97 protein-coding genes, 3 tRNA genes and 1 pseudogene (1 of these 101 cut by a window edge) are annotated in these 113869 nt (G+C 70.8%); 44 read left to right on the top strand and 57 right to left on the bottom strand.

Annotated elements, in window-relative coordinates:
* From ABEB00_RS11560 to ABEB00_RS11550, 3 genes are all read left to right on the top strand, one after another.
* On the top strand, positions 1-862 hold the 3' portion of the coding sequence (locus ABEB00_RS11560) for an AAA family ATPase (protein ID WP_345619266.1). The gene continues 212 nt to the left of window position 1, outside the view; 862 of the gene's 1074 nt are visible here — the last part of the coding sequence; its start codon lies beyond the left edge, outside the window; the stop codon is at positions 860-862.
* Complete coding sequence (locus tag ABEB00_RS11555; RefSeq protein ID WP_345619265.1) at positions 859-1956, top strand: ParB/RepB/Spo0J family partition protein; 1098 nt, start codon at positions 859-861, stop codon at positions 1954-1956. The genes ABEB00_RS11560 and ABEB00_RS11555 overlap by 4 nt, the downstream gene beginning before the upstream one ends.
* A 177-nt stretch (positions 1957-2133) precedes the next feature.
* Entirely contained in the window at positions 2134-2751 is a 618-nt protein-coding gene (locus ABEB00_RS11550) for a GNAT family N-acetyltransferase (protein ID WP_345619263.1), read from the top strand.
* Between the two features lie 58 nt (positions 2752-2809).
* Here the strand turns inward: ABEB00_RS11550 and trxA are convergent, their stop codons facing one another.
* The 7 genes from trxA to ABEB00_RS11515 form a co-directional block, all read right to left on the bottom strand.
* Positions 2810-3142: a thioredoxin gene (gene trxA / locus ABEB00_RS11545; RefSeq protein ID WP_345619262.1), complete on the bottom strand. Its 333-nt coding sequence runs from the start codon at positions 3140-3142 to the stop codon at positions 2810-2812.
* A gap of 109 nt (positions 3143-3251) precedes the next feature.
* Positions 3252-4223: a thioredoxin-disulfide reductase gene (gene trxB / locus ABEB00_RS11540; RefSeq protein WP_345619261.1), complete on the bottom strand. Its 972-nt coding sequence runs from the start codon at positions 4221-4223 to the stop codon at positions 3252-3254.
* 162 nt (positions 4224-4385) lie between these two features.
* A complete protein-coding gene (locus ABEB00_RS11535; protein ID WP_345619260.1) occupies positions 4386-5276 on the bottom strand; it encodes an anti-sigma factor in 891 nt (296 codons plus the stop codon).
* Complete coding sequence (gene sigM / locus ABEB00_RS11530; RefSeq protein WP_345619259.1) at positions 5273-6010, bottom strand: RNA polymerase sigma factor SigM; 738 nt, start codon at positions 6008-6010, stop codon at positions 5273-5275. Before sigM ends, ABEB00_RS11535 begins: the two co-directional genes overlap by 4 nt.
* A 26-nt stretch (positions 6011-6036) precedes the next feature.
* Positions 6037-7731: a protein kinase family protein gene (locus tag ABEB00_RS11525; RefSeq protein ID WP_345619258.1), complete on the bottom strand. Its 1695-nt coding sequence runs from the start codon at positions 7729-7731 to the stop codon at positions 6037-6039.
* A gap of 140 nt (positions 7732-7871) precedes the next feature.
* Positions 7872-10403 carry a murein biosynthesis integral membrane protein MurJ gene (gene murJ, locus ABEB00_RS11520; protein ID WP_345619257.1) on the bottom strand — a complete coding sequence of 844 codons (2532 nt, stop codon included), beginning with the start codon at positions 10401-10403 and terminating at the stop codon, positions 7872-7874.
* 43 nt (positions 10404-10446) lie between these two features.
* Positions 10447-12837 (bottom strand): DUF6049 family protein, encoded by a 2391-nt coding sequence (locus tag ABEB00_RS11515; protein ID WP_345619256.1) that lies wholly within the window; start codon positions 12835-12837, stop codon positions 10447-10449.
* Positions 12838-13049: 212 nt separating this feature from the next.
* Between ABEB00_RS11515 and ABEB00_RS11510 the strand changes: the two genes are divergently transcribed.
* A complete protein-coding gene (locus tag ABEB00_RS11510; protein WP_345619255.1) occupies positions 13050-14528 on the top strand; it encodes a CCA tRNA nucleotidyltransferase in 1479 nt (492 codons plus the stop codon).
* 77 nt (positions 14529-14605) lie between these two features.
* On the opposite strand, the gene ABEB00_RS11505 is transcribed toward ABEB00_RS11510, so the two are convergent.
* The 4 genes from ABEB00_RS11505 to ABEB00_RS11490 all read right to left on the bottom strand — a co-directional run bounded on the left by ABEB00_RS11505 (position 14606) and on the right by ABEB00_RS11490 (position 18466).
* Entirely contained in the window at positions 14606-15136 is a 531-nt protein-coding gene (locus ABEB00_RS11505) for an LppU/SCO3897 family protein (protein WP_345619254.1), read from the bottom strand.
* Positions 15137-15259: 123 nt separating this feature from the next.
* Positions 15260-16522, bottom strand: coding sequence for an MFS transporter (locus ABEB00_RS11500; protein ID WP_345619252.1), 1263 nt, complete (start codon positions 16520-16522; stop codon positions 15260-15262).
* A 139-nt stretch (positions 16523-16661) separates the two neighbouring features.
* Positions 16662-17744: an inositol-3-phosphate synthase gene (locus tag ABEB00_RS11495; RefSeq protein WP_345619250.1), complete on the bottom strand. Its 1083-nt coding sequence runs from the start codon at positions 17742-17744 to the stop codon at positions 16662-16664.
* Between the two features lie 44 nt (positions 17745-17788).
* Positions 17789-18466, bottom strand: coding sequence for a PadR family transcriptional regulator (locus tag ABEB00_RS11490; protein ID WP_345619249.1), 678 nt, complete (start codon positions 18464-18466; stop codon positions 17789-17791).
* Positions 18467-18850: 384 nt separating this feature from the next.
* Between ABEB00_RS11490 and ABEB00_RS11485 the strand changes: the two genes are divergently transcribed.
* The gene (locus ABEB00_RS11485; protein WP_345619247.1) at positions 18851-21526 is read left to right on the top strand and encodes a transglycosylase domain-containing protein; all 2676 of its coding nucleotides are present in this window, start codon (positions 18851-18853) and stop codon (positions 21524-21526) included.
* A gap of 129 nt (positions 21527-21655) precedes the next feature.
* Complete coding sequence (locus ABEB00_RS11480) at positions 21656-23173, top strand: glycosyltransferase family 87 protein (RefSeq protein ID WP_345619246.1); 1518 nt, start codon at positions 21656-21658, stop codon at positions 23171-23173.
* A gap of 78 nt (positions 23174-23251) precedes the next feature.
* Here ABEB00_RS11480 and ABEB00_RS11475 read toward each other — a convergent pair whose 3' ends face one another.
* The 3 genes from ABEB00_RS11475 to ABEB00_RS11465 all read right to left on the bottom strand — a co-directional run bounded on the left by ABEB00_RS11475 (position 23252) and on the right by ABEB00_RS11465 (position 25999).
* Entirely contained in the window at positions 23252-24283 is a 1032-nt protein-coding gene (locus ABEB00_RS11475; protein ID WP_345619245.1) for an alanine racemase, read from the bottom strand.
* An 83-nt stretch (positions 24284-24366) separates the two neighbouring features.
* Positions 24367-25488, bottom strand: coding sequence for a peptidoglycan bridge formation glycyltransferase FemX (gene femX / locus ABEB00_RS11470; RefSeq protein WP_345619244.1), 1122 nt, complete (start codon positions 25486-25488; stop codon positions 24367-24369).
* A gap of 187 nt (positions 25489-25675) precedes the next feature.
* On the bottom strand, positions 25676-25999 hold the full coding sequence (locus ABEB00_RS11465; protein ID WP_345619243.1) for a hypothetical protein: 324 nt from the start codon (positions 25997-25999) through the stop codon (positions 25676-25678).
* 278 nt (positions 26000-26277) lie between these two features.
* On the opposite strand from ABEB00_RS11465, the gene rpsF reads away from it, so the two are divergent.
* The 4 genes from rpsF to rplI all read left to right on the top strand — a co-directional run bounded on the left by rpsF (position 26278) and on the right by rplI (position 27998).
* Entirely contained in the window at positions 26278-26568 is a 291-nt protein-coding gene (gene rpsF / locus ABEB00_RS11460; RefSeq protein ID WP_345619242.1) for a 30S ribosomal protein S6, read from the top strand.
* Positions 26569-26643: 75 nt separating this feature from the next.
* The gene (locus ABEB00_RS11455) at positions 26644-27252 is read left to right on the top strand and encodes a single-stranded DNA-binding protein (protein WP_345619241.1); all 609 of its coding nucleotides are present in this window, start codon (positions 26644-26646) and stop codon (positions 27250-27252) included.
* Between the two features lie 44 nt (positions 27253-27296).
* Positions 27297-27533 (top strand): 30S ribosomal protein S18, encoded by a 237-nt coding sequence (gene rpsR, locus ABEB00_RS11450; protein WP_003949403.1) that lies wholly within the window; start codon positions 27297-27299, stop codon positions 27531-27533.
* A gap of 18 nt (positions 27534-27551) precedes the next feature.
* Positions 27552-27998, top strand: coding sequence for a 50S ribosomal protein L9 (gene rplI / locus ABEB00_RS11445; protein ID WP_345619240.1), 447 nt, complete (start codon positions 27552-27554; stop codon positions 27996-27998).
* A gap of 153 nt (positions 27999-28151) precedes the next feature.
* On the opposite strand, the gene ABEB00_RS11440 is transcribed toward rplI, so the two are convergent.
* Positions 28152-29489, bottom strand: coding sequence for an MATE family efflux transporter (locus ABEB00_RS11440; RefSeq protein ID WP_345619239.1), 1338 nt, complete (start codon positions 29487-29489; stop codon positions 28152-28154).
* Positions 29490-29948: 459 nt separating this feature from the next.
* On the opposite strand from ABEB00_RS11440, the gene dnaB reads away from it, so the two are divergent.
* Together dnaB and ABEB00_RS11430 are read left to right on the top strand one after the other, a co-directional pair.
* On the top strand, positions 29949-31427 hold the full coding sequence (gene dnaB / locus ABEB00_RS11435) for a replicative DNA helicase (RefSeq protein WP_345619238.1): 1479 nt from the start codon (positions 29949-29951) through the stop codon (positions 31425-31427).
* A 55-nt stretch (positions 31428-31482) separates the two neighbouring features.
* A complete protein-coding gene (locus tag ABEB00_RS11430; protein WP_345619237.1) occupies positions 31483-32877 on the top strand; it encodes a serine hydrolase domain-containing protein in 1395 nt (464 codons plus the stop codon).
* A gap of 117 nt (positions 32878-32994) precedes the next feature.
* Here ABEB00_RS11430 and ABEB00_RS11425 read toward each other — a convergent pair whose 3' ends face one another.
* Both ABEB00_RS11425 and ABEB00_RS11420 read right to left on the bottom strand, forming a co-directional pair.
* Positions 32995-33447 (bottom strand): GNAT family N-acetyltransferase, encoded by a 453-nt coding sequence (locus tag ABEB00_RS11425; protein WP_345619236.1) that lies wholly within the window; start codon positions 33445-33447, stop codon positions 32995-32997.
* A gap of 92 nt (positions 33448-33539) precedes the next feature.
* Entirely contained in the window at positions 33540-34004 is a 465-nt protein-coding gene (locus ABEB00_RS11420; RefSeq protein WP_345619235.1) for a MarR family winged helix-turn-helix transcriptional regulator, read from the bottom strand.
* A gap of 140 nt (positions 34005-34144) precedes the next feature.
* Between ABEB00_RS11420 and ABEB00_RS11415 the strand changes: the two genes are divergently transcribed.
* Both ABEB00_RS11415 and ABEB00_RS11410 read left to right on the top strand, forming a co-directional pair.
* Positions 34145-35377 carry an MFS transporter gene (locus ABEB00_RS11415; RefSeq protein ID WP_345619234.1) on the top strand — a complete coding sequence of 411 codons (1233 nt, stop codon included), beginning with the start codon at positions 34145-34147 and terminating at the stop codon, positions 35375-35377.
* 58 nt (positions 35378-35435) lie between these two features.
* Positions 35436-35858: a GlcG/HbpS family heme-binding protein gene (locus tag ABEB00_RS11410; RefSeq protein WP_345619233.1), complete on the top strand. Its 423-nt coding sequence runs from the start codon at positions 35436-35438 to the stop codon at positions 35856-35858.
* 97 nt (positions 35859-35955) lie between these two features.
* Here the strand turns inward: ABEB00_RS11410 and ABEB00_RS11405 are convergent, their stop codons facing one another.
* From ABEB00_RS11405 to ABEB00_RS11380, 6 genes are all read right to left on the bottom strand, one after another.
* Positions 35956-36822 carry a GNAT family N-acetyltransferase gene (locus ABEB00_RS11405; protein WP_345619232.1) on the bottom strand — a complete coding sequence of 289 codons (867 nt, stop codon included), beginning with the start codon at positions 36820-36822 and terminating at the stop codon, positions 35956-35958.
* Between the two features lie 118 nt (positions 36823-36940).
* Positions 36941-37423, bottom strand: a complete 483-nt coding sequence (locus ABEB00_RS11400) for an NUDIX domain-containing protein (protein ID WP_345619230.1) — start codon at positions 37421-37423, stop codon at positions 36941-36943.
* Positions 37424-37524: 101 nt separating this feature from the next.
* Complete coding sequence (locus tag ABEB00_RS11395) at positions 37525-38430, bottom strand: LysR family transcriptional regulator (RefSeq protein ID WP_345619228.1); 906 nt, start codon at positions 38428-38430, stop codon at positions 37525-37527.
* 227 nt (positions 38431-38657) lie between these two features.
* On the bottom strand, positions 38658-39842 hold the full coding sequence (locus ABEB00_RS11390) for a cystathionine gamma-lyase (protein ID WP_345619227.1): 1185 nt from the start codon (positions 39840-39842) through the stop codon (positions 38658-38660).
* Positions 39839-40333, bottom strand: coding sequence for a low molecular weight protein-tyrosine-phosphatase (locus ABEB00_RS11385; protein ID WP_345619226.1), 495 nt, complete (start codon positions 40331-40333; stop codon positions 39839-39841). The genes ABEB00_RS11390 and ABEB00_RS11385 overlap by 4 nt, the downstream gene beginning before the upstream one ends.
* Before the next feature lie 6 nt (positions 40334-40339).
* Positions 40340-40717: a phage holin family protein gene (locus tag ABEB00_RS11380; RefSeq protein ID WP_345619225.1), complete on the bottom strand. Its 378-nt coding sequence runs from the start codon at positions 40715-40717 to the stop codon at positions 40340-40342.
* Between the two features lie 59 nt (positions 40718-40776).
* Here ABEB00_RS11380 and ABEB00_RS11375 point away from each other — a divergent pair, with 59 nt between their 5' ends.
* The 4 genes from ABEB00_RS11375 to ABEB00_RS11360 all read left to right on the top strand — a co-directional run bounded on the left by ABEB00_RS11375 (position 40777) and on the right by ABEB00_RS11360 (position 43119).
* The gene (locus ABEB00_RS11375) at positions 40777-41094 is read left to right on the top strand and encodes a cupin domain-containing protein (RefSeq protein WP_345619224.1); all 318 of its coding nucleotides are present in this window, start codon (positions 40777-40779) and stop codon (positions 41092-41094) included.
* A 173-nt stretch (positions 41095-41267) separates the two neighbouring features.
* Positions 41268-41480 carry a DUF5326 family protein gene (locus tag ABEB00_RS11370; RefSeq protein ID WP_345619223.1) on the top strand — a complete coding sequence of 71 codons (213 nt, stop codon included), beginning with the start codon at positions 41268-41270 and terminating at the stop codon, positions 41478-41480.
* A gap of 364 nt (positions 41481-41844) precedes the next feature.
* Positions 41845-42570 carry an IclR family transcriptional regulator gene (locus tag ABEB00_RS11365; protein WP_345619666.1) on the top strand — a complete coding sequence of 242 codons (726 nt, stop codon included), beginning with the start codon at positions 41845-41847 and terminating at the stop codon, positions 42568-42570.
* Positions 42571-42681: 111 nt separating this feature from the next.
* A complete protein-coding gene (locus tag ABEB00_RS11360; RefSeq protein ID WP_345619222.1) occupies positions 42682-43119 on the top strand; it encodes an SsgA family sporulation/cell division regulator in 438 nt (145 codons plus the stop codon).
* A gap of 189 nt (positions 43120-43308) precedes the next feature.
* Here the strand turns inward: ABEB00_RS11360 and ABEB00_RS11355 are convergent, their stop codons facing one another.
* Positions 43309-44718: a YibE/F family protein gene (locus tag ABEB00_RS11355; protein ID WP_345619221.1), complete on the bottom strand. Its 1410-nt coding sequence runs from the start codon at positions 44716-44718 to the stop codon at positions 43309-43311.
* 253 nt (positions 44719-44971) lie between these two features.
* Here ABEB00_RS11355 and thiC point away from each other — a divergent pair, with 253 nt between their 5' ends.
* Positions 44972-46768: a phosphomethylpyrimidine synthase ThiC gene (gene thiC / locus ABEB00_RS11350; RefSeq protein ID WP_345619220.1), complete on the top strand. Its 1797-nt coding sequence runs from the start codon at positions 44972-44974 to the stop codon at positions 46766-46768.
* A gap of 69 nt (positions 46769-46837) precedes the next feature.
* Here thiC and ABEB00_RS11345 read toward each other — a convergent pair whose 3' ends face one another.
* From ABEB00_RS11345 to ABEB00_RS11335, 3 genes are all read right to left on the bottom strand, one after another.
* Entirely contained in the window at positions 46838-47704 is an 867-nt protein-coding gene (locus tag ABEB00_RS11345; RefSeq protein WP_345619219.1) for a hypothetical protein, read from the bottom strand.
* Between the two features lie 182 nt (positions 47705-47886).
* Positions 47887-48978 carry a metallophosphoesterase gene (locus ABEB00_RS11340; protein ID WP_345619664.1) on the bottom strand — a complete coding sequence of 364 codons (1092 nt, stop codon included), beginning with the start codon at positions 48976-48978 and terminating at the stop codon, positions 47887-47889.
* Between the two features lie 245 nt (positions 48979-49223).
* Complete coding sequence (locus ABEB00_RS11335) at positions 49224-50336, bottom strand: LacI family DNA-binding transcriptional regulator (protein WP_345619218.1); 1113 nt, start codon at positions 50334-50336, stop codon at positions 49224-49226.
* Between the two features lie 424 nt (positions 50337-50760).
* On the opposite strand from ABEB00_RS11335, the gene hisC reads away from it, so the two are divergent.
* The 5 genes from hisC to ABEB00_RS11310 all read left to right on the top strand — a co-directional run bounded on the left by hisC (position 50761) and on the right by ABEB00_RS11310 (position 59507).
* A complete protein-coding gene (gene hisC, locus ABEB00_RS11330; RefSeq protein WP_345619217.1) occupies positions 50761-51840 on the top strand; it encodes a histidinol-phosphate transaminase in 1080 nt (359 codons plus the stop codon).
* A 277-nt stretch (positions 51841-52117) separates the two neighbouring features.
* Positions 52118-53623: a cytochrome ubiquinol oxidase subunit I gene (locus ABEB00_RS11325; RefSeq protein ID WP_345619216.1), complete on the top strand. Its 1506-nt coding sequence runs from the start codon at positions 52118-52120 to the stop codon at positions 53621-53623.
* A 20-nt stretch (positions 53624-53643) separates the two neighbouring features.
* Positions 53644-54648, top strand: a complete 1005-nt coding sequence (gene cydB / locus ABEB00_RS11320) for a cytochrome d ubiquinol oxidase subunit II (protein WP_345619214.1) — start codon at positions 53644-53646, stop codon at positions 54646-54648.
* 90 nt (positions 54649-54738) lie between these two features.
* Positions 54739-58296, top strand: coding sequence for a thiol reductant ABC exporter subunit CydD (gene cydD / locus ABEB00_RS11315; RefSeq protein WP_345619662.1), 3558 nt, complete (start codon positions 54739-54741; stop codon positions 58294-58296).
* 161 nt (positions 58297-58457) lie between these two features.
* Positions 58458-59507, top strand: a complete 1050-nt coding sequence (locus ABEB00_RS11310) for a M23 family metallopeptidase (RefSeq protein ID WP_345619213.1) — start codon at positions 58458-58460, stop codon at positions 59505-59507.
* A gap of 69 nt (positions 59508-59576) precedes the next feature.
* Here the strand turns inward: ABEB00_RS11310 and ABEB00_RS11305 are convergent, their stop codons facing one another.
* The 3 genes from ABEB00_RS11305 to ABEB00_RS11295 all read right to left on the bottom strand — a co-directional run bounded on the left by ABEB00_RS11305 (position 59577) and on the right by ABEB00_RS11295 (position 63523).
* Positions 59577-60464, bottom strand: a complete 888-nt coding sequence (locus tag ABEB00_RS11305) for a Cof-type HAD-IIB family hydrolase (protein ID WP_345619212.1) — start codon at positions 60462-60464, stop codon at positions 59577-59579.
* Between the two features lie 152 nt (positions 60465-60616).
* Positions 60617-61519, bottom strand: coding sequence for an LLM class flavin-dependent oxidoreductase (locus ABEB00_RS11300; protein ID WP_345619210.1), 903 nt, complete (start codon positions 61517-61519; stop codon positions 60617-60619).
* 237 nt (positions 61520-61756) lie between these two features.
* Entirely contained in the window at positions 61757-63523 is a 1767-nt protein-coding gene (locus tag ABEB00_RS11295) for an SDR family oxidoreductase (RefSeq protein WP_345619209.1), read from the bottom strand.
* A 386-nt stretch (positions 63524-63909) separates the two neighbouring features.
* On the opposite strand from ABEB00_RS11295, the gene ABEB00_RS11290 reads away from it, so the two are divergent.
* Genes ABEB00_RS11290 through ABEB00_RS11275 form a run of 4 tightly spaced genes read left to right on the top strand, consistent with a single transcriptional unit; the run spans position 63910 to position 67436 of the window.
* Positions 63910-64872 carry an ABC transporter ATP-binding protein gene (locus tag ABEB00_RS11290; protein ID WP_345619660.1) on the top strand — a complete coding sequence of 321 codons (963 nt, stop codon included), beginning with the start codon at positions 63910-63912 and terminating at the stop codon, positions 64870-64872.
* Entirely contained in the window at positions 64862-65797 is a 936-nt protein-coding gene (locus ABEB00_RS11285) for an ABC transporter permease (RefSeq protein WP_345619208.1), read from the top strand. The genes ABEB00_RS11290 and ABEB00_RS11285 overlap by 11 nt, the downstream gene beginning before the upstream one ends.
* Complete coding sequence (locus ABEB00_RS11280) at positions 65794-66705, top strand: ABC transporter ATP-binding protein (RefSeq protein ID WP_345619207.1); 912 nt, start codon at positions 65794-65796, stop codon at positions 66703-66705. Before ABEB00_RS11285 ends, ABEB00_RS11280 begins: the two co-directional genes overlap by 4 nt.
* 11 nt (positions 66706-66716) lie before the next feature.
* Positions 66717-67436, top strand: a complete 720-nt coding sequence (locus tag ABEB00_RS11275) for an ABC transporter permease (RefSeq protein ID WP_345619206.1) — start codon at positions 66717-66719, stop codon at positions 67434-67436.
* Positions 67437-67536: 100 nt separating this feature from the next.
* On the opposite strand, the gene ABEB00_RS11270 is transcribed toward ABEB00_RS11275, so the two are convergent.
* From ABEB00_RS11270 to ABEB00_RS11230, 9 genes are all read right to left on the bottom strand, one after another.
* A complete protein-coding gene (locus tag ABEB00_RS11270; protein ID WP_345619205.1) occupies positions 67537-68352 on the bottom strand; it encodes an HAD family hydrolase in 816 nt (271 codons plus the stop codon).
* Positions 68349-69626 (bottom strand): serine--tRNA ligase, encoded by a 1278-nt coding sequence (serS, locus tag ABEB00_RS11265; protein WP_345619204.1) that lies wholly within the window; start codon positions 69624-69626, stop codon positions 68349-68351. Before serS ends, ABEB00_RS11270 begins: the two co-directional genes overlap by 4 nt.
* A gap of 656 nt (positions 69627-70282) precedes the next feature.
* Positions 70283-71215: a prephenate dehydratase gene (gene pheA, locus ABEB00_RS11260; protein ID WP_345619202.1), complete on the bottom strand. Its 933-nt coding sequence runs from the start codon at positions 71213-71215 to the stop codon at positions 70283-70285.
* A 110-nt stretch (positions 71216-71325) separates the two neighbouring features.
* Positions 71326-72681 (bottom strand): iron uptake transporter deferrochelatase/peroxidase subunit, encoded by a 1356-nt coding sequence (gene efeB / locus ABEB00_RS11255; RefSeq protein WP_345619200.1) that lies wholly within the window; start codon positions 72679-72681, stop codon positions 71326-71328.
* Between the two features lie 8 nt (positions 72682-72689).
* On the bottom strand, positions 72690-74645 hold the full coding sequence (locus ABEB00_RS11250; protein ID WP_345619198.1) for a copper resistance CopC/CopD family protein: 1956 nt from the start codon (positions 74643-74645) through the stop codon (positions 72690-72692).
* 13 nt (positions 74646-74658) lie between these two features.
* Positions 74659-75141 (bottom strand): copper chaperone PCu(A)C, encoded by a 483-nt coding sequence (locus ABEB00_RS11245; protein ID WP_345619196.1) that lies wholly within the window; start codon positions 75139-75141, stop codon positions 74659-74661.
* Positions 75138-75791 carry an SCO family protein gene (locus ABEB00_RS11240; RefSeq protein ID WP_345619194.1) on the bottom strand — a complete coding sequence of 218 codons (654 nt, stop codon included), beginning with the start codon at positions 75789-75791 and terminating at the stop codon, positions 75138-75140. Before ABEB00_RS11240 ends, ABEB00_RS11245 begins: the two co-directional genes overlap by 4 nt.
* Positions 75792-75879: 88 nt before the next feature.
* Positions 75880-76641: a YcnI family copper-binding membrane protein gene (locus ABEB00_RS11235; protein WP_345619193.1), complete on the bottom strand. Its 762-nt coding sequence runs from the start codon at positions 76639-76641 to the stop codon at positions 75880-75882.
* 131 nt (positions 76642-76772) lie between these two features.
* On the bottom strand, positions 76773-77615 hold the full coding sequence (locus ABEB00_RS11230; RefSeq protein ID WP_345619191.1) for a hypothetical protein: 843 nt from the start codon (positions 77613-77615) through the stop codon (positions 76773-76775).
* Positions 77616-77840: 225 nt separating this feature from the next.
* Between ABEB00_RS11230 and ABEB00_RS11225 the strand changes: the two genes are divergently transcribed.
* Positions 77841-78302, top strand: coding sequence for an ATP-binding protein (locus tag ABEB00_RS11225; protein ID WP_345619189.1), 462 nt, complete (start codon positions 77841-77843; stop codon positions 78300-78302).
* A 163-nt stretch (positions 78303-78465) separates the two neighbouring features.
* On the opposite strand, the gene ABEB00_RS11220 is transcribed toward ABEB00_RS11225, so the two are convergent.
* Both ABEB00_RS11220 and ABEB00_RS11215 read right to left on the bottom strand, forming a co-directional pair.
* Positions 78466-79923, bottom strand: coding sequence for an aminopeptidase P family protein (locus tag ABEB00_RS11220; RefSeq protein ID WP_345619187.1), 1458 nt, complete (start codon positions 79921-79923; stop codon positions 78466-78468).
* A gap of 113 nt (positions 79924-80036) precedes the next feature.
* Positions 80037-81440 carry a PP2C family protein-serine/threonine phosphatase gene (locus tag ABEB00_RS11215; RefSeq protein ID WP_345619185.1) on the bottom strand — a complete coding sequence of 468 codons (1404 nt, stop codon included), beginning with the start codon at positions 81438-81440 and terminating at the stop codon, positions 80037-80039.
* 620 nt (positions 81441-82060) lie between these two features.
* On the opposite strand from ABEB00_RS11215, the gene ABEB00_RS11210 reads away from it, so the two are divergent.
* The gene (locus tag ABEB00_RS11210) at positions 82061-82726 is read left to right on the top strand and encodes a bifunctional DNA primase/polymerase (RefSeq protein ID WP_345619183.1); all 666 of its coding nucleotides are present in this window, start codon (positions 82061-82063) and stop codon (positions 82724-82726) included.
* A 484-nt stretch (positions 82727-83210) separates the two neighbouring features.
* Here the strand turns inward: ABEB00_RS11210 and ABEB00_RS11205 are convergent, their stop codons facing one another.
* The 3 genes and pseudogenes from ABEB00_RS11205 to ABEB00_RS11195 form a co-directional block, all read right to left on the bottom strand.
* Entirely contained in the window at positions 83211-84188 is a 978-nt protein-coding gene (locus ABEB00_RS11205) for a DUF5926 family protein (RefSeq protein WP_345619181.1), read from the bottom strand.
* A 237-nt stretch (positions 84189-84425) separates the two neighbouring features.
* A complete protein-coding gene (locus ABEB00_RS11200) occupies positions 84426-85064 on the bottom strand; it encodes an ATP-binding protein (RefSeq protein WP_345619178.1) in 639 nt (212 codons plus the stop codon).
* Between the two features lie 187 nt (positions 85065-85251).
* Positions 85252-86076 (bottom strand): annotated as a pseudogene (locus tag ABEB00_RS11195) (glycerophosphodiester phosphodiesterase); the annotation flags it as partial.
* A gap of 266 nt (positions 86077-86342) precedes the next feature.
* Here ABEB00_RS11195 and ABEB00_RS11190 point away from each other — a divergent pair.
* Complete coding sequence (locus ABEB00_RS11190; protein WP_345619176.1) at positions 86343-87794, top strand: S1C family serine protease; 1452 nt, start codon at positions 86343-86345, stop codon at positions 87792-87794.
* A gap of 325 nt (positions 87795-88119) precedes the next feature.
* Here ABEB00_RS11190 and ABEB00_RS11185 read toward each other — a convergent pair whose 3' ends face one another.
* On the bottom strand, positions 88120-88290 hold the full coding sequence (locus ABEB00_RS11185) for a hypothetical protein (RefSeq protein WP_345619174.1): 171 nt from the start codon (positions 88288-88290) through the stop codon (positions 88120-88122).
* A 292-nt stretch (positions 88291-88582) separates the two neighbouring features.
* Here ABEB00_RS11185 and ABEB00_RS11180 point away from each other — a divergent pair, with 292 nt between their 5' ends.
* The 4 genes from ABEB00_RS11180 (at position 88583) to ABEB00_RS11165 (ending at position 90324) form a co-directional block, all read left to right on the top strand.
* Positions 88583-88909, top strand: a complete 327-nt coding sequence (locus tag ABEB00_RS11180; RefSeq protein ID WP_345619173.1) for a transposase — start codon at positions 88583-88585, stop codon at positions 88907-88909.
* 67 nt (positions 88910-88976) lie between these two features.
* A complete protein-coding gene (locus ABEB00_RS11175) occupies positions 88977-89285 on the top strand; it encodes a transposase (RefSeq protein ID WP_345619172.1) in 309 nt (102 codons plus the stop codon).
* Positions 89282-89689 carry an IS3 family transposase gene (locus ABEB00_RS11170; protein WP_345619171.1) on the top strand — a complete coding sequence of 136 codons (408 nt, stop codon included), beginning with the start codon at positions 89282-89284 and terminating at the stop codon, positions 89687-89689. Before ABEB00_RS11175 ends, ABEB00_RS11170 begins: the two co-directional genes overlap by 4 nt.
* Positions 89629-90324 (top strand): IS3 family transposase, encoded by a 696-nt coding sequence (locus ABEB00_RS11165; protein WP_345619169.1) that lies wholly within the window; start codon positions 89629-89631, stop codon positions 90322-90324. The genes ABEB00_RS11170 and ABEB00_RS11165 overlap by 61 nt, the downstream gene beginning before the upstream one ends.
* Here the strand turns inward: ABEB00_RS11165 and ABEB00_RS11160 are convergent.
* The 5 genes from ABEB00_RS11160 to ABEB00_RS11140 all read right to left on the bottom strand — a co-directional run bounded on the left by ABEB00_RS11160 (position 90311) and on the right by ABEB00_RS11140 (position 95040).
* On the bottom strand, positions 90311-91114 hold the full coding sequence (locus ABEB00_RS11160; RefSeq protein WP_345619168.1) for a protein kinase family protein: 804 nt from the start codon (positions 91112-91114) through the stop codon (positions 90311-90313). The two genes, ABEB00_RS11165 and ABEB00_RS11160, sit on opposite strands and share 14 nt — an antisense overlap.
* A 7-nt stretch (positions 91115-91121) precedes the next feature.
* Entirely contained in the window at positions 91122-92042 is a 921-nt protein-coding gene (locus ABEB00_RS11155; protein ID WP_345619167.1) for a radical SAM protein, read from the bottom strand.
* Between the two features lie 98 nt (positions 92043-92140).
* Positions 92141-92572, bottom strand: a complete 432-nt coding sequence (locus ABEB00_RS11150; RefSeq protein WP_345619166.1) for a hypothetical protein — start codon at positions 92570-92572, stop codon at positions 92141-92143.
* A gap of 742 nt (positions 92573-93314) precedes the next feature.
* On the bottom strand, positions 93315-93449 hold the full coding sequence (locus ABEB00_RS11145) for a hypothetical protein (RefSeq protein WP_345619165.1): 135 nt from the start codon (positions 93447-93449) through the stop codon (positions 93315-93317).
* A 361-nt stretch (positions 93450-93810) separates the two neighbouring features.
* Positions 93811-95040: a helix-turn-helix domain-containing protein gene (locus tag ABEB00_RS11140; protein WP_345619164.1), complete on the bottom strand. Its 1230-nt coding sequence runs from the start codon at positions 95038-95040 to the stop codon at positions 93811-93813.
* 1014 nt (positions 95041-96054) lie between these two features.
* Between ABEB00_RS11140 and ABEB00_RS11135 the strand changes: the two genes are divergently transcribed.
* Positions 96055-96141 (top strand) — tRNA-Ser (locus ABEB00_RS11135).
* 150 nt (positions 96142-96291) lie between these two features.
* Here the strand turns inward: ABEB00_RS11135 and ABEB00_RS11130 are convergent.
* Entirely contained in the window at positions 96292-96915 is a 624-nt protein-coding gene (locus ABEB00_RS11130; protein WP_345619163.1) for a GntR family transcriptional regulator, read from the bottom strand.
* Between the two features lie 182 nt (positions 96916-97097).
* Between ABEB00_RS11130 and ABEB00_RS11125 the strand changes: the two genes are divergently transcribed.
* Positions 97098-98336 carry a DNA cytosine methyltransferase gene (locus tag ABEB00_RS11125; RefSeq protein WP_345619162.1) on the top strand — a complete coding sequence of 413 codons (1239 nt, stop codon included), beginning with the start codon at positions 97098-97100 and terminating at the stop codon, positions 98334-98336.
* Here ABEB00_RS11125 and ABEB00_RS11120 read toward each other — a convergent pair.
* The 3 genes from ABEB00_RS11120 to ABEB00_RS11110 all read right to left on the bottom strand — a co-directional run bounded on the left by ABEB00_RS11120 (position 98294) and on the right by ABEB00_RS11110 (position 100980).
* On the bottom strand, positions 98294-98992 hold the full coding sequence (locus tag ABEB00_RS11120; protein WP_345619161.1) for a PDDEXK family nuclease: 699 nt from the start codon (positions 98990-98992) through the stop codon (positions 98294-98296). The two genes, ABEB00_RS11125 and ABEB00_RS11120, sit on opposite strands and share 43 nt — an antisense overlap.
* Before the next feature lie 589 nt (positions 98993-99581).
* A complete protein-coding gene (locus ABEB00_RS11115) occupies positions 99582-99878 on the bottom strand; it encodes a WGxxGxxG family protein (RefSeq protein ID WP_345619159.1) in 297 nt (98 codons plus the stop codon).
* A 223-nt stretch (positions 99879-100101) separates the two neighbouring features.
* Positions 100102-100980, bottom strand: coding sequence for a bifunctional DNA primase/polymerase (locus tag ABEB00_RS11110; RefSeq protein ID WP_345619157.1), 879 nt, complete (start codon positions 100978-100980; stop codon positions 100102-100104).
* A 369-nt stretch (positions 100981-101349) separates the two neighbouring features.
* On the opposite strand from ABEB00_RS11110, the gene ABEB00_RS11105 reads away from it, so the two are divergent.
* The 3 genes from ABEB00_RS11105 (at position 101350) to ABEB00_RS11095 (ending at position 104643) form a co-directional block, all read left to right on the top strand.
* Positions 101350-101676, top strand: coding sequence for a hypothetical protein (locus ABEB00_RS11105; RefSeq protein WP_345619156.1), 327 nt, complete (start codon positions 101350-101352; stop codon positions 101674-101676).
* A gap of 602 nt (positions 101677-102278) precedes the next feature.
* Complete coding sequence (locus ABEB00_RS11100; RefSeq protein ID WP_345619154.1) at positions 102279-102839, top strand: SigE family RNA polymerase sigma factor; 561 nt, start codon at positions 102279-102281, stop codon at positions 102837-102839.
* Positions 102840-102999: 160 nt separating this feature from the next.
* Positions 103000-104643 carry a long-chain fatty acid--CoA ligase gene (locus ABEB00_RS11095; RefSeq protein WP_345619659.1) on the top strand — a complete coding sequence of 548 codons (1644 nt, stop codon included), beginning with the start codon at positions 103000-103002 and terminating at the stop codon, positions 104641-104643.
* A gap of 232 nt (positions 104644-104875) precedes the next feature.
* On the opposite strand, the gene ABEB00_RS11090 is transcribed toward ABEB00_RS11095, so the two are convergent.
* The gene (locus ABEB00_RS11090; RefSeq protein ID WP_345619658.1) at positions 104876-106000 is read right to left on the bottom strand and encodes an MFS transporter; all 1125 of its coding nucleotides are present in this window, start codon (positions 105998-106000) and stop codon (positions 104876-104878) included.
* Between the two features lie 320 nt (positions 106001-106320).
* Between ABEB00_RS11090 and ABEB00_RS11085 the strand changes: the two genes are divergently transcribed.
* The gene (locus ABEB00_RS11085; protein WP_345619152.1) at positions 106321-106899 is read left to right on the top strand and encodes a TetR family transcriptional regulator; all 579 of its coding nucleotides are present in this window, start codon (positions 106321-106323) and stop codon (positions 106897-106899) included.
* A gap of 89 nt (positions 106900-106988) precedes the next feature.
* On the opposite strand, the gene ABEB00_RS11080 is transcribed toward ABEB00_RS11085, so the two are convergent.
* Together ABEB00_RS11080 and ABEB00_RS11075 are read right to left on the bottom strand one after the other, a co-directional pair.
* Positions 106989-111524, bottom strand: coding sequence for a hybrid sensor histidine kinase/response regulator (locus ABEB00_RS11080; RefSeq protein WP_345619151.1), 4536 nt, complete (start codon positions 111522-111524; stop codon positions 106989-106991).
* Between the two features lie 256 nt (positions 111525-111780).
* Positions 111781-112272 (bottom strand): SSI family serine proteinase inhibitor, encoded by a 492-nt coding sequence (locus tag ABEB00_RS11075; protein WP_345619150.1) that lies wholly within the window; start codon positions 112270-112272, stop codon positions 111781-111783.
* A 195-nt stretch (positions 112273-112467) separates the two neighbouring features.
* Here ABEB00_RS11075 and ABEB00_RS11070 point away from each other — a divergent pair.
* The 3 genes from ABEB00_RS11070 to ABEB00_RS11060 all read left to right on the top strand — a co-directional run.
* Positions 112468-112558 (top strand) — tRNA-Ser (locus ABEB00_RS11070).
* Between the two features lie 197 nt (positions 112559-112755).
* A tRNA-Arg gene (locus tag ABEB00_RS11065) sits at positions 112756-112828 on the top strand.
* Positions 112829-113103: 275 nt separating this feature from the next.
* Positions 113104-113869, top strand: a 766-nt coding sequence (locus ABEB00_RS11060; protein WP_345619657.1) for a DUF2797 domain-containing protein, incomplete at its 3' end; no start/stop codon positions are given.

The following is a 113869-nucleotide window of genomic DNA, read 5'->3' as shown; positions in this document are numbered from 1 at the left end:
CGAAGGTCTGCCCCGGCCCGAGCAGACCCGAGTCATCGTGGTCGCCAACCAGAAGGGCGGGGTGGGCAAGACGACGTCCACGGTCAACCTGGCCGCCTCCCTGGCGCTCCACGGCGGCCGCGTCCTGGTGGTCGACCTGGACCCCCAGGGCAACGCCTCCACCGCCCTGGGTATCGACCACCACGCCGATGTGCCCTCGATCTACGACGTGCTGATCGACAGCAAGCCTCTCTCGGAAGTCGTGCAGCCCGTCCCCGATGTGGAGGGCTTGTTCTGCGCCCCCGCCACGATCGATCTCGCCGGTGCGGAGATCGAGCTGGTGTCGCTGGTCGCTCGGGAGAGCCGGCTTGAGCGAGCGATCCAGGCGTACGAACAGCCACTGGACTACATCCTGATCGACTGTCCGCCCTCCCTCGGCCTGCTGACGGTGAACGCACTCGTCGCGGGTCAGGAGGTGCTGATCCCGATCCAGTGCGAGTACTACGCACTGGAGGGGCTGGGTCAGCTCCTGCGCAACGTCGACCTGGTGCGGGGGCACCTCAACCCCGTCCTGCACGTGTCGACCATCCTGCTCACCATGTACGACGGCCGGACGCGACTCGCGTCCCAGGTCGCCGACGAGGTGCGCACCCACTTCGGCGAGGAGGTGCTGCGGACGAGCATTCCTCGTTCCGTCCGCATCTCCGAGGCGCCGAGTTACGGGCAGACGGTGCTGACCTACGATCCAGGATCGAGTGGCGCCCTGTCCTACCTTGAGGCGGCACGAGAGATCGCACTGAGAGGCGCGGGCGTCAGCGATGACGGAACAGACGCGCCGACCGGTGCCCAGAGCGACCCGAGCATGGTGGAGGGGACCCAGTGAATGAGCGACGGAGGGGGTTGGGCCGAGGATTGGCCGCGCTGATCCCTCCTGCTTCCACGGAGAAGTCGGTGGCGCCTGCCGCCCTCGGGGGCACGGTTTCGCCGTCCGCCACGACGATTCCGGGACTGACGACAGACCGTGGTGTGGCCATGGCGAAGGTGACCACCCTGGCGCCTGTTTCACGTGAAACAGAGGAGCCGCCGGCTTCCGGTGGTTCGGAGCTGCCCGCTCCGGTGGGCGCGTACTTCGCCGAGATCCCGCTGGATTTCATCAAGCCGAACCCGCGGCAGCCGCGTGAGGTCTTCGACGACGACGCGCTGGCGGAGCTGGTGACCTCCATCAAGGAGGTCGGCCTTCTCCAGCCGATCGTGGTCCGGCAGGTGGAGGCCGAGCACTACGAGCTCATCATGGGCGAGCGGCGCTGGCGGGCCTGCCGTGAGGCGGGGCTGGAAGCGATCCCCGCCATCGTGCGGGACACCGAGGACGACCAGCTCCTGCTGGACGCGCTCCTGGAGAACCTGCACCGCGCTCAGCTCAACCCGCTGGAGGAGGCGGCCGCCTACGACCAGTTGCTGAAGGACTTCAACTGCACGCATGACCAACTGGCGGACCGTATCGGCCGGTCCCGCCCGCAGGTCTCCAACACCCTGCGCCTGTTGAAGCTCTCGTCCGCGGTCCAGAAGCGGGTCGCGGCCGGAGTGCTCTCCGCGGGCCACGCCCGGGCGCTGCTCTCCGTGGACGACTCGGAGGAGCAGGACCGACTGGCTCACCGGATCGTGGCTGAGGGTCTCTCGGTGCGTGCCGTCGAGGAGATCGTGACCCTGATGGGGTCCCGGCCGCAGAAGGCTCAGCGCTCCAAGGGGCCCCGGGCCGGTGGGCGGGTCTCCCCGGCTCTCTCCGACCTCGCCACGCGGCTCTCGGACCGCTTCGAGACCCGGGTCAAGGTCGACCTGGGACGGGAGAAGGGCAAGATCACCGTCGAGTTCGCCTCCATGGACGACCTGGGCCGCATCCTCGACACCCTCGCCCCCGGAGAGGGCCCCGTGCTGCAGAAGAGCATCGTGGAGGGTGACGCGGAGGAGACCGACTCCTGAGTCCTCCCGCTCGGAGCGGGCTGTGTCCGGTGTGTGCCGGAACACGGCCCGCTCTTTGCTTTCTGCCGGTATTCGAGGGAATCGCATCATGGATACGATGCGCACAGGTATGGCGTACTGGAGCGCTCTGAAAGCCGCCCGCGACGCGGCGGGCGGAGGAAGCGAGGAACAGCCTTCATGGGGCGTCGGCTCGTACCGCTCACGCTGGACAACCTTGAGGACCTCCCCCAGCGCTGTCGTTCGTGCGTCTTCTGGGAACTGGACCCGGTCAGCGGCGGGGCTGCGGTGAAGGCGGGTACCCCCGCCCTGGAGAAGGAAGCCTGGATCTCCGCGGTCCTGCTGGACTGGGGGTCCTGCGGCCGGGTCGTCTATGTCGACGACGTCCCGGTCGGCTTTGTGCTCTACGCCCCGCCGGCCTACGTGCCGCGGTCCACAGCGTTCTCCACGAGTCCCATCTCACCGGACGCGGTGCAGTTGACGACCGCGTTCATCGTGCCCGGCTATCAGGGACAGGGCCTGGGCCGCGTGATGGTCCAGACGGTCGCCAAGGATCTGCTGCGCCGCGGGTTCAAGGCGATCGAGGCGTTCGGGGACACGCGCTGGAGTGAACCGGCGTGTGTACTGCCGGCCGATCACCTGCTGGCGGTGGGCTTCAAGACGGTACGGCCGCACCCTCGGCATCCTCGCCTCCGGCTGGAGCTGCGGTCCACGCTGTCCTGGAAGGAAGACGTGGAGATGGCGCTCGACCGGCTGCTCGGCGCCGTGCAGAAGGAGCCGGCCCTCAGGCCGTTGTGAGAAACATGGGAGGGGCCGGCCCCGACGGGCTGGCCCCTCCCATGTTTCACGTGAAACGTCACTCGGCGATGAAGTCCTCGAGGTCGCGCACGAGCGCGGCCTTCGGCTTGGCGCCGACGATGGTCTTCGCGACCTCGCCGCTCTGGTAGACGTTCAGCGTCGGGATGGACATGACGCCGTACTTGGCGGCCGTACCCGGGTTCTCGTCGATGTTCAGCTTGACGATCTCGATCTTGTCGCCGTACTCCGCGGCGATCGCTTCGAGGGACGGCGCGATCTGGCGGCACGGGCCGCACCAGGCCGCCCAGAAGTCCACCAGGACGGGCTTGTCGTTCTTGAGGACGTCCTCTTCGAAGGAAGCGTCGGTCACGCTCTTGAGGGTGCCGGCCACAGCGGGCTCCTTAACTGGTTGGTGCGTGGTGCGTGGTGCATGGTGCGTGGTGCATGGTGCGTGGTGCATGGTGCGTGGTGCGTGGTGCTGGAACAGGGTCGAACAGTCGTCAGACGACGGCGGTCTTCTCCGGCTCGGCCTTGTCCTCGTCGGAGAGAGCGGCGAGGTAGCGCTCGGCGTCGAGGGCGGCGGAGCAGCCGGTGCCGGCCGCGGTGATCGCCTGGCGGTAGGTGTGGTCCACCACGTCACCGGCGGCGAAGACGCCGGTCACGTTCGTGCGGGTCGAAGGCGCCTGGACCTTCAGGTAGCCCTCCGCGTCGAGGTCGAGCTGGCTCGTGAACAGCTCGGTGCGCGGGTCGTGGCCGATCGCGATGAAGAGGCCGGTCACGGGCAGGTCGGACAGCTCACCGGTCTTGAGGTTGCGCAGCTTCAGGCTGGAGAGCTTCGGGTCGCCCAGGATCTCGGCGACCTCGCTGTCCCAGACGAAGGAGATCTTCGGGTCGGCGAAGGCACGCTCCTGCATGGCCTTGGAGGCCCGCAGGGTGTCGCGGCGGTGGACGATCGTCACGGACTTGGCGAAGCGGGAGAGGAACGTGGCCTCTTCCATCGCCGTGTCACCGCCGCCGATCACGGCGATGTCCTGGTCCTTGAAGAAGAAGCCGTCACAGGTGGCGCACCAGGAGACGCCCCGGCCCGAGAGGGCGTCCTCGTTCGGCAGGCCGAGCTTGCGGTGCTGCGAGCCCGTCGTGACGATGACGGCCTTGGCCCGGTGGACCGTGCCCGCGGTGTCCGTGACGGTCTTGATCTCACCGGTCAGGTCGACGGCCACCACGTCGTCGGGGACCAGCTCGGCACCGAAGCGCTCGGCCTGGGCCCGCATGTTGTCCATCAGCTCAGGGCCCATGACACCGTCCTGGAAGCCGGGGAAGTTCTCCACCTCGGTGGTGTTCATCAGGGCGCCACCGGCGGTGACGGCGCCCTCGAACACCAGCGGCTTCAGCGACGCGCGCGCGGTGTAGAGCGCCGCCGTGTAGCCGGCGGGCCCGGACCCGATGATGATCACGTTACGGACGTCGCTCACGGCTTGATTCCTCGTCTCTGGACAGTGTCTTCAGGAACGGTGAAAGCCTTTCTCAGAGCCTTCACCCCACCCAACGGATCCTAAGGGGCGCGCATTCCCGCTGTGTCCGGGCACACGGCACCGGCTTCCGGGCAGAAGAACGTAGGAGGGAGACGTCCGCGCTCAGGAACGGGCGTAGGTGCTCTCCAGGAGGACCTTGCCAGGGCCGAGCGAGGGCTGCCGCACGCAGGCCGTCTCCACCAGATAGGCGGTGACCCGGCTGTCGTCGCCGACGGCCGGCAGCACCACGAGGAGCGCCTCGCGGTTCTGGTAGACACCTTCTTCGGTGGCGAGCGCGGCGTCCTCGCGGCCGATGCCCCGCTGGACGCAGTCGGGGACCGTGGGCTGCTGGAAGACGCGATTCCCGGTGCTCGACTCGGACTCCACGCCGAGGCTGCCCGGCGTGCGGCCCCGGTTGCTCTGCGCGTGGGTCTCCCCCAGCAGCAGTCCGGTGACCTGTCGCTCCAGCTTGCCTTCGGAGAAGGTGTCCGCGAGGGCCGCCCGCTGCCCTGGATCATCGGGCGAGCCGCCGTCGTCGACGGAGGACACGATCACCGCGCCCAGCCCCAGGGCGGCCGCCGCGAGGGCGGTCCCCAGCGCGGCGACCCGGCGGCGGCCGCTGCGGGTGCGGTTCTTGCGTCCCGGGCCGGTGGTGGCGGCGCGGGCGTGTCCGGAGGGGCGGCCCGTCGCTGCCGATGTTTCACGTGAAACATCGGCAGGGTCCTCCCGCTCGGCGTCGGCGTCGGCGGCGGCATCGGCGTCGAGTAGAGCCTGCGCGGCCAGTGCGGCGTCGATCCGGCCCGCCACGTCGTCCGGCATCCGCGGCGGACCGGGAAGGGTGCCGAGCAGGCCTCGGATCTCCTCCAGCGAGGCGTGGACGTCCGCGCACAGCCCGCATGCGCCCAGATGCCGTCGTACGTCCGCGGTCCGGGACGGCGGCAGCAGGCCCTCGGTGAGGTCGGAGATCTCCGCGACGTCCGGGTGCCCGGTCAGGTCTGTCGTCGACGACGTCACGCTCGTCCACCTCCGCCCTTCACTGCGGCTGCGTCACTCGGCCCCGCGCTCGGTGGCCCCGGCTGATGAGGGCCCGCTGCGGGTGGGACGGATGCCCCCTGCGTCCGGTTCCGCTCCGCGCCCGGTTCTGTGTGCGCACCGCTGCCGCTGCCGCCACTGTCCGGGCGGAGGTGGGTGAGCAGCGGCAGGAGTCTGGCTCTGCCCCGGGCGCAGCGGCTCTTGACGGTGCCGGTGGGCACGTCGAGGATGCGGGCGGCCTCCGCCACCGGGTAGCCCTGCATGTCGACCAGGACGAGTGCCGCCCGCTGGTCGGGAGGAAGGGTGTCCAGTGCGGTGACGAGCTGCCGGTGCAGGTCCGCACGTTCGGCGGGGGCGGCGGCCGACTCGTGCGGCTCCAGCAGTTGTTCCAGGCGCTCGGTGTCGTCGACCGGGGCGGTCCTCCGGGAGGCGGCCTTGCGGGCGCGGTCCAGACAGGCGTTCACCGTGATCCGGTGCAGCCAGGTCGTGACGGCCGACTGCCCCCGGAAGGTGTGGGCGGCGCGGTACGCCGACACGAGAGCGTCCTGGACGGCGTCAGCGGCTTCCTCGCGGTCGCCCAGGGTGCGCAGGGCGACCGCCCAGAGACGGTCCCGGTGCCGGCGCACCAGTTCACCGAAAGCGTCGGGATCGCCTTTCACATGGCGGGTGAGCAGATCCTGGTCGTTCGTCTCGCCGTAACCGGCGCCGTCGGCCATCACACCCTCCCTCGTGTCCGGCTCCGTCAGCCGGTCACCTTGACGTCCGCCAGGCGGCCGCGCCACCTGCCGTCGTCCGCCTGCATGGGCAGATCGGTGAGCCACACGAGGAGGTAGCGGCTCTTGAGCGTCTGGTCGGGCTTGAGGACCACGGTCGTTCCGGAACCTTCGGCGACCTTGCTGAAGGCGTCGAAGGTCGTCGGCTCCGAGGCGGCGTCCGCGCTCGCGCCGAGGAGTTCCACCGAGGTGTCTCCCACGAAGGTCAGGGTCACCTTGCCGACCCGCTGGGCCTTGCCCAGGTCGAGGATGACGCCGACGCCCGTCTTCAGACGGCCGAAGTCGGAGCTGAGGTAGTAGTCCGTCTGCCAGTACGTGTCCGCGCTGCCGTCGTAGATGTTCCCTATCTCGGACGGCTTCTCGGACTGGTCGCCGAAGGGGTCGAAGTCACGGGCACCGCTGATGGCGATGGGCCGGCCGGCCAGCGGCTGCTTCGGGCCCTTGTCGTCCTCGTCGGTGGTCTGCGTCCGGTTCTGGTCGTCGGCCTGGCCGCCGTGGTCCATGAGGACGTCGGCCAGTTGCCAACTGCCGAGGCCCAGGGCGGCGATGAGCAGGGCCGAGACGCCCCACTTCAGTGCCTTGCCGGTGCGGCTCTGCAGTGGGGGCGGCGGGGGCGGCACCGGCCGCGTGATCCCCGGGTGCGCCGCCGTACGGCCGTAGGTGCCCTGCTGGTAGGTCGTGTGCTGGTACTCGGGCGGGGTGGTGAAAGCCGGCTCCGGCGGGCGGATGCGGGGCATCTCGCCGATCGCCTTCACCAGCTCCTCCGGCGTGGTGCACGCGGACTCGTGGCGGGAGGCGGTGGCGCCGTCGTTGGCGAGCGCCCGCATGGTCAGCTCCGACAGGCCCCGGTGGACGCCGGCGCGCACCTGGTCGGGCGGGATCAGACCGAGGTCCTTGGGCAGGCCGGACATGCCGTAGGCGTCGTTCTCGTACGGCCAGCGCTGGGTGAGCGAGGCGTACAGCAGGGCGCCGATGGCCTCGGTGTCGGTGCGCTGCGGGGTGTCGGAGGTGATGCCGCGCAGCGCGGCGTTGACGGCCAGGCCGCGGATGCGCCACTGCCCGGTCGAGGTGCGCAGCACGGCGTTGGGGCTGAGGCGGAGATGGGCGAGGCCCTCGCGGTGCGCCGAGGCCATCGCGGAGGTGACCTGACTGACCATCTGGTAGGCGTCGTACACCTCCAGCGGGCCGGCGGCGAGGAGCGTCGTCAGCTCGGTGGCGTCGGGCAGCCATTCGTGGACGACGTAGACGAGGTCGTTGTCCTCCACGGCGTCCAGCACCTGGACGAAGCGGAGGTCACCGAGGAGGGCGGAGGAGCGGGCGGCGGCCAGTACGGACCGGGCCCGGGAGTGCGCCGCGGGAAGGACGTGGACGCCGACGGCACGGCGGAGTTTCTCGTCGACCGCGCGCCAACTGCTGAAACCGTCCAGCCGGGTGACGCACTCCTCGAGCCGGTAGCGTCTGGCGAGCTTGTGGCCGCTGTGCAGTTCGGGAGGCGAGACCCTCCCGGAACTCTCGGTCCCGCTCCTGTGTACCTCGTCGCTGTCCGTGTCCCGCTCCCGGTTGTTGGCCACCCCGTCGGCCGTGGACTGGTCCGCCCGTGCGGTCAGCGACTTCTCGCCGTCGCTGTCCGCCACGTCGACGGCAGCCGTGCTCCGTTCCGCCACCGCCGTACCCGCCTCCCCGATCGATGAGCGCCTTCCGGCACCCGATGCGCGCCGTCCGACACCGAAACCAATTGTGCCCACAGTCCGCCGCAATGCACGACACGCAGCGGGGGACGATGGTTGTGCGCCTACCCCCGGGCTCAGCGTCCCAGGCGTCCGCGGACCATACCGACCAGCGAGTTGAGCTCCTCGATCCGCATCCGGCGGGCGGCGACGTAGAAGACGCCCAGCAGGACCGCCCCACCGGCCAGCAGGGCGGCGAAGGAGCCGACGACGCCCTGTCCGAGGGTGTGTCCGATCCCGTAGCAGACCGCGCCGCTGAGCAGGGCGGCCGGCACCGAGGCGATGGCCAGCCGGGCGTAGGTCCGCAGCACACGGGCTCCGTCCAGGTCACCGCCGAGCCGCTTGCGCAGCCGACGCCAGGCGATGCCCACGCCGACCGCGTACGCCAGCCCGTAGGAAGCGGCCATGCCGACCACGGCCCACCGCGAGGGGATCAGGAAGTAACACAGGACCGAGGCGCTCGCGTTGACCGCGGCCACGATGACGGTGTTGTAGAACGGCGTCCGGGTGTCCTCGTAGGCGTAGAACGCGCGCAGCACGACGTACTGCACGGAGTAGGGGACGAGGCCGAGGGCGAAGGCCATCAGCATGTAGCCCATGTTGGTGGCTTCGCTGGTGCCGGAGGAGCCGAAGATGAGCGTGCACATCGGGATGCCGAGCGCGACGAAGCCGAAGGCGATCGGCACGATCGCGACGGCCGTCGTGCGCAGTCCCTGGGAGATGTCGTCCCGGACCGCGCCGGTGTCGTCGTCGGCCGCCGACCGCGAGATGCGGGGCAGCAGGGCGGCCATCAGGGAGACCGTGATGATGGCCTGCGGCAGGCCCCAGATCAGTTGGGCGTTGGCGTAGGCGGCGAAGCCGGTGCCGTCGACCGGCGACGACTTGCCCGCGGCGGTGGAGAGCTGGGTGACGACGATCGCGCCGGCCTGGTTGGCGAGCACGAAGAGGAAGGTCCACTTGGCGAGCGTGACGGCCTTGCCGAGACCGTGGCCCTTCCAGTCGAAGCGCAGCCGCATCCGGAAGCCGGTCTCGCGCAGGTAGGGGATCATCGCGAGCGCCTGCACGACGAGGCCGAGCAGGATACCGACGCCCAGGAGCCGCTGCCCCTCCGGCGGGATGCTGGTGACCTCCATCCCGGAGGCGGCGGAGGTGCCGTACACGTAGATGAACATGCCGAGCGTCACGATGATGACGATGTTGTTCAGGACCGGCGTCCACATCATCGCGCCGAACTTGCCGCGCGCGTTGAGGATCTGGCCCATCACCACGTGGACGCCCATGAAGAAGATCGAGGGCAGGAAGTACGTGACGAAGGTGATGCCGACCTCGTTGGCCGCCGGGTCGCTCGCGACCGGGTCGGACAGCAGCCGGATCAGGAGCGGCGCGCCGAGGACCGCCAGGACGGTGAGCACGCCGAGCGCCACCATCACCAGGGTCAGCAGCCGGTTGGCGAACGCCTCGCCGCCGTCCTCGTCGTCTCGCATGGCGCGCACGAGCTGCGGCACGAAGACGGAGTTGAGGCCGCCGCCGACGGTGAGGATGTAGATCATCGTGGGGAGCTGGTAGGCCACCTGGAAGGTGTCGCCGAGCAGGCCGACGCCCAGGGCCGAGACGATCAGGGCGGAACGGATGAAGCCCGTGAGGCGGGAGACCATCGTCCCCGCCGCCATCAGGGCACTCGACTTCAGCAGCCCGCCCGCGCGTCCCTTCTTGGCCGCCGCGGGCGCTGCCGACGCCGTGGCCTCGATGCCCTGGGCGGGCGTCTCGGCCGCCGTTGGCGGGGCGGTCAGGTACTGGCCCGGCGGTGGTTCCGCGTACTGGCCCGGGGCCGGCGAGGCCGCACCGTGCGGGTCGTGCCCCGCGGGCACCGGCGTGCCGTACGGGTCCTGCCCGCCCTGGGCCGCCGCGGCGTACGCGTCCGGTCCGGCCGGGGCCGCGGCGCCGTACTGGCCCTGGGCGGGAGCGGCGGTGCCGTACCGCGGGGTGCCGTACTGCTCCTGGGCGGGGCCCGTGCCGTACGGGCCGGGCGCCTCGGCCGTGCCGTACTGCCCCTGGGCCTGGGGCTGCCCGTACTGTCCCCGCGGGTCACCGTAGGGCTGGGGCGCGGGCACCGCTGTCCGGTCGTCGTAGGACGGGTGACCGCCGCCCTGCTGCTGGTCCCGGAAGAGATGCGCGAAGGCGTCGGGCTCGTGGCGCTGCTCGCCGGCCTGGGTGACCAGGTCGTCCACCCCGACGAACTGCGTGGTGCGCGGATCGTCGCCGTAGGGCAGGTACCGGCCGGGACCCTCCGGCTCGGGCGGCGGGGTCTGCGCCCACACCTGCGGGTCGGGGGCGTACGGGGAGGCGGGCGGCTGACCGTAGAGCTGCTGCTGCGGCGGGTGGGCGCCCGGCGGCGGCGGGGGGTGCGCGGCGCGGTCGTAGAGCGCCTCGTCGACCGGGTCCTGGGCGGACAGGTCCTGCGCCCGGTAGGGGTCCTGGTCGTAGGCGTCCTGGAGGTACATGTCCGCGGGCGGCTGCGGCGGTACCTGATCGTGCTCGGGCGGCGGCCCCTCGGAGTGGCCCGAGTCGTCCGCGGCCCGGCCGCGGTCACCGTCGTACGGCGCGTTCATGGTTACCCCACCTCATCGTCCCGGGCCCACCGGCCACGACATCTCAACGGTCCACTCTCTCACCCGTGCCGGACGGGTCGGCGCTTTCCGTTGCGGTGTCCGGTGCCGGGTCACTCGGCTGCTCGCCGTCACCTGCCCCGGAGTGCGTCCCGGTCTCTTCCGCCGGCCGGTCGCCGGAACCGTCCGGGCTCCCGGGGGTGTCCTCGGGAGCCGCGCCCGCACCGGGGTCCCCGTCGTCCCCGGCGCGGGCCGCGGCGCGCTTGCGCTGCTGGTACATCCGGTAGCCGGCCAGGACCAGGAGGAGGACACCGCCGCCGATCACCAGCATGACGGTCGGCGTGATCTCGGTGACCTTCACGTCGAAGGTGACCGGCTCGCCGTACTTCCCGCCGTCCGCCGTGTAGAGCTGGGCGATCACCTTCGCACGGCCGTTGGCGTTCGCGGAGGTGGTGAACTTCACCGACTGGCTGTGCCCGCCGGAGACCGTGACGGGCTGCTCCTGGTAGGCGTTGCCGTCGATCTCCAGGCGGGTCGGGTTGGTCGAGGTGAGCCGCAGCACCAGGTGGTCGACGCCCTGCACCAGGTTGTTCTGCACGGTCACGGGGATGGTGGCGCTGCGGCCGGAGAGCTTGGTCTCCGACTTGTCGATCAGCCTGACCTGGCCGGTCAGCCCGTCGAGGTAGTTCTCCACGCCGTTGCGGAACGTCTGCGCGGGGGTGGCCCGGTCGCGCCACGACGCCGACAACCCCCGGTTCATGGACCGCCCGAAGGGCGTCACCACCCGGGACGGGTCGGACAGGACCACCTTGAAGTGGTTCAGCTTGTCCTGCGTCCGGGCGAGCTGCTCGAACGCCGTGTGCGGCAGCTCCTTCTTGCGCAGCGAGGCGGGGTACGCGGACGCCGACGGCACCTTGGTCGTGGCCCGCGGGTCGGGCTTGGCCGCGGCGGCGGCGGTCAGCTTCTGGGACTGGGACCAGTTGCCGTCCTGGAGGGCGGTCAGCGCCTCCGCCATCGCGCGGGCCTGGCTTCCGGTCGGTGTCCGCTGCGGGGCGACGACGACGCTGCGCTGCTGCCCGGTCTGCAGGTCGGCCGTCAGGCTCTGGGCGAGGAACCGCTGCACCGCCGAGGTGGAGGCGGACGCGCTGGTCAGATCGCCTGCGAACGCCGTCGACAGCCGGGCGTCCGCGACGACCGCCGTCGTACCCCCGCCGATCGGGCGGGCCGCGGAGGGCGTGTACGACAGCCCGTCGGTCTCCTGGAGGCTGTCGCTGCGGGCGATCACCTTGTCGGCCCCCGCGGACGTGGCGACCTTCACGATCGACGGGTCGACGGCGCCGTCCACGGGCCAGGCGAAGTCGGTGTCCGGCTTCACGTGCAGGATCGGCTCCACCGTGTTGGTGACCACGTCGGTGGCGTCCTTGAGCTGGCTGAGCGAACCGGTGACGTCCGTGCCGTTGTGGGCGAGGGAGGCCAGGTCGGGGTCGGCGAAGGGCACCGCCACGACCTCCTTCTCCCGCACCGCGCTCTGGAGGTCGGTGAGCCACTGCTTGGCGACGGCCTGGTGCCGTCCGGCCGTGGTGCTGCCGTCCGCGCCCCGCACCTCGTAGCTGCGGGTCATCGCGTCGACGGAGGCCAGCAGGTCGGGGTCGACCACCCAGGTGACGTCGAGGTCCTTGCCGAGCGCCACCATCTGGTTCAGCCGGCCGCCCGGGGAGATCTCCTTGGCCAGGTCGTCATCGAGGAAGACCGGGGTCTGCTGCTCGTTGGAACCGGTCTCGGCGGCCATGTGGGAGGAGGACATGAGCGGCCACAGGAACGTCGTCCTCGTCTTCGTGCCCGCCGCGTCGGGCTGCCAGGGCAGGAAGGTCCGCCGCACGCCGAGGACCTGCACCCAGGGCTGCGCCGAGGTCTGTCCGGAGAGAGTCACGGCGAACTGGTACACGCCGTCCTCGCCGAGATCCAGCTCGTCCACCGGCACGGAGATGTTGAAGCTCTCGGAGACGCCGGGCGTGAGCTTGGAGAACTTCTCGCCGTACTTGTCGTCGATCTGCGAACCGAGCGAGCCGCCGAGGTCGTCGCTGTCGCGGGCGATGGTGTCGATGGCGGAACGCGTCTCGGCCCGCGGGCCCACATGGAGGCCGACGCGGGCGCCGGTGACCGTCTGCTCGCTGTCGTTCGTCACCGTGCCCGACACGGTGACGGTGTCACCGTCCGTCGGGGCCGCCGGGCTGAGCGAGTCGACCGCCACGGCCACGCCGCCGGTGTCCGAGGCCGCGGCCTCGACGCTCGTCCGCCCGGCCGCCTGCGCGGGCCCGGCCGGAAGCTGCGCCAGACCGGCCAGCAGAGGGGCGCCGGCCAGCAGCGCCGCGGCGCGCCGTACCCAGCGGCGGGCAGGTGAGGGACCGGTCCCCTGGAAGTCTGCCGCCTCGGCCACGCGCTCGCCCGTCCCTCGTCGTCAGTGGTCGTCGGAATGTGCGTCCACGCATGGTAACGATGCGCGCTGAGGGGAAGTGCCGCGGAGTGGTCCACAAGATCGCGCGGAGACCGGGTGACGGACCGGGCTGCCGTGTATATGCCCCTATAGAGGGGGGCGGGTGAACAAGGGGGTGCGCTCGTGCCCGCTCGGGCCACGTAACCTTTTCTGTTGTGCCGAACGCCAATGAAGTGAGCCCCAGTGCCCTGAGCCAGGTGCAGCACCGCGCGGTGAGTGAACTGCTGCGGATCGCGCCGGTCGCCGACGACCTGGCCCGCCGATTCCAGGAGGCGGGGTTCTCCCTCGCGCTGGTCGGCGGCTCGGTCCGGGACGCGTTGCTCGGACGGCTCGGCAACGATCTGGACTTCACCACCGATGCCCGCCCCGAGGACGTGCTCAAGATCCTGCGCCCCTGGGCGGACGCCGTCTGGGAGGTCGGGATCGCCTTCGGCACCGTGGGGGCGCAGAAGGACGCCCGCGTCGGCGACGCCGACCGGAGCTTCCAGATCGAGGTGACCACCTACCGGTCGGAGGCGTACGACCGCACCTCGCGCAAGCCCGAGGTGTCCTACGGCGACTCCATCGAGCAGGATCTCGTCCGGCGGGACTTCACGGTCAACGCGATGGCCGTCGCCCTGCCGCGGAAGGAGTTCGTCGACCCGCACGGCGGCCTCGACGATCTCGCGGCCCGGGTGCTGCGCACCCCGGGGACGCCCGAGGCGTCCTTCTCCGACGATCCGCTGCGCATGATGCGCGCCGCGCGCTTCGCCGCGCAGCTCGACTTCGAGGTGGCGCCCGAGGTCGTCGCGGCCATGAAGGCGATGTCCGGGCGGATCGAGATCGTCTCGGCGGAGCGCGTCCGGGAGGAGCTGAACAAGCTGATCCTGTCCGCCCACCCCCGCAAGGGGCTGGCGCTCCTGGTGGACACCGGCCTCGCCGATCACGTCCTGCCCGAACTGCCGGCGCTGCGGCTGGAGAGTGACGAGCACCACCGGCACAAGGACGTCTACGAGCACACGCTGATCGTGCTGGAGCAGGCGATGGCCCTGGAGGAGGACGGCCCGGACCTGGTCCTGCGGCTGGCGGCCCTCCTGCACGACGTCGGCAAGCCCCGCACCCGCCGCTTCGAGAAGGACGGCCGGGTCTCGTTCCACCACCACGAGGTGGTCGGGGCCAAGATGACGAAGAAGCGCATGCTGGCGCTGAAGTACTCCAACGAACTGGTGCGGGACGTCTCCCGGCTGGTCGAGCTGCACCTGCGGTTCCACGGGTACGGCATGGGTGAGTGGACGGACTCCGCGGTCCGCCGGTACGTCCGGGACGCGGGCCCGCTCCTCGGCCGCCTGCACAAGCTGACCCGCTCCGACTGCACGACCCGTAACAAGCGCAAGGCCACCGCGCTCTCCCGGGCGTACGACGGTCTGGAGGAGCGGATCGGCACTCTTCAGGAGCAGGAGGAGCTGGACTCGATCCGTCCCGACCTCGACGGCAACCAGATCATGGAGATCCTCGGGGTCCGGCCCGGACCGGCCGTCGGCCAGGCGTACAAGCACCTGCTGGAGCTGCGTCTGGAGAACGGGCCGATGGAGCGGGACGAGGCGGTGGCCGCGCTCAGGGAGTGGTGGGCCCGGCAGGACCGGCAAGAGGGGTGACAGAGGGGTGACGGGTGGAACGGGGTCATGTTTCACGTGAAACATGACCCCGTTCCACGGGCGCGGGCCCTCGTCGCTCAGATCTCCTTGAGGCAGAGAACGACGTCGTGGCCGTCGCCGACCTGGTAGTACGAGATCTCGGCTTCCTTGACGGCCTCGCACTTGCCGCTGTCGCTGGTGTCCTCGAACTTCTCGACGACCTTGTACTGGGCGTCACCGGAGGAGCAGTCGACGGTCTTCAGGTCGGGTGACGCCTGCGTCCCCTCGTTGTGCATGCAGCTACCCGCCTCGGTGGTCTCGGCGTCGCTCTGGCTGAAGTACCACTTGCCGCCGGCGATGGCGATCGCGATGGCGACGACGGCGAGGAGCCGCAGCGCCTTCTTCTTGAAGCGGCCGCCGCGCGGGGAGGGCGGGACGGGGGCGTACGGCATGCCCTGCGGGGGCACCCCGGGCTGTCCGGTCTGCTGCGGGTGGCCCGGCTGGCCCTGGGCGAAGGGGTTGCCGGTGCCCTGCGCGTAGGGGTTCTGCCCCTGCGGCGGCTGCGGCGGCTGCGAGGCCGGCGGCTGATCCGGCGCGAACGGATTTCCCTGGGACGGCGGAGTGGTCACTTGGGGGTCCCCCTCAAACAGAAGTACGTGACGCGCACATGGCGCTCATAAGACGCACGTAAGTTACCGGCCACCACTGACATCTCTGTAGCCCAGCGGACCTTTGTGGCTCTTATGTGACACCTACTGGCGACCGAACCGGGTCATAGCCGTGGCAACCGCCCCGTAGACGAGGGCGACGGAGACGACGAGCGGTACCGAGCGGCCGTCCGGCGGCAGCATCAGGGCGGCCACCCCGGCCGCACCGACGAACGCGACGTTGAACAGCACGTCGTAGACGGAGAAGATCCGGCCACGGAAGGCGTCCTCGACCGAGGTCTGCACGAGGGTGTCGGTCGCGATCTTCGAACCCTGGGTGATCAGTCCCAGGACGAACGCCGCGGCGAGCAGCGGCCCGGTGGCGAACGGGAGGCCGAGGGCGGGCACCAGCACCGCCGCCAGGGCCGCGCACACGGCGATCCAGCGGCCCGGGCTCAGCCGGCCCACCGCCCAGGGCGTGAGCACGGCCGCCGCGAAGAAGCCCGCGCCGGAGACGCCCAGCGCCAGACCCAGCAGGGCGAGCCCCTCGTCGGTGGTCGAGGTCAGGGCGTACCGGCAGAGCATCAGCAGCATCACCAGCAGGGCGCCGTAGCAGAACCGCAGCAGCGTCATGGCGGCGAGCGACCGCGCCGCCTCCTGGCGGACGGGCGCGGCGAGGTGCCGTACCCCCGCGGTCAGGCCGCGGGCGGTGCCGGCCAGGGCCGTGCCCAGCCGCTGATGGACGCGGACCCGGTCGGGCCCGAGCAGTTCCACCGCGATCCGCAGCGATGCCAGCGCGCCGCACAGGTACAGCACGGCGCCCAGCAGCACCACGGCGGCGTCGGAGTCGGCGACCACCAGGCGGACGAGGAAGGCGAGCCCCCCGCCGGCCGTCGCGGCCAGCGTTCCGGCCGTCGGGGACAGGGAGTTGGCGATCACCAGCCGGTCGGCGTCGACCACCCGCGGCAGAGCCGCGGAGAGACCGGCCAGGACGAAGCGGTTGACGGCCGTGACGGAGAGCGCGGCGACGTAGAAGAGCCAGTCCGGGACCGAGGCGATCATCAGGACGGCCGTCACCGAGGCCATCAGGGCGCGCAGCAGGTTGCCGTGGAGAAAGACCTGGCGGCGGCGCCAGCGGTCCAGGAACACGCCCGCGAAGGGGCCCACCAGCGAGTACGGGAGCAGCAGGACCGCCATCGCGGAGGCGATCGCGGCGGCCGAGGTCTGTTTCTCCGGCGAGAAGACGACGTAGGTGGCGAGTCCCACCTGGTAGACGCCGTCGGCGCCCTGGGAGAGCAGGCGGACGGCGAGCAGGCGCCGGAACCCCTTCAGTCGCAGGAGGACACGCAGGTCACGGACGACGGCCATGGGGCACAGCCTCACACACGCGGTGGGCGCGCGGGCGCACTGCCTCAGCCGGGCACCGGGACCGCACGGCCTGGACCGCGAAGAGGGTCCCCGGGCGTGTCGCCTCGGGGACCCTCTTCCGTTCGCCGGGGGGAGCGGCTCAGCGCTCGACCTCACCCGCGATGAACTTCTCGACGTTGTTGCGCGCCTCGTCGTCGAAGTACTGCACCGGCGGGGACTTCATGAAGTAGCTCGACGCCGACAGGATCGGGCCGCCGAGGCCGCGGTCCTTGGCGATCTTCGCGGCGCGAACCGCGTCGATGATGACACCGGCCGAGTTCGGGGAGTCCCAGACCTCGAGCTTGTACTCCAGGTTCAGCGGGACGTCACCGAAGGCGCGGCCCTCGAGCCGGACGTAGGCCCACTTGCGGTCGTCCAGCCAGGCCACGTAGTCCGACGGGCCGATGTGGACGTTCTTCTCGCCGAGGTCCCGGTCGGGGATCTGGGAGGTGACGGCCTGCGTCTTGGAGATCTTCTTCGACTCGAGGCGGTCGCGCTCGAGCATGTTCTTGAAGTCCATGTTGCCGCCGACGTTGAGCTGCATCGTGCGGTCCAGGACGACGCCCCGGTCCTCGAAGAGCTTCGCCATGACGCGGTGCGTGATGGTGGCGCCGACCTGCGACTTGATGTCGTCACCGACGATCGGCACGCCCGCCTCGGTGAACTTGTCCGCCCACTCCTTGGTGCCGGCGATGAAGACCGGGAGGGCGTTGACGAAGGCGACCTTGGCGTCGATGGCGCACTGCGCGTAGTACTTCGCCGCGTCCTCGGAACCCACGGGCAGGTAGCAGACCAGGACGTCGACCTGCTTGTCCCTGAGGACCTCGACGATGTCGGCCGGCTCCTCGGCGGACTCCTCGATGGTCTCCCGGTAGTACTTGCCGAGACCGTCGAGGGTGTGGCCGCGCTGGACCTGGACGCCGCTGCGGGGCACGTCGCAGATCTTGATCGTGTTGTTCTCGGAGGCGCCGATGGCGTCCGCGAGGTCCAGCCCGACCTTCTTGGCGTCCACGTCGAAGGCGGCGACGAACTCGATGTCACTGACGTGGTAGTCGCCGAACTGGACGTGCATCAGGCCCGGGACCTTGGACGCCGGGTCGGCGTCCTTGTAGTACTCGACGCCCTGCACCAACGATGCGGCGCAGTTGCCCACGCCGACGATGGCTACGCGAACCGAACCCATTCCGGTTGCTCCCTGTGTGTACGAGTGAGGCCCTGACTGGGCGCTCACGTGGCGGTGTCGTCGGGCGAGTCCGGCCGGGAGTGCTCCCCGGGCCGGGGCAGGCCGCCCGGCGCTCCATGTGTGGTGTCCTCGCGAGCGGCGCTCTCGGCGGCGGGACCGCGCAGGTCCCGCCCCGCCCGCTCGCTCTCGATGAGCTCGTTCAGCCAGCGCACCTCGCGCTCCACGGACTCCATGCCGTGGCGCTGAAGCTCGAGCGTGTAGTCGTCGAGCCGCTCCCGGGTCCGGGCCAGCGAGAGGCGCATCTTCTCCAGGCGCTCCTCCAGCCGGCTGCGACGGCCCTCCAGCACGCGCATGCGCACGTCACGCGACGTCTGTCCGAAGAAGGCGAAGCGAGCGGCGAAGGTCTCGTCCTCGTAGGCCTCGGGACCCGTCTGCGAGAGGAGCTGCTCGAAGTGCTCCTTACCCTCCGCCGTCAACCGGTAGACGATCTTGGCGCGGCGGCCCGCCAGCGCGGCGGTGGCCTCGGTGGTGTTCCCCGGCTCCTCGATCAACCAGCCGTTGGCGAGCAGCGTCTTGAGGCAGGGGTACAGCGTCCCGTAGCTGAACGCCCGGAACACACCGAGTGAAGTGTTGAGTCGCTTGCGCAGCTCGTAGCCGTGCATCGGGGATTCGCGGAGCAGGCCGAGGACGGCGAACTCGAGGATGCCGGAACGTCGGCTCATCGTCGCCTCCTCCCTGTCGCGGCCCTGCGATACCGGGCTCATCGTGGTCTTTATGCCGAGCTGATGTATCGACTCGATACATCCAGACGATAGAACGGCCTTCCGCTCCCGACAAGAGGCAAAATCGTGAACGGGATCACATCGCCGATTCATACGAAGCAAGTTGCCTGATTTGAGGTGAACTTCGGAGCTCGGGGGTTTTGACGGTGCGTAGTCTGTGCGCCATGCAGACCACTGGGAACCGAGTGACGCCCGGGGGCGTCCTCGTCCCCGGTGCAGTACGGGTGAATACGGCAGCGGCCGCATCCGTACTTCGGGGGGACCGGAAACCAGCCGCCGTTGCCAGGCGCGCCGGGGTGCGCCTGCCCGAGGAGTAGTCGTTCGATGAGCGAGCACCGTCGCAAACCGCCGCAGCCGCAGGGAGGCGGACGTGCCGCGGCCCGACGCGGCCAGTCCGGCTCGTCCTCCGGCCGCCGCGCGGCACCGCGAGGCGCCACAGAGCCTCCGTCCGACTCGCACGAGTCGGGGGGTGAGGAACGCCAGTACGGCAGCCGTGCCGAGGCCCGCCGCGCGGCACAGCGCGGCGCCGGCGGCCGGCGCAGAGGGGCCGAACCGGGCCGGCGCGCGTCGCCGGCCGCCGGGCGCGGCCGCGCGCCCGCGGCCGGGAAGAAGCGGGTGATCGACTACCCGCGCTTCGACAAGGACGGATGGCACCGGTGGGTGCCGTCCTGGAAGCTCGTGTCCGGGCTGTGCGTCGGCTTCTTCGGCTGCCTGGTGGCCGCCGCGGGCATCGCGTACGCCATGGTGGGCATCCCCGACGAGGCGAAGACCGCGACGGCCCAGAACAACGTGTACTACTGGGCCGACGGCTCCCAGATGGTCGCCACGGGTGGTGAGCGCAACCGCCAGATCGTCGAGCTGGAGCAGATCCCCAAGGACATGCAGAACGCCGTCATCTCGCAGGAGAACAAGACCTTCTACGACGACAGCGGCATCGACCCCAAGGGCATCGCCCGCGCGGTGTTCAACATGGCCAGGGGCGGCAACACCCAGGGCGGCTCGACCATCACCCAGCAGTACGTCAAGAACGCGATGCTGGACGACCAGTCGCAGACCGTCTCCCGCAAGGTCAAGGAGATCCTGGTCTCCATCAAGGTGGGCGCCAAGCTCGACAAGGACGACATCCTCAAGGGCTACCTGAACTCCGCCTACTACGGCCGCGGTGCCTGGGGCATCCAGGCGGCCTCACGGGCGTACTTCGACAAGGACGCCGAGAACCTGGACGCCGGCGAGTGCGCGTTCCTGTCGGCGATGCTCAAGGGCGCGACGTACTACGACCCGGCGGGTGCGACGTCCATCGACGCCACGGCCACCGACAAGGCCAACCAGAAGAGGGCCCTGCTCCAGATGCAGGACACCCTCGACAAGATGGTCGAGTACGGACGCCTCGACGCCGCCGAGCGGGCCAAGTTCACGAAGCTGCCCGACTGGAAGAACCCGCGGTCGAACACGCAGTTGAGCGGTCAGATCGGTTACCTGGTCGACCTGGCCAAGGCTTCCCTGATCAAGAACGACGTGGTCACCGCCAACGATTTGGAGCAGGGCGGCTACTCGATCTACACCACCTTCAGCAAGAAGAAGGTCAAGGAACTCGAGACCGCCGTCACCAAGGTCTACAAGAAGAACATCGACCCGAAGAAGCGGCCCGAGACCGACACCCACGTCCAGTTCGGCGGGGCGTCGGTGAATCCGGACACCGGAGCCATCGAGGCCATCTACGGTGGCGCGGACGCGACCACCCACTTCACCAACAACGCCGATGTGACCGGTGCCCAGGTCGGTTCGACGTTCAAGCCCTTCGTGCTCGCGGCGGCGATGAAGTGGGGCGTGCGGGACCCGGACCTCGGGGAGGTCCAGGCGCAGGACGAGCGCACCAAGGTCTCACCGAAGAGCCTCTACAGCGGCGAGAACAAGCTGAAGATCAAGGAGTACAACGGGGCGATCTGGCACAACGAGAAGGGCGAGGAGTGGAACCAGGTCAACGACGGTGACGAATCGCGCGGTGAAGCCCCGGACTACAAGATCGACCTGCGTGAGGCGATGCAGTTCTCGGTGAACTCCGCCTACGTGCAGCTCGGCATGGACGTCGGCCTGGACAAGGTCAAGGAGGCCGCGGTCGACTCGGGGATCCTGAAGGACAGCCTGACCGGCACGTCCTTCCCCTCGTTCTCGATCGGCATCTCCGACCCGAGCGCGATCCGGATGGCCGGCTCCTACGCCACCTTCGCGGCCAGCGGTGAGCAGCGTGATCCGTTCTCGGTCACCAAGGTGACCAGCAAGGACGGCACGATCTACACCCACAAGGACGCGACCAGGGCGGCGTTCGAGGCCAAGGTCGCGGACAACGTCACGGACGTGCTGAAGACCGTGGTCGAGGACGGCACGGGTACCAACGCCCAGCTCACCGGCCGTGAGGTGGCGGGCAAGACCGGTACCACCGACGGCAACAAGTCCGCCTGGTTCGTCGGCTACACCCCGCAGCTCTCGACGGCGATCACGATGTTCCGCTACCCGGACGACGAGAACATCAAGAACCGCACCTTCCTTGAGATGTACGGGACGGGCGACCAGGACTCCATCCACGGTGCCTCGTTCCCGTCGGAGATCTTCCAGGCGTACATGGAGCAGGCGCTGAAGGGGCAGCCGGTGGAGAAGTTCCCGACGCCGGAGCCCATCGGTGAGGTCCTCAACGACGAGCCGTCGCCGACGCCGACCCCGTCGGTCACCGCCTCCGAGACCGAGGAGGAGGAGAGTCCGACCCCGACTCCCACGCCCTCCGAGACCGAGGAGGAGAGCCCCACGCCGACGCCGTCCGAGAGCTGTGGCGTCTTCGACTGGAACTGCGAGGAAGAGGACGGCGGCTCGGAGAACGGTGGAGAGACCGGCGGCGAGGAGGACGGCGGCCAGAGCTCGACACCCTCGGCCAGCGAGTCGACCGAGACGAGCGACACCAGAGGCGGTGAGAACGGCGGAGATCTCTTCGGAGGCCCGAACGGCTAGCTGAGATCTGCCCCGCATGCGGGTGTTTCACGTGAAACATCCGTACCCGACCGGTGACCGAAGGGCCGCCGCACCGACCGGTGCGGCGGCCCTCGGCGTTTTCCCCGGCAGGTACGGCAGGATGTGCCCATGTCCAGTGCAGAAACCACGCAAGCGAGCGCTCAGACCGGCCCGGTGCGGCCCACCGAGGAGGACTCGGTCGCCGCGGCCGGCAGCGAGCTGATCGGCGGCCCCATCGGCCGGCGGGCCCTGCTCGGAGCGTCCTGGTGGACTCCGGTACGGGTCATCGTGCTCGTGGCGATCGGCATGTTCGCCCTCGGTCTGATCCAGAAGGCGCCCTGCTACGACGGCGGCTGGTTCTTCGGCGCCAGCTCGCAGTACACCCACGCCTGCTACTCGGACATCCCGCATCTCTACTCGGGACGCGGGTTCGCGGACGGTCTCGTGCCGTACTTCGACAAGCTCCCCGGCGACATGCAGTACCTGGAGTACCCGGTGCTGACCGGCCTCTTCATGGAGGTCGCCGCCTGGATCACGCCGGGCGGCGGCAGCATGCAGGACCAGCAGCAGTGGTACTGGCTGGCCAACGCCGGGATGCTGATGATCTGCGCGGCCGTCATCGCGGTCTGCGTGACGCGCACGCACGCGAGGCGCCCGTGGGACGGGCTGCTGATCGCCCTGGCGCCCGCCGCCGCCCTCACCGCGACGATCAACTGGGACCTGCTGGCGGTGGCGCTCACGGCCGCGGCGATGCTCATGTGGTCGCGGGGCCGTTCCCTGGCCTTCGGGGTGCTGCTGGGCCTCGCCACGGCCGCCAAGCTCTATCCCTTCCTCCTCCTCGGCCCCCTGCTCGTCCTGTGCTGGCGTGCGGGCAAGTGGCGCCAGTACGGGGCCGCGCTGGGCGGCGCGGCTGCCGCCTGGCTCGTGGTGAACGTGCCGGTGATGCTCTTCGCCTTCGACGGATGGTCGAAGTTCTACACGTTCAGTCAGGAGCGGGGCGTCGACTTCGGGTCCTTCTGGCTGGTCCTCGCCCAGAACTCGGACAGCCCGCTCGGCACCGAGACGGTCAACACGCTCGCCATGGTGCTGATGCTGCTGTGCTGCGGCGGCATCGCGGCGCTCACCCTGACCGCTCCCCGCCGCCCGCGCTTCGCCCAGCTCGCCTTCCTGATCGTCGCGGTCTTCATCCTCACCAACAAGGTCTACTCACCGCAGTACGTACTGTGGCTGGTGCCCCTGGCCGTGCTGGCCCGGCCGAAGTGGCGGGACTTCCTGATCTGGCAGGCGTGCGAGGTGGCGTACTTCCTCGGCATCTGGATGTATCTCGCCTATACGACCAGCGGAGACGCCCACAAGGGGCTGCCGACCGACGGCTACCACTGGACGATCGGGCTGCATCTGCTGGGCACGCTGTACCTGTGCGTCATGGTCGTCCGCGACATCCTCGTGCCCGACCGGGACCCGGTGCGCGGGGCCGGCGGCGACGACCCCTCGGGCGGGGTGCTGGACGGCGCGGCCGACGTCTTCGCAGTCGGGCCGGCGACGCGTCCCGCGCGGCACGCGGCGCACCACGACGGGCTCGCGCACCACGACGGGCTCCAGGTCGACTGGGGCGCCGACCGGCCGACCGACGGCGGTTCGCTGTGAGCGAACAGGGCCGGTGACCGACGCGAAAGGCCGTGCCCGGTTCTCCGAGCACGGCCTATCGCTGCGAGTGGGCGGGTCTCAGCGGTCCAGGATGCGGTCGAACTGGGTGGTGGTGTGCCGCAGGTGGGCCACCAGCTCGTCGCCGACCTTCGGCTCCGGCGCGTCCGAGGGCACGAACAGGATCGACACCTGCATGTGCGGCGGCTCCGCGAACCAGCGCTGCTTGTCGCCCCAGACGAACGGCGCGAGGTTCCGGTTGACCGTGGCGAGGCCGGCCCGGGCGACGCCCTTGGCGCGCGGCATGACACCGTGCAGCGCCTTCGGGGCCTCCAGGCCCACACCGTGCGACGTACCGCCCGCCACGACCACCAGGAACCCGTCCGAGGCGGCCTTCTGCTGCCGGTAACCGAAGCGCTCGCCCTTGGTGACGCGGGTGACGTCCAGGACGGCGCCGCGGTACTCGGTCGCGTCGTGGTCGCCCAGCCACAGCCGGGTGCCGATCCGGGCGCGGAAGCGGGTCTGCGGGAACTGCTGCTGGAGACGGGCCAGTTCGTCGGCCTTGAGGTGGCTGACGAACATGGTGTGCAGCGGCAGCCGGGCCGCGCGCAGCCGGTCCATCCAGCCGATGACCTCCTCGACGGCGTCCGAGCCGTCGGTGCGGTCCAGCGGCAGGTGGATGGCGAAGCCTTCCAGCCGGACGTTCTCTATGGCGGCGTGCAACTGCGGCAGGTCCTGCTCACTGATGCCGTGCCGCTTCATCGAGGACATCACCTCGATGACCACCCGGGCGCCCACCAGGCCGTACACGCCGTCGATGGACGAGACCGAGCGGATCACCCGGTCGGGCAGCGGCACCGGCTCCTCGCCCCGCCGGTACGGCGTCAGGACGAGCAGATCGCCGCCGAAGCAGTCCTTGATCCGGGCGGCCTCGTACGTGGTGCCGACCGCGAGGACGTCCGAGCCCAGCCGGGTGGCCTCCTCCGCCAGCCGCTCGTGCCCGAAGCCGTAGCCGTTGCCCTTGCAGACCGGGACCAGCCCCGGGAACTGCTCCTGCACGTGCTTGTGGTGCGCACGCCAGCGCGCGGTGTCGACGTAGAGCGTGAGCGCCATGGCCGGACCTGGGACCTTTCTCGTGGCTGCGGTGTGTCGGAGGTGGCGGAACGAAGAACGCGTCGTCCGCGGCGCGAGGGGCGTCAGCGGCGCGACATGTAGATGTCGAGCGCCTTGTGGAGCAGCTTGTTCAGCGGGAAGTCCCACTCGCCGAGGTACTCGGCGGCCTGGCCGCCGGTGCCGACCTTGAACTGGATCAGGCCGAAGAGGTGGTCGGACTCGTCCAGCGAGTCCGAGATGCCGCGCAGGTCGTAGACGGTCGCACCGAGCGCGTAGGCGTCGCGCAGCATCGTCCACTGCATCGCGTTCGAGGGCCGGAACTCGCGGCCGATGTTGTCGGAGGCGCCGTAGGAGTACCAGACGTGTCCGCCGACGACCAGCATCGTCGCCGCCGACAGGTTCACGCCGTTGTGGCGGGCGAAGTACAACCGCATGCGGTTGGGGTCCTCGCTGTTCAGCGCCGACCACATGCGCTGGAAGTACGAGAGCGGGCGGGGCCGGAAGTGGTCGCGCACGGCGGTGATCTCGTACAGCCGCTGCCACTCCTCCAGGTCGTGGTAGCCGCCCTGGACGACCTCGACACCGGACTTCTCGGCCTTCTTGATGTTGCGGCGCCACAACTGGTTGAAGTTCCTGTGCACCTCTTCCAGGGACCGGTTGGCCAGCGGCACCTGGAAGACGTAGCGGGGCTGCACGTCGCCGAAGCCGGCCCCGCCGTCCTCACCCTGCTGCCAGCCCATGCGGCGCAGCTTGTCGGCCACCTCGAAGGCGCGCGGCTCGATCAGGTCGGCCTCGATGTCGCGCAGGCGCTTGACGTCCGGGTCCTGGATGCCCCTCTTGATCGACGTGGCGTCCCAGCGCCGGATGATCACCGGCGGCCCCATCTTGACCGAGAACGCGCCCTGCTGCTTGAGGTGCGCCAGCATCGGCTCCAGCCACTCCTGGAGGTTCGGGGCGAACCAGTTGATGACCGGGCCTTCGGGCAGGTAGGCCAGGTAGCGCTTGATCTTGGGAAGCTGCCGGTAGAGGACGAGACCGGCACCGACCAGCTCGCCGGTGCGGTCGTCGAACCAGCCGAGGCTCTCCGAGCGCCACTCCGCCTTGACGTCTGCCCATGCCGGGACCTGCATGTGACTGGCCGACGGCAGGCTCTGGATGTACGCCAGATGCTGCTCGCGGCTGATGGTCCTCAGGGTCAGGCTCATTCGGGGTGCTCCTCGGGCTGGTGTGTCCCCATGGGTACAAGGGCTCCGGCTCTCGCGCGAAGCCTACTGCGCCCGCTGGGCGCCCCGACTGGCCGTACGCCACCTTTGCTCCGGCCGGTGGCGGCCGGAGCGGTGGACGGCGTTGCGAAGGTACTGCGGAGCGGGGCCGGAGGGGCCGTCCGGCGGGTCAGTCGACGACCCCGCCGAAGAGGCCACCGTGCGCCATGCCCAGGAAGAAGCCGAGGGCGCTCGCTCCCAGACCCATGACCAGGGCGAACCGGGCCCGGGTCGTCACCGAGATCCACTGGCCGTACGCGCCGGTGGCGATCCCCACCAGACCGGCCCACGAGCTGAGCAGGTGCAAGTGGTGGAACATCGCCGTGATGAAGGCGGTGACGCCGAGCACCGCGGTCACCCAGATCAGGGTCTCCTGGAGGGGACGGGCCTTGCCGTCCGTGGCGAGAAGGCCGCCGCCGGTGTTGGCGGTGTTGGGTCGCCATACCTGTGCCATGAGGGCACCTCCTGCGATAGCGGCGCACAGTAGCGCCATGCACACCCGATGTGTACAGAGTGACCGCCTTCCCGGCCGGATTTCAACCGGAAGCCGGTGTGCGGGTACTGTGTACCCTCCGCACCGGTGTCTGCCCGGCCGCAGCTCTGAGGTTCCCGCCGATCGTCCGCGATCGTCGGTGGCCGCTGCTCCACCGGAAGACACCGAGGCGATACGCATCACAACCCTCCTGCCACGGAACGACCGTGGCCGCTGAGTCCGAAGGAGGTGGGTTCCACATGCGTCACTACGAAGTGATGGTCATCCTCGACCCCGATGTCGAGGAGCGCGCTGTCTCTCCGCTGATCGAGAACTTCCTGTCCGTCGTCCGCGACGGTGGCGGCAAGGTCGAGAAGGTCGACACCTGGGGCCGTCGTCGTCTCGCGTACGAGATCAACAAGAAGCCCGAGGGCATTTACTCGGTCGTCGACCTGCAGGCCGAGCCTGCGGTCGTCAAGGAGCTCGACCGGCAGATGAACCTGAACGAGTCGGTCCTCCGGACCAAGGTCCTCCGTCCCGAGACCCACTGAGCTTCTCGCTCAGCCGGTCCGGGATTCGAGTAGCAGCACAAGCAGCCAGCAGCAAACCCGCCGAGAGGTTCCCCCATGGCAGGCGAGACCGTCATCACGGTCGTCGGCAATCTTGTCGACGACCCCGAGCTGCGCTTCACCCCGTCCGGTGCGGCCGTCGCGAAGTTCCGTGTCGCGTCCACTCCCCGCACCTTCGACCGTCAGACCAACGAGTGGAAGGACGGCGAGAGCCTCTTCCTGACCTGCTCGGTCTGGCGTCAGGCGGCGGAGAACGTGGCCGAGTCGCTCCAGCGAGGCATGCGCGTCATCGTGCAGGGCCGGCTGAAGCAGCGGTCCTACGAGGACCGTGAGGGCGTCAAGCGCACGGTCTACGAGCTGGACGTCGACGAGGTCGGCGCCAGCCTGCGCAGCGCCACGGCCAAGGTCACCAAGACCTCGGGCCGCGGTGGCCAGGGCGGTTACAGCGGCGGCGGTCAGGGCGGCGGCCAGGGTGGCGGCGGCTGGGGCGGCGGCCCCGGTGGCGGTCAGCAGGGCGGCGGCGCTCCGGCCGACGACCCGTGGGCGACCGGCGCTCCCGCCGGTGGCCAGCAGGGCGGCGGCAGCGGCGGTGGCGGCGGCTGGGGTGGAAACTCCGGCGGCAGCGGCGGCGGTGGCGGCGGCTACTCGGACGAGCCCCCCTTCTAGGGCCGGGCTCGCACCACACTTCTTGATCACACAGGAGAATCACCATGGCGAAGCCGCCTGTGCGCAAGCCGAAGAAGAAGGTCTGCGCTTTCTGCAAGGACAAGGTCACGTACGTGGACTACAAGGACACGAACATGCTGCGGAAGTTCATTTCCGACCGCGGCAAGATTCGTGCCCGCCGCGTGACCGGCAACTGCACCCAGCACCAGCGTGACGTCGCCACGGCCGTGAAGAACAGCCGTGAGATGGCGCTGCTGCCCTACACCTCCACCGCGCGATAAGGGAAGGGTGACCGACTCATGAAGATCATCCTCACCCACGAGGTCTCCGGCCTCGGTGCCGCCGGCGAAGTCGTCGACGTCAAGGACGGCTACGCCCGCAACTACCTGATCCCGCGGAAGTTCGCGATCCGCTGGACCAAGGGCGGCGAGAAGGACGTCGAGCAGATTCGTCGTGCTCGCAAGATCCACGAGATCCAGACCATCGAGCAGGCCAACCAGGTGAAGGCCCGGCTCGAGGGCGTCAAGGTCCGTCTGGCCGTCCGCGCCGGCGACGCCGGTCGTCTCTTCGGTTCCGTCACCCAGGCCGACATCGCTTCGGCGATCAAGGATGCCGGTGGCCCCGAGGTCGACAAGCGTCGTATCGAGGTGACCTCGGCGATCAAGACGCTGGGCGCCTACGAGACGTCGGTGCGTCTGCACCCCGAGGTAGACGCCAAGGTCAACATCGAGGTTGTCGCGGCCTGAGTGCCGTACTCGCTGAAGCGATGAGTGAAGGGGCCGCCCCCTCCGGGGTGCGGCCCCTTTCTCATGCGGGGAACAGGGCAGCTCTCTCATCCGTGGAACAGGGCAGCCTCCCCGTGCGCGGGCCAGGGACAGCGGGTGTTTCACGTGAAACGGTCAGCGCGTCGCCCCGGTGACGACCCAGCGGCCGGAGCGTGCCCGCCACCACAGCGTCAGCAGGCGCATGGTCATCATCAGCGTCATCGCCGCCCAGAGGGCGGTGAGTCCGCCGCCGAAGGTGGGGACGAGCAGCGCCACGGGGGTGAAGACGGCGAGGGTGAACACCATCGCCCATGCCAGGTACGGCCCGTCGCTCGCTCCCATCAGGACTCCGTCCAGAATGAAGACGACGCCGCAGATCGGCTGGGAGAGCGCCACGATCACCAGGGCGGGCAGGGCGGTGTCCCGGACCGTGGAGTCCGCGGTGAACAGGGGCAGGAACACCGGTCGGCTGAGTACGACCAGCAGGCCGAGCACGAGGCCGGCCGCGACGCCCCACTCCACCATGCGGCGGCAGACGTTCCGAGCGCCCTGGGCGTCCCCCGCTCCCAGGTAGCGCCCGATGATCGCCTGCCCGGCGATGGCGAGGGCGTCGAGGGCGAAGGCGAGCAGACTCCACAGGGACAGGATGATCTGGTGGGCGGCGATGTCCGCGTCGCCGAGGCGGGCCGCGACGGCTGTGGTGATCATCAGGATCGCCCGGAGCGAGAGGGTGCGGACCAGCAGCGGGACACCGGCCTGGGCGGATGCCTTGATGCCGGCGGCGTCGGGGCGAAGCGAGGCGCCGTGCTGGTGAGCGCCGCGGACGACGACCACGAGGTAGACGGCGGCCATGGCGCACTGGGCGATGACCGTGCCCCAGGCCGATCCCGCGATGCCGAGGCCGGCGCCGTAGACGAGTCCGACGTTCAGGGCGCCGTTGGCCACGAATCCGCCGATGGCCACGTACAGCGGGGTCCTGGTGTTCTGCAGGCCGCGCAGGACGCCGGTCGCGGCGAGTACGACGAGCATGGCGGGGATGCCGAGCGAGGAGATACGCAGGTAGGTCGTGGCGTAGGGGGCCGCGGTGTCGGAGGCGCCGAAGAGTTCCACGAGGAGCGGGGCGGTGGGCAGGACGACAGCGATCACGGCGGCGCCGAGCAGAAGAGCGAGCCAGATGCCGTCCATGCCCTGGCGGATGGCGGAGGCGAGGTCACCCGCGCCGACCCGCCGGGCCACCGCCGCGGTGGTGGCGTAGGCGAGGAAGACGAAGATGCTGACGGCGGTCGTCAGCAGGGCGGAGGCGATGCCGAGTCCGGCGAGCTGGGCCGTGCCGAGATGGCCGACAATCGCACTGTCGGCCATGACGAAGAGGGGCTCGGCCACGAGCGCGCCGAAGGCCGGTACGGCCAGAGTGATGATCTCTCGGTCGTGCCGACGCCGGGCAGTCCGGGGGCGCGCGGGGGCCTGTGTCATGAGCACCAATCTAATCTTCCACAGGTAAGAGATGCAAAGCGTTTCTGACCCTTACTTCTCGTTTGGTCGAGCGCCTGTCCGTCCGTAACATGGGGCGATCTTGATCCGACTGGGAAAGTTTTTCTTCTGCACAGCCGGTGGACGGGATAATGGCTGGTCAGAGCCGGTCCGTCGGAGAAGTCGAGGGCTTGTTCACAGGACTGTCCACCGGGTCGTGCACAGGTTTCGGCAGGTTCTCCACAGCATCTGGCCGGTCGTCCACATGGCCTGTGGATAACCAGATTGGCTGACGGTGCGGAGCGGCCTACGGTGGTGCGGCGCCCGCTCTGTTCACCGGCTCGCGAAAAGGGATAAATCCGACGCGCCGCAACCGGAGTTGGGCCTCTTATTTGTCAGTGCCGTGCCGTAGTAATGGGGGCACGGCGAGGTCCGCGCCGCGGACGGGAGGAGGTGGCTCGGTTGAGCATTTCCGAGCCCTTGGACGAGCCGTGGGCCGACAGCGGCCCCAGTGATCGTCTGCCCGCCTCCCGTCGGCGTGGGGAGGGGTTCCGAGGCCGCGACGAGCAGCACGAGCGGGGCCGGGAGAACGGTTCCTGGGACGGGGCGGGGTCGGCGTTCGAGCGGGTGCCGCCCCAGGACCTGGAGGCCGAGCAGTCGGTTCTCGGCGGCATGCTGCTCTCCAAGGACGCCATCGCCGACGTGGTGGAGATCCTCAAGGGCCACGACTTCTACAAGCCGGCCCACGAGACGGTCTACCTGGCGATCCTCGACGTCTACGCCAAGGGCGAGCCGGCCGACCCGATCACGATCGCCGCCGAACTCACCAAGCGGGGTGAGATCAACAAGGTCGGCGGGGCGTCCTACCTGCACACCCTCGTCCAGACCGTGCCGACGGCGGCGAACGCCGCGTACTACGCGGAGATCGTCCACGAGCGGGCGGTGCTGCGGCGCCTGGTCGAGGCGGGCACGCGGATCACCCAGATGGGATACGCGGCCGACGACGACGTCGACGAGATCGTCAACCGCGCCCAGGCCGAGATCTACGCGGTCACCGAGCAGCGGACCAGCGAGGACTATCTGCCGCTCGGCGACATCATGGAGGGCGCGCTCGACGAGATCGAGGCGATCGGTTCGCGCAGCGGTGAGATGACCGGCGTGCCCACGGGCTTCACGGACTTCGACTCGCTGACCAACGGTCTGCACCCGGGACAGATGATCGTCATCGCCGCCCGTCCCGCCATGGGCAAGTCGACGCTCGCCCTGGACTTCGCCCGGGCCGCGTCGATCAAGCACAACCTGCCGAGCGTCATCTTCTCCCTCGAAATGGGCCGCAACGAGATCGCCATGCGCCTGCTGTCCGCCGAGGCCCGCGTCGCCCTGCACCACATGCGGTCCGGCACGATGACGGACGACGACTGGACGCGTCTGGCCCGCCGGATGCCCGAGGTGTCGTCCGCACCGCTCTACATCGACGACTCCCCCAACCTGTCGATGATGGAGATCCGGGCGAAGTGCCGTCGGCTCAAGCAGCGCAACGACATCAAGCTCGTGATCATCGACTATCTGCAACTGATGCAGGCAGGCGGCTCCAAGCGCTCGGAGAGCCGTCAGCAGGAGGTCTCGGACATGTCCCGGAACCTCAAGCTCCTCGCCAAGGAGCTGGAGGTCCCCGTGATCGCCCTCTCGCAGTTGAACCGAGGCCCCGAGCAGCGCACCGACAAGAAGCCGATGGTGTCCGACCTGCGTGAGTCCGGTTCCATCGAGCAGGACGCCGACATGGTGATCCTGCTGCACCGCGAGGACGCGTACGAGAAGGAGTCGCCGCGCGCGGGTGAGGCGGACATCATCGTGGGCAAGCACCGTAACGGCCCGACCGCCACGATCACCGTCGCCTTCCAGGGCCACTACTCCCGCTTCGTGGACATGGCCCAGACCTGAGCCGGCACCGCGAAATGGACTCGACGCGGGCGCTCCGGGCGGGTGGAGTGGGGTGATGACGTCACCTCAGGAAGAACTGCTTCCCACCACCCGCCGGGCGCTGCTGCACCGGATCGCCGCGGCCCAGTCCGAAGGGCGCGCGCCGTCGCTGGCCGCCGCGGTCGTGCGCGGGGGCCGGACCGTCTGGCACGGGGCGCGGACCTCGGTGGCGGGGCCCGCCCCCGACGAGGAGGTGCAGTACCGGATCGGTTCGATCACCAAGACCTTCACGGCCGTCCTCGTCCTGCGGCTGCGCGAGGAAGGGCTGGTCGATCTCGGCGACCCGCTGGAGAAGCATCTGCCGGGCACGGGGGCGGGGGAGGCCACCCTCGTCGAACTGCTCGCGCACACCGGTGGTCTGGCCGCGGAGTCGCCCGCGCCCTGGTGGGAACGGACGCCGGGCTCCCTCCGCCCCGAACTCGCCGACGTGCTGGGTGAACGGCCCCTGCTGCACCCGGCCGGCCGTCGGCACCACTACTCCAATCCCGGATACACCCTGCTCGGCGCGCTGGTCGAGAAGGTGCGCGGAGCCTCCTGGGAGGAGGTTCTCCGGCGCGAGGTCCTCGACCCGCTGGGCCTCTCCCGTACGGGTGTGCGTCCGAGGGCGCCGCACGCGGACGGCTGGGCGGTGCATCCCTGGGCCGACGTGTTGCTGGCCGAGCCCGTCGAGGACCTGGGGCGGATGGCCCCGGCCGGTCAGCTCTGGTCGACGACCGGGGATTTGGCGCGGTTCGCCGTCTTCCTCATGGGCGGGGACGACCAGGTGCTGAGCGCGGAGAGCGTACGGGAGATGCGGGTGCCCGCGGCACCGGCCGCGGCGGCGGATGTCGCGGACGGATCGGCCTACGGACTCGGGCTCCAGATCCAGCAGCGGGACGGGCGGCTGCTGGTGGGGCACTCCGGCTCGCTGCCGGGGTTCCTGGCCAACCTCACCCTCGCGGTGGACGACGACGTGGCGGCGGTGGTCCTGGCCAACTGCACCTCCGGACCGCCGCTCGGCGCGGTGGGGGCCGACCTGGTCCGTATCGTCGCCGAGGCCGAACCCCGGATCCCCGGACCGTGGCGGCCGCTGCCGGAGGCCGACCCCTTCGAGCTGGAGCTGACCGGGCAGTGGTACTGGGGGACCCACGCCTTCGTCCTGCGGCTCACGGCCGACCGGGGAGTGTCGCTGGGACCGCTGGCCGGCGGCGGCCGACGCTCAGGGTTCCGGGCGAACGGTGACGGGACCTGGACCGGGCTGGAGGGCTACTACGCGGGCGAGCCCCTGCGGGCCGTGCGGCGCCCGGACGGGACCGTGAGCCACCTGGACCTCGGCTCCTTCGTCTTCACGCGGCAGCCGTACGAGGAAGGCGCTTCCGTGCCCGGCGGGGTGGACCCGCGGGGATGGCGGGGGTGGCGGGGGATCGGCTGACCGGTCTCGGCCGGCCGGTGTCCGGTGCCGGGTGTCCTGTTTCACGTGAAACAGGACTCTGGACAGTGGACATCGGGAAGGGGGCGCGTGGCTCGGAACGGGTGGATCGGAACGCGCTCAGAACTCCAGCTTGAAGCCCACGTGGGACGCCGAGAAGCCGAGCCGCTCGTAGAACCTGTGGGCGTCGGTACGGCTGGCGTCCGAGGTGAGCTGGACCAGGCCGCAGCCCAGGCGGCGTGACTCGTCGATCGCCCACTCGATGAGCCGGGTGCCCAGGCCGCTGCCGCGTTCCTCGGCGTGAATGCGGACGCCTTCGATGACCGACCGGGTCGCTCCCCGGCGGGAGAGCCCTGGAACGACCGTGAGCTGAAGGGTGCCGACGACCCGGCCCTCGTGGACGGCGGTGACCAGGTGCTGGTTCGGATCGGCGGCGAGCTGTGCGAACGCGGCCAGGTAAGGGCTCAGGTCGTCGAGCGACTCGCGCTGGGCGCCCAGCGGATCGTCGGCGAGCAGGGCGACGATCGCCGCGACGTCGTCCTCGACAGCGGGCCGTATCTCAAGATCTCCCATGGCCCGCACCTTACGCACCCCCGGTGCGCTCCCTGCCGGTGCCCATCGTGCCGGCCACCGGCCACGTGGAGACCGGTCGGCGCCGGCTCCGGCTACGCGGGAACCGGCGCCTTCAGCGTTTCGACGACCCGGACCAGTGGCGCCAGCTCCGGATTCCCGGCCGCTTCGTCCAGGGCTTCACGCAGCGCGGTGTCGTTGGTCGGCCGCGCTTCCTCCAGCAGTTCCAGCCCGGCCTCGGTGACGTTGGTGTAGATGCCACGCCGGTCGGTGGGGCACAGGTAGCGCTCCAGCAGGCCGCGGTCCTCCAGCCGGGTCACCAGGCGGGTGGTGGCGCTCTGGCTGAGCACCACCGCGTCGGCGACCTGCTTCATCTGCAGGTGCCCGCCGTCGCCGTCATGCTGGCGGCTCAACACGTCGAGCAGGGAGTACTCGCGCGCGCTGAGGCGGTGGCCGGTCTGCAGCGCGCGTTCGATATGGGTCTCGATCCTGCCGTGCAGCAGGGAGAGGGCGCACCAGCTCTGGGCGAGAGCGGTGAGCGCGGGGTCCGTCGCTGTCATTGCGGGTCCTCCGTCCAGGAGCGGCTGAGACCAGGGTAGACCAGGTGCGCAATTGACTGCGCTTGCATATAGCCCGCGCATGCAACTATTGTGAACGCACGCAAAGCGCTCACGCAATCTTCGAAAGGGTGTCCCACCCCATGCCTCTCGCGCTTCTGGCCCTCGCGATCGGGGCCTTCGGCATCGGAACCACCGAGTTCGTGATCATGGGTCTGCTGCCCGAGGTCGCCGGTGACTACGGGGTCTCCATCCCCACCGCCGGTTTCCTGGTCACCGGCTACGCCCTCGGCGTCATGTTCGGTGCACCGCTGATGACCGTGCTCGGCACCAGGGTCCCGCGCAAGCGGATGCTGATGCTGCTGATGGGGCTGTTCATCATCGGCAATCTGATCTCCGCCCTCGCCCCGGCCTTCTCCGTGATGCTGATCGGCCGCGTGGTGGCCTCGCTCGCCCACGGCGCCTTCTTCGGGATCGGTTCGGTCGTCGCGGCCGATCTGGTCGCGCCCGACAAGAAGGCGGGGGCGATCGCCATGATGTTCACCGGGCTCACCGTCGCCAACGTGGTGGGCGTCCCGCTGGGCACCCTCGTCGGTCAGACGGCCGGCTGGCGCGTCACCTTCGCCGTGGTCGCCGCACTCGGCGTCGTCGGTCTGGCCGGCGTCGCCAAGCTGGTTCCCGACCTGCCCAAGCCGGAAGGGGTGCGTCTGCGGCACGAGCTGGCCGCCTTCCGCAACGCTCAGGTCCTGCTCGCCATGGCGATGACCGTCCTCGGCTTCGGCGGTGTCTTCGCCGCCATCACCTACATCGCGCCGATGATGACCCACACGGCGGGCTTCGCCGAGGGGTCCGTCACCTGGCTGCTGGTCCTCTTCGGTCTCGGCATGGTCGGCGGCAACCTCGTCGGTGGCAAGTTCGCCGACCGGGCCCTGATGCCCATGCTGTACACGTCACTGGGCGGCCTGGCCGTCGTGCTCGCGCTGTTCACCTTCACCGCGCACAACAAGATCGCCGCGGCCGTCACCATCGCGCTGATCGGCGCCCTGGGCTTCGCCACCGTCCCGCCGCTGCAGAAGCGTGTCCTCGATCACGCGCACGGCGCCCCGACGCTGGCCTCGGCCGTGAACATCGGTGCCTTCAACCTCGGCAACGCGCTCTCCGCCTGGCTCGGCGGTCTCGTCATCGCCGCCGGACTCGGCTACACCGCACCGAACTGGGTGGGCGCCGTCCTGGCCGCGGCCGCTCTGGCCCTCGCCTTCCTCTCCGCCGCCCTGGAGCGGCGGGCCGAGACGCCCACCACTGCCACTGCCACTGCCACTGCCATCGCCACCGCCGACGCCGGTCCGGCCGACCGCCCGGCCGTCGCCCACCACTGATCCCCGCACCCCGCACGAGGCGGAGCACCGCCTCGTACCGAACAAGGAGAAACCCCGCATGAGCACCACCACTGCCGTCGCCCCGCTGACCACCCAGGACGCCGAAGCCCTCGTGGCCGCGGCCCGCCGCGCCGCCGACGCGGCCGGAGTCACGGTCAGCGTCACCGTCCTGGACGCCGGCGGCCATCTGCTCGCCTTCCTGCGCGACGACCGGGCCGTGCTGATCTCCGGCGAGACCAGCACCCGGAAGGCGTACACGGCGCTTCAGCTCAACGCCCCCACCGCCGACCTCGTGGACGCGGTCCAGCCCGGCGCCCCGTTCCACACCCTGCCCACCGCGCTCGACCGGCCGCTGCTGTTCATCGCCGGTGGCGTCCCCGTACACCGCGACGGCCGGCTGATCGGGGCGATCGGTGTCGGGGGCGGCGCCCCGGAGCAGGACCACGGCTTCGCCACCACTGCCCTGGAGACTCTGGTCTGAGTCTCCGCACCGCACCGGTACGCACGTCGCCGCACCGGTACGCACGTCGGCCCCCGGGGAGATTCCGGGGGCCGACGTCGTTCGGTTCCGTGCTGGGTCAGCCCGCCGCCACCGTCAGCGGGGCGAACCGGCGGGTCCAGTCCCCCGGCAGGTCGGCGATGCCGTACGTCATGACCGTGTTGAACGCGACCGGTGCCAGGCCCCGGGCCTCGACCCAGGCGAGCAGCTTCTCGTGCCGTACGTCGATGTCGGTGCGCAGCGGCCGGTCCGTGTGCGCGGCGAGAGAGGCGATCAGCGCCTTGGCCGTGTCCGTGTCGCGGGCGATCAGCGGGCCCACTACCTGGGTCTCCGCGGTGGGCCAGGCGGCCGCGTAACCGATCAGCCTGCCGTCCTCCACGGCGACGCGCAGTTGGTCGGCGAAGGCGGGAAGCCGCGTCACGATGTGGGTGCGGTCCATCCCGAACACCTCCTCGTCCAGGCGGAGAAGGGCGGGGAGATCCTCGGCGGTGGCCGCCCGGGTGGCGGTCCGGGGCTCGTGCCCGTCCGGCGAGAAGACGCCCCGCATCATCTCCGCCCGGCCGGTGGCCTTGAATCCCAGCTCCTCGTAGAGGGGCCGGCCGTTCGGGGTCGCGAACAGGGTCAGTGGTGTGGTGCCCGACATCGAGACGACGTGGCGCACGAGCCGGCGTCCGACGCCCTGGCGGGCATGCCGCTCGGCGACCAGCACCATGCCGACGGCCACGAGGGACGGTTCCTCCTGGGGGCCGTACTCGGTGACCACGCAGGAGCCGACGAGCCCGCCGCCGGGGTCGTCGATGCCATAACCACGGCCGGCCGTGAGGAGGAGGCCCCACTTGTGTTCCTCGCGTGGCCACCCCCGCCCCTCGGCGAGGTCGGCGCAGGCGCGAAGATCGCGGAGCGTCAGGCGGCGGATCGGGAGAGTGGCGGGAGAAGGAGTCGGCACGCAGGTCAGGCTGACCGACGGGCACCCTCGCCGTCCACCGGTTTCGAAGGACACGAACGATCTCTTGGCCTTGGTTTCACGTGAAACATCGGCGAACGCGGGACGGCGAGGGCGAGCGTCAACCCAGGTCGGGGGCGTGCAAGGCGGGTACCCCCTCGATGTTCCCGTCCAGGTAGTGCCGCAGCGACAGGGGGACGAGGTGGACGGAGGCGATGCCGACCCGGGTGAACGGCACTCGCACGATCTCGTACTCGCCGGCCGGTTCCTCGATCTCCGGCCCATGGCGCAGGGACGTGTCCATGGACGCCAGCCGGCAGACGAAGAAGTGCTGCACCTTCACCCCGGTCGTGTCGGCGTCCTCGCCGATGTGCTCCACCGTGTCCACGAAGCAGGGGACCACATCGGAGATCTTGGCGCCCAGCTCCTCGTACACCTCGCGGTGCAGGGCGTCGACCACGGTCGAGTCCTCCGGTTCGACCCCGCCGCCGGGGGTGACCCAGTAGGGATCGACACCGGGCTTGGTGCGCTTGATCAGGATCAGGTCGTCGCCGTCCAGCAGAACGGCGCGTGCGGTGCGCTTGACCACGGGTCGGACGGTCATGGGAGAAATGTGGCCCGGTTGGTTCCACGTGAAACATCGAGGCCGTACACCGACGGCCTACAGCACCGAGCGGCGGCCGACCAGCGGCCGACCAGCGGCTCTCAGCACCAGTCGGCAGCCGCCCGCAGCAGCCATTCATGGGCCCGCGCGATGTGCGGCATCGCCAGCGTGCCGGTACGCGCCGCCAGGAAGTACGTGCGCAGCGGCGGGACCGCCGGGTCGTGCAGCGCCCTCAGCTCACCGCGGTCCAGGGCGTCCGCGACCAGGTAGCGGGGCAGCACCGCGAGTCCGGCGCCCGCCACCACGCAGGCGAGGACCGCACGCAGGTCCGGGACGATGACCGTTCCCGGGACGGCCGGGCAGGCGTCGAAGACGGAGCCCCAGTAGCGGGCCACGAAGGGCAGTGACTCGTGGACCTCGACCACGGGAACGCGTTCAAGCGTGGCGAACCCGTCGCCGTCCGGTCCGCCGGAGCCGGTCTGCTTGGCCCAGCGAGGTGCGGCGACCAGCACATGCTCCTCGTCGCAGAGCGGAGTCGCGGTGAGCAGGGAGCCACGCGGCCGGGCGGTACTGATGGCCAGATCGTGGTGTCCGGCGGCCAGCCCCTCCAGCGTCTCGTCGGCGTTTCCGAAGGAGGCGCGCAGCGCGAACGGCTGTCCGTCCTCACCGGTCAGCTCCGTCAGCGCGGGCAGCGCCCGCTCGGCCGTGAACTCCGGCGGCCCGGCCAGGTGCAGGGTCCGTAAGGAGGAGTCGTCGTCGAGGCCCGTCTCCGCTATCTCCACCAGTGCGTCGAGATGCGGTGCGGCCTTGTGCGCCAGTTCGTCGCCGATGGTCGTGGGGGTGACACCGCGGGCCTGGCGCAGGAAGAGCGGCCGGCCGAGCTGCCGTTCCAGGGTGCGGATCTGCGAGGTGACGGCGGGCTGGGAGAGGCCGAGCAGGGCGGCCGCCCGGGTGAAGGAACCGGCCCGGTGGACGGTCACGAAGGTGCGCAGCAAGGCCAGGTCCACGAAAGCTCTCTCCTCCTCCACCCTTCTTCCGGCCCCCCGGCTCCGCCCAACTATAAATTCGGCGATAGCTGCCTGTCGCTACTGTGATTGGACACTGACACTCAGTCAACTAGCCTTGGTCACGCGGTTCTTGCGCGCGGAACCGAGGGCGGTCCGAGTCACGAGGGGGGAGGCTCGGACCGTCCGCCGTTCCCGCGCGGGAAGCCGGCCGCCGCCGGGCCCGCGGCTCAGCCCGCGGCCCGGTCCAGTGCCCGCAGCAGGTCGGCCACGAGATCGTCGGGGTCCTCGGCGCCCACCGAGAGACGGATGAAGCCCTCCGGTACCGCGTCCCCGCCCCACCGCCCGCGCCGCTCGGCCGTGGAGCGCACGCCGCCGAAGCTGGTCGCGTCGTCCACGAGGCGCAGCGCGTCGAGGAAACGCTCGGCGTGCTCACGCGTGGGCAGCGTGAAGGAGACCACGCACCCGTAGCGCCGCATCTGCCGCGAGGCGATTGCGTGCGACGGGTCGTCGGGCAGCCCCGGATAGCGCAGCGCGCTCACCTCGGGCCGCTGCCGCAGCACCTCGGCGACCCGCAGGGCGGTGGTGTCCTGCCGGTCGACGCGCATCTGGAGCGTGGCGATCGAGCGGTGGGCGAGCCACGCCTCCATGGGGCCGGGGATCGCGCCGACGATCTTCCGCCAGCGCCGTACGGCGGTCATCGGCTCGCCGCCGCGGCCGGCGACGTAACCCAGCAGGATGTCGCCGTGGCCGGTGAGCTGCTTGGTGCCGCTGGCCACGGAGAAGTCGGCGCCGAGTTCGAGCGGGCGCTGGCCGAGCGGGGTGGCGAGGGTGTTGTCGACGGCGACCAGGGCGCCGCGCGCGTGGGCCGCCTCGACGAGCCGCCGGACGTCGCAGACGTCGAGTCCGGGGTTGGACGGCGTTTCGAGCCACAGCAGCTTCGCCCCGTCCAGGACGTCGAGCTGAGCGTCGCCGCCGGTGGGCGCGGTGCGTACCTCGATGCCGTACGCCTCGAGCTGCGCGCGCACCAGCGGCAGCACCTGGTAGCCGTCGTTCGGCAGGACGACCGCGTCCCCGGCGCGCAACTGCGAGAAGAGGACGGAGGAGATCGCCGCCATGCCGGAGGCGAAGACGAGCGTCTCCACATCGCTCCGGCCGGGTGCCTCCAGACCGCCGATGGCGCGCTCCAGCAGCGTCCAGGTCGGGTTCTCGTCCCGGCCGTAGGTGTACGGCCCGGTGGGGTCGCCCGGCAGGTGGAAGTGGGCGGCGAACACCGGGCCGGGCAGGGTCGGCTCGTGCTTGACCGGCTCCGGCAGACCGGCCCGCACCGCGCGGGTGCCGTCGCCCGAACCGTCGGGAAGCACCGCTTCCGTGCTCTCCTCGCCAGCCCGCTCCGGGGAGGGGGAATCGCTCATGCCGCTCGTCCTTCCAATTGCTCTCGTACCGCGGCGAGCAGACCGGTGCTCGCCGCCTCCACCTTCTCAAGGCACTCCGCGAAGCCGTCGACGCCCCCGTAGTAGGGGTCGGGCACGTCGAGGTCACCGGCGTCGGCGGCGGGGTCGTAGGACCGCAGCAGACGTACCTTGGCCGCGTCCTGTCCGGTGGGCGCGAGCCGGCGCAGGGCGCTCAGGTGACCGGCGTCGAGGGCGACGACGAGGTCCAGGCGGGAGAACCAGGAGGCGTGGAACTGCCGGGCCGTGTGGTCGAGGGCGTACCCGTGCTCCGCCAGGACGGCCGTGGTGCGTGGGTCGGCGCCCTCGCCCTCGTGCCAGCCGTCCGTCCCGGCGCTGTCGACCTCGACCAGCCCGTCGAGCCCGGCGTCCGCCACCCGCGCGCGCAGGACGGCCTCGGCCATCGGCGAGCGGCAGATGTTGCCGGTGCAGACGAAACAGACGCGATAGGTCATCGGTGATCAGTCCTTGTCCGGAAGGACCATGTTCAGGGCCCAGGAGACGACGGAGACGATCAGGCCGCCGAGAACGGCGGTCCAGAATCCCTCCACATGGAAACTGAGGTCGAGCTTGTCGGCCAGCCAGGACGTGAGCAACAGCATCAGCGCGTTGACGACGAGGGTGAACAGGCCGAGCGTCAGGATGAACAAGGGGAGGGTCAGGATCTGCACGAACGGCTTGACCAGCAGGTTCACCAGACCGAAGATCACGGCGACCAGGATCAGCGTGGCGGTCTTGCGGCCGGTCCCGCCGCCCTCCAGCGTGATCTTGTCGAGCAGCCACACGGCGACGGCCAGGGCGCCCGCGTTGGCGACCGTCTTGACTAGGAAATTCATCATGTGTCTGATCGTGGCAGACACGATCGGCAGTGCACGGTGAGGCAGGAGCGGACGAGGCGATGAAGGCATTCCGGCTGGACGAACTGGAGGCGGAACGCGCCGCCAACGACGGTGCCTACCTGCAGTTCCTGCGGGAGCGGAACATGTCGGTCGGGCTGTACGCGCTCGACGCGGGCGCCTCCGACCCGCAGGGACCGCACGCGCAGGACGAGGTGTACTTCGTCGTCAGCGGCCGGGCCGCGATCACCGTCGGCATGGAGACGACCCAGGTCGCCCGCGGCAGCGTGGTCTACGTACCGGCCGGCGCCGCCCACAAGTTCCACCACATCAGCGAGGACCTGCGGGTACTGGTGATCTTCTCGCCCCCGGAGAGCTGAGCCGCCGCCCCCGGACCTCTCGGACAGGCGGGCCCCTAGGGGACCGGTCAGGGGAGGACAAGGGCTGCCGGGCCGCCGTACGGGCTGGTCGCGGCCCTAGCATCGGGTGCAGGACATCGAGCTTCCCGGTACCGGGAGATTCCCCGGGAACGGGAGAGATGAGGACGAGGGCGATGCGAGAGATCTTCGCGGGAATGCCGTGGTGGGTGAAGTGGATCGCGGTGCCGGTCATCGCCCTGGTGGTGTTCGGCGGTCTGATCGCCAGCGTGGTCGGGTTCGTGATCGGCCTGCTCTTCAAGCTGCTGGTCTTCGTGGCACTGGTCGGCGGTCTGATCTACGTCGTGCGGAAGTTCACGTCGAACTCCTCCTCGCGCGGTGACTGGTGAGCGGCGCGGGGCACCGGCACGGATGACGGATGACGGGCACGGGTGCCGGATGACGGGCGCGGGTGACGGGCGCGGGAAACTTCCCCCGCGGGCGGGTACCTCGCGCGGGGGAAGTTTCCGGACGGAGCGTCCACCGGCGGTGACAGCCGGTTAGAGTCCGGAACTCCACGCGGGGACGGTCCCCGTGAGCGGCGTACACCCCCACCCGTGTTCCCGCACCGGCTGCCCCTCGCTCCGGGAGTGACCCTTGGCCACGGCTGACACCGCCCCCGTCCACCCGCGCGCGCTGCCCGTGCAGCCCCACCGGGGCCCCCGCCCAGCGGGCCCCGCCGCGGACACCCCCGCCGGAACCCTGATCGGTTCCGTGCAACGGGCGATGCGCCTGCTGGAGTGCGTCGCCGGGCACCAGTACGGCGCTCCCGCCAAGCAACTGGCCCGCGAGACCGGCCTGGCGCTGCCCACCGCCTACCACCTGCTGCGCACCCTGGTGCACGAGGGCTATCTCCGCCGCGACAAGGGCCTGTTCTTCCTCGGGGAGGCGGCCGAACGGCTGAGCAGCGGTGGAGCGCGGCAGAAACGTCGCAGCACGATCGCCGGCGCGCTGGCCGGCTGGCGCGACTCGGCCGGCGCACCCGTCTACTACGCGGTCTACCGCGACGGGGAGATCGACGTCGTCGGGGTCTGCGACACGCCGGAGAACCCGGCCGTCGAGGAGTGGGCCGACTTCCGCGAGACCGCGCACGCGCACGCCGTCGGCCAGTGCCTGCTGGCACAACTGGACGAGGAGGCCCGCCGGGACCACCTCGACCGCCATCCCGCGACCCCCGTCACGCGGTACACCGTACGGGACGGCCCCGGCCTGCTGCGGCGCCTGGAGCGCGCGGGACGGGCGGGGCCGGTGATCGAGCACCAGGAGTACTCCCTGGGCACGGTGTGCGCGGCGATCCCCCTCACGGTCGGCACCACGGCGGCGGCGCTGGCCATCTCCCTGCCCGTCGATCAGGTCGACCGGCTGCTGCCCGCCATGGAGCAGCTCCAGCGCGAGGCGGCGAGGCTCCTGGGGTCACTGTCGCTCTTTATCAGTATCTGAAAACTCACTCCTTGTGATCTGGTGTGTACGTTCAGCAAGATGCCTTCAGTGTTAGAGGTTTGATTCAGGTTTGATTCCCGGCCAGTCGACGGCGAATGACGGGTGTAAGCGATGCGCGAGTCCGTACAGGCAGAGGTCATGATGAGCTTCCTCGTCTCCGAGGAACTCTCCTTCCGTATCCCGGTGGAGCTTCGTTACGAGAGCTGTGATCCCTATGCCGTACGGCTGACCTTCCATTTGCCCGGCGACGCCCCGGTCACCTGGGCGTTCGGCCGTGAACTGCTGATCGACGGGATGGGCGGGCCGTGCGGCGACGGCGACGTGCGGATCTCCCCCGTCGACCCGGAACCGCTGGCCGAGGTGCTGATCCGCCTTCAGGTCGGGGCCGACCAGGCGCTGTTCCGTTCCTCGGCGGCGCCGCTCGTGGCGTTCCTCGACCGCACCGACAAGCTGGTACCGCTGGGGCAGGAGGGGGCGCTCGCCGACTTCGACACCCACCTCGACGAGGCTCTGGACCGCATCCTCGCCGAGGAGCAGAGCGCCGGCTGAAGCGTTACGGCTGTCCTCGGGACGGTGGCGTAACGCTTCGCCCGGCGCCGCGGTGTGGTGCCGGGTGGTGCTGGAACGATTCTCCGTGGGCCGTTTCTCCCTGGGCCACCCTGCGGTTGCCCGCGAGCGGCACCCCGGCCTCCGTCCGGCACCCCGGCCCGCGGACACGCACCCGTGGACGCGCCGGCGTCAGTGCTTGCGCCGGCGCCCCCGCCCGCCGCGGGCCGTAGCGGGCGGGCGGGCGCCGACGCCGGAGGGACCGGGACCGGGCCGGTCGGCGGAGACGACCAGCGCCGCGAGCGCGGTGGTCACCGGCACGGATGCCACCAGGCCGATCGAGCCGACCAGGGTGCGCACGATCTCCTCCGCCACCAGCTCGCTGTTGGCGACCGTGCCCACACCGCTCTGCGCGATCGAGAACAGCAGCAGCAGCGGCAGCGCGGCGCCCGCGTAGGCGAGCACGAGCGTGTTGACGACGGAGGCGATGTGGTCGCGGCCGATGCGGATACCGGCGCGGTACAGGCCGCGCCGGCCCAGCGCCGGATTGGCCTCGTGCAGTTCCCAGACCGCCGACGTCTGCGTGACCGTCACATCGTCCAGGACACCCAGCGAACCGATGATGACGCCCGCCAGCAGCAGGCCGCTCATGTCGATCGACGGGTACAGCCCGTGGATCAGCCCGGTGTTGTCGTCCGTGTCGCCGCTCAGCGCGGCCCAGCCGATGAAGAGCGAGCCGAGGACGCCGATGATCAGCAGCGAGACCAGCGTGCCGAGCACCGCGACGGAGGTACGGGCCGACAGACCGTGGCACAGGTACAGGGCGATGAGCATGATGGCGCTCGCCCCGATCACCGCCACCAACAGCGGGTTCGAGCCTTGCAGGATCGCGGGCAGGATGAAGAAGTTCAGCACCAGGAAGCTGATGGCCAGCGAGACCAGCGCCATGACACCGCGCAGCCGCCCGACGACCACGACGGCGAGCGCGAAGATCCCGGCGAGCAGGGCCATCGGGAACCCGCGGTCGATGTCGGCGACCGAGTACTGCAGGTCCTTGGGCGCGGAAGGCTCGTAGGCGACCACGACCTCCTGCCCCGCGCTCAACTGCCGCGACTGGTCCGGCTGCACGATCTCGGTGAAGGTGCGGCCCTTGTCGCTGCCGGTGTCGACCCGGATCGTCGCCTTCTTGCAGGTGCCGGCCTGCTGCCGCTGCGCGGAGGACCCTTCCGCGGTCGAGGTGTCACCGGTCGGGGGGACGCCCGAGGCGTTGACGTCCTGGCAGCTCAGCTCGTCCACCTTGGTGACCGTGGCCTGTTCGGTCTGCCGGTCGAAGCCCACCCCGGTGCGCTCGTGCGCGGGCGCGCCGCCCGGCCAGAGCAGGGCGAGCCCCACCACCACGGCGGCGGCGAACGGGACCAGGACGGCCGCGATGACCTTCCGCAGGTGCTGGGAGACCGGGGCCGCCGGGCCGTGGCTGTGCGAGTGCCCGTGGCCGCCGCCGGGCCCGTGGCCGTCGCCCGTGCCATCGCCGGTGCCGGGCCCGGCACCGGGTCCGCGGCCCGGCTCGGGCGGAGGGAAGGAGGGAGGCTGCGTCGTGGTCACGGCCCGATCATCGCAAGAACGCGGGGGGCCCTCTGTTCACCGCGCCCGAACTGACGCTAGCGTGGAGTCACCTTTGTACACGCGGGAGCTCGGAGCACCGGGCTGAGAGGGCGCTGACCTCCGTCCCAGCGATGTTTCACGGGAAACATCACCGAAGGCGGGTGATGTTTGCCACGAAGCGTCGGCAGACGGATACCGCTGCGTCGACCGCCGAACCTGTTACCGGGTAATGCCGGCGTAGGGAGTAGGTCTCATGACCATCAAGGACGCACGCACGCCTGCCGTCACGCGGACCGGGACGGAGACGTCGTCGGGCGCGCAGGACGGGAAGTCCGTCGGCTGGCACAAGGCGTACGTCGAGGGCTCGCGCCCCGGCCTGCGGGTGCCGGTCCGTCAGGTGCACCTCACCAACGGGGAGTCGGTCACGCTGTACGACACCTCGGGCCCGTACACCGATCCGCTCGTCGACACCGACGTGCGCAGGGGGCTGCCGCCGCTGCGCGAGAACTGGATCGTCACCCGCGGCGACACCGAGGAGTACGCGGGCCGCCCCGTCCGTCCCGAGGACGACGGCATCAAGCACACCTCACCGCGCGGCGGGCTGCGCAACCTCGACGCGGTCTTCCCCGGACGGCCGCGGCAGCCCCGCCGCGGCCGCGACGGGCGGGCGGTGACCCAGCTCGCCTACGCGCGACGAGGCGAGATCACACCCGAGATGGAGTACGTCGCCCTCCGGGAGAACGTCTCCCCGGAGGTCGTCCGCGAGGAGATCGCGGCCGGCCGGGCGGTCCTGCCGGCCAACGTCAACCACCCGGAGATCGAGCCGATGATCATCGGCAAGCGGTTCCTGGTGAAGGTCAACGCCAACATCGGCAATTCGGCGGTGACCTCCTCCATCGAGGAGGAGGTCGAGAAGATGACCTGGGCGACCCGCTGGGGCGCCGACACGGTGATGGACCTCTCCACCGGCCGCAACATCCACACCACCCGTGAGTGGGTGCTGCGCAACTCGCCCGTGCCCATCGGCACGGTCCCCCTCTACCAGGCACTGGAGAAGGTCGACGGCAGGGCGGAGGAGCTGACCTGGGAGGTCTACAAGGACACGGTCGTCGAACAGGCCGAACAGGGCGTGGACTACATGACGGTCCACGCGGGGGTGCGCCTGGCGTACGTACCGCTGACCGCCAACCGGAAGACCGGCATCGTCTCGCGCGGCGGCTCGATCATGGCGGCGTGGTGCCTGGCGCACCACAAGGAGTCGTTCCTGTACGAGAACTTCGAGGAACTCTGCGAGATCCTCGCCGCCTACGACGTCACGTACTCCCTCGGGGACGGACTGCGGCCCGGCTCGATCGCGGACGCCAACGACGAGGCGCAGTTCGCGGAGTTGCGCACGCTCGGGGAACTCAACCAGGTCGCGAAGCGTTTCCACGTACAGACGATGATCGAAGGCCCGGGCCATGTCCCGATGCACAAGATCAAGGAGAACATCGACCTTCAGCAGGAGATCTGCGATGAGGCTCCGTTCTATACGCTCGGCCCGCTGACGACGGACGTCGCGCCCGCCTACGACCACATCACCTCCGGTATCGGCGCCGCGATGATCGCCTGGTGGGGCACGGCCATGCTCTGCTACGTCACGCCCAAGGAGCACCTGGGCCTGCCCAACCGCGACGACGTCAAGACCGGCGTCATCACCTACAAGATCGCCGCGCACGCCGCCGACCTCGCCAAGGGGCACCCGGGGGCCCAGGAGTGGGACGACGCGCTGTCCGACGCCCGGTTCGAGTTCCGGTGGGAGGACCAGTTCAACCTCGCCCTGGATCCGGACACCGCCCGGGAGTTCCACGACGAGACGCTGCCGGCCGAGCCCGCCAAGACGGCCCACTTCTGCTCGATGTGCGGACCGAAATTCTGTTCGATGAAGATCTCGCAGGACATCCGTCGCCGGCACGGGGACGGCAGGTCCGAGGCCGAGGAGGGCATGGCGCGGAAGTCCGCGGAGTTCGCGGCCGCGGGCAACCGCGTGTACCTGCCGATCGCGGAGTGACCTGAGGGACGGGGGCGAGCCGTCCGGCCGGGCCGTCCGGCCGGACTCGCCCCCGCCACTCGCCGTCGGTCAGTCCGGCCGGTTCTCCGGGCCCCCGAAGTCCGGGCTGGAGAAGTCCGGGCTGGTGTAGCTCGGACGCGGCCCGGCGGAGCCGTTGTCGGGGCTGGTGAACCCCGGACGGTCGTAGCCGAGCGTGGGCATGCGGCTGGCCGGCGTGGCGGGTGCCCTGCCGGGCAGCGCCGAGGCGCCGGGATCGGCGAGGGCGTCCCGCAGGAACGGCACGATGCCCCGTTCCAGCAGGGCCTCGCGCCAGGCTTCCCTGGCCTCGCGCACCTCTCCGTCGCGTTCGCCGTAGGCCGTGGCCTCGGCGGACGGCCGGTTGCGCAGTGCCGTGCTCAGCAGCCCGACGCCGGCGACCAGGATCGCGATCGCCGTCACGGCGCCGAACACCCAGCCGGTGGTGACGATGGTTCGGGCGAGGGCCGGCTCCGGTTCGAGCATCCGCAGGACGTACCCGACGAGGAGGAAGATCGCCGCGGCCGTACCGGCCAGGACGGGGGCCAGGACCGCGACGACGGCGACGGCGCCCGCGCCGGTGGTCTCGGCCACCTCCCCCATGGCGGCGGCGAACCCCACGGCGTTCGCGTCGGAGTCCGGGCTGCCGGGTCCGGGCGCGGACGACCGCGGGTCGGCCGCGACGGGTTGGCGCAGTTCCTCGCGGACCCTCACGTAGTACTGGTACTCGGCCGCCGCGGCCGTCGTGATCAGTGCGGTGGCGCTCAGCGCCATGGTGCGCAGTTGTTCCGGGTTGAGCCGCTGTCCCATCGCGGCCAGTTCCGGGCGGTGTGGTGCGGAGCGCAGCGCCTCGTTGAGAACCCGCTCGAAATCCTGGCGGTCCTCGCTCAACAGGTACTGCGGAACGCTGTTCATGTGCATCCCCCGATGCTCCGTAGGGCTTGGGGCTCGCATGCCAACGAGCCGTCGGGCAGAAACGGAGGGGAGCCTGCTACGGATAAGGCGATGGTAGAGCGGCTACCGCACGGGGTGACAGGGGGTTTCCAGAAATTGGGTGTCGGCCCGTACACACGCCGTCGGGCGGAGAACGGTCCCGTGAACGCTCAATCGGCCAGTGGAAGCTGCTGGACCAGCAGCTTTCCGGCCATGGTCACGCCACCGTCCATCGCGATGGCGAGGCCCTCGGCGTAGACGTGCGGTCCGTCGACCGTCGGACCGGCGTCGTCCTCGCCGTCCTCGGAGCCGACTTCACCGAGCAGATAGGGAATGGGACTGTGGCCGTGCACGACACGCGTGCCGCCGTACGTGGCCAGCAGTGAGCGCGCGGCCTCGGCGCCGCCCTCGTCGCGGAAGGAGAAGCGTTTGGTGAACTTGCGGAACAGGTCCCACACCTCGTCCGCGTCGTTGCGGGTGAGCGCGTCGTGGACGGTGTCGTTGACCTCTTCGATCGAGCGGCCGTACTCCAGGTAGGCGGTGGTGTCTGAGTGGACGAGGAGGTGGCCGTCGACCTCTTCGAGGGCGTCGAGGCGCGCCATCCACTGCAGGTGATGGTCCTGGAGGCGGTCCATGTCGGTCTTCTGGCCGCCGTTGAGCAGCCAGGCCGCCTGGAAGGTGGCGGTGCCGGCGCCCGAGTTGACCGGGGTGTCGCCGTACCGCTTGGCGCCGAGCAGCAGCAGCTCGTGGTTGCCCATCAGCGCCTTGCAGTAGCCGCCGGCCGCGGCGGCCTCGGCGGAGAGCCGCATCACCAGGTCGATGACGCCGATGCCGTCCGGGCCGCGGTCGGTGAAGTCGCCGAGGAACCAGAGCCGGGCGGTTCCGGCGCACCACTGCCCGGCGTCGTCGACCAGGCCCTGCTCCCGCAGCGCGGCCGTCAGTTCGTCGAGGTAGCCGTGCACGTCGCCGACGACGAACAGCGGCCCCGGACCCGCCGCGGGCTGGGCCGCCGGGTCCGGCGCGGGCTCGCCCGCTGCCTGCGCGGTGTCGTCCCGGACGATGACGGGCAGGTCGCGCTGGGTGGGGGTGTACCCCTCCGGCAGACCCTCCTCGTGCGCCGGGACGACGTCACCGGGGTGCGCGCTCTGGTCGTACGGACCGGTCTCGTGGACGTACGCGGGCACCCGGAAGTCCCGCAACGTCGCCGTCCGCTCCGCCTCGGGTCCCTGACCGGCCCCCTGAGTCATCGACCCCTCCACCATCGCGCCGAAGCTGCACCGCTTCGGACTGCCTGGTCGCAGCGGCCCGCGGTGTCGTGGGCCCATCATAGGAATGTGGATCGCGCTGTGTGATGACCCAGGGGTGGTGAATCGGAGCAGGACTGCCCTTCGGTGGCCCTTTCGCCCCGATTGGCCCGAACTTCGACCGCGTCACACTCACCCCACGGTCACCTCCCGAGAGTTTTCGCTCGTCCGTAACCTCTCCTGTCACCCTCCGGAGGGGTTTCTCACTCGTCGTCGGACGAGCGCGGCGGGCTGACCGTGGTGCGGGGCGGGCGGCGCTGCGAGGAGGTGCGCACGATCATCTCGGTCGGTATCACCTGCTCCACCGGCCGGTCCGACTCGACCCCTTCGATGGCGTCGATGAGGAGCTGGATCACGGCCGTGCCGATCCGGCGCGGCTGCAGCGACAGGGTGGTGACCGGCGGCTCGGTGCTGGCGTACACGGTGGACTCGCTGCAGCAGACCAGGAGCAGGTCGTCCGGGACGCGCAGCCCGTAGCGCCGGGCGGCGGCGAGCAGGTCGGTGCCGTTGGGGTCGAACAGCCCGTAGACCGCGTCGGGCCGGTCGGGGCGGGCGAGCAGCCGGTCGGCGGCGACGGCCCCCGCGCACGGATCATGCGCCGGATAGGACTCGTACACCGGATCCTGGCCCACCCGCTCACACCAGCGCAGGTACGCGGTGGTCGACAGGTGGGTGTACGTGTCGGTGGTGTTCCCCGTGAGCAGGCCGATGCGGCGGGCGCCGGCGTCGGCGAGGTGTTCGAGGATGTCGAGGACGGCGGCCTCGTGGTCGTTGTCGACCCAGGCCGTCACCGGGAGCGCCCCGGCCGGGCGGCCGTCGGAGACCACCGGCAGGCCCTGCCGGACCAGCTCGCTGACGACCGGGTCGGTGTCGGACGGGTCGATGACGACCGTGCCGTCCAGGGCGACGTTGGACCAGACGTCGTGGCGGGAGGTCGCGGGCAGGATGACGAGGGCGTATCCCCGCGCCAGCGCCGCGGAGGTGGCGGCCCGCGCCATCTCCGCGAAGTAGGCGAACTCGGTGAAGGTGAAAGGTTCATCCCCGTACGTCGTCACGGTCAGGCCGATGAGCCCCGACTTGCCGGTGCGGAGCGTACGGGCGGCGGCCGAGGGCCGGTAGCCCAGCCGGTCGGCGACCTCGCGGACATGGCGTCGGGTGGCGTCCGGGAGCCGGCCCTTGCCGTTGAGGGCGTCGGAGACGGTCGTGATGGAGACTCCGGCGGCGGCGGCGACGTCCCTGATGCCCGCCCGGCCCGGCCGGCCGCCTCGGCGTGAGGTTTCCGAGCGGCTCACCTGGTGCTTCCCTGCTGCTGTCATGGCGAGCCGATAGTAGGGCTCATGCAGTGGGGTAGTGCGGACGCATATGCACGCGTTGACAGGCACGTTTCTGCATGGGATTCAGGGGTCAACAGCCTTGCAATGCAATGCTCTTGGCCCACCTCACCCACGTACGTGCGGTGTCGGCGCGCGCGGGCCTGGCGAGGGTCCGATGTTGCGAAGAGGTCTCAACTCACCTCTACGAGGGAAGCGCGCTACGGCGCGAGCCACCGGCGCGTAGATATATGTGAGGCGCGCCCCCCGAATCGTACGCCTTCGTGTGCTGTTGCCCCTGATGCCGCAGGGGCGGGTGAGGTGCCCGCCCGCTCCGTTCCCGGCCGCTCCCCCGCCTCTACGCACCGGAGTCGAATCCTCATAAGGTGAGAAGTATTCGATGCCGGTGGTGGCCACGAGGAGGACTGCGGTGAGCGAGACGAGCCCCAAGCTGCGCGCCGAGCTGGAGGGGATTCCCACCTACAAGCCGGGCAGGCCCGCCGCGGCCGACGGTCCGGTGGCCTACAAGCTGTCCTCCAACGAGAACCCCTATCCGCCGCTGCCGGGCGTGCTGGAGGCCGTGGCGGCGACGGCCGCCTCCTTCAACCGCTATCCGGACATGGCCTGTACGGGGCTGATGAACGAGTTGGCGGAGCGGTTCGGCGTGCCCGTCTCGCACCTGGCCACCGGCACGGGCTCGGTCGGGGTCGCGCAGCAGCTCCTCCAGGCCACCGCCGGCCCCGGTGACGAGGTGATCTACGCCTGGCGCTCCTTCGAGGCGTACCCGATCATCACGCAGATCAGCGGGGCGACCTCGGTCCGGGTGCCGCTGACCCCGGGCGAGGCGCACGACCTGGACGCCATGGCGGACGCCGTCACCGACCGGACCAGGCTGATCTTCGTCTGCAACCCCAACAACCCGACCGGCACGGTGGTGCGGCGAGCGGAGCTGGAACGATTCCTCGACCGGGTGCCGGGCGAGGTGCTGGTGGTGCTGGACGAGGCGTACCGCGAGTTCATCCGCGACCCGCGGGTGCCCGACGGCGTCGAGCTGTACCGGGAGCGGCCCAACGTCGCCGTGCTGCGGACCTTCTCCAAGGCGTACGGCCTCGCCGGGCTGCGGGTGGGCTTCGCCATCGCCCATGAGCCGGTGGCGGCGGCCCTGCGCAAGACGGCGGTGCCCTTCGGGGTGAGTCAGATCGCGCAGGACGCGGCGGTGGCCTCGCTGCGGGCCGAGGACGCGCTGCTCGGCCGGGTCGGTTCCCTGGTGGGTGAGCGCACCCGGGTGGTCGACGGGCTGCGGGCCCAGGGCTGGACCGTGCCGGAGAGCCAGGCCAACTTCGTGTGGCTGCGGCTGGGCGAGCGCACGGGCGCCTTCGCCGAGGCGTGCCAGCGGGCCGGTGTGGTGGTGCGGCCGTTCGCGGGGGAGGGCGTGCGGGTCACCGTCGGGGAGGGCGAGGCGAACGACATCCTCCTGAAGGTCGCGGAGGGGTTCCGCAAGGAGCTGTAGAGCCGCCGGCCGCCCGGGCGGGGCGGTGCGGACCGATGCCCGGTGCCAGAACGCGCCGGGCATCGGCTGTTTCACGCCGGGCGGCGCCGGGGCGTGGAGGCTGAGGGGCTGAGGGGTCGACGTCACACGGGACCCCCCTACCGATGTCGAAAAGCTGTAGGTCATAATTGCTTGTGAATGTGAACGCGTTCACAAGCGTGGTTGATTGCTCCCGATATAGGTGCGACATACACGCACAAACAGCCGCTGACCACGGCGGTGTAAGGAGAGCGACGACGTGGACATGGCTCTGGCGCCGGAGACGCTGGCGCGCTGGCAGTTCGGCATCACCACCGTCTACCACTTCCTGTTCGTGCCCCTGACGATCTCGCTGGCCGCCCTGACGGCGGGCCTGGAGACCGCCTGGGTCCGCACAGGCAAGGAGAAGTACCTCAGGGCGACCAAGTTCTGGGGCAAGCTCTTCCTGATCAACATCGCGATGGGCGTGGTCACCGGCATCGTGCAGGAGTTCCAGTTCGGCATGAACTGGTCGGACTACTCCCGCTTCGTCGGTGACGTCTTCGGGGCGCCGCTCGCCTTCGAGGCCCTGATCGCCTTCTTCTTCGAGTCGACCTTCATCGGTCTGTGGATCTTCGGCTGGGACAAGCTGCCCAAGAAGATCCACCTGGCCTGCATATGGATGGTCTCGATCGGCACGCTGCTGTCGGCGTACTTCATCCTGGCGGCCAACTCCTGGATGCAGCACCCCGTCGGCTACCGCTTCAACAAGGAGAAGGGCCGGGCCGAGCTGACCGACTTCTGGGCGGTCCTCACCCAGAACACCGCGCTCAACCAGGTCTTCCACAGCTTCTCGGCGGCCTTCCTGACCGGTGGCGCCTTCATGGTCGGCATCGCCGCCTTCCACCTGATGCGCAAGAAGCACATCCCGGTGATGCGCACCTCGCTCCGGCTCGGCCTGGTCACCCTCGCGGTCGGCGGCATGCTCACCGCGATCAGCGGAGACACCCTCGGCAAGGTCATGTACGAGCAGCAGCCGATGAAGATGGCCGCCGCCGAGGCGCTGTGGGACGGCGAGCAGCCCGCGCCCTTCTCGGTCTTCGCCTACGGCGACGTCGACGAGGGGCACAACAAGGTCGCCCTGGAGATCCCCGGCCTGCTGTCCTTCCTGGCCCACAGCGACTTCACGTCGTACGTGCCCGGTATCAACGACACCAACGAGAGCCTGCGCGAGCAGTTCGGCCCCGGCGACTACAAGCCCATCGTGCCCGTCGCCTACTGGGGTTTCCGCTGGATGATCGGCTTCGGCATGGCCTCCTTCTCGCTCGGCCTGCTGGGACTGTGGCTGACCAGGAAGAAGTTCCTGCTGCCGGCCGCCTGGCGGACCGGGGAGGACGAGGTGCCCCGTCTGGTGGTGCTGAAGAAACCGCTCGGCACCCGGCTCACCAGGATGTACTGGCTGCTGGCCGTGTGGACGATGGGCTTCCCGCTGATCGCCAACTCCTGGGGCTGGATCTTCACCGAGATGGGCCGTCAGCCGTGGGTCGTCTACGGCCTCTTCCAGACGCGTGACGCGGTCTCCCCCGGCGTCTCGCAGACCGAGGTCATCATCTCGCTGGTCGCCTTCACCCTGCTCTACGCCGTCCTGGCCGTCATCGAGGTCAAGTTGCTCGCCAAGTACGTGAAGGCCGGCCCGCCCGAGCTGACCGAGGCCGACCTCAACCCGCCCACGAAGATCGGCGGCGAGGCCCGTGACGCCGACAAGCCGATGGCCTTCTCGTACTAGGCCGAGGGAGCTGCACAGTCATGGAACTGCACGACGTCTGGTTCGTTCTGATAGCGGTCCTCTGGATCGGCTACTTCTTCCTGGAGGGCTTCGACTTCGGAGTCGGCGTCCTGACCAAGCTGCTGGCCCGGAACCGGCCCGAGAAGCGGGTGCTGATCAACACGATCGGGCCGGTGTGGGACGGCAACGAGGTCTGGCTGCTCACGGCCGGCGGGGCCACCTTCGCGGCCTTCCCCGAGTGGTACGCCACCCTCTTCTCCGGCTTCTACCTGCCCCTGCTGGTCATCCTGCTCTGCCTGATCGTCCGGGGCGTGGCCTTCGAGTACCGGGTCAAGCGGCCCGAGGAACGCTGGCAGCGCAACTGGGAGACCGCGATCTTCTGGACCTCGCTGATCCCCGCGTTCCTCTGGGGTGTGGCCTTCGGCAACATCGTCGGAGGAGTCAAGATCGACCAGGACATGGAGTACGTCGGCACCGTGGGGGAGCTGTTCCACCCCTACGCGCTGCTGGGCGGCCTGGTGACGCTGACGCTGTTCACCTTCCACGGAGCGGTGTTCACGGCGCTGAAGACGGTCGGTGAGATCCGGCAGCGAGCGCGGAAGCTGGCGCTGCGCGTCGGTCTCGTCACGGCCGTGCTGGCACTGGTCTTCCTGGGGTGGACCCAGGTGGACAACGGCGACGGCAAGAGCCTCGTCGCGCTGGTGGTGGCCGTCGCCGCCCTGGTCGTGGCGCTCGTCGCCAACCAGGCCGGGCGTGAGGGATGGTCGTTCCTGCTGTCCGGCGTCACCATCGTGGCCGCCGTGGCGATGCTGTTCCTGACGCTCTTCCCGAACGTCATGCCGTCCACGCTCGACCCGGCGTGGAGCCTCACCGTCTCCAACGCCTCGTCCAGCGCGTACACCCTGAAGGTCATGACCTGGCTGGCGGTGATCGCCACCCCCGTCGTCCTGGTCTACCAGGGGTGGACGTACTGGGTCTTCCGTAAGCGCATCGGTACGCAGCACCTCGCCGAAGCCACGCACTGAGTCCGGCCGGGGTGTGTTTCACCGCCTGTCACGTCGCACGGTCGACGTTTCACGTGAAACACACCCTCGGGACGAGAGGGCATGTTTCACGTGAAACCCATCGATCCACGTCTTCTGCGGTACGCCCGCACCACCCGCCTGTTCCTGATCACGGTCGTCGTCCTCGGCGCCGCCGGTGCCGGGCTGGTCATCGCACAGGCGATGCTCGTGGCCGAGATCGTCGTCGGCGCCTTCCAGCACGGACTGGCGGCGGCCGATCTGCGGACGCCCCTGGTGCTGCTGGTGGCGGTCGCCTGCGGGCGCGGGCTGGTGGGCTGGCTCACCGAGCTGGCCGCCCACCGGGCGAGCGCGGCGGTCAAGTCGGAGCTGCGCGGCAGGCTGCTGCGGCGGGCGACCGACCTCGGCCCCGGGTGGCTCGGCGGTCAGCGCACCGGGTCGCTGGTCACCCTCGCCACGCGAGGGGTCGACGCCCTGGACGACTACTTCTCGCGCTACCTGCCGCAGTTGGGTCTCGCCGTCGTCGTGCCGGTGGCGGTACTGGCCCGGATCGTCACCGAGGACTGGGTGTCGGCGGCCATCATCGTCGCCACCCTCCCGCTCATCCCGGTCTTCATGATGCTGATCGGCTGGGTCACCCAGTCCCGGATGGAACGCCAGTGGCAGTTGCTCTCCCGGCTGTCCGGCCACTTCCTGGACGTGGTCGCCGGACTGCCGACCCTCAAGGTCTTCGGCCGGGCCAAGGCGCAGGCCGAGTCGATCAGGCGGATCACCGGCGAGTACCGCCAGGCGACCCTGCGGACGCTGCGGATCGCCTTCCTGTCGTCCTTCGCGCTGGAACTGCTCGCCACGCTCTCCGTGGCGCTGGTCGCCGTGACCATCGGCATGCGGCTCGTCCACGGCGACATGGCCCTCTACGACGGACTGGTCGTGCTGATCCTCGCGCCCGAGGCGTATCTGCCGCTGCGGCAGGTCGGGGCGCAGTACCACGCGGCGGCCGAGGGGCTCGCCGCCGCCGAGGAGATCTTCGAGGTCCTGCAGACCCCCGCGCCGGCACCGGGGACCGCGCCGGTGCCCGCGAACGGCACGCTGTCCTTCGAGGGGGTGACGGTCCGCCACCCCGGCCGCGCGGTGGACGCCCTCACGGATCTGACCTTCACCGTCGAGCCCGGGGAGACGGTCGCCCTCGTCGGCCCGAGCGGGGCGGGCAAGTCGACACTCCTCGACGTGCTGCTGGGCTTTGTGCGCCCGGTCGAGGGGCGGGTGACGGTCGGAGGAGCCGATCTCGCCGGCCTCGACCCGGCCGAGTGGCACTCCCGGGTCGCCTGGGTGCCGCAGCGCCCCCACCTGTACGCCACGACCATCGCCGAGAACGTGCGCCTGGCCAGGCCCGACGCCGACGACCTCGCGGTGCGGCGGGCGCTGCGGGAGGCCGGGGCGCTGGAGTTCGTGGACGCGCTGCCGCACGGCATGGAGACGGGTCTCGGTGAGGACGGGGCCGGACTCTCCGCCGGTCAGCGCCAACGCCTCGCACTGGCCCGCGCATTCCTCGCCGACCGGCCGGTGCTCCTGCTGGACGAGCCGACGGCCGCGCTCGACGGGGCGACCGAGGCCGAGGTGGTGTCGGCGGTGCGGCGGCTGGCCGCGGGACGGACCGTGCTGCTGGTGGTGCACCGGCCGGCGCTGCTGGAGGTGGCCGACCGGGTGGTGCGGCTGGAGGAACCGGTGCTCCCCGCCCCGGCGCGGGCGACGGCGCCTGACACCGGGGTACGGCAGGCGTCGGAACCCGATGCCGGGATGCGGCAGGTGGGGGAACCTGATGCCGGGATGCGGCAGGTGGGGGAACCCGATGCCGGGGTGCGGCGGGCCGTGCAGCCCGCCGGGGCCGGTGGCCGGGGTGGTCACCTCGGGCGGGTCCGGGCGATGTCGGCGGCCCGGCGCGGCAGACTCGCGCTCGCGCTGCTGCTCGGCAGCCTCGCCCTCGGCAGCGCCGTCGGTCTGATGGCCACCTCCGGCTACCTCATCTCGCGGGCCTCGCAGCAGCCGCCGGTGCTCTACCTGATGGTGGCCGTGACGGCGACCCGGGCCTTCGGGATCGGGCGGGCCGTGTTCCGCTACGCCGAGCGGCTCGTGTCGCACGACGCCGTCCTGCGCATGCTGGCCGACACCCGGGTGGCGGTGTACCGGCGGCTGGAGCGGCTGGCCCCCGCCGGGCTGCGCGGCCGTCGCCGCGGCGACCTGCTGGCCCGGCTCGTCGCCGACGTCGACGCGCTTCAGGACTACTGGCTGCGGTGGCTGCTGCCGGCCGGTGCCGCGGTGCTGGTCTCCGCCGCGTCCGTCGGCTTCACGGCCTGGCTGCTGCCGGCGGCCGGTGCCGTCCTCGCGGCGGGGCTGCTCGCCGCCGGTGTCGGCGTCCCGCTGATCACCGGCGCCGTGGCCCGCCGGGCCGAGCGCCGGCTCGCCCCCGCCCGCGGCGTGCTCGCCACCCGGGTGACCGACCTGCTCACCGGCACCGCCGAACTGACCGTCGCGGGCGCCCTGCCCGCCCGCTCCGCCGAGACCCGGCGGGCCGACGGCGTCCTGACCCGGATCGCCTCTCGGGCGGCCACCGCCACCGCGCTCGGCAACGGACTCACCGCGCTGATCTCCGGGCTGACCGTGGCGGGCGCCGCCCTCGTCGGCGCCCAGGCGGTCGCCGGCGGCCGGCTCACGGGCGTGGCCATGGCCGTGGTGACACTCACCCCGCTCGCCGCCTTCGAGGCCGTCCTCGGCCTGCCGCTCGCCGCGCAGTACCGGCAGCGGGTGCGGCGCAGCGTCGAACGCGTGGACGACGTGCTCGACGCGCCCGAGCCGGTACGGGAACCCGAGCGGCCCCGTCCGGCGCCGGTGTCGCCGTTCCCCGTGGTCGTGAAGGGGCTCGCCGCCCGGCACGCGGGGCAGCGGCGGGAGGCTCTCGCCGGGCTGGACCTGACGCTGGCGGAGGGCCGGCGGATCGCCGTGGTCGGGCCGTCCGGCTCAGGCAAGACGACGCTGACCCAGGTGCTGCTGCGGTTCCTGGACCCGGACGCCGGGTCGTACACCCTGGCCGGGGTGGACGCCGGTGCCGTGGCCGGTGACGACGTACGCCGCCTGGTCGGGCTGTGCGCCCAGGACGCGCACCTCTTCGACAGCTCGGTTCGGGAGAACCTGCTCCTGGCCAGGAAGGGCGCCGGGGAGGCGGAGCTGCGTGACGCTCTCGGGCGGGCCCGGCTGCTGGAGTGGGCCGACAGCCTGCCGGACGGCCTCGACACCCTGGTGGGGGAGCACGGCGCGCGACTGTCGGGCGGCCAGCGACAGCGGCTGGCGCTGGCCCGCGCGCTGCTCGCCGACTTCCCCGTGCTGGTGCTCGACGAGCCCGCCGAACACCTCGACCTGCCGACCGCCGACGCCCTCACCGCCGATCTCCTCGCCGCCACGCAGGGCCGGACGACCCTGCTCATCACCCACCGGCTGGCCGGCCTGGAGGAGGTCGACGAGGTGGTCGTACTGGACGAGGGGAGGGTCGTACAGCGCGGCTCGTTCACGGAACTGGTGGCCGCGGACGGACCGTTGCGGTCGATGGCCGAGCGGGAGGCGGCCGCGGACCTGTTGCTGACGGCGGGGACCCGATGAGCGGACCTCTCCTGACGGAAGAGGCTTGGTCCGGGCCGCCCGCGGCTCGCGGAGAGCGGGCGGCGCGGCGGACCGCGACGTGATCCATATGCAGCAACCGGTCCCCCGGGCGTATGCCTTCGACGTGACCGGAGGGCCTCGCACGGTCCACGATCACTGACATGCGCTCACCTCGCCGACTCCGCGGGCTCGTTCCGGCGCTGCTGTGCGCGCTCGCCGTGGTCGCGGCCCGCCCCGCCGATGTCACGGACGGGGAGTACGGCCCCGGCTCCGGGGCCGGCGCCGAGGTGGCGCGGCTCTACGGGGAGGCCGCCGTGGCGACACAGCGGTACGAGGACGGCATGCGGGAGGCCGAGGCGCGGCGGACCGAGGCGCGGCGGTACGAGGCGCTGCTGGACCGCCGGCGCCGGGAGATCGCCGTGCTCGACGAGGACCTGGGCCGGATCGCCCGCGCCCAGTACCGGGGCGGCGGGAATCTCCCGCTCACCGCGCGGATGATCCTCGCGGACGACCCGGACGAGCTGATGCGAGGACAGCGTGCGGTCCAGCGGGCGGGTCTCGCCGTCGACCACGCCCTCGCCCGGAGCCGGCGGGCCGAGGCACGGCTCGCCGCCGACGAGGCCGAGGCGCGGGCGGCCTGGCACGCGCTGGAGCGGCGCAACGCCGAACTGGCCGACCTCAGACGGGACATCCAGCACAAGCTGGAGGAGGCGGGCTCACGGTTGCGGGGCCGGGCGGCGGCCTCCGCCGCGGCCGGTCCCTGCCCCGGCGCGGTCCGCCTCGACCAGCCGGACGTGCGCTCCGGCCGGTCCTGGGTCGCGCCGGTGGAGGACTACGGCCTGTCCGCGTCGTTCGGCAGCGGAGGAAGCCGGTGGGCCGGACGGCACACCGGACAGGACTTCGCGGTGCCGCTGGGCACGCCGGTGCGTGCCGTGGGCGCCGGCCGGGTGGTGAAGGTGTCCTGCGGCGGCGCCTTCGGCGTCCAGGTGGTCCTCCGGCACGCGGGCGGCTACTACACGCAGTACGCCCATCTCGACTCGGTCGCCGTCGACCAGGGCGAGAGCGTCGCGCCCGGACAGTGGATCGGGCGGTCGGGCAGCACCGGCAACTCGACCGGTCCCCACCTGCACTTCGAGGTACGGATCACCCCGGAGGCGGGGTCGGCGCTGAACCCGATGCCGTGGCTGGCCCAGCGAGGCGTGACGGCCTGACCGGCGCCAGGTGCCGGGTGCCGGGTGCCGAGTGACGGGAGCCGGGTGCCAGACGCCAGACGCCAGGCGTCAGGCGAGCCGCGCCAGCATCCGTTCGATCACGACCGCGACCCCGTCGTCGTTGTTGGCGACCGTCCGCCCGGAGGCGGCGGCGACCACGTCCGGGTGGGCGTTGCCCATCGCGTACGACTGTCCCGCCCAGGTGAGCATCTCCACGTCGTTCGGCATGTCCCCGAAGGCGACGACCTCCTCGTGCGAGATGCCGCGCTCGGCACAGCACAGGGCGAGCGTGCTGGCCTTGGAGACCTCCGGGCCGCTGATCTCCAGCAGGGCGCTGGGACTGGACCGGGTGACATTGGCGCGGTCGCCCACGGCTAGCCGGGCCAGGGTGAGGAAGGCGTCGGGGTCCATGTCGGGGTGGTAGGCGAGAATCTTCAGCACCGGCTGTTCGGGGGCGGGCCCGTCCGGACCGAGGAGTTCCTCGGCGGACAGCAGGACGTCGGGGACCTCCAGGTGCAGCTTCGGATACTCCGGTTCCTGGTTGAAGCCGTAGGTCTGCTCGACCGCGTACACCGTGCCGGGCGCCGCCTCGCGCAGCAGCCGTACGGTCTCCAGGGCGTTCCCCCGGGGCAGCTCCCGCACCTTGACGAACCGGTGGGCGCCGGGGCCGCCGTGCAGATCGACCACCGCCGCGCCGTTGCCGCAGATGGCGAGGCCGTGTCCGTGGACATGGGCGCTGACCACGTCCATCCACCGGGCGGGGCGCCCGGTCACGAAGAACACCTCGATGCCCGCCTCCTCGGCGGCGGCCAGCGCGGCGACCGTACGCGGGGAGACCGACTTGTCGTCGCGCAGCAGCGTGCCGTCGAGGTCGGTGGCGATCAGTCGCGGACGAGCGGCGGCGGCCGGGGGCTGGGGCTGGCGAGTCGCTGAGGTCACCGGGTCATTGTCACGCATATGTCCGCACGTCCGTACGGGGCCCGCACATCTGTGAGCCACGGCTCTCATCCGCGCCGCGCCGCCCGTCCGTCCGGTCGTCCTGTCCGTCCGTCCGGTCCGTCCTGCCCGTCCGGTCCGGTCGCCCCGCCCGTCGTCCGGTGCGCGCCTCCTCAGACCAACTGGGCGGGGGCCTCCATCGCGATCCGCTCGAAGACCTTCTCGTCGGTGGCGAAGTCCGAGTCGGGGATCGGCCAGTGCAGGACGATCTCGGTGAACCCGAGGTCCCGGTGGCGTCCGGCGAAGTCCACGAACGCGTCCACGGACTCCAGTGGCCGGGACCGGTCCGGGGTGAAGCCGGTGAGCAGGACCTTGTCGAGTTCGGCCACGTCCCGGCCGATCTCGGCGCAGGCGTCCGTGAGCCTGCCGACCTGTCCGCGCAGCGCCCGGTCCGACTGCTCAGGTGTGCCCTTCTCGAAGAGCTTCGGATCGCCGGTGGTCACCCACGCCTGCCCGTGGAGCGCGGCCAGCCGCATCCCGCGGGGACCGGTGGCGGCCACCGCGAACGGCAGCCGGGGCCGCTGGACGCACCCGGGGATGTTCCGCGCCTCGTGGGCCGCGTAGTGGTCACCCTCGAACGAGACCGCGTCCTGCGTCAGCAGCCGGTCGAGCAGCGGCAGGAACTCGGCGAACCGGTCGGCGCGCTCGCGCGGGGTCCACGGCTCCTGGCCGAGCGCGGTGGCGTCGAAGCCCGTGCCGCCCGCTCCTATGCCCAGCGTGATCCGGCCGCCGGAGATGTCGTCGAGCGAGATCAGCTCCTTGGCGAGCGTCACCGGGTGCCGGAAGTTGGGCGAGGTCACCAGGGTGCCCAGGCGCAGCCGCTCGGTGGCGGCCGCCGCGGCGGTCAGGGTCGGCACCGCACCGAACCACGGGCCGTCCCGGAAGGTGCGCCAGGACAGGTGGTCGTAGGTGTACGCGGCGTGGAATCCGAGCTGTTCGGCCCGCGTCCAGGTCGAACGGCCGCCCTCGTGCCAGCGGAGGTACGGAAGGATCACGGTGCTCAGACGCAGACTCATGCCACAGACCCTAAGCGCCGCCGGGTGTTCCACGTGAAACAACCGCCCGTCCCTCAGCGCTGTTCGGGGGACGGGCGGACCGCAGACAGGGGCCGCGGAGAGCGGGCCGGGCCGGGGTGCCGAAAGAGATGCGCATCACGCGAACGATTGCCTGGCGGAGGTTTGGTCCACAGCCAAGTGCGGTTATCCACAGGCAAATTGACCTCTCCTGTGGAGAACCCGCGAGGACGGGTGCCCTCAGAGTGGTGGTTTCACCCTCGCCAGTGCCCGCAGCGCTCCCGGCGACAGGCGGGACAGGAGGCGGGCGCCGCGTGCCCCGGGTGTGACGGGGACGACGGCCCGGTTGCGCACCACCGCCTCCAGCACGGCGGCGGCGACCTTCTCCGGCGGACAGGCGCGCAGCCCGTAGAGCCGGGCGGCACGCCGCTGCCGCCGCTTCTCCTCCTCGGCGTCGACCCCGGTGAAGCGCGCGGCCGACGTGATCCCCGTGTCGACGAGGCCGGGGCAGACCGCCGTCACGCCGATGCCCCGCCCCGCCAGCTCCGCGCGCAGGCACTCGCTCAGCATCAGCACGGCGGCCTTGGAGGTGGCGTAGGCGGGCAGCGCCCGGGAGGGCTGGTACGCGGCGGCCGACGCGGTGTTCACGATGTGCCCGCCCTGGCCGCGCTCGGCCATCTGCCGTCCGAAGAGCCGGCAGCCGTGGATCACGCCCCACAGATTGACGTCGAGGACCCGGCGCCAGTCCTCGGGCGTGGTGTCGAGGAAGGGGCCGGACAGCCCGATCCCGGCGTTGTTCACCAGGACGTCCACCACGCCGTACGCCGTGGCGACCTTCTCCGCCAGCTTCTCCATCGCCTGCTCGTCACCGACGTCGGCGGTCTCGGCCCACGCCTCGGGTGCGCCGGCCGCCCGGCAGCGCCCGGCCGTGTCCGCCGCGGTCCCGCCGTCCCGGTCGACGCAGACCACCCGCGCGCCGGCCTCGGCGAACGCCAGCGCCGTGGCCCGCCCGATGCCGCTGCCGGCCCCGGTGACCAGCACGAGCTGCCCACCGAACCGTTCGGCGTACCTCCCGGGTGCCAACCTCGGCGCGACTCCCTGGCGTCCGCTCTCCACGGCCGTGACGAACTCCGTGATCCAGGTCGCGAGCAGGTCGGGCCGGGTGCGCGGGACCCAGTGCCCGGCGGGCAGGGTGCGCCGGGTCAGCCGTGGCGCCCACTGCTCCAGATCGTCGTAGAGCCGCTCGGAGAGGTACGCGTCCCCCAGCGGCGTGACGAGCTGGACCGGTACGTGGGCGTGGGCGTCGGGGCGCGGGTGGCGCAGCCGGGGGCGGATGTTGTCCCGGTACAGCCAGGCCCCGCGGGCCGCGTCGGACGGCAGGGAGGCGGTCGGGTAGTCGCCGGCCGGCACCTTCTCCAGGCGGCGCAGGATCGCGGGCCAGCGCTTGCCGAGCGGGCCGCGCCAGGCCAGTTCGGGCAGGACGGGGGTGTGCAGCGCGTACACGTACCAGGATTTGACGCCCTGGCCGAGGAGCTGTCCGGCCCGGCGCGGGGTGGGCCGCTTCAGACGCCGGGCGATCCAGTGCCCGAAGTGGTCGAGGGACGGTCCCGACATCGAGGTGAAGGACGCGATCCGCCCCTGGGCGCGCGCCGAGGTCACGAACTCCCAGGACTGCACCGAGCCCCAGTCGTGCCCGACCAGGTGCACCGGCCGCCCGGGACTGACCGCGTCCACGACGGCCAGGAAGTCGTCCATCAGCTTCTCCAGCGTGAACCCGCCACGCAGCGGCCGGGGTGCCGTCGACCGGCCGTGGCCGCGGACGTCGTACGCGACGACGTGGAAGCGGCCGGCGAGGTGGCCGGCCACCTCCGACCAGACCTCCTTGCTGTCCGGGTAGCCGTGGACGAGGACGACCGTCGGCCGCTCCGGGTCACCCAGTTCCGCCACGCACAGTTCGACCTCGCCCGCCCGCACGCGGCGCTCGCGCGCCCCTGCCAAACCCGTCACGTCTCTCCTCCGTCCCGCGGGTCCCCGCAGGGTCCCGCACGTCCCCAGCTCCCCGCACGTCGGCGTACTTCCCCGCACGACCCCGCACGACCCCGCACCACCTCGCACGCGTCCGCGCGCGTCCGCGCGTGTCACTCCGCGCACACCACTCCCCACGCGCCCCCGCGCACACCCCGCACGCGCCTTCGCGCATCGATGCGGTGCCGCCGAATGTCCCAGTTGTTAGACGGATCGTCAATAGGCCCGCGGCGACTCGGCGCGACCGCCCGCGCCGTAGCTCTCAGGCAGGGCACCCCTAAGGTCCCGTACGTCTGGAGTACGACCGAAGACGGCCCTCCGGGCTGACGACCGGCGTGGCCCGTGTCACTACCGTCGACGACGTGACTGTGATCGCGACCGAAAGCCTGAGCAAGCGGTTCCCCAGGGTGACCGCTCTTGACCGGCTCTCCGTGGACGTCGGGCCCGGTGTGACCGGGCTCGTCGGAGCCAACGGGGCCGGCAAGTCCACGCTCATCAAGATTCTGCTGGGGCTGTCCCCGGCCACCGAGGGCCGCGCCGAGGTGCTCGGCCTCGACGTCGCCACCCACGGCGCCGCCATCCGCGAGCGGGTCGGCTACATGCCGGAGCACGACTGCCTGCCGCCCGACGTCTCGGCCACCGAGTTCGTCGTGCACATGGCCCGGATGTCCGGCCTGCCGCCCACCGCCGCCCGCGAACGCACCGCGGACACGCTGCGCCACGTCGGCCTGTACGAGGAGCGCTACCGCCCCATCGGCGGCTACTCCACCGGCATGAAGCAGCGCGTCAAGCTCGCCCAGGCGCTCGTCCACGACCCGCGGCTCGTCCTCCTCGACGAGCCGACCAACGGCCTCGACCCGGTCGGCCGCGACGAGATGCTCGGCCTGATCCGCCGTATCCACACCGACTTCGGCATCTCGGTCCTGGTCACCTCGCACCTGCTGGGTGAACTGGAGCGCACCTGCGACCACGTGGTCGTGGTCGACGGCGGCAAGCTGCTGCGCTCCAGCTCCACCACGGACTTCACGCAGTCCACGGCCGTCCTCGCCATCGAGGTCACCGACACCGACACGCACCCGGACGGCACCCGCGCGGTCCGCGAGGCGCTCCAGGCGCGCGGGGTGACCGTCCAGGACGGCAGCGGCCTGCCCGGCGCCGGTCACGTCCTGCTGCTCACCGCCGCGGGCGAGGAGACGTACGACTTGGTCCGGGACGTGATCGCCGACCTCGGGCTCGGCCTGGTGCGCATGGAGCAGCGCCGGCATCACATCTCGGAGGTCTTCACGGACGACGACGCGGAACGGAAGGAGGCGGTCGGCCATGGCAACTGAGCAGCAGCAGCAACAGCAGCAGCAACAGCAGCCCCCAGCCCCCGCGGCGGGCGACCAGACCCGCATCCACAACATCGGCTACCGCACCTACGACGGCCCCCGCCTCGGCCGCGCCTACGCCCGCCGCTCGCTCTACTCGCAGTCCCTGCGCGGCGCCTACGGCCTCGGCCGCTCGGCCAGGTCCAAGGTGCTGCCGATGCTGCTGTTCGTCGTGATGTGCCTGCCCGCCGGGATCATGGTCGCCGTCGCCGTCGCCACCAAGGCGAAGGAACTGCCGGTCGACTACACGCGCTACGCGATCGTCCTCCAGGCCGTCATCAGCCTGTACGTCGCCTCCCAGGCACCCCAGTCGGTCTCGCGGGACCTGCGCTTCAAGACCGTGCCGCTGTACTTCTCGCGGCCCATCGAGACGGCCGACTACGTCCGCGCCAAGTACGCGGCGCTGGCCTCGGCGCTCTTCGTCCTCACCGCAGCTCCCCTGCTCGTGCTCTATGTGGGCGCACTGCTCGCCAAACTCGACTTCGCGGACCAGACCAAGGGGTTCGCCCAAGGACTCCTCTCCGTGGCACTGCTCTCGCTGCTCTTCGCCGGCCTCGGCCTGGTCGTCGCCTCGGTCACCCCGCGCCGCGGCTTCGGTATCGCGGCCGTCATCGCCGTCCTGACCATCACCTACGGCGCGGTCTCCACGCTGCAGGCCATCGCGGACGTACAGGACAGCTCCGGCGCCATCGCCTGGATCGGCCTGTTCTCGCCGATCACCCTGATCGACGGCGTGCAGTCGGCCTTCCTCGGCGCCACCTCCGCCTTCCCCGGCGCGGCCGGACCGGGCAACGGCGAGGGCGTCGTCTACGTCCTCGTCACACTGGGTCTGATCGCCGGCGCCTACGGCCTGCTGATGCGCCGCTACCGGAAGGTGGGACTGTGACCACGCTGAACATCGACCACGTCAGCCGCTGGTTCGGCAACGTCGTCGCCGTGAACGACGTCACCATGACGATCGGCCCCGGCGTCACCGGCCTCCTCGGCCCCAACGGCGCCGGCAAGTCCACCCTCATCAACATGATGGGCGGCTTCCTCGCCCCCTCCACCGGCACCGTCACCCTCGACGGCGAACCGGTCTGGCGCAACGAGGCCATCTACCGGCACATCGGCATCGTGCCCGAGCGCGAGGCGATGTACGACTTCCTCACCGGCCGCGAGTTCGTCCTCGCCAACGCCGAACTGCACGGCCTCGGCGCCCGCGCCGCCCAGACGGCGCTCGCCACCGTCGAGATGGAGTACGCGCAGGACCGCAAGATCGCCACGTACTCCAAGGGCATGCGCCAGCGCGTGAAGATGGCGAGCGCCCTGGTGCACAACCCCTCGCTGCTCCTGCTGGACGAGCCGTTCAACGGCATGGACCCGCGCCAGCGCATGCAGCTCATGGATCTGCTGCGCCGCATGGGCGACGAGGGCCGCACCGTGCTGTTCTCCTCGCACATCCTCGAAGAGGTCGAACAGCTCGCCTGGCACATCGAGGTCATCGTCGCCGGACGCCACGCGGCCAGCGGCGACTTCCGCAAGATCCGCCGCCTGATGACCGACCGGCCGCACCGCTACCTGGTCCGCTCCAGCGACGACCGGGCGCTCGCCGCCGCGCTCATCGCCGACCCGTCGACCTCCGGCATCGAGGTCGACCTCGCCGAGGGCGCCCTGCGCGTCCAGGCCGTCGACTTCGGCCGGTTCACGGCCCTGCTCCCCAAGGTCGCCCGCGACCACGGCATCCGGCTGCTCACGGTCTCGCCCTCCGACGAGTCCCTGGAGTCCGTCTTCTCGTATCTCGTCGCGGCGTAGGAGGCCGAACAATGTACGACCCCACAGTCGCCCGGCTCACCTACCGGGCCCTGCTCGGCCGCCGCCGGGCCCTCATCCTGGGCGTCCTGCCCCTGCTGCTCCTGGTCATCGCGGTCGTCGTGCGCGCCCTCACCGGGGCCGACGACCAGACGGCCTCGGACGTGCTCGGCGGGTTCGCGCTCGCCACCATGGTGCCGATCATCGGCGTCATCGCGGGCACCGGCGCCATCGGCCCCGAGATCGACGACGGCTCGGTGGTGTACCTGCTGTCCAAGCCGATCAAACGGCCGACCATCATCTTCACCAAGCTGATCGTCGCCATCGCGGTGACCATGGTCTTCTCCGCGGTGCCCACGCTGCTGGCCGGCCTGATCCTCAACGGCAACGGCCAGCAGATCGCCGTCGCCTACACGATCGCCGCGCTGGTCGCCTCGATCGCGTACGCCGCGCTCTTCCTGCTGCTCGGCACGGTGTCGCGGCACGCGGTGGTCTTCGGGCTGGTCTACGCGCTGGTCTGGGAGGCCCTGTTCGGCTCCCTGGTGCCCGGCGCCCGCACCCTCAGCGTCCAGCAGTGGTCCCTCGCCGTCGCCCAGAAGGTCGCCGACGGCGACCTGGTGACCTCCGACGTCGGCCTGCCGACCGCGACGGTGCTGCTGGTCCTGGTGACCGTGCTCGCCACCTGGTACGCCGGACAGAAACTGCGCACCCTCAAGCTCGCCGGGGAGGAGTGACGGCAGTCGGCCGGCACACCCCGTTTCGCCCTTTCGGAGAGTCCCTCACCCAAAGGGCGAAAGGCCGAGAGGGACTGACTTCCCACCCGGCGGCGGACGCTCAGCCGAGCAGCCGCTCCAGCACCACCGCGATACCGTCCTCGTCGTTCGTGGACGTCACCTCGTCCGCCACGGCCTTCAGTTCGGCGTGGGCGTTGGCCATCGCCACACCCCGCGCCGCCCAGCCGAACATGGAGATGTCGTTGGGCATGTCGCCGAAGGCGATGGTGTCCGCCGCCTTCAGCTTCAGCCGGCGGGCCGCCAGCGACAGACCCGTGGCCTTGGACAGGCCGAGGGGCAGCAGCTCCACTATCCCGGCGCCGGCCATGGTGACCGTGACGAAACCGCCCGCGGTACGCCGGGCCACCTCCGCCAGCTCGTCGTCGGACAGGGTCGGATGCTGGATGTAGATCTTGTTCAGCGGCGCCGACCAGAGGTCGGAGGCGTCGGTGAACGGGGTGGCCGGCAGGGAGCCGCCGACCGAGTACCCGGGTCCGACCAGCACCTCGCCCTCCAGCCCGTCACGGCTCGCCGCCAGGTACAGCGGGCCGGTCTCCGACTCGATCTTGGCCAGTGCCACCCCGGCGAGCTGCCGGTCGAGGGTGACCGAGGTCAGCAGCCGGTGCTCCCCGGCGTGGTAGACCTGCGCGCCCTGACCGCAGACGGCCAGCCCGTCGTAGCCCAGGTCGTCGAGGATGTGCCGGGTCCACGGGACCGCGCGGCCGGTGACGACGATGTGGGCCGCGCCCGCCGCGGTGGCCGCGGCGAGCGCGTCGCGGGTACGCCGCGAGACCGTGTCGTCGGAGCGCAGCAGCGTCCCGTCGAGGTCGGTCGCTATCAGGCGGTACGGAAGTCCCGCGCCGGGGGCGTCACTCACTTGGCCACCGGCTCCAGCACCTCACGGCCGCCCAGGTACGGGCGCAGCACCTCGGGCACCCGGACCGAACCGTCGGCCTGCTGGTGGTTCTCCAGGATCGCGACGATCGTGCGCGGCACGGCGCACAGGGTGCCGTTGAGCGTGGCCAGCGGACGCACCTTCTTCTCCTCGCGGACCCGGATCGACAGCCGCCGGGACTGGAACTCGGTGCAGTCCGAGGTCGAGGTCAGCTCGCGGTACTTGCCCTGGGTCGGGATCCACGCCTCGCAGTCGTACTTGCGCGCCGCCGAGGCACCCAGGTCGGCCGAGGCCACGTCGATGACGCGGAACGGCAGTTCGAGCGAGGTCAGCCACTGCTTCTCCCACTCCAGCAGGCGCTGGTGCTCGGCCCGCGCGTCCTCGGGGAGGACGTAGGAGAACATCTCCACCTTGTCGAACTGGTGTACGCGGAAGATGCCCTTGGTGTCCTTGCCGTGCGAGCCCGCCTCGCGGCGGAAGCAGGGCGAGAAACCGGCGTAGCGCAGCGGCAGCCGGTCGGCGTCGAGGATCTCGTCCATGTGGTACGCCGCCAGCGGCACCTCGGAGGTGCCGACCAGGTAAAGGTCGTCCTTGTCGAGGTGGTAGACGTCCTGGGCCGCCTGGCCGAGGAAACCGGTGCCGGCCATGGACTGCGGGCGTACCAGCGCCGGGGTGAGCATCGGGATGAAACCGGCCGCCGTGGCCTGCGCGATGGCCGCGTTGACCAGGGCCAGCTCCAGGAGCGCGCCGACACCGGTGAGGAAGTAGAAGCGGGAGCCGGAGACCTTGGCGCCGCGCTCGACGTCGATGGCGCCGAGCAACTGGCCCAGTTCCAGGTGGTCCCGGGGCTCGAAGCCCTCGGCGGCGAAGTCGCGGTGGGTGCCGTGCGTCTCCAGCGTGACGAAGTCCTCCTCGCCGCCGACGGGGACGTCGGGGTGGACGAGGTTGCCGAGGCGCTGGAGCAGCTCCTGGGTCTCGGTGTCGGCCGCGTCGCGCTCGGCGTCGGCCGCCTTGACGTCGGCGGCGAGCTGGCCGGCCCGCTTCAGCAGGTCCGCCTTCTCGTCGCCGGCGGCCTTGCCGATGAGCTTGCCGAGGCCCTTCTGCTCGGCGCGCAGCTCGTCGAAGCGGACGCCGGACGACCTGCGCCGCTCGTCGGCGGAGAGGAGGGAGTCGACGAGCGCGACGTCCTCTCCACGGGCGCGCTGGGAGGCGCGCACACGGTCGGGGTCCTCACGGAGCAGGCGAAGGTCAATCACATGGTCAAGGCTACCGGTGCGGGGTGACAGGGTTCGACTCACTATTGCCTTCGCACTGCCTCCGCACTGCCTCCGCACTGCCTTCGTGCTGCCTTCGCACTGCTTCCGCCTCGCTCGCCATGTGCCGGTGGCATGGCCGAGGCGTGCCTGAGGTATGTCCGCCGCGGATTTCGGCCGTCAACGAAAAGCTCCCCCGCCCTTGGAGCGAAGCGGGACGAGAGTGACCGATTGACCGTAAATCCTTGTGGAGAACGGGACTTGGGCGAGGCGTGCGGGCGGTGCTGTCCACAGGTTCGCCCGGTCCGGAAAAGTTATCCACAGCCTGTGCGAAAGATCTGTGGACTCCGGAGTTGATCACTCCGGATCATGCCGAATCGGGCATCAGGGACGAAGAATTCCCGACCCAAACCCTCGGTGCACCCACTTTCGAGTGGAAACGGGTCACTCCGGAGGCTGGTGAGCGAGAAACAGGTGGACGAGGGGTGACCGGCAGCCCTGTGGACGCACATGGGGCCTGTAGGGGGATTTGTCGACTGAATGGCACTTCGTTGTCGACTTGTCCCCAGGTCGAGACCCGGGCCTGTGGATAACTTCTGTGGATAACGAAAATCAGCAGGTAGGACTGGTCGAGACCGGTCGTGACCGTTCGGGACCGGTCAGAATCGGCCGTCCTGGCACCGCGCGACCCAGTCCGCGGCCGCGGTGAACTCCTCGTCCGACGTCCCGGGGTACGGGGTCCCCGCCTGGTGCGGCTCCAGCCCCGCCCGCGGGTACGACCCGAGGTACCGCACCTGGAGGCAGATCCGCTTCAGTCCCATGAGGGCCTCGGCCATCCGCCGGTCGGAGATGTGCCCCTCGGCGTCGATGCAGAAGCAGTAGTTGCCGATCCCGGCGCCGGTGGGCCGGGACTGCAGCAGCATGAGGTTGATGCCCCGGGTGGCGAACTCGCCCAGCAGGTCGCGCAGCCCGCCGGGGTGGTCGTCGCGCTGCCAGATCACGACGGAGGTCTTGTCCGCGCCGCTCGGCGCGGCCGGCCGGGCGGGTCGGCCCACCAGGACGAACCGGGTCTGGGCGTTCTCCGCGTCGTGGATGCCGGTCTCCAGCGCCACGAGGCCGTACCGGGCGGCGGCGAACTCGCCCGCGAAGGCCGCGTCGTACCGCCCGTCCTGTACCAGGCGGGCGGCGTCGGCGTTGGAGGCGGCCGACTCCCAGACGACGTCCGGGAGGTGTGCCTTGAGCCAGTTGCGGACCTGCGGCTGGGCGGCCGGGTGGGCGCTGACCGTCTTGATGTCCGACAGCTTGGTGCCGGGGCGCACCAGCAGGGCGAAGGTGATGGAGAGCAGCACCTCGCGGTAGATCATCAGCGGCTGGCCCGCGACCAGTTCGTCCAGGGTGGTGGTGATGCCGCCCTCGACGGAGTTCTCGATCGGCACGAACGCGGCCTCGGCCTGGCCGCCGCGGACCGCGTCGAGCGCGGACTGGACCGACACGTACGGGACCAACTCGCGGGTCGCCGCCTCCGGGAGGGTGCGCAGGGCGACCTCGGTGAAGGTGCCCTCGGGGCCGAGATAGGCGTAACTGGCTGACATGGCCTCACCCTAAGGGGCCCCGCGGGGCGGTCGGGGGAGCCGTCCCGGAACCGGCCGGGGGTGCCGCCCCGGAGCCGGAGTCGGAGCCGGAGCCGGAGCCGGTCCGGGGGTCACCCCTCCAGCAGCCGCTGTCCCACGTACTCCCCCTCCGCCGCCCCGCCCGGCACCGCGAACAGGCCGCTCGCCTCGTGCCGGACGAACCTCGACAGCGCGTCGCCCCGGTCCAGCTTCCGCTGCACCGGCACGAAGCCGCGCAGCGGATCGGCCTGCCAGCAGACGAAGAGCAGACCCGCGTCGGGGACCCCGTCGGCGTCGAAGCCGTCGTGGTACGACAAGGGCCGGCGGAGCATCGCCGCGCCGCCGTTCTGGTCGGGGCGGGTGATGCGCGCGTGCGCGTTGATCGGGACCACCAGGTTCCCGTCCCGGTCGGTCTTCTCCAGGTCCATGTCGGTCGTCTCGCCGCCCCCGGACAGCGGCGCGCCGTCGGACTTGCGGCGCCCGATGACGTCCTCCTGGTCCTTGGCCGACAGCTCCTCCCAGTCGTCGAGGAGCATCCGGATACGGCGTACGACGACGTAGGAGCCGTTCGCCATCCACGCCGGGTCGTTCGCACCGGAGCCCTCGCCCCCACCCTGGCCCTCACCCCCGCCCCCGCCTTGGCCCCCGCCCGTGCCCGGCACGAAGATCCGCTGGTCGAAGTCGGCGTCGGTGGTCTTCGGGTTGCGGGTGCCGTCGACCTGGCCCATCAGGTTGCGGGCCGTCATGGGGTGGGCGGTGGCGCCCGGCGACCGGTTGAAGCCGTTCATCTGCCAGCGCACCCGGGCCGCCGCCCCGGCGTCCTTCTGGAGCGCGCGCAGGGCGTGGAAGGCGACGAGGGCGTCGTCCGCGCCGACCTGCACCCACAGATCGCCGTTGCTGCGGGCCTTGTCGAGCTGGTCGGAGGAGAAGTCGGGCAGCGGGTCGAGGGAGACCGGGCGCTGCTTCTCCAGCCCGGTCCGGCCGAAGAAGCTGTGGCCGAACCCGAAGGTGACGGTCAGGGAGGAGGGCCCGGCGTCCCGGGCCACGTCCGTGTCACCGCTCCCGGCCGGTTCGCCCGCCATCAGCCGCCGGGCCGTGTCGGACCAGCGGCGCAGCAGCGCCGCCGCCTCCTTGCGCCCGGCACCGGCCGCCAGGTCGAAGGCGACGAGATGGCCCCGGGCGGGCGTCGGCGTGGTGATACCGGGCTGATGTTTCCCGTGAAACATCACCCGCCCGTCGCCCAGCGAGGTCAGCGGGGTGGCCCCGGCGGGCGCGGCGGCGTACCCCGCCGCGCCGCCCGCCGCGCCGAGCACGAGCCCGGTGGCACCGGCCGTACCGAGCAGCCGCCGCCGTGAGATGCCCTCCGCGTGGGGGGCGGTCCCCGGGGAGACGGCCTCCGGCCGTGCGTCCTCGGCGGTACGGGTCTGCGGGATGGACTGGTCAGCCATGGTGCGGTTCAGCCGATCTGCGCGTTCTTGGAGACGGTCACCTGGTCGATGTCGGAGGTCCGCACGGTCACGGCGACCTCCCAGTCGCCGGCCATGGGGAGCTGCACTCCGCTCGCCGACCAGTGTCCCGTGGTGATGTGGTCGGGGACGACGGGCAGCGGCCCGATGTCCTTGGTCTTCAGGGTGAAAGCGATCTTCACCTCGGGGATGTCGAAGGCGCTGCCGTCCGGACGCTCCACGTAGACGTGCACCTCGTTGGCGCCGACCCGCGCGGGGTCCAGCTCGATGCGGACCACGCCCTTGCCGTTGCGGCCGGCGGTGTCGAACGGCATGTCCAGGGTCACCGCGCCGGTCGACGGGGTGCCGGCCGAGGCGGCGGAGGAGGTGGCCGCCGCGGCCTCCTGCTCGGTGCGGCCCGGTTCGGTCTGCGTCAGCACGGTGGTCACGGCGAGGAGTACGACGGCGACGCCCGCCTCGGCCAGCACCGAGCGACGCAGTCCGAAGCGCTGCGGATCGGCGTCCCGCAGCCGTTTGCGCCGCGCGGCGTCCACCGCCGCCCGCTGCCGGGCGAGCTGCGCGGCCCGCCGCGCGTCGGCTCCGGAGGCGGAGGCGGAAGCGGTGGTGGCGGTGGCGGTGGTAACGGCGGTGGCGCCGGTGCTGGGTGTGGACGCCGCCCTGACCTGCTCCTTCCGCTCCTTCTTCGTCTCCCGGGGCCGCGGTACGGCGGGTGCCGCCTCGGCCAGCCGGGCCGTCCAGCGCCGGGAGACGTAGGCGATGCCGACGAGCACCGCCACGAGGGCGATCTTGGCGAGCAGCAGTTGTCCGTACCGGGTGCCGGTGAACGCCGTCCAGGAGCCGAGCTGCCGCCAGGACTGGTAGCCGCCGGTCACCACCAGCGCGACCACACTGCCGAAGGCCACGGCGGAGAACCGGCGTACGGCCCCGCCGTCGACCGGCGTGTCCGCCGGCGCCCGGTACAGGGAGACGAGCAGGGCGGTCAGCCCGCCCAGCCAGGCCGCCACGGCGAGCAGGTGTACCACGTCGACCGGCATGGCGAGGCCCGCCTGGAGCCCGACCGAGGCGTGCTCGGACATCGCCCAGGTCGCCGCGAGCCCGGCCGCGACGACGGCCCCGCCGACCGCGAGCCCGAAGGTCAGGTCCCGCTTCTCCTCGTCCTCCCGCTTGTCGTAGGCGCCGAAGAGCACGGCGACGAAGAGGGCCGCCGCCGCGAGCAGCAGCAGCCGGGAGACCAGCGCCGCCCCCGTCTTGGTCTGGAGCACCTGCCCGAGCGACTCCAGGTCGAAGACGTCGCCGAGCTTCCCGGAGCCGGTGTACGAGCCGCGCAGCAGCAGCAGGAGCAGCGTCGCGCCGGTGAGCGTGAGCCAGCCGGAGACCACCAGCCGCTGCACCGCCCGCACCCCGGAGCCGCGCGGCCAGCAGGCGAGGACGAAGGCGGCGCCGCCGATCAGTACGGTGAAACCGGCGTACGCGGCGTAGCGGCCGAGGCCGTACAGTCCGCCGACGACCCCGCCGTCCGCCTCCTGGCCGGTGGCGGAGACGGAGGTCTTGGACGGGGCCCCGATGGAGAAGGTGTAGGCGCCGGCCACCGGATGACTGTCCGCGGAGACGACCTGGTAGGTCACCGTGTAGGTGCCGTCCGGCAGCCCCGCGTGCAGGCCGACGCCGTAGGTGGTGCCGCCGGACCCGGCGGGCGTGCCCTCGTCGACGCGTTTGCCCCGCGGGTCCAGGACGCGCAGCGAGTCGTCGTCCAGGGAGACCGACTCGGAGAAGGTCAGCGAGACCCGCGCCGGCGCCTCGTCGACCACCGCCCCCTGCCGGGGATCGCTGCCGGTCAGCGCGGCGTGCGCGGACGCCGGGGCGGCGCCGGCCAGCAGCGCGCAGGCCGCCGCCAGGAACAGCAGCACCAGGGTCCGCAGGCGTGGGACAGTGATCGGCGTCGTCAAGGTGGTCCCTCCCTCAGTGTCCGGAGCGCTCGCCGGACGGCCGGTACGTGGCCGCCTCGACCGGCATCTCGACCGTGACGGGGCCGGAGTCCGCGAAGTGCAGCTCCACGGCGACCTCCTGGCCCTCCTTCGGCTTCCGCTTCATCTTGTCGAACATCAGATGATCGCCGCCGCTCTGCAGTACGAGCTTTCCGTGGGCGGGGACGGGCAGGGTGTCGACCTCCCGCATCGTGCCGTCCACGGTCTTGTGCACGGTGACCTCGCCCACGTCGCTGGTGACTCCGGTCAGCTCGTCGGCCGCGGCACCGTCGTTGGTGACGGTCAGGAACCCGGCCGCCATCGAGTCGGAGACCGGCTGCGGCATGTAGGCGGTGCCGACCGAGAGGTCCGCCCTCGAACCGGAGCCGTCCGTACCGGGACCGGAGTCGTCCGCGCCGCAGCCCGCGAGGAACAGGGCACCCACCAGTACGGCGGCGGACAGCGCGGGGCGGCTCACGGCCGCTCCCCCTTGACGATGCTGGGGAGGTCCTTGGTGTAGTCGTCGACGGTGGCGTCCTCGCCGTAGAGCAGGTAACCGCCGTCCGTCTTCGGGGAGAAGGCGATGACCTGGGTGCCGTGGGTGGAGACGATCTTGCCGTTCTTGTCCTTGCTCGGCGGGTCGATGGAGATGCCGAGGGCGCGCGCGCCGGCCTGGATGGTGTCGAAGTCGCCGGTCAGTCCGACGACCTGCGAGTCGATGCCCTTGAGCCACTTACCGAGCGCGGCGGGGGTGTCCCGCTCGGGGTCGGTGGTCACGAACACCACGCGCAGCGCGTCCTGCTGGGCCTTGGAGAGCTGCTTCTTGGCGACGGCGATGTTGTTCATCGTCAGCGGGCAGACGTCGGGGCAGTTGGTGTAGCCGAAGTAGATCAGCGTCGGCCTGCCCGCGGTCTCCTCGCGGAGGTCGTACTTCTCGCCGCTGGTGTCGGTGAGGACCAGGTCCGGCTTTTCGAACGGCTGGTCGAGCACGGTGGCCGCCTTCCGGGCGGCGGGGTCCTCGGAGACCACGCTGACAGGGGTGCCGGAGTCGTCACCGCTGCCGCAGGCGGACAGGGTCAGGGAGGCGGCGGCGAGCAGGGCCGCCGCGGCGAACGTCTTCTTGCGCATGGAGAGAGGTGTCCCAGTCGTGGTGGTGCTCCGGTGCGTACCGGGGCCCGAACGGCGGACCCCGGTACGCACCGGACTAGCGGATGGCTCAGGCGCCGGCGCGCCGGCGTCCGGCGAGGACGCCGTAGGCCACGCCCACCGCGCCGACGACGATGCCGACGACGCCCAGCACGCGGGCCGTGGTGTCGCTGCTGTCGCTGTCTTCGGCGGAGGCGGAGGCGGTGTCGGTGGCCGTGTCCTTGGCGGCCGCCTCGGTGTCGTCACTGTCCCCGGCGTCGGCGGCCTCGCTGCCGGAGGAGCCGTGGGCGTCGTCCTCGGCGTCGGAGAGCGCGAGCACCGGCGCCGGCGAGTCCGGCTCCTCCTGGCCCTCCTGCGGCACCTCGATCCAGCGCACGACCTCCTTGTTGGAGTACGTCTGGATCGCCTTGAAGACGAGCTGGTCGGCGTCCTCGGGCAGCGCGCCGAGGGAGACCGGGAACTTCTGGAAGAAGCCGGGCTCGATGCCGTCGCCGTCGGCGGTCCACGTCACCTTGGTGACGGCCTCGGTGAGCTTCTCGCCGTGCGACTCGATCGGCTTGTCGAGCTTGCTCTTGGTGACCTCGATGTCCCAGCCCTGGACCGGCTGCGGCATCACCGACGCCAGCGGGTGGCCGGCGTCCAGGGTGACCTCCAGCTTGGTGGTGGAGGCGTTGTCCCGCTCGTTGGGGACCTTGAAGTTCACCGTCGCGTAGCCGCCCTTGGCGGCCTCGCCCTCCGGCTGCACGGTGACGTGCGCGAAGGCGGGGGCGGACAGGACGAGGACGGCGGTGCCGGCGACGGCGCCGGCGGCGGCGATACGGGAAGCCTTCATGACAGGAGCACTCCGCTTCGGGTGAGTTCCGGTGAGTTCCGGTGGATCGCGATGAGGGGTCGCGCGCGCACGCGCGTGCCGCACGACGGCCTTCCCCTCCACCGGTGCGGCGGAGCGGCGGTCACGTCGTGTCAGGCGGCGAGAACCATCGAAGAGCGCGGCGGACCGCGCCGGATCACCGTGTGCTGGAGTGCGGTGGTGCGCAGGCGTGGCGTGGCGAGCAACGCGGTACGCGGCGGGCGCACACCTTCCGCGGGTGCGCCCGTCAGCCCGGCGCACAGAGCGCACACCAGGGCGAGCGCCGCGCGCAGGGAGCGTACGAGAGCTTTCTCGGCCACCGAGTGCGCGGAGTGCGCCGACAGTTCGACCAGCCGGGCCAGGGCCTGGTCGCCGCGGCGCAGCAGCCAGCCGGCGGCCAGGGCGGCGAGGACGTGGCCCAGCAGCATCGGCAGGGACGGCAGCAGCGCGGCCGGGGAGGCGGCCGCGCTCGACAGGGCGTCCGCCGGATGGTGCGCGTGGCCGGCCGCCTCCGGCTGGACCCGCGCGTCGGTGAGGATGCGCTGGGCCTGGGCCGGGCTGATCGCCGCGGCGGTGGCCCCGCACACCAGCCGCGCGGCCGCCTGGACCAGCGAGGCGTCGGACAGGGAACCGGAGCCCGCGGGGCCCGCGGCGGGTACCGCGGCCGTCGTGGCCGCGTGGTGCTGCCCCAGGCCGAACAGTGTGTGCAGCGCCGTCTGGCCGACCGCGAGCAGCGCGGCGATCCCGGGCATCGAACGCTCGCGTCCGGCGAGGGGCGCGGCGACCACGACCGTCCCGAGGAACCCCACGCCCAGCGACCACAGCGGGACGTTCGCGCAGGAGGCCAGCGTGTGCCCCGCGCCGGCCAGCACGACGCAGACCGCGGCGAACACCGCGGCCCGCAGAATCCGGAGATCTCTCCCGGAGCGCGCCGAAGGCGGGTGGGGGGCAGTCATGGCGGGCTCATCATCGCACTGGCCCCACCCGCGCCGTACGGCAGGTCCACAAGATTCCGTACGACCGGAAGATCACCCTTCGGTACGGAGCGCCCCTTCATACACCGGTCGCACCAGGGGCGCATCCGCCGTATGGGCGGAGTCACGTCGGCCCCGCGCTTACGCGACGCCGCGTCGGGCAATACGTAACGGTATGTCGAGCCGCGGCCAGGAGGCTGGTGCAGCATGAGCATCTGGTGGTCACTCCATCTGCGGCGCGAGGCGGCGAGCGTGCCCCTCGCCCGCCGCCTGCTGGTCGGCACCATGGAGACCGCGGGCGTCGACCCCGACATCTCCTACGACCTCTCCGTCGCCCTCACCGAGGCGTGCGCCAACGCCGTCGAACACGGCGGGGAGGGCGGGACCGGCCCGTCCTCGGAGGCGTACCGGGTCACGGCCTACCTGGACGGCGAGCGGTGCCGTATCGAGGTCACCGACGCCGGACCCGGCTTCCCCGGTGCTCCCCCCGTCGTCCGGCCGGTCCGCGCGGTGCCCACCGACGCCGAGCACGGCCGCGGCCTCTGTCTCATCCGGGAGCTGGCCGACCACGTGCACATCGGCAACACCCCGGGGTACGGCGGCGGAGCCATGGTGAGCTTCGACAAGATCATCAAGTGGCGGAAGGACGCCCCGCTCATGGCGGTGTAGAGGCCCGTCCGCGGGCGACCGGTCCGGAGCACACGCGTGGAGGCCGGGTACGGAGATCTCCGTACCCGGCCTCCACGCGTGTGCGCGGCACCCCGCCCTCTACGCGGGTGGGGTGCGGCTCCTTCGCGGACGGGGTGCGGCCCCTCCGCGGGCGGCTGCGGCGTCAGCCCTTCAGCGCGGCCATCCACGCCTCGACCTCGTCGGACCGGCGCGGCAGCCCGGCCGAGAGGTTCCGGTTGCCGTCCTCGGTGACCAGGATGTCGTCCTCGATCCGGACGCCGATGCCCCGGTACTCCTCGGGCACGGTCAGGTCGTCGGCCTGGAAGTACAGGCCCGGCTCGACGGTGAGCACCATGCCGGGCTCCAGCGTCCCGCCGACGTACGACTCCACGCGGGCGGCCGCGCAGTCGTGGACGTCCATGCCGAGCATGTGACCGGTGCCGTGCAGCGTCCAGCGGCGCTGCAGCCCCAGCTCCAGCACCCGCTCGACCGGGCCCTCGGCCAGGCCCCACTCGACCAGCTTCTCGGCCAGCACACGCTGCGCGGCGTCGTGGAAGTCGCGGTACTTGGCGCCCGGCCGCACCGCCGCGATACCGGCCTCCTGGGCCTCGTACACGGCGTCGTAGATCTTCTTCTGGATCTCGCTGTACCTGCCGTCGATCGGCAGCGTGCGCGTGACGTCGGCGGTGTAGTACGTGTGCGTCTCCACGCCCGCGTCGAGCAGCAGCAGGTCGCCGGAGCGGACCGGGCCGTCGTTGCGCACCCAGTGCAGCGTGCAGGCGTGCGGGCCGGCGGCGCAGATCGAGCCGTAGCCGACGTCGTTGCCCTCCACGCGTGCGCGCAGGAAGAACGTGCCCTCGATGTAGCGCTCGCTGGTCACCTCGGCCTTGTCGAGGACCTTCACCACGTCCTCGAAGCCGCGCACCGTGGAGTCGACCGCCTTCTGCAGCTCGCCGATCTCAAACCCGTCCTTGACCAGGCGGGCCTCGGAGAGGAAGACGCGCAGTTCCTCGTCGCGCTCGGCGGTGACCTTGTCGGCCAGGGCCGCCTCGATGCCGGCGTCGAAGCCGCGCACCACGCGCACCGGGCCGGTGGCCTCGCGCAGCGCGCCGGCCAGCTCGCGCACGTCGGAGGCGGGGATGCCGTACAGCTTCGCCGCCTCGGTGAGCGAGTGGCGGCGGCCGACCCACAGCTCGCCCTGGCCGTTCAGCCAGAACTCGCCGTTCCCGCGGTCCGAGCGCGGCAGCAGGTAGATGGTCTCCCGGTGCCCGTCCGCGGTGGGCTCCAGCACCAGGACGCCGTCCTCGGTCTGGTTGCCGGTGAGGTACGCGTACTCCACGGAGGCGCGGAAGGCGTACTCCGTGTCGTTCGACCGCGTCTTCAGGTTGCCCGCGGGCACCACCAGGCGCTCGCCGGGGAAGCGCGCGGAGAGCGCGGCACGGCGGGCGGCGGTCTCGGCTGCCTGGGCGATCGGCTCCAGGTCGCGCAGCTCGGTGTCGGCCCAGCCGGACTTCATGTTCTCGGCGAGCTCGTCGGTGACGCCCGGGTACAGGCCGTTCTTACGCTGCTTGATCGGCTCTTCTTCAGCGGTCTCCGGGGTCTCCGGCAACTCCTCCGCCACGGTCATCCTCCTAGTTACGGCACTGGGCCACCCCCCATCGTACGGTTGCCCGGAAGGGGGCCCAGGGCCGGAGGACCTGTTACACCGGCTCGCACCGGCGGGCGGGCGGAGGGCTACTCGAACCGCACCGCCAGCAGTACGACGTCCTCCTCGGAGTCGGCCGTGTCCAGTCCGTCGGGCAGCACCGTGCGCAGGACGTGGTCCGCGACGGCGTCCGGGTCGTGGCGCGCGGCCCGGGGGACGCCGGCCGCCGCCGCGTGCAGCCGGGCGAAGGCGCGGTCGGCCGGGTCACCGGTGCGGTGCAACAGCCCGTCGGTGTACAGCAGTACCGTCTCCCCGGCCGCCGCCTGCAACTCCACGCTGGGCGCCTCCCAGCAGGCCAGCATGCCCAGCGGCGCGGAGACCGAGGTCTCCACGAACCGGGTGCGCCGCTCGCCGACCAGCAGCGGCGGGCTGTGTCCCGCGCCGGCCAGCGTGATCCGGCGCAGCGCGGGCTCGCAGTAACCGAACAGGGCGGTGGCCGAGCGGGCCGGCTCGGTGAGCCGCAGCAGCAGCTCCAGGTCGGACAGGACGGCGACCGGATCCTCGCCCTCCATCACCGCGTACGCCCGCAGCGAGGCGCGCAGCCGGCCCATCGCGGCGACCGCGCTCGGCCCGCCGCCCGTGACGGAGCCGACGGAGAGGCCGAGGGCCGCGTCCGGCAGCGGCAGCGCGTCGTACCAGTCGCCGCCGCCGCGCGGGCCGGTGCGGTGCCGGACGGCGAGGCGGACGCCGGGCACCCGCGGCAGCCGCGCGGGCAGCAGCTCCCGCGCCAGCGTCGCCATGCGCTCCCGCGTGCGCTCGACCGCCAGGAGCCGGGCGAGGTGCTCGGTGGCGTACCGGACGTACAGCCCGGCCAGGTGCCGCTGCCGCTCGCGGGGTTCGGCGGGCTCGTCGTACAGCCAGGCGGCGGCGCCGAGGCGGCCCGCGGTGTCGGAGCGCAGCGGGAGTGTGTAGCTGGCGGCGTAGCCGAGCCGGGCGGCGACCTCGCGGTGGCGCGGGTCGAACCCCTCCTCGGCGAACAGGTCGGGCTCGGCGATACCGCCCTCGCCGCCCGGCAGCCCCTCCAGGATGCGTCCGTAGGACAGCGCGCCGCGGTCCACCGTCTCCAGGTGGCCGAGGTCGGCGCGGGTCAGCCCGAGGCCGGTCGAGCCGTCCGGACCGAGGCCGTCGGCGGGTTCCAGTACGAGCAGTCCGCGCCGGGCGCCCACCAGGGCGGCTCCCGCGCGCAGTACTTCCTGGACGGCGTCGGCGAGGGTGCCCGTGCGGGCCAGCCGCTCGGTCAGTTCGTGCAGCGTGGTGAGGTCGGAGACCCAGCCGGCCAGCCGGTCCTGGAGCAGGGCGCCCGGTGCGTCGGGGGAGGCCGGAGGGGGCGGCGCCGCCGGGGACGAACCCGGTGTGACGGACGCGACAGTGTGTGCGGGTGAGGGAACCGTTGAATCGATTCCGGCCACTTTCGGAGGGTGCGGGGCGTTCATGGCAACCGGCTTTCCGACCAGTGCTTACTGCTCAAAAGCATCGCAAACCCCCATGTCATTCTGCGTCGCCAGCAGTGTCTCCACATGTACACGCACTCGTAAGGAGATGTCCAGCATTGTCCTGCTGGGATTACTGGTGTCCGTGCGGTCCGAGCGACTTTTTCCGCGACATCTTGCGTAAATGCGAACTTGGCTTGAAACTGCCCCAGAGGACGGCTTGTTGCGGTCGACTGGGGGTGTTCCACGGAGCGTCACAACGGTCGTGATGGGTACGTACTCGGTGAAGGCCAGCGGTGGCCGGAGCCACCCGGAACCTGGCGGTGGGCCCGAGCGTCCTAACCACCGACGACCGTGCCCCATCCTCCCTTGGCGGAGGCGGAGAGAAATACGCGGAACGGCAAAACGCCAGACTTCGCCACCCCCGCGCCACGGCCATGCTTTTGATAGACGCAGCATGGACGGAACGGCCGCGGACGAAGCCAATGCGCGGCCCGCAGGGGTTTTTCCTTGTCTTCGACAGGGTGTGATGCGCCAACAGCTACGCAAAGCGAAGTGATCGACACATGGTGTGATGTGGACCACGGTGTTGCCATGCGTGCAACGGAAAGGAACGAGCGCTCATGCGCGAGATCCTCGGAAGGCGTCGCAGGCTCCTGTCCCGGCGCGGCGGCGGAGGGCCCGACCTGATCGGCGCGGCCCTGACCTACGCGGCGCATTGGCAGTGGCCCGTCCTCCCGGGCGTGGCGGCGGACCCGCAGGGTCGTTCCCGCTGCTGCTGTCCCGACCCGGAGTGCACGGTGCCCGGCGCGCACCCCTTCGACCCCGGCCTCCTCGCGGCCACCGCGGACGCGCGCATGGTGCGCTGGTGGTGGGGGAACCGCCCGGCCGCGCCGATCATCCTGGCCACCGGCGGCCTCGCGCCGTGCGCGGTGTCCCTGCCCGCGCTGCCGGCCGCCCGCGCCCTGGCCGCGCTCGACCTCAAGGGCATCCGCCTCGGCCCGGTCGTGGCCGCACCCACCCGCTGGTCGGTCCTGGTCAAGCCGTACTCCATGGAGCAGTTGGGTGAACTGCTCTACGCCAAGGACTTCGTCCCCGGCTCCCTGCGCTTCCACGGCGAGGGCGGCTACCTCGCCCTGCCCCCCTCCGAGACCGGCGCGGGCGGCGTCCGCTGGGAGCGGGCACCGCTGCCCGGCTCCTCCTCGCCCTGGCTGCCCGACGTCGAGGCGGTCGTCGACGCGGTGGTCGACGCCCTCACCCGCAAGGGTGTGAACGCCCCCGAGCTGTAGGGGAGCTGGGCGCGGAGCCCCTTGGAGCCCACGCGGCCGCACCGCCCGGATGCGCCATGCGCCCGCGCGGTGCGGCCGTGCGGTGCGGCCGCGCGGTGCGGTGGGACGGTGGGGTGGGGAGGGGTGGGCCAGCCGGGAACACGGTCGTCGCGGAGCGCACGGGCCGGGGCGGAGGGGGCCTTCTGCTGCCGGCTGCTGCTGCGTACGAGGAGCAACTCACCCCCGGAAGCGGGGCGGTGCACGCACGGCCGCGTCCTGCGAAAAGGGGCCGCACGGAAAGACCCGGTTGCTGGCGACGGGGGATGCACCAGCAACCGGGCTACTGGAACGGTAACAAGAGATCGGCGGTTAGCAAATTCGATCTCGGCCTTTCCGGTCATCGACTGGCCAGTCATGGCCGGGAGTTGTGACTGGGGTCACCTCGTGTCGATTCCGGCCCCGGCCGGCCCGGCCACCGGGCCGGACCAGGGCACGGAAGGCACCGCTAGCTGAGCGTGACCTGCCGGTTGGTCAGGCCGCCGCGGGCCCGGCGCTCGGCGGGGGTGAGCGCCGCGTCCGTGCTCAGGGCCTCGGCGAGGCGCTCGGCGAACTCCGCCGCGGGCTTCTCCACGTCCTGCGCCGAGACCTCGCTCGGCAGGTCCCAGACCGGCACGGTCAGCCCGTGGGCACGGAAGGAACCCACCAGCCGGGTGCCCTCGCCGAGCGACGAGCGGCCCGCCGCGTGCAGCCGCGCGAGAGCGTCCAGAAGACGCTCCTCCTCGTGCGGCATGACCCAGCGCAGGTGGTTCTTCTCCGGCGTCTCGCACCAGTAGGCGGCGTCCAGGCCCTGGAGCCGGACGGTCGGGATGGCCGCGGCGTTGGCCCGCTCCAGGGAGGCGGTCACCTCGGGCGTGGCGTTCTCCGAGTCCGGCACCCAGAATTCGAAGCCCTCGTGCACCACTGGCTCGAAAGCGCCCTCGGGGTCGAGCAGATCCTGCAGCCGGGGCCCGTCGGCCGGCGCCCGGCGGGACTGCACCGGCGAACCCGGTTCGGCGGTCAGCGCGCGCTGAAGGGTGTCGGCGAGGTCGCGGCTGAGGTCACCGGAGGCCATGTCGTTCTGCAGGCCGAGCAGGACCGAGCCGTCGTCGCGGCGCAGGGCGGGCCAGGCCATCGGCAGGACCGTGGCCAGCGTGACGGAGGGAACGCCCTCGGGAAGACCGCCCTTCAGCGGCAGCTCGACCGTGGCCGCGGGCACCAGTTCGCGCAGCGCCACCCAGTCGCACTCGCCGGGCAGCCCCTCGAACGGGCGCTGCACCAGCTCGGTCACGGCCTGCGCGGCGGCCCGGCCGTGGCACGCCTTGTAGCGGCGGCCGCTGCCGCAGGGGCAGGGTTCGCGGGCGCCGACGACCGGAACGTCCCCCTCGGCCCGGGCTCCGTCGAGCTGAGGGCGCTTGGCCTTCGTCTGGGGTCGCTTCTTGGCCATCGTGGCTGTCTCCCGGTTACGGCTCTACTCGTACGGGCGCGAGCCTAGCCGTTCACACCACGGCCGACGGGGCCCTGTGCACAACGCCGGGAATGTGGACGGAGCACCGGGGTAGAGGGCGGCCGTGGACGACAACGGGGTCGAGGACGACGGCAGGGCCGCCGTCCGGTGTGCCCGCGCCGTGGGTGCCCGGGGAATGCCGGGTCGTGCCGGGATCCGCTCCCGGCACGACCGAGGTCATCCCACGTCGTCGAAGGCGTCCGCGAAGTCCAGGCCGGGCATCTGGGCCACCGCCGGGGCCGTCACACGGGTCGCGAAGTCGTCGCGGCGGTGTCCGGCGTCCGGATCGTGCACATCGTCGTGGACGACGACCCAGACCGTGACCTCGCCGCGGGCGTCGTCCCGCACGCCCCAGTCGTCGGCCAGCGCCGTGATGATGTTGAGCCCTCGGCCGCCGTGCGCCGTGACGGAAGGCGTCGCCGGGGACGGGCGGGTGGGCCCGCCGCCGTCCGTCACCTCCACCAGCAGCCGGCCGCGGGCGTCCACCTGCCACGCGGCCCGCACATCGCCGTCGCCCGCCAGGGCGTCGCCCAGCGGCCTGCCGTGTTTGCACGCATTGCTGAGAAGTTCGGACAGGATCAGTACAGCGTCGTCGATGACCGTGTCCGCCACACCGCCTCTGCGCAACTGATCACGCATGCAGTGCCTCGCCTTGCCCACGCCCGCAGGGCCATGGGGTACGGCCATGCTCGACGACGTGGGCACTTCCTGTGCCACCACCAACGCCACCCCCGAGACCTCCTTCGCCCCACGCCACGGTGTGGATGCCCCATTGGCCGGAACCGGAAACCGGCCGATCGCCGTCCGGTGACGCATTCGACACGGGTGAACACGCGACGAACGCGCCGGAGTACACCCTGTGACCACCGGGCCGGGTCACGCCCGTGCGCGAGCGGGCGGGTCAGCGGTCCGGGTGGTCCGGGTGGTCCGGGTGGCCTGGGTGGTCGGGGCGGTCGGGGTGGTCCGGGCGGCCGGGGCGATCCAGACGGTCCAGGCGATCCAGACGGTCCAGGCGGTCCCGTACCGCGCGTGGGCGGTTGGTGATGACGGCGTCCACGCCCAGCCCCGCGCAGAGGTCCACATCAGCGGTCTCGTTCACCGTCCACACGTGCACCTGGTGGCCGGAGCGCTTCAGGCGCTCGATGTACGCGGGGTGAGCGCGCACGATCCTGAGCGAGGGGCCCGCGATCCCCACACCGGCCGGAAGCCGCCCGTCGCGCAGCCGCGGGGAGACGAACTGCATCAGGTAGACGGTCGGCAGCGTCGGGGCCGCCGCCCGCACCCGGTGCAGCGAACGCGCCGAGAAGCTCATCACGCGGACCGCCGACTCCCGCGCGTGCGGCGGGGAGTCCAGGCCGAACCGCTTGAGCAGCACCAGGAGCCGCTCCTCCACCTGGCCCGCCCACCGTGTGGGGTGCTTGGTCTCGATGGCCAGCTCCACCCGGCGCCCGGCGTCGGCGACGAGTTCGAGCAGCCGTTCCAGGGTGAGGACGGAGGTCGCCTCCCGGTCCTCGGGCCGGTGCACCCAGTCCGGGTCCTCCTCGCGCGCCTGCCACGCCCCGCGCGTCTTCCAGGAGCCGAAGTCCAGTGCGGCCAGATCGGCCAGCTCCAGGGCCGATACCGCGCCGCGGCCGTTCGACGTACGGTTGACGCGGCGGTCGTGTACGCACACGAGGTGGCCGTCGGCGGTCAGGCGCACGTCGCACTCCAGGGCGTCCGCACCGTCCTCGATCGCCTTCCGGTACGCGGCCAGCGTGTGCTCGGGGGCCTCGTCCGACGCTCCGCGGTGGGCGACGACCTGGATCCGGTGCTGTCGTGCGTGGGTCACCGCGTCATGGTGCCATCGAGAGGTGGCGGCCGGGTGGGCAGGGATGGGCACCTCAGGTACGAATGATCCGTAATGTCCGATGTAAGAAATGGCGTCGGACCCACAGCAACCGCTTATGGTGCTCTGACGGCCAGTGGGAAAAGCTGTCGACATACAAAAAGACATGCACAGCTACACCGCGCCGGACCAGGTGGCCGGCGCGCACGAACGTGGCTGAGTACGACTCAGTGCCACCGAACGACAGCCGTGGATCGAGGAGAAAAGCTGTGAGCACCGAGAACGAGGGCACCGCGGTACCCCCGGCGCCGTCCGCACCCCCCGTGCCGGTGGATGCTCCCGCTACCTCCCCGCAGCCCTCGCCGCCGCAGGGCGGCGCGCCGACGCCGCCCGGCCCGGTGCCGGGCGCCCAGGCGCACGCCGGGAGCGCGCAGGACCACCCCGGCCAGGCGCCCGCGCCGTACGGCTCCGCCGTGCAGGGCTCGGCCCCGGACGCCTCCTGGCCGCCGCCCCCGCCGCCCGCCGGCCCGTCGTACGGCGGCGCGGGCGACGGTTCCGGCGGTGGCTGGGGCGCCTCGTACCAGCAGCAGCCGGCGCCGAAGTCCGGCCGCGGGCGCGGCGGGCTGCTCGCCGGGGTCCTGATCGCCGCGCTGGTGGCCGGCGGAGTGGGCGGCGGCCTCGGCTACACCCTGGCCGAGAACAACGACAGCGGCGGCTCCACCACGGTCTCCGCGGGCGACACCGGCGGCTCGGTCAAGCGCGAGGCGGGTACGGTCGCGGGTGTGGCCCAGCGGGCGCTGCCCAGCACGGTCACCATCGAGGCCGAGAGCAACAGCGGCGAGGGCGGCACCGGCACCGGTTTCGTCTTCGACAAGCAGGGCCACATCGTCACCAACAACCACGTGGTGGCCGAGGCGGTCGACGGCGGCAAGCTCAGCGCCACCTTCCCCGACGGCAAGAAGTACGACGCCGAGGTGGTCGGTAACGCCCAGGGCTACGACGTCGCCGTCATCAAGCTGCTGAACGCGCCCTCGGACCTGAAGCCGCTCGCCCTCGGCGACTCCGAGAAGGTGGCCGTGGGCGACTCCACGATCGCCATCGGCGCGCCCTTCGGCCTCTCCAACACGGTGACCACGGGCATCATCAGCGCCAAGAACCGCCCCGTGGCCTCCAGCGACGGCAGCGCCGACAGCAAGGCGTCCTACATGAGCGCCCTGCAGACCGACGCCTCCATCAACCCGGGCAACTCCGGCGGCCCGCTGCTCGATGCCCAGGGCAACGTGATCGGCATCAACTCCGCGATCCAGTCCGCGAGCAACGGCCTCGGCGGCACCGGCCAGGCCGGTTCCATCGGCCTCGGCTTCGCCATCCCGATCAACCAGGCCAAGTACGTGGCCCAGCAGTTGATCGAGAACGGCAAGCCGGTGTACGCGAAGATCGGCGCCTCGGTCTCCCTGGAGGAGTCGACAAACGGCGCGCAGATCACCGACCAGGGCGTCAGCGGCGCCGAGCCCGTCGAGTCTGGCGGCCCCGCGGACAAGGCCGGCCTCAAGCCCGGCGACGTGATCACCAAGCTCGACGACCACGTCATCGACAGCGGCCCCACCCTGATCGGCGAGATCTGGACCCACCAGCCCGGCGACAAGGTCACGGTCACCTACGAGCGCGACGGCAAGGAACACACCACCGACCTCACCCTCGGCACCAAGGCCGGCGACTGACCCCCGGCCCACCACGGACCGGACGAACACACGGGCCGCCCCGAGCGGCCTGAACGACCGGTCGTGAAAAACGTGGATCCGGGACGCAGCGCTTCGCAGGTCATGGAGAAGCTGGTCGGATGGGGTGCCCCTGGTGGAGGGGCACCCCATCTGCATGAACCAGTCTCACCCGGACCCAGCCCTGTCGCGTGGTTGATCACTGTGCGTGGACCAGGCGTGGACCAGGCGTGGACCAGGGTTCACACGGCTCCGGCCGGGCGTTTCATCGGGGTGTCCTTTGCGCAGGACCGCACGCGGCGGGTCCTCCGACGTCGTGTGTAGGGCGTCAGGAATCATCCCCGAGGAGATGCGCCCAGAATGCGCGGGCGGTCCCGGAGGCCGCGCCGCTGATCGCCGCCAGGGTGCCTTTTCTCGCGAAGTCGCGGTGCGGTTCGGGTTCCGGCGACTCGGATGCCGGCACCTGGGTCGGCCGGGTCGGCTGCTGCTCCGTGCTCACGTCTCCTCCAAGGGGTTCTGGGCTGTTGGCCGTGAGGATGAGGGAGCGCGGGGTTAGCCCCGCAAGTCCCGTCCGGGTACAGGTCAGAAGCCCTTGGGGGGTGACTCTGTCGGGGATCTTGAGGATCCCCGGCGGAGCAGCATGATCAACGGGCATGCTCGGATCTGTTCAGGAACCGATGCAGTTGTCGAGGTGTCCGTTGTCGCTCCCCGCCCGTTCTGGTGAGCAAGTCCCCTCTCTGACCGCGCAGATGGCGCGAGCGAGTAACCCGGGTGGTACGACGGCGATGTGGGTGAGAGACCGCCTGGGCGGGCTGTGGCGTGACGAGGACTTCGCCGACTGGTACCCGCGCGACGGCCGCCCGGGGCTCTCGCCCGCCCAACTGGCCACCGTCTGTGTGCTCCAGTTCCTGCTCGGCCTGTCGGACCGGCAGGCGGCCGAGGCAGTTCGCTGCCGCATTGATTTCAAATACGCGCTGGCCATGGAACTGGACGATCCTGGCTTCCACCACAGCGTGCTGGCAGATTGCTGTGAGCGTCTCACCGAGGCCGTCCGCGCCGCACTGGAAGAGCTGGCCGGCACCGTTCCGCACCTGCTGGCCGATCTGGTCGACGAGTGAGGTTCCCCCGAGATGCGGGGAATGGTGACAGCAGGTCAGATGGGACTCACAGAGAGGATCCCTGCTGATGCCTGCCCCGAGGAAGTATCCGCTGGAGTTGCGTGAGCGTGCGGTACAGATGGATCGCACCGCGGAGCCGAAGCCGGTGATCCGCCGCATGGCCGAGGAACTCGGTGTCCATCACGAGGCCCTACGCAACTGGATCCGCCAGGCCGAGGCCGACGCCGGCGAGCGAGGCGACCTGCTGACCACCGACGAACGCACCGAGCTGGCCGCGCTGCGCAAGGAGAACACCCAGCTCAAGCGGTCGAACGAGATCCTGCGGACGGCCTCGGCTTTTTTCGCGGCACAGCTCGACCCGACCCGGCCCAGGTGACCGCGCTCCTCACCGAGCACGGACACCTGGAGGTCGAGCCCACCCTCCGGGAACTGCACGTCCCCTCTTCCACCTACTACCGGTGGCGCCACGCCGAGAAGGAGCCCTGCGAACGGATCCGCCGGGACAGCGAGCTGGCCGCACAGATCCAGCAGATCCACACCGACTCCGGCGGCATCTACGGCTCGCCCCGCGTGCACGCCGTCCTCAGGCGCGAGGGTGTGCACGTGGGCCGCAAACGGGTCGAGCGACTCATGCGTGAAGCCGGTATCGCCGGCATCAGCCCCGCAGGACCAAGGGATTCACCCGCCGCGACCGGCAGGCCGCACTCGCCCCCGACCTGGTGCAGCGCGTTTTCACCGCGCAAGCACCGAACCGCCTGTGGGTCACCGACCTCACCATGATCCCCACCGGGGAGGGACCCTTGTGGCTGTCGGCGATCAGGGACGCCTTCTCCCGCCGCGTGGTGGCCTGGGAGACCTCCACCCGCGCGGACGCCGACCTCGTACTGACCACCCTCGAGTACGCTCTCGCCTCCCGGGAGGTCGAACCGGGCCGGCTGATCCACCATGCCGACCACGGCTGTCAGTACACGTCCGTGAAACTCACAACACGGCGGCTACGGGCGGGAATCGAGGCATCCATGGGCTCCGTCGGAGACTCGTACGACAACGCTCTCGCGGAGAACCTGTGGATGCTCATCAAGACTGAGGGCCTGCGCGGCCGCACCTTCACTACCCGAGCCGACGCGAACCTCGCGCTCTTCGAGTACATCGACGGGTTCTACAACAGCCGGCGCATCCAGAAACGGCTCGGCTACCTCAGCCCCGTCGAGTTCGAAGAGAAGCACTACGCCGAGCAGGCAGCCGCCGGACAGGCGAACCTGAAACCCCACCCACCCGTTCTGACCAGCCGATCAATCCCTTCCGAGCAACGGGGGAACCTCAACCGGGGTCCTGATCAGGGCTTCCGCGACCGGACCACCCGGATTGCTGTCCAGGCTGAGGGTGGTCCGGTCTTGTTCGCTACTCCGTGGTGACTCCTCTGTGATTGGCCCACTCCTGGCACGCGTCGACCATGGCCTTCAGCCAGTCCACGTCGGGCTTCCGGTCGACAGAGGCCCGGTACATCCGCAGGTTGGCGGCAGCGAAGGCATCGACCGCCTGCGAGGTCGCTTCCCGCCATGAGGGCAATCGCTCCGCCCACTTCTCGGCATCGCCCGGGGTGTGCTCGGCCGCAATTAGCTGGATGACCAAGAGGGCGGGGTCGATGAACCCCGCACCCCGGGTCGGCCACGCCCAATCGACCGCCCACACGCGCCGCTTCTCCACAAGGAAGTTGCTCGGGTTGATGTCCGTGTAGAGGAGCGAGTCACCCCGGAACAGCTCGGCCTCCAAGCTGTCCGCCGTGAACCGGTCCCATCGCGTCTCGACCCAGTCCTGGGCGACCGGCGGGAGGGACAGACGGCCGATCTCGCTGATCGCGTCGACCACCAGGGCAAGGTCAGGTGATCCAGGCGCGAAGTCGGCCGACCGGCCGTCGACCACGTCGAAACCCAGGACCAACCACTCTTCGGCTTCCACATCCCACAGCAGTGGCGGGGAGATGTGCCCGAGGTACCCGTTGATCAGCCTCTCCCTGATGAGGGACTCCCGCCGGCCGCCCGGTCGGTTGCGCATCGCCTTGACGAAGAACGGTCCTCTGGCGCAGTCGACCACGGCCGTCAGGTCCGAACTGAAGCCGCGCTCGGTCCGGCGGATCGCGGCCACGGAGCCCGTGTGCTCCTGAATCAAGGGGAGGATCGCGGATTCGGGAAGATCGGTGTCCATGTTCCGTTCAGTTCCTCGGGGTGCACTCACTTCCGGGTGTCCCGGGAGAGCACTCGTCGTCAGTGTCGGGGGTACAGGATCGGGAGTCGTCGTTGTCCGGCCCGCAAGGACTGTCCGGGCCGCAGCTGAGGGAGCCGCCGAGGTTGCGCCCCGCTCGAATGGTCGCGTTGGCCTGCGCGATCTCGGGGCCGCCGAGGATAGCGCCCAGGGATGCATCCTGGACGTTTCCCACGCTCAGCCACGTGGAGAACACGCACGGGGAGACCGAGCCGTTCGGGCCGATGGACGCGCGCCCGTTCCCGCATCGTCCGCAGAGTCTGTCCGTGCACGGCTCCTGCCCATTCGCCCCGCGCCCGAAGGGCCGGACGTGATCGATGCGAACGTTTCGCACGCCCAGGGCCGCCAGTGCCTGTTTCGTCTCCTCTCCGGTGTCGGAGGGATCGAAGACGATCACGGAAACCCGGATCGGGACGTTTTCCGCCACCGCCTTCACGATGTTTGCGCGGGTGCGGGCGTGGCTGTTCCGCCCGGTGACCGCGTTGTGCGCGTCTTCCGGGCCGTAGTACGACGTAGCCAGGCTGATCTTCTCCCGCCGGAGCAGGCTCCACCAGCTCTCGTCCAGGTGGACCATGTTGCTGTACACCTCGACCGCCAGGCCGAGCTTCGACGCGTACTCGATCAGGCCCGGCGCGTCGGGGTGCATGGTGACCTCGCCCCCGGTGAACTGCACCCGAGGGACGTCGGCCGCGACGGCTTCGTCGAGCACGCGCGTCCAATCCGCGGTGGTCATCGAACCGTGCGACCCGTCCGGGCCGGACTCGTTGTAGCAGTGGCCACAGGCGAGCTGACACTTCCGGGTGAGGTCCAGCCACACCAGACCGAGCGCGCCGGCCCCCTTGGTGATCGGCGCCTCTCCAACGACAGTCATTCGCTTTCCTCTCGTTTCGGTGTTCACGGTTCGAGGTGCTGCGTATTGCATTCCTCTCCAGACGGAGCATGCGTGGTTCGGCCCGCCAGGAGCGGAATTCAAAGGGCGTCGCCGTCCCATAAGTTTCGGAAGATCTTCGTCAGGCCCAGCTCATTGGTGAGCTGATCGGCCTGTGCCTGCACGGCCACCAATTCCGGGTCGATGTACTCCCATTCGCACCGCCCGGGATGGTTCTTGAAGATCGTGCATCCCGTGCTCAACTCGGTGCGGCGTTTCATGCAGCACTCAAGATCTGCCAGACCCTGAGCTGGAGACTTGTCTGTCCAGCACAAGAAGACGTCCGAGTCCGGATCGATACGCGAGCCCGTACGGAGGAAGGCCGCGTGAAAGTCGTGAGGGACATCCTCAACCAGGCACTGAAGTTCGGTGTATGACGTCCATTCGATGGAGGAGTGAGGCGAATGAATCAGTTCCGCCTCTGCTCGAACGGCATTGTCCAGTAGGACCCGCACCGTGCATCGGAAGGTCATCGCCTAATCTTCGAGGGGACCTTGGGAAGCTTCCATGCACGGAGCATGGTCACCCGAGACCGGCCTTGAGCCCTCAGATCTTCAGTGAGGGTGGCCACCGGGTTACTCAAAGGGGTTTTGGTCTGAGCCCGGTTCGACACCTTCAGCTCCTCTGGTGGAGTACGGATCTTGGGCTGGAAGAAAGATTTCGGGATTGCATTCTTCGCATCCACTGCATGACCCGCCTTGCGGTAACAGTTGTCCCGACCTCTGCGCCGGGGGACCATGAGCGCCGCCGAGCGGTGGGGCGGGCATCCGGATGGGATGGAGGGAGGCGCGGGTGCCGGTCTGCGGGCAGGCAACGGATACACGCGCAGGCAATACCGGGCGTCGTAGTCCGTCACCGTGAACGTGACCGGCCGACCTGCGGTGAGGACGCGTAACGCTTGCTCGTACGCTCGGTCACTGCTGGCCAGTGCACGCAACTTGACCTCGGGTCGGGCTGTTTCTGGCCCTGTCGGGACGAGTGGTGCGCTCTGGAAGTACGCGGCTTCCGGGGCCGGGTCCAGCAACGAGGCGAGACGGAGTGCGGATGCTCGCAGCCAGCGGGCGGCCAGGCGCGGGAAGCGTCCGCGATAGGTGGCGAGCAAGATCTCACGGGAGCCGCCGAGGCCGTAGGCGGTCGCCTCGCAGCGGAACGCGACAGGGGATCGCCGGAGAGCACGTGCGGAAGCCGGTGGGGCGATCATCAGCACGTCCACGCTCACTGCCTGCGTTCCTGCGCGGCTTGCCTCGCGCCCAGCAGCCGTTCGAGCTGGATGTGATACAGCTCGACCTGCGCGGGGGTGAGGATGAGCATCGCCTCGCAGGAGCCGCCGTCCTCGTAGTGGACAGTCACCGCGAGAGCGGCTTGCTGCGCTCGGTGGTCATACACGGCATCGCGCCGCATGGGCGTGACGTGCGTGGCCGGGACGGGTACCGACCGCAGGGTTGCTCCGTCGGATCTGGCACGCCAGTCCGCGCCCCCGCCGGGTGGGCGTAGCTGGTAGGACGCCGAGTCGTCGCCCGGCAAGGCGACGACGACTCCGATCCGTCCCCTCTTGGCGAGATCAAGGGCGAGGTCGCCAAGGCGAGGATGGAATGGGGCTCTCGCAACCAAATCCACTCCCTGCGCGGGGAGCTGCTTCGAGGTCTGTTCGGCCATGCCCCGAAGCTAGGCGGGTGCGCGGAGCCCAACATGAATCGCGGGAATACGACCCCTACCCGTCGAGGTGGAAGCGGTCCGACATGCGACGAAGCTTCTCACGAGTGCTCGCCCGCTCGGCGTACACGATGCTGCGCAGGGTTGACCGGGCGATGGGATGGTTCCGGATGAGCTGGGGGGCGATGACTTCAGCTTTCTCCAGCTCCTTCAATGCCTTGTCGCGGTTCCCGTCCCACAGCCACGCACGTGCCAGATCCATGTGGTGGTGGCCCTGACGGGAGTTGGGAAGGGACTCGATCAGTTCCTTGCCCGTGCGCCGGTTTATCGACAAGGCTTCACGTTGCTCGTGCATCTCCAGGGCGACGCTGATCGCGTGGATCTGCACGTTGCCCGGCGAGAAAGTCAGGCTGTGGCGGTCGTAGACCGGAGGGCCGGCGGCCTCAGTCATCCGCTTTGCCGCACTCCGCGCGTGCTTGATGCGATCCTTGGCTTCGGCCTCGCGCCCGCCCCGTGCGGCAGAGACAGCCGCACGCAGTTGCAGTGACCCCCACGCCCGAACGGCCAGCAGCTCACCCCGGTCGTGGTCCTGCTGCACGCTGCGGATCGCCTTGTCCGACAGGGCGATGGAGTCGTCCCAGTCTGCTGTGGCCCACATGTCCCAGACGCGCATCCAGTCGGCGACGGCAGGCATCACCGGGTCGCCCGAGAGCCGTGCGGACCACGCGGCCCGCTCGCATGACATGGCGATCAGCTCCGGATGCCCAAGGGCATGAGCGGCGGTGTGAGCGAACTTGCAGCACACCGCGTAGATCGCGTACGCCTCTTCCCGCTCGTGCCCCGTGGCGACTTCGGCCAGAGCACGCGCTTCACGGAACAGGTCGGGCAGCACCTGAATGATCGACACGTTTGCGGCAGCGTCTCGGAGACGGTGCAGACGGGTGGTCTCCTGCCACAGTTGACCGGCCGGCCGGGGAGTCCCGTCGAAGACGGGAGCGAGGTCGTAACGGCGCAGCTCACGCATGATCGCTGCGGCTGAGACCTGCCACTGATTCTCGGCCGGAGAGCTGTTGTACGGCCGCCCGATCAGGTCGTTCGGGTGTACGTGCAGCTCCGAGGCGATCAGGTTGAGCAGGCCGACACGGTCCAGTTCGATGTGTCCGCGTTCCATCTTGGACACCCAGCCCTGTGTCTTGCCCAGGGCGGCGGCGAGGTCGGCTTGAGTCATGCCGAGGCGGAGCCGTGCGCGGCGAACTCGGCGACCGATCTCTTCGGCTTCCTCCAGCATCGGGGGCTCCATCTGTTGAGGCGTCTCCGTATGAAGGTACCGAGAGCACGGGCCAAGCGGTGAGTTCTAGCGGGTCTCGCGGCCGATCCGCATGCTGTGGTAGTGGAGGCTGGCGCTAGCCGAATCGGGCTAAGGCCGGCGTACCGCTGACATGACTGCAACCGGACCGAGCTGAGTCACATGAATTGTGGTGGGCTGGCACTCGTTGACGTTGCGCGCTCGTATGCTTGTCCTTCTTCACCCACTCCTCCTCAGCAACTCGTCGATCTCTTCGCGGGGGCCGGCGGAAAGAGCCCTGGTGGTCAGGGCATTTGGACGGAGTGGGAGGAGCAAGGGTGAGGAACAACATGAGCAAGCCCAGCAGGCCATGGACGGGCCCTGAAAGGTGGTCAGTCGGTTTGGCTGCGATTGGTTTGCTTGTGGCGATCATCGCCACGTGGGGTCAGTTCACGCGTTGACGTGCCCCACACGAGTACGGCCGCGTCCGGGATGGCACATGCAGCGAGCCCGGTCGATACCTAGGCGACCGGGCTCGTGAACTGCTCGAAGAGCCTGACTTGGTTGCAGCCGAGTCGGGCTCTTCGTGTATCCGGAATCGGCGAGACTCAGCGAGGCTCGGCGAAACGGGAACTGGGGAAATAGTACAGCTCATGGCGTACGTGCGAGACGTTTCGCACATGTGTGAACGTGGTGACCCTTGTGCGGACTGACCTGCGGCTATGCGACGCTGAGCGGCAATCGGCCTTATTGAGTATTACGACTAGGTAACGATCCGGACGTGGTGGCAGAAGTGCATGGATCCTCCACCCGCCGTGCTCGCGTAGCGGGAAGGTCGGGGTCGAACCGGCGGTTATGGCTGTATGCGATCGAAGCGGGGGCTGGAGCGCGGTCGACTTTGATGAGCTGGGCACCGGGTCCACCAGGACCTGGTGGACCCGGTGTGGACCAAGCCCCCCGCGGATCCGTCGAGGCCGGTACTCTGTACGCGCTCCACCCTAGGTGAGATGGGGCAAAGGTGGGTTGCCCGAGCGGCCTAAGGGAACGGTCTTGAAAACCGTCGTGGCAGCGATGTCACCGTGGGTTCAAATCCCACACCCACCGCAGGTGTACGGCCCCTGACCAGTGCTTATGGTCAGGGGCCGTTGCCATGTCCGCTACCCGCCGGGGACCACTGTTCCCCCTGGTATCCCGGCCGAACGGGCACGGAAGGGGCACGACTGGGGCACGCTCGGAGAGGCCCTCCAGCGTCGTCTACCGGTTGATCGGGATCTCGTAGACGATCTCGCAGTGAGCGGCGGGCACGACGATGTCGGCTGTCTCGACCGGCCGCCCGTCGTCGCTGTAGTACGTCCGCCGGATGTGCGTGACGAGTGCGGCCTTCTGGATGCCGAGGAGTGACGCTTCTTCGGCGGTCGCCTGCCGGGGCTCGGGCTGCTCCACGGCGTGGCTGACGGTGACCCCGATGGCGGCCATGCGGTTCACGACTCCGGCCCCGGCGTGCGGGCCTCCCTCGGGAAGGACGACGAGAGTGCCGGCCGTGAGGTCGTACGGCTCCCAACTCGTCGACAGCTGCACGGGCTTGCCGTCGGCGAGGAACTCGTACGAGGTGCGGACGCACAGGTCCCCTTCAGCGATGCCGAGCCGCCCCGCGATGTCGGCGGGCGCCGGCACCTTGGCGTCGGTCCGGCTCTCCCAGTCCCCTTGCCTGCCGACGGCCCTCATGTCCGCCCGGAACGGCGACCCGGCGGGCTGCTCACGCGCCGAAGACCGGACGATCCGCACCCGCTGCCGGGGCTCGGCGACGTAGGTCCCCGATCCGGCCCGTCCCTCCAGCACGCCCTGGGAGATCAGCAACTCCTGGGCCCGCCGCACCACGGCGCCCTCACACGGCCCATCGAAGCTGGCTCATCTGGCTTCGATGGGCCTCGACGAGTCGTCTTGTAGTTGCAGCATCCCTCCTGCACAGACCGGTCATTGGGACGTACATCGGGTTGCTATCACAGCCTGGCCGAGCCATCCAGCTGACAAATGGCGCAAGACCTCGTAGGATCTCCACCATGCCCGAACGTCCTATGCAGCAGCCTCACCTAGCAGACAGCATCGATGTTGTGGAAGAAGCACTCAGCGAGGTGGTTCTCAGCAGAATTCCGTCAACCTCTCCTTTCCATCAGCCTCGACAACTGACCGAAGCTGAGCGAGAGCGCTTCAGGAAGATGTCTCGTGACTCGCGTGAGGCTCGGCGTTCGGCACTGGCGGGCGAAGGGCCGGCACCCCTGCATGAGATTAATCGACCGAACTTCAACCCGATCGACCTCATGCCGCAGCGGCAGGCAGAAGGCAAGACGGCCCTTTCTCTGTTCAGCGGCGGCGGAGGCCTAGATCTTGGTGTTGAGCGTGCAGGATTCGAGCACAGCGCATCATTCGAGATTATGTCGGAGGCTGGCGACACTCTGCGGAAGGCTCGAAGTAACTGGAATGTATTCAGCGGGGAAGATGGCGACGTTCGAAAAGTCGATTTCAGGAAGTGGCGCGGAGATATTGATCTGCTGCATGGAGGCCCTCCTTGTCAGCCATTCTCTAATGCGGGTCGGCAACGCGGTCATCTCGATGAGCGTGACATGTGGCCGCAGTTTGTTCGGGCAGTTAAGGAGATCCGTCCAGCCGCATTCATAGGCGAAAATGTTCCGGCCCTGGCTAGCCCCAAGTTCTCTCAGTATGTATCCGAAAATATCATCGCACCACTTGCGGGCAGTTATCACATTCAGCAAGTGACGCTGCAGGCCAGTGAATTCGGTGTTCCACAGGTACGGAAAAGGGTTTTTTTCGTCGGCTTCCGATTGAAGCGTATGGCGAATGCGTGGGTGCAGCCGGCGCCTACGCACTACTGGGGTGAACCGAGCCTGAACGGCGCTGAGCAGCGTTGCATGGGATTGAGAGAGGCGCTGGGGCTGCCTGGCCTTGGGTTTGACGACTTGTCGCCCACGATTCGTAGCAGCCTTACTGGTCCACGCCACACCACTTCAATCCTCAACAGCGTTGCCGCCCAACGCAAGTTCGAGAGCTTGCAAGTGTGGCCCAACGGTGTTGCGGCTGACCGGCCTTCTGCGCGAGCGTTCGTAGCCAAGAACGGCCATTTCCGACTTTCGGTTCCTGATGTTGCCCTGATTCAAGGCTTCCCGGAAGACTGGCCGTTCGTTGGCGCAACGTACATGGCGCTAGGGCAAATCGGTAACGCTGTGCCCCCACCTCTGGCTTATGCTGTGGCCTCATCTGTAATGGATGTACTGGAGAAGTAAGTGCGTACTAGGTTCCGAAGAGAGGCCGCCGGCTCGGATGATATTTTGGGCAGCTTCTCGACGTAGCTCATAGGGATGTGAGGGTTGTTGAGGGTGGCGCCCCGGGCCATCACGTACTGGCAGCGGTCCCTCATGATCTCAACCATGCGGTCCAATGAATATCCGACACCGTCGGGTCCTGACACGTCTATCTCGGCAGCGTACTTCTCCGCCGACCATTGATTTTTCATGATCCACTTAGCTTCTTGGCGAGTATAGAAGTCTTTCTCTCCGAGAAGTTGAGTAACTGTGGCCTCGCCAATGCCGGACTTGGCGTGCTCGATCAGTGAAAGGTCGGGACGTACGTACTCGCTTTTGCTGGAGATCCATTCCACCATCGCGTCTGGAGAAGCGTAATAGGCGTGCAGTAGCTTTTCCCCCTTCGGGTCATAGACGCCGAAGAGCCAATGAATGTTTACCCATTTAGCGAAATGGCCAGGTCCTAGATCTCGGACGGTTGAGATTCCCTTGCCGGTGGTTGACTTCAATTCGAACGGTACTTCTTTGTTGTCGATGACCAGGTATGCATCGATATCGGCCCTCTTGCGATCCTCCGGGACCTCCAGGTTGAACCGGTCGACCATCTGAATTTCACGCTTATCGTCCTGAACCGCCATGTGTTGCATCATGGCATGAGTCGCAGCGGCATCGGAATGGGTTTGATCAAAGTGAGCCGGTGTCTGTCAACGCCTAGCAGGCGCTGTGTCACTGGCCTGGTGTAACGACCAGGCATGTTGGAGGGGCGGCTCCTGCGGGTACCTCTGCGCAGTCTGCGTGGCTGGTCCGTCGGCGCTCATCGCCTGTGATCACTGCCACGGGCTATGGCAGGCCGTGTGACCGTCTGGCTCGCTCGGTACAAAGAATGGCGACTTACCGACTGGCCTGGGGGGCCTCGGCCCCCTGTACAGCAGGGCTCCAGCTGTCCTGGAGCGCCCCAAGTTGGTGGAGTCGGCGACCGTAACAGTGCCTCTATAGGGGCACGGGAGGGGCACGATGGCCACTGCGTAACGCGTGTACGGATACGGCCGTGTGTCTGACCTGCGGCGCGAGGTTCGGCAGCCGCTCACCCCGAAAGGTCTTGAAAACCGTCGTGGCAGCGATGTCACCGTGGGTTCAAATCCCACACCCACCGCGCGGTTGACGGCCCCTGACCAGGTAGGACGGTCGGGGGCCGTCGGTATGGCGGCTGTGTGTCCGTGCCGTGGGTCACAGGCGTTCGGTGTGGGCGCCCGGGCCGCGGTGGGTTCCCGTTCCCGTGTCGGGGGGCTTGGGGGTCTTGCGTCGGCGGGGGATGAGGCCGAGCAGGCCCAGGAGGCCGACGAGGCCCCAGAGTCCGTAGCCTCCGCTGTCGTCGTCCTGCTCGCCGTCGTCCTGCGCCTGGCTCGGGGCGGCCTGTACGGTCGCTGCCGGTGCCACCACCGGCGTCTGCGCTTCTGCGGTGACCGCGGCGGGGCCTGCCAGGAGAGCGGCGGCCAGGAGAGCACCGATAGTCGTGCGACGCATAGTTCCTCCTCGGACGACCCAGGGGCGGGGCCTTCTCAGATCCATGGCGCGGGACTTGGGAGCGCCGCGCAACTCCGGCGGGCGTGGAAGTGGCTCCTGAGCCGGCTTCGGCCCCGCTTGTCGGGGGTGTGCGGGTCGGCGGGGTGGTTAGGCCGGACGGGTGACTTGTGACGTGCTCACACCGGTGTGGTCATCATCCGGCGTGGCGCGGTGCGGCGCCCGGTCAGGGGTGGTGGCCGGTCAGGCGGGCCGCCGAGGCGATCGTCGCGCGGGACTCGCGTGCGGTGAGGCCGGTGCGTACCGCCGCGTCGATGAGGGCGTTCACCAGGGCCGGGCCGAAGCCGTTCTCGTAGGCGCGGCAGGCGGCCCAGAACAGGCGGGTGTTGCGCTCGCCCTCGTGGGCGCCGAGGACGAACTGGACGAGGCCCTGGCCGTGGGAGCCGGGCGGCCGCAGCGCACCGCGGTGGGTGCGGGGCGGGGGCAGCAGCAGGCGCAGGAGGGTCCGCGGGCAGGGGGCGGGCACCAGGTGGGCGGTTCCGGGGGCGGTGGCGTACGTGCCGTGCCGGGTGCGGGAGCCGGGGCCGACGAGGTAGCCGCCGGCGCCGCGGACGTCGATGCCGGGGGCGAGGCGGCCGGCCGAGTTGGGGACGGCGACGCCGGGCGGCCCGGTCAGCCAGAGGTGGCGGCCTCCGCCGGGGGTCAGGACGACGACCGTCGGCGGGATCGTGAACAGGTGGCGGAGGGCGAGTTCGCGCAGCGCGGCCGAGGAGTCGGTGCCCGCCTTGGTGTCCAGGTCGATGCCGATGAGGTGGTGCGGCGGCAGTCCGCAGGCGATGCCGTAACCCGTCGCCCAGGGTGCCGCGGCGAAGAGTTCCCGGATGCGGGCGGGGTCGGCGGAGGCGTCGTGCACTCCGTGGCCGAGGCGTCCGCACTCGCCGTGGCAGGGGGCGGGGGAGGGAGTGGGGACGGGGTCTTGGCGGTGGGGGGAGCGCAGGGCCGGGAGCTTCGTCCGGGAGAGCGGGATGACGGCCAGTCCGCGTGCGGCGGCCGACAAGGCGTGCGCGAGGGCCGGCGTCGTGGGCCGCCGGTCGGTGGTGGCCATGGGTTCATTGTCGTACGCACGTTCGAGAACGGCTAGGGGGCGTGAAAGACACGCCGGGGTGCGGCGTCGAACCGCGCGGATGCATGAACGCTTCGCCTCTTGTGGGGCTTGAGGTGTTGATGTCCCGCCTGCCCGGAGCTGGTATGTGGGGGGCGTATAAGGGTTTATCCAATTTTCCTCACGCTTGAGGGCGAATCAGGGGGTCCGGGGTGGTTCACCGAAGATCCGGTGGGCAATTCTGATCTCGCGACGTTGCGAAGTACGCAGAAACATCGGGGCGGGGGGCCAACTGCCGCGGTGAAAAGTCCGGTTCTGGTATGACACGCGCTGCCGGTGGCAAGCCGGTACGCACTTTTCTGGAGGAACAACATGGTAAGTATCCGTACCGCCCGCGTCATCGCCGCCGTCTCCGCCCTGCCGCTCGCCGCCGCCCTCTTCACCGGTGTGGCCGCCGCGGACAACGGTGCCTTCGCGGACGACGGATCGAGCGCGACCGCCTCCGAGGCCTTCGCCGGCATCATCGGCAGTGGTGTGGGTGGGAACAACCACGGCAACTCCGCCACGACGCAGCAGCAGGCGGTCGGTTCGGGCGCCTCGAACCAGAGCAACACCGCGCAGGTCGACGGCTCCGCGTTCACCGCGATCAATCAGGACAACGACAACGTCGCCGTCGACTTCACCCCGCTGTGGTGGTGAGCTGAGGGCGGGCGCCGGCGCGCGTACGCCGGCGTCGGCGCCCGCCCTCGCTCCGCTTTCCCAGTAGGTGTGATCCCTGGGGTCGTGCGGTCCGTGGGGTCGTGGCCTTGCGGGGTCGTGGGGTCGTGGCCTCGTGGGGGCGTGCAGCCTCGTTCGGTCTCGGGGTCGTGGGGGTGGGGCCCGTCCGCGCGGCGGTACTTCGGTGCCGCCGCGCAGGCTCCCGCGCAGGAAGGGGTCGGGTCGTCATCGCCGTAACCCGGCGTCTGCCGGCCCGGGAGGCGGGTCCCTCCGTCCAGGCCGCCGGCCCTCCGACACCCACCCTCCGCCACCCGCCCTCCGACACCCGCCCCCCGCCCCTCCCCGGAGGTGAGCCCTCCGCCCACGGCCTCCGTCACCGCCTCGGGAGGCGGGCGAGCCGTCTGCCGAGCCGTCTGGGGACTTGGGGGCGCGAACCCGCCCTCAGGGGTGAACCCGCACGTCTCCGCGGCCTTCTCTCCACCTTCAGGAGGTGCGGCCGACCCCACCCCTACAACCTGAGGCGGAGTCCGCTTCGGCACCTGCGGCCGATCCGTCGGGACCCCCCTCGCTCCTAGCGTGGAGCCATGACCACACCCGTCTGCACCAGCGCTTCGAAGGCCGCCACGGCGGGGACGCAGACCTTGCCGTACCCGTCGTTCTCGTCGTACGTGCAGGCGCGCCAGCCGGTGCTGCTGCGCGCCGCCCGGTCGCTGACCGCGAATCCGAGCGACGCGGAGGACCTGCTGCAGACCGCGCTGGCCAAGACGTACGTCGCCTGGGAGCGGATCGAGGACCACCGGGCGCTGGACGGCTACGTCCGCCGGGCGCTGCTGAACACCCGGACTTCGCAGTGGCGCAAGCGCAAGGTGGACGAGTTCGCGTGCGAGGACCTGCCCGAGCCGGAGCCCGCGCCCGACGGCGGTGACGACCCGGCCGAGCGCCAGGCGTTGCACGACGCGATGTGGCGGGCGATCACCAAGCTGCCCGCCAGGCAGCGGGCGATGGTCGTCCTCAGGTACTACGAGGATCTCAGCGAGGTGCAGACGGCCGAGGTGCTCGGCGTCTCCGTCGGCACCGTGAAGTCGGCGGTCTCCCGCGCGCTCGGCAAGCTGCGCGACGACCCTGAGCTGGGGATTGTCCGATGATGTGACCGTCTGGGCGGATCGCGGTACCGCCCTGCTGGATTTCCGGTGGTGATCGATCAACGGCGGGTAGTGACATACCGAACGGTATGCGCGCAGAATCAGCGCAAACCTTACCGCCGCGTAGGCAACGTCGCCCCCGGAGGACACCGTGCTGAGCACGATGCAGGACGTACCACTGCTGATTTCGAGGATCCTGACCCACGGGTCCACGATCCACGGCGCATCGCAGGTGACCACCTGGACCGGTGAGGGAGAGCCGCACCGCCGTTCCTTCGCGGAGATCGGCGCCCGCGCGGCCCAGCTCGCGCACGCCCTGCGCGAAGACCTCGGGATCGTCGGCGACGACCGGGTCGCGACCCTGATGTGGAACAACGCCGAGCACGTCGAGGCGTACTTCGCGATCCCGTCCATGGGCGCGGTGCTGCACACCCTCAACCTGCGCCTCCCGGCCGAGCAACTGGCCTGGATCGTCAACCACGCGGCCGACCGGGTCGTGATCGCCAACGGCTCGCTGCTCCCCCTGCTCGCCCCGCTGCTGCCGCACCTGAAGTCGGTCGAGCACGTCGTCGTCTCCGGTCCGGGCGACCGCTCCCTGCTCGACGGGGCGCACGCGCGGGTGCACGAGTACGAGGAGCTGATCGCCGGGAAGCCGGCGGCGTACGACTGGCCGGAGCTGGACGAGCGCGCGGCGGCGGCCATGTGCTACACCTCCGGGACCACCGGCGACCCCAAGGGCGTGGTCTACAGCCACCGTTCCGTCTACCTGCACTCCATGCAGGTCAACCTGGTCGAGTCGATGGGGCTGACCGACCAGGACACCTCGCTGGTGGTGGTCCCGCAGTTCCATGTGAACGCCTGGGGGCTGCCGCACGCCACCTTCATGACCGGCATCAACCTGCTGATGCCGGACCGGTTCCTCCAGCCCGCGCCGCTCGCCGAGATGATCGCGACCCAGCGGCCGACCCACGCCGCCGCCGTCCCCACCATCTGGCAGGGGCTGCTCGCCGAGCTGACCGCCCGGCCCCGGGACGTCTCCTCCCTCACCCAGGTCACCATCGGCGGCTCCGCCTGTCCGCCGTCGCTGATGGAGGCGTTCGACGGGCTGGGCATGCGGGTCCGGCACGCCTGGGGAATGACGGAGACCTCGCCGCTCGGCACGGTGGCCCGCCCGCCGGCCCACGCGGTCGGCACCGACGAGGAGTTCGGCTACCGCCTCACCCAGGGCCGTTTCGCGGCCGGTGTCGAGGCCCGCCTGACCGGGCCGGGCGGCGAGCGCCTGCCCTGGGACGGGGAGTCGGCCGGGGAGCTGGAGGTCCGCGGCCCGTGGATCGCCGGGGCCTACTACAACGGCCCCGACGCCGATCCGCTGCGCCCGGCCGACAAGTTCAGCGAGGACGGCTGGCTGAAGACGGGCGACGTCGGGATCATCTCGCCCGACGGTTTCCTCACCCTCACCGACCGGGCCAAGGACGTCATCAAGTCCGGTGGCGAGTGGATCTCCTCGGTCGACCTGGAGAACGCGCTGATGGCCCACCCGGACGTCGCCGAGGCCGCGGTCGTCGCGGTCCCCGACGACAAGTGGGGCGAGCGCCCGCTGGCCACGGTCGTCCTCAAGGAGGGCGCCACCGCCGACTTCGACAGCCTGCGCGCCTTCCTCTCCGAGGAGGGCAAGGTCGCCAAGTGGCAGCTCCCGGAGCGCTGGACGGTGATCGAGGCGGTGCCGAAGACCAGCGTCGGCAAGTTCGACAAAAAGGTGCTGCGCAGGCGGTACGCGGACGGGCAACTGGACATCACGCGGCTCTGACCGCCGCGGACGGGCAACCGGACGGCGCGCCGGCTGACAGCCCCGGCTCCGATCACCATCGCCGGGCACCCGGTCGCGTGCCTCACCGTCGCCGGGTGCCCGGTCGCGCGTCTCACCGTCGCCGGGCACCCGGTTACGCGTCTCACCGTCGCCGGGCACCTGGCGGCGCATCTCACCGTCGCCGAGTACCCGGTTACATGCCTCACCGTCGCCGGGTGCCCGGTCGCGTGCCTCACCGCCGGCGCGCGAGCGTCGCCGTCCACCCCAGGACCAGCGCCGCTCCCGCGACCACGCACACCCCGCCCCAGCCCCAGTGGCTGAACGCGGTGCCCGCGAGCGCCGAGGCGATGGCGCCGCCCGCGAAACCGGCCACGACATAGGCGGTGTTGGCGGTGGCGGGTGCGGAGGTGGCGGTCAGGGCGACGGTCTGGTTGGCGACGTGCGAGGCGACCAGGGCCGCGTGCACCAGGACGGCCGCCGCGCACAGGGCCGCCATGACGTGACCGCCCAGCCAGAACAGCGGCACCGACACCGCGGCCACCACGTACGCGGACCGCACCACCTTCGCCGCGCCGAACCGGTCGACCAGCCCGCCCGCGAGCGGGGCGACCACGCTGGCCGCGAGCCCGAAGAGGCCGAACAGACCGGCCGCCGCGGTGGTCATGCCGTAGCCGTCGGTCTCCGTCAGGAGCAGGGCGAGGGAGGTCCACAGAGCGCTCCAGGCGCCGTACATGCCCGCCTGGCGTACGCACGCGCGCCACAGGTCGGGCGAGTGGCGCACCACGCCCGGCAGCGCGGTCAGCCCCGCGAACAGTGGACCGCCGCGCCGCCGCGTCTCGCGGGGCAGGACGAACGCGGTCGCCAGGCCCAGCAGCGTGGTCAGTACGGCCGCGCCCACGAAGACCGCGCGCCAGCCGAACGCCTGACCGGCCAGGCCGCCCACGACACGGGCCGCGACCACACCGGTGAACAGCCCGGCGATGACGGCGGCGACATGGCTGGCCCGCCGGTGGGCGGGGGCGCGCTCGGCGACGAGCGGGACGAGCAACTGCGGTACGACGGTGGCGGCCGAGGCGATCAGTACGGCGCCGGCGAGCGCGTACGTGCCGCCCGCCGCGGCGCCGGCGAGCAGTGCCACCGCGGCGACCAGGGAGAGGACGGCGACCAGGCGGCGCCGGTTCACCCGGTCCCCGAGCGGGGCGAAGAAGAGCAGGCCGGTCGCGTAACCGAACTGCGCCACCGAGGCGAGCCAGGCCACCGCCGAGGGCGTCGAGCCGAAGTCGTGGGCGATGAGGGGGAGCAGCGGGGCGGCGAGGTAGATGTTGGCGGCCGTGACGGCGGTGCAGACCGCGATCAGGGGGAGGAGAAGGCGGGCGCGGACGGACCGCTTCTCCTGCCCGGCTCGCTTCTCCTGCTCGGACCGCTCAAACCGATCGGACCGCCTTTCCGGGCCGCCGGGCCGCGCGTCCCGGTCGCCGGGCCGATTCTCTTGGACGGGCACGTCGCGGACCTCGTTCGGGGTCCGAGGGGTGGCAGACGGTGATCGCATGGGCGGAGCGACTCCCTCATGGAGACTGGCAACTAACTGGTTGGTTGGGAGAACCCGAAGCGCGTGCGCGGCATTCCCGGGGGACGTCAACCAAACGGTTGGTTACCGAGCGGAGCTACCCTCTCCCCATGGCGACAAGAGACGCCGAGGCCACCAAGGCCCGGATCTTCGAGGCAGCGGTGGCGGAGTTCGCCGCGTACGGCGTCGCGGGCGCCCGCATCGACCGCATCGCGACCGAGGCGAAGGCGAACAAGCAGCTCATCTACGCCTACTACGGCAACAAGACCGAGCTGTTCGCCACTGTCCTGGAGCACAAGATGCTCGACCTGGCCGTCGCGGTCCCCGTCGACCCCGACGACGTCGAGGGCTGGATCGACCGTCTGATGGACTATCACGCCGGGCACCCGGAGGTCCTGCGCCTGCTCTTCTGGGAGGGCCTGGAGTACGGCACCGCCGAGCTGCCCCACGAGGCGGAGCGCCACCAGCACTACGCCCGCAAGGTCGCCGCCGTGCGGGACGGCCAGGAGCGCGGGGTGATCACCGACGCCATCCCGGCCGCCGACCTGCTCTTCCTGCTGGTCGCGATGGCCAACTGGGCGGTGGTCGTCCCCCAGATACAGCGCATCCTGGTCGGCGGCGCGCCACCGGACGCCGCCCGCCTGCGCGACTCCATCAAGGAGGCGGCCCGCAGGATGATCGCGAGCTGACGACCGGCCGGCCGGTGGCGGATCCGGCGGTGACGGGTCGGCCGGTGGCGGATCGGCCGGTGACGGAGGGTCGGCCGGTGGCGGACCGGTCAGTTGACCCCGATCCGGGCGAGCAGTTCCACGATCCGGGCCTGCACCTCGGTGCTGGTGGACCGCTCCGCGAGGAACAGCACGGTCTCGCCGGAGGCCAGCCGGGGCAGGTCGGCCTGGTCCACGGCGGCGGTGTAGACGACGAGCGGGGTGCGGTTGAGCTGCCCGTTCGCCCGCAGCCAGTCGATGATCCCGGCGAATCCGGCACCCGGCTGCCGCCGGTGGACCTGCATCAGATCCATCACCACCAGATTCGGCCGGAACTGTCCCGCCAACGTCACCGCGTCCGCGTCGCTCGCGGCCCGCGCCACCTGCATCCCGCGCCGCTCCAGCGTCGCGGTCAGGGCCAGCGCGATCTCCGCGTGCTCCTCGATCAGCAGCACGCGCGGCGGGTGCTGCTCGCTGTCGCGCGGGGCCAGCGCCTTCAGCAGTACGGCGGGATCGGCGCCGTACGCCGCCTCCCGCGACGCCTGTCCGAGCCCGGCCGTGACCAGCACCGGCACCTCGGCCGCGACCGCCGCCTGGCGCAGCGACTGCAGCGCCGTGCGGGTGATCGGCCCGGTCAGCGGGTCCACGAACAGCGCCGCGGGGAAGGCGGCGATCTGCGCGTCGACCTCCTCGCGCGAGTGCACGACGACGGGCCGGTAGCCGCGGTCGCTCAGCGCCTGCTGGGTGGAGACGTCCGGCGCGGGCCACACCAGCAGCCGGCGCGGGTTGTCCAGCGGCTCCGGCGGCAGTTCGTCGTCCATCGGCTGCGCCCGCGGCGGATCGGCCACCTCGACCGCCCCGCCGGGCCCGTCCAGCGGCTCGGGCCCCTCGGCGGCGTTCTTGTCCGGCGCGCCTATGGCGTACGACCGTCCGGCCCCCTCACTCGCCTGGGCGAGCCGGGCGGCGTGGCCCGGCGCCTGCGCCTGCGCGGCGGACTGCTCCGAGCGCCCGGCGGCCGGGTCGGGCGGCGTACCGAGCTTGCGGCGGCGCCCGGAGCCGTTCGGGTGCTGCGGGGCGGGCGTGGCCGTGGGCTGCTGCACCTGGGCCGCCTGCCGGTTGAACGGCACACCCTGGCCCAGCGTCCGCACGCTGATCGCCCGGCCCTGCGTCGAGTCCGCGTCCACCGGGGCGGCGGCCTCGGCGGGCAGCGGCTGCGCGGCGCGCGGAGCGTTCTCCGGCGGCAGCGGCGTACCCCGCCCGGAGGTGGCCCCGGCGGAAGCCGGCGCGTCCGGATGTACGACGGCGGCGGCGGTACCGGCGGTCGCCGGACCGTCCGGCGGTACGGGCGTACCGGCGTCCGGGGTGTCACCCGGCGCGGGCCACGGCCGCGGGGCCGGGGGCCGCTGGACACCGGTCGCCGGCGCGGCGGCGGGGGCGGCCGCCTGCCGGTTGGGCGCGGGGGCGCGGGAGGCGAGGGCGCCCTGACCGACCGCCGGTCCCGCGGCCGCCTCCGTGGTCCCGGCGCCCGCCGCCGCGGACTCGTCCGGCCGGACGCCGACCGCCCGGCGGCGACGGCCGGTGGGTGCGCTGGTGGGGTGCGGCTGGGGCGGGGTGTGCTCGTCGGCCTGGTCGTGCGGGACGGCGTCGTGCCGGCCGTCGTGACCCCGGGCTTCCCCGGCGCCGGCCGCGGCCGGACCGTGGGTGCGCTGCCCGGGCAGCGGAGAGTGGCCTGGGACCTGGACCTGGACCTGGCCTTGAGGCCGGGCCTGGGACTGTCCGGGTACGTGTGTCTGCGGCGTCGGCGCCGGCGCCTGTGATTGTGGTGGTACCGGGGCGTGCGGCTGCCCGGACACGGGGAGCTGCCCCGGCACCGGTACCTGCCCCTGAGCCGGTACGTGCGCCTGCTCCGGCATCGAGACCCGCCCGGGCCCACCCGGCACGGCTGCCCCACCAGGCCCGACCGGTACCCCGGCGGCACCCGTTCCGTCGGCCCTCGCCGGTCCCGCTGATCCCGCCGGTCCGGTCGCGGCTGTCGGGGTCACGTGCGTCGGAGGCACGTCCGTCGCGGTCACGTCCGTCGCGGTCACGTCCGTCGGACGGTCCGCCTCGGCCGGGGGGAGGGCGAACACCTGGCGCGGTGCCGCCTCCTGCGCGGCGGCGCGCTCGGCCGCCGAGGCCAGGGCGCGACGCCGGCGCCCGGTCGGCTCACCCGCCTCGTCCGTGTCACCCGCCTCGTCCGTCACGCCTGCCTCGCCCGTACCGCCCGGCGCGGCCCCGCCGGCCTGCGCGGGCAGGGCCGGCGGCAGCGCGTGCTGCTCACCGGCGGCCCGGCGGGCGCGCCGCCCGCCGGCGGGCGCGGGTACGCCCTGCGGCGGTACGGTCCCGCCCAGGCCGTTGCCCGTGGCGGCGGCCCCCGCCCCGTGCTCGGCGGCCATGACGACGGACCCCGCGGAGTAACCGTCGCCCTCCTCCGTGACCGTGCCCGGGGCCATGCCGAGGGCGGGCGGCCCGACGGCCGCGCCCGCGTCCTCGGCGGGCCGCCCGCGTCGCCGTCCGGTACCGCCGGACGCCTCCGTCTGGGCCTGAGCCAGGGCCGGGGCCTGCGGCGCCGCCTGGGCCGGAACCGGCGCGGCTACGTCGGTGGCGTGCCGCCTGCGCCGCCCGGTCGGCCCGCCGTTGTCCGCCTCGGTGTCCCCGGTGTCCCCGGCGTCCCCAGGGACACCCGTGACCTCGCTCTCCAAGAAGGCGTCGACGGAGAGCCGCCGGGCCCGCCGCCGACCGCCCCCCACGCCTTGTACGCCCGGCGCACCCGCGACGGCGATCTCCTGACCCGCTCCCGCTCCCGCCCCAGTCGCCGCCACCGCCCCCGCCATTGCCTCAGCGGTCGGAGCCGCGCCCACGACGCCGCTCGCGGGTGCTCCGGCCGCAACGGCCCCCGCTCCGCCGCCGATCGGCACCTCAAGGACGTAGGCGCTGCCGCTCATGCCCGGCACCTCGTGCGTCTGGAGCACGCCGCCGTGCGCCCGCACGATGCCGCGGACGATCGGCTCGTGCACCGGGTCGCCACCGGCGTACGGTCCGCGCACCTCGATCCGTACCACCTCGCCGCGCTGGGCGGCCGCGACGACGACGGTGTTGTCCAGGTAGCCGCCGGTGGAGACGGGCGCGTTGCCGGTCGCGTCGACGCCGGCCACGTCGGCGACGAGATGCGCGAGCGCGGTCGCGAGCAGCCGCGGGTCGACCTCGGCCTCGATGGGCGGCGCGTGCACCGCGAACTGCACCCGCCCCGGCCCGATCAGCTCCACGGCCCCGTCGACGCCGGCGGAGACCACGGCGTCGAGCATCACCTTCGTACGGGAGACGCCGCCACCGCCGTCGGCGTCGAGCCGCTGGTAGCCGAGCACGTTGTCGATGAGCGTGGTGATGCGGGAGTAACCCGCCGACAGGTGGTGCAGTACCTGGTTGGCCTCGGGCCAGAGCTGGCCGGCGTCGTCGGAGGCGAGCGCGGCGAGGTCGCGGCGGAGTTCCTCCAGGGGGCCGCGCAGCGAATTGCCGAGCAGGGTGAGGAGTTGTTCGTGCCGGGCGGTGAGGGCCTCGTACCGGTCCTTCTCGCGTTCGCCGAGCGCGGCGTACCGCTCCTCGCCCGCGGCCAGCGCCTCCTCGTGCTGCTCGCGCAGCTCCTCCAGTTCGGCGGCGTGGCGGGCGCGCAGCGCGGTCAGTTCGGCGTCGTGCTCCTCGGCGAGCCGTGCCACCTCCTCGGCGTGCCGTTCGGCCGCGTCCTCCTTCTCCTTCACGAGCGCGTCGAACGGGCGCCGGTCGGTGAAGGTCATCACGGCGCCGACGAGCTGGTCGCCGTCGCGGACGGGCGCGGTGGTCAGATCGACCGACACCTGGGCGCCGCTCTTGGCGTAGACCACCTGCCCGCGCACCCGGTGCTTGCGCCCGGAGCGAAGGGTGTCCGCGAGCGGCGACTCGTCGTACGGGAACGGCGAGCCGTCGGCGCGCGAGTGCAGTACGAGGGTGTGCAGCTCGCGTCCGCCGAGGTCACTGGCGCGGTAGCCCAGTATCTGCGCGGCGGCCGGGTTGACCAGGACGATCCGGCCGTCGGTGTCGGTGCCGACGACGCCCTCGGCCGCGGCCCGCAGGATCATCTCGGTCTGCCGCTGCGAACGGGCCAGTTCGGCCTCGGTGTCGACGGTGCCGGAGAGGTCGCGGACGACGAGCATCAGCAGTTCGTCGCCGTGATAGCCGTAGGCGTCGTACGCCTGCTGGCCGGAGCCGGTGTCGAGGTTGGCGCTGGCGACCTCGACGGGGAACTCGGTGCCGTCGGTGCGCCGGGCCACCATCCGCGTCGGCTTGGTCCGCGCCCGCGGGTCGATGTGGTCGGGCCGGCGCATGGAGCCGGGGATGAGCTTGGAGTCGAACTCCGGCAGCAGGTCGAGCAGCCCGCGCCCGACCAGTGCGGTGCCGGGCGCCTCGAAGGCGTCCAGCGCGATGGAGTTCGCGTTGACGACGGTCCCGTTGGCGTTGACCAGGACCAACGCATCGGGGAGCGCGTCCAGTATGGCTGCGAGGCGAGCAGCGCCTCGGGATGGCCTGCTGCTCACGAGACGCCTTCCTCCCTGTTACCGCACCTTGCCGACCGCTCGGGCCATCTTGCCAACCCTCCCGCAGCGTGTCACGCGAGGGAGTCTAAAGGCTGGGGTTGTGCGCGCGGCGCCGGATGGCAGGGAGGTCACACGAGGAAGTGACGTAGAACGCGTGCCCTACCGCCTTCTCGTCCGCCTTCTCGCCGCCCGGCCTGCCACCCTGACGTCGCGGGACCTTCGCGGAACCGTCACAGCCCCTTTCCCGAAGCGAAGCTCAGGAGGCGCCGGCGGACCTCAGATCGGGCAGGAGCGGGACAAGCCGGTCCCAGCGGGCGATCTGGCAGCCGTCGCGGCGGTCGTACGAGGCGTTGACCGGGCGGCCGGCCCAGGTGCCGGTGACGTGCGCGGTGGCCGGTCCGCCGTGCTGCATGGTGCAGAAGGTGCCCTGGGCGACGGGCGCGAAGACGTCCTGTCCGGCCTGCGTGCCGCGCTCGACCGCGGCGCAGGCGGCGGCCGGGTCGGGGTGGCTGCCGCCGCGGGGCCGGCAGTACAGCTCGTACCTTCCGTCGGCCTTCCCGCCCGCGTTCTTCACGGTGACGGTCAGGTGGTGGGCGCGGTCCTCGTGGCGGACCGGCGGCGGGGAGAGCGGCGTGGCGGCGGTGACGGTGCCCTCCGCGGTGGCCGCGGCCGGGGGCGCGGCGGTCAGGGACGCGAGGGCGGCGGCGGACAGGGCGGCGGCGCCGAGGAGGCGGGTGAGCTGAAGCATGACCTGACTAACGCGGCGGCGGGCCGGACGTTGCGCCCGCCGGCGCCCGGCCACCCGGTCGCCGCCTCACCGTCCGAAGTGCTTTGCCCTGCGGCCTGCCCGCCTAGTACCGTGGGAGGCGATTGGTGACACCGCGCTCGACTGTGTCATCATCGGCAAGCACCGCTCGCGCTCACGCGTAAGGGTGTGTTGTCTGGAGGCGTCGCCTAGTCCGGTCTATGGCGCCGCACTGCTAATGCGGTTTGGGACGCAAATCCCATCGAGGGTTCAAATCCCTCCGCCTCCGCACAAGATCAACGAAGCCCCGGCCCCCGGCCGGGGCTTCGTCGTTCCCCCCTCGTGCCCCGCACCACTCAGAAGGGTGTTCTCGCAGGTCACAAGGGGTGCGGCTAACGGATTTCACATGACGGCGGCAGTCATGTAATGTTCTTCCTGTCGCCGCGAGCGGGCCGGAAGGGCCGAAAGCAGCGAAACGCAGGACAAGCACTCGTAGCTTAACGGATAGAGCATCTGACTACGGATCAGAAGGTTGCAGGTTCGAATCCTGCCGAGTGCACACAGGTGAGAGGCCCCGGAGAGATCCGGGGCCTCTTGCGTTTTGGGGCGTACACAGCAGCGAAGTACCGCAACTGCCGGCAGGGGTCGTCGCGGCCGAGGTCTCCGAACTGCTCACCGAGTCCACAGACCAGGGCACCGCCTATGGCTGCGTACGTGAGGTGATGAGAGACCCGGGCCTCCGGAGTTCTTGTATGGGTGTCAGTACCTCCCCCTACTCTCGTGAGCGATGGCACGGCAGGTGGCAGAGCAGGTGGCAGAGCATTGGCACAGCAGGTGGCGCGGCGATGGACGTGCTCGGGGCTGCGTTGGTCGGTGGACGGGCCCGAGTTGGAGTGGGGTGGGGGGCGGCGTACCGCGCTCACCTGGGGGAAAAGGGTGGCCTTCGGGGTTGCTGAAGAGGATGGGCGGAGATGTGTGGGGGCGCGGGGGAACGCGTGTCCGCTGCGGGTGGCCGTGTCGGGGCGCGGTACGGGGGCGCGGTGCGAGGAGTGCGCGCGGTTGGACCGGGCGCACTCCGTGGCCGCCGACGGAATCGCGGACGACCCGCGGCCGTACCACGTGTATCTGGCGTGGTTCGGGCCCGGCCTGGCCAAAGTCGGTATCACCGCTCTGGAGCGGGGGCCGGTCCGGCTGCTGGAACAGGGGGCCGTCTGCTTCACCTGGCTGGGCAGCGGGCCGCTGATGGCCGCGCGGCGTTCGGAGGAGCTGCTGCGGGCCGCACTCCGCGTCCCCGACCGGATCCCGTACGCGCTCAAGCGCGCGGTGCGCTCCGCGCTGCCCGGCACGGAAGCGGAGCGCGCCGCCGAGATCGGGGAGTTGCACGCGCGGGCGGTCGCGCTCGGGGACTGGCCGCAGGCGCTGACGCCGGAGCCGTTCCGGCCGGTGGATCATGTCGGGGTCTTCGGGCTGGAGGCGGCGGGGGTAGAGGCAGGGACAAGGACAGGGGCAGGGACAAGGACAAGGACAGGGGCAGGGACAAGGACAAGGACAAGGACAAGGACAGGGGCAGGGGCAGGGGCAGGGGCAGGGGCAGGGGTAG

It is taken from the genome of Streptomyces ziwulingensis, assembly GCF_039542605.1.
In the GTDB taxonomy this organism is placed as follows: domain Bacteria; phylum Actinomycetota; class Actinomycetes; order Streptomycetales; family Streptomycetaceae; genus Streptomyces; species Streptomyces ziwulingensis.
Note: the sequence above shows the minus strand (reverse complement) of the source record. Positions and strands in the feature narration are given on the sequence as shown.

What these genes read in the sequence shown, in the direction of transcription:
- ABEB00_RS11550 (WP_345619263.1), top strand. Translation starts at nt 2,134, where the DNA reads ATGGGGCGTCGGCTCGTACCGCTCACGCTGGACAACCTTGAGGACCTC.
- sigM (WP_345619259.1), bottom strand. Translation starts at nt 6,010, where the DNA reads ATGGCCGACGGCGCCGGTTACGGCGAGACGAACGACCAGGATCTGCTC.
- murJ (WP_345619257.1), bottom strand. Translation starts at nt 10,403, where the DNA reads ATGAACGCGCCGTACGACGGTGACCGCGGCCGGGCCGCGGACGACTCG.
- ABEB00_RS11500 (WP_345619252.1), bottom strand. Translation starts at nt 16,522, where the DNA reads ATGGCCGTCGTCCGTGACCTGCGTGTCCTCCTGCGACTGAAGGGGTTC.
- ABEB00_RS11495 (WP_345619250.1), bottom strand. Translation starts at nt 17,744, where the DNA reads ATGGGTTCGGTTCGCGTAGCCATCGTCGGCGTGGGCAACTGCGCCGCA.
- ABEB00_RS11490 (WP_345619249.1), bottom strand. Translation starts at nt 18,466, where the DNA reads ATGAGCCGACGTTCCGGCATCCTCGAGTTCGCCGTCCTCGGCCTGCTC.
- ABEB00_RS11485 (WP_345619247.1), top strand. Translation starts at nt 18,851, where the DNA reads ATGAGCGAGCACCGTCGCAAACCGCCGCAGCCGCAGGGAGGCGGACGT.
- ABEB00_RS11480 (WP_345619246.1), top strand. Translation starts at nt 21,656, where the DNA reads ATGTCCAGTGCAGAAACCACGCAAGCGAGCGCTCAGACCGGCCCGGTG.
- ABEB00_RS11475 (WP_345619245.1), bottom strand. Translation starts at nt 24,283, where the DNA reads ATGGCGCTCACGCTCTACGTCGACACCGCGCGCTGGCGTGCGCACCAC.
- femX (WP_345619244.1), bottom strand. Translation starts at nt 25,488, where the DNA reads ATGAGCCTGACCCTGAGGACCATCAGCCGCGAGCAGCATCTGGCGTAC.
- ABEB00_RS11465 (WP_345619243.1), bottom strand. Translation starts at nt 25,999, where the DNA reads ATGGCACAGGTATGGCGACCCAACACCGCCAACACCGGCGGCGGCCTT.
- rpsF (WP_345619242.1), top strand. Translation starts at nt 26,278, where the DNA reads ATGCGTCACTACGAAGTGATGGTCATCCTCGACCCCGATGTCGAGGAG.
- ABEB00_RS11455 (WP_345619241.1), top strand. Translation starts at nt 26,644, where the DNA reads ATGGCAGGCGAGACCGTCATCACGGTCGTCGGCAATCTTGTCGACGAC.
- rpsR (WP_003949403.1), top strand. Translation starts at nt 27,297, where the DNA reads ATGGCGAAGCCGCCTGTGCGCAAGCCGAAGAAGAAGGTCTGCGCTTTC.
- rplI (WP_345619240.1), top strand. Translation starts at nt 27,552, where the DNA reads ATGAAGATCATCCTCACCCACGAGGTCTCCGGCCTCGGTGCCGCCGGC.
- ABEB00_RS11440 (WP_345619239.1), bottom strand. Translation starts at nt 29,489, where the DNA reads ATGACACAGGCCCCCGCGCGCCCCCGGACTGCCCGGCGTCGGCACGAC.
- ABEB00_RS11430 (WP_345619237.1), top strand. Translation starts at nt 31,483, where the DNA reads ATGACGTCACCTCAGGAAGAACTGCTTCCCACCACCCGCCGGGCGCTG.
- ABEB00_RS11425 (WP_345619236.1), bottom strand. Translation starts at nt 33,447, where the DNA reads ATGGGAGATCTTGAGATACGGCCCGCTGTCGAGGACGACGTCGCGGCG.
- ABEB00_RS11420 (WP_345619235.1), bottom strand. Translation starts at nt 34,004, where the DNA reads ATGACAGCGACGGACCCCGCGCTCACCGCTCTCGCCCAGAGCTGGTGC.
- ABEB00_RS11415 (WP_345619234.1), top strand. Translation starts at nt 34,145, where the DNA reads ATGCCTCTCGCGCTTCTGGCCCTCGCGATCGGGGCCTTCGGCATCGGA.
- ABEB00_RS11410 (WP_345619233.1), top strand. Translation starts at nt 35,436, where the DNA reads ATGAGCACCACCACTGCCGTCGCCCCGCTGACCACCCAGGACGCCGAA.
- ABEB00_RS11400 (WP_345619230.1), bottom strand. Translation starts at nt 37,423, where the DNA reads ATGACCGTCCGACCCGTGGTCAAGCGCACCGCACGCGCCGTTCTGCTG.
- ABEB00_RS11390 (WP_345619227.1), bottom strand. Translation starts at nt 39,842, where the DNA reads ATGAGCGATTCCCCCTCCCCGGAGCGGGCTGGCGAGGAGAGCACGGAA.
- ABEB00_RS11385 (WP_345619226.1), bottom strand. Translation starts at nt 40,333, where the DNA reads ATGACCTATCGCGTCTGTTTCGTCTGCACCGGCAACATCTGCCGCTCG.
- ABEB00_RS11380 (WP_345619225.1), bottom strand. Translation starts at nt 40,717, where the DNA reads ATGATGAATTTCCTAGTCAAGACGGTCGCCAACGCGGGCGCCCTGGCC.
- ABEB00_RS11375 (WP_345619224.1), top strand. Translation starts at nt 40,777, where the DNA reads ATGAAGGCATTCCGGCTGGACGAACTGGAGGCGGAACGCGCCGCCAAC.
- ABEB00_RS11370 (WP_345619223.1), top strand. Translation starts at nt 41,268, where the DNA reads ATGCGAGAGATCTTCGCGGGAATGCCGTGGTGGGTGAAGTGGATCGCG.
- ABEB00_RS11360 (WP_345619222.1), top strand. Translation starts at nt 42,682, where the DNA reads ATGCGCGAGTCCGTACAGGCAGAGGTCATGATGAGCTTCCTCGTCTCC.
- thiC (WP_345619220.1), top strand. Translation starts at nt 44,972, where the DNA reads ATGACCATCAAGGACGCACGCACGCCTGCCGTCACGCGGACCGGGACG.
- ABEB00_RS11345 (WP_345619219.1), bottom strand. Translation starts at nt 47,704, where the DNA reads ATGCACATGAACAGCGTTCCGCAGTACCTGTTGAGCGAGGACCGCCAG.
- ABEB00_RS11340 (WP_345619664.1), bottom strand. Translation starts at nt 48,978, where the DNA reads ATGGTGGAGGGGTCGATGACTCAGGGGGCCGGTCAGGGACCCGAGGCG.
- ABEB00_RS11335 (WP_345619218.1), bottom strand. Translation starts at nt 50,336, where the DNA reads ATGACAGCAGCAGGGAAGCACCAGGTGAGCCGCTCGGAAACCTCACGC.
- cydB (WP_345619214.1), top strand. Translation starts at nt 53,644, where the DNA reads ATGGAACTGCACGACGTCTGGTTCGTTCTGATAGCGGTCCTCTGGATC.
- ABEB00_RS11310 (WP_345619213.1), top strand. Translation starts at nt 58,458, where the DNA reads ATGCGCTCACCTCGCCGACTCCGCGGGCTCGTTCCGGCGCTGCTGTGC.
- ABEB00_RS11305 (WP_345619212.1), bottom strand. Translation starts at nt 60,464, where the DNA reads ATGCGTGACAATGACCCGGTGACCTCAGCGACTCGCCAGCCCCAGCCC.
- ABEB00_RS11300 (WP_345619210.1), bottom strand. Translation starts at nt 61,519, where the DNA reads ATGAGTCTGCGTCTGAGCACCGTGATCCTTCCGTACCTCCGCTGGCAC.
- ABEB00_RS11285 (WP_345619208.1), top strand. Translation starts at nt 64,862, where the DNA reads ATGGCAACTGAGCAGCAGCAGCAACAGCAGCAGCAACAGCAGCCCCCA.
- ABEB00_RS11275 (WP_345619206.1), top strand. Translation starts at nt 66,717, where the DNA reads ATGTACGACCCCACAGTCGCCCGGCTCACCTACCGGGCCCTGCTCGGC.
- pheA (WP_345619202.1), bottom strand. Translation starts at nt 71,215, where the DNA reads ATGTCAGCCAGTTACGCCTATCTCGGCCCCGAGGGCACCTTCACCGAG.
- efeB (WP_345619200.1), bottom strand. Translation starts at nt 72,681, where the DNA reads ATGGCTGACCAGTCCATCCCGCAGACCCGTACCGCCGAGGACGCACGG.
- ABEB00_RS11240 (WP_345619194.1), bottom strand. Translation starts at nt 75,791, where the DNA reads ATGCGCAAGAAGACGTTCGCCGCGGCGGCCCTGCTCGCCGCCGCCTCC.
- ABEB00_RS11235 (WP_345619193.1), bottom strand. Translation starts at nt 76,641, where the DNA reads ATGAAGGCTTCCCGTATCGCCGCCGCCGGCGCCGTCGCCGGCACCGCC.
- ABEB00_RS11230 (WP_345619191.1), bottom strand. Translation starts at nt 77,615, where the DNA reads ATGACTGCCCCCCACCCGCCTTCGGCGCGCTCCGGGAGAGATCTCCGG.
- ABEB00_RS11225 (WP_345619189.1), top strand. Translation starts at nt 77,841, where the DNA reads ATGAGCATCTGGTGGTCACTCCATCTGCGGCGCGAGGCGGCGAGCGTG.
- ABEB00_RS11215 (WP_345619185.1), bottom strand. Translation starts at nt 81,440, where the DNA reads ATGAACGCCCCGCACCCTCCGAAAGTGGCCGGAATCGATTCAACGGTT.
- ABEB00_RS11210 (WP_345619183.1), top strand. Translation starts at nt 82,061, where the DNA reads ATGCGCGAGATCCTCGGAAGGCGTCGCAGGCTCCTGTCCCGGCGCGGC.
- ABEB00_RS11205 (WP_345619181.1), bottom strand. Translation starts at nt 84,188, where the DNA reads ATGGCCAAGAAGCGACCCCAGACGAAGGCCAAGCGCCCTCAGCTCGAC.
- ABEB00_RS11200 (WP_345619178.1), bottom strand. Translation starts at nt 85,064, where the DNA reads ATGCGTCACCGGACGGCGATCGGCCGGTTTCCGGTTCCGGCCAATGGG.
- ABEB00_RS11175 (WP_345619172.1), top strand. Translation starts at nt 88,977, where the DNA reads ATGCCTGCCCCGAGGAAGTATCCGCTGGAGTTGCGTGAGCGTGCGGTA.
- ABEB00_RS11160 (WP_345619168.1), bottom strand. Translation starts at nt 91,114, where the DNA reads ATGGACACCGATCTTCCCGAATCCGCGATCCTCCCCTTGATTCAGGAG.
- ABEB00_RS11155 (WP_345619167.1), bottom strand. Translation starts at nt 92,042, where the DNA reads ATGACTGTCGTTGGAGAGGCGCCGATCACCAAGGGGGCCGGCGCGCTC.
- ABEB00_RS11150 (WP_345619166.1), bottom strand. Translation starts at nt 92,572, where the DNA reads ATGACCTTCCGATGCACGGTGCGGGTCCTACTGGACAATGCCGTTCGA.
- ABEB00_RS11140 (WP_345619164.1), bottom strand. Translation starts at nt 95,040, where the DNA reads ATGCTGGAGGAAGCCGAAGAGATCGGTCGCCGAGTTCGCCGCGCACGG.
- ABEB00_RS11125 (WP_345619162.1), top strand. Translation starts at nt 97,098, where the DNA reads ATGCCCGAACGTCCTATGCAGCAGCCTCACCTAGCAGACAGCATCGAT.
- ABEB00_RS11120 (WP_345619161.1), bottom strand. Translation starts at nt 98,992, where the DNA reads ATGGCGGTTCAGGACGATAAGCGTGAAATTCAGATGGTCGACCGGTTC.
- ABEB00_RS11115 (WP_345619159.1), bottom strand. Translation starts at nt 99,878, where the DNA reads ATGCGTCGCACGACTATCGGTGCTCTCCTGGCCGCCGCTCTCCTGGCA.
- ABEB00_RS11110 (WP_345619157.1), bottom strand. Translation starts at nt 100,980, where the DNA reads ATGGCCACCACCGACCGGCGGCCCACGACGCCGGCCCTCGCGCACGCC.
- ABEB00_RS11105 (WP_345619156.1), top strand. Translation starts at nt 101,350, where the DNA reads ATGGTAAGTATCCGTACCGCCCGCGTCATCGCCGCCGTCTCCGCCCTG.
- ABEB00_RS11100 (WP_345619154.1), top strand. Translation starts at nt 102,279, where the DNA reads ATGACCACACCCGTCTGCACCAGCGCTTCGAAGGCCGCCACGGCGGGG.
- ABEB00_RS11095 (WP_345619659.1), top strand. Translation starts at nt 103,000, where the DNA reads ATGCAGGACGTACCACTGCTGATTTCGAGGATCCTGACCCACGGGTCC.
- ABEB00_RS11085 (WP_345619152.1), top strand. Translation starts at nt 106,321, where the DNA reads ATGGCGACAAGAGACGCCGAGGCCACCAAGGCCCGGATCTTCGAGGCA.
- ABEB00_RS11075 (WP_345619150.1), bottom strand. Translation starts at nt 112,272, where the DNA reads ATGCTTCAGCTCACCCGCCTCCTCGGCGCCGCCGCCCTGTCCGCCGCC.